Genomic DNA, 103,559 nt, shown 5'->3' with positions numbered 1-103,559 from the left:
CAAAACGAAGTGTCCCCGTTTGGGTTTATCACATTGTAAAGCGTCTTAGTCTGTCCAAATACAGCTACAGATAAAAAATGAATTATGATGGTTAGTAGGGTCTTCATAAAATTACCGCCAACGATCAGGGCTTGCCGTCAGGTGTGGGATTAGTATTCCGTCCGCCGACAACCGCTGCTGATTAAGTTGTTTTGTTGAAGTTAAGAATTGAAGTTCAAAGTAGCTTGTCCTGCCCGGACTGAAGTTGGGCTTTGCAAAACTGCCGATTGAACTTGCGTCCAGCCACACTTGCGGCAAACCCCATGTTGGCTGCTGTACAAACAAATTCCTCCTTGATTAAATTCCCAATGTCTAACTTCTTTTGATTAGTGTTGAATGAAGGTGTTTTACCTTCCAATGTTTATTTTGTTTCGCTAAAACTACTGTTTCCAGCCATAATACCGTTGTTTGTTTGCCGTCTTTGGTAATCGATGAATTTAGTCTGTATGTTACCCATGCGGTATTTTTATTTGTTTCGGTACTGATGAAATCGAAAGTATTACTGCGTTTAAAATCAGTTGCCGTATTCATGGTAATTGCTTTATTTATCAATGTGTCTATATTCCAAACCTGACCATATTCGTATAAAGTAATGTCGGCAGTGCAATGAGCTTTTAAGATTACCGAATCTCGATTTGATAAAGCTTCAAACATTTTTACAACTGCTTCTTGCACTTGCCGCTGGTCTTTTCCCAATAGTTGTTGTGCCTGCAAGAAAAATGAAACAGAAATTGCAAAAATTAGAAGAGTTATTTTTTTTAATGTCATTGATTTATTTCTTGATTGTGCCGAAATCTTGAAGTGTCCAAATGTATAGCAGCCAACGTTCGAGGCTTTGTGCAGTTGGGGAATTAACCAACTGTCGGCCCGGAACTGAAGCTAAATTTATAACTAAAAGCCGAAGTTTAGAACTACTGCCCAACAGAATTCCGTCCGCCGAATATAAAGCTGGGATATGCACTGCCGATGATTGCTGCAACGTCAAGCCCCAATTGCACAAAACCTGATGTTGTATGCCGTACTTTCGTCTACCTCTTTTGTAATGCCAGAAATAATTTGGTTCCAATTATTGTTTGCCAAAAGATAAATACTTCTCCAAACATTGTTATAACAGAACTTTCAATTTTAAAAAAATATTCAAATGGCGGCTTTTCGACTGTGGATGCGAAGAAGATTTGCAAAATTTCAGCTACGAAAAATGAAAGTCCTCCAAGAATAAAAAGTGTTGATTTTTTGTAGTCTATTGGGGTAACAAATTTGTTTGTCAAGTAGAAGGTTATTATAGCACCAGCACCACCAGATATAATACCTACTAATAATCCTAAATAAGAACATATCAAAGTCAGAAACCATAATGTCAAACAGGTCAAGTTCATTAGTAGGTAATAACTTATTAATCTGTCAAACCTAAAAGTTTTACTGGCTAACACAAACATAAAGACAGTTGAACTGGTAAATAATAAGCCAGGGAAAAAGAAGCCTCCTTTGTTTTGGAAAAGGTAAAGTAAATATGTCGAAGCAAAACCTGATACTAAACAAAGTCCAACAGCAATAAAAGTCTTTAAATAATAATTTTTGTCTTGCCGCAACTTGTTAGTTTTTGAGAATGAATTTTGTGTCCACCCGTATGGCATACAACGGCCAGGCATTACCGAAGGTTTGGAATTAGGATTCCGTCAGCCCCGGAACAAAAGCCGATTGAAAATATTTTGTTGAAGATAACAACTGCTGCCGATTGTTGCTGTGTCTGCCCGAACTGAAGATGAATAGCGCACAACTGCTCATTGCTATTCCGTCCGCCAAACTTTTGGTAATGCCAATGTTGGCTGCCGTTTTTTCGTCAAATTATTGTTGGTTCACCAAAAATTAATTTTGTCAACTTGTCTTTTAATGAAAGTTTGTATCCATCTGGCAATAAGTTTTCAAAGCCTAATGACTTAAATGTTACAACTCTAACTTTCCAATTTTTGTCATAAAGTTGTTGTCGCAATTTGTCAATTATTGAACTTTTATTTCTTATTGAATTATTGTCTAAATAATTAGGAAGTGTCCAAATTGAAGCAAGTTTAACATCTAAATTTTCGGAGTCAAGTTCTTTGTAAAGCCTGTCAACAATTTTTTGTACAAATGGTCTACAGTCATTTTCTATGTAAGCAAATTCTTGTAAATAATTTAGAATGTCATTGGGCTTATATGATTGTTTTGCTGTTTCCAATATGTCGTCTAATAATTCAACGTAAAACTGCCCCCAATTTTCTGTATCCATAGAAAGAGCTTCTGAAACAATAGGCAACGGAGTTAACTGGTTGTCAAATTTGACTTGATTGATTTCGCTTTTAAATTTCTGTTGATTTGAATTTGCGTATTTTAATATATCAATTAAGACTTTCTTTTTTTCGTCTTCGTCAACATCCCAAAAGCTGTCTATTTGTACTTTGAACTTAGTTACAAAATCATTCATACTATTCTTGTTGTTTGAATGGTGTAGGGTGTCTATTAAAATGGCGGCCAACTCGTATATTTATGAAATTAGATGATAAAAGTAATTGATTATAAGAAACCTATATTCTGCATCGAAATTTACGGAATTTGCTGTGAATTTATACCAATGGAATTATTTTCTGAAAAACATTTACTTCCCATACCCAAGAAAGTGAAGGGTTCGACGTTTGGTTGGTATGTAAACAGAAAATGGGTAAGCTACAACCAACTGCGAGATTCGATTAATGCTTATTCAAAACAAACTAAAGCTTCCTGAATAATCACAGCATTTCATGCCCCTGCGAAACATACTCAAACCCCGCATTCAGCAATGCCATATATAATTCATTCAGGTCAACGTCAGCGCCAGTGTGAACTTCCAGTAAACGTTTGATTTCGCGGGTAGTAAACTGATCGTCGCTCTCAGCGATTGTCTTAACGGGAGTGTATTTAGAAAGGAAATTTCCAAGTGCAGGCTGCCACATAAAAAAGAGGTTGAGGCGCCTACAACGTTTTTTGCGTTGAACCCCGAACCCCAAAGAGCCGGAATTACCTCAACCCCATCCGGTCATGACCAGACAAGGTTAAGCATTGTAGAACTCTAATGATAAGTAGGCACTGCAAATATAGCAGATGCCACGCAATCAGAAAGTACAAGAGTGCGACGCAACAGCAGCTTCATTGAAATACAAAAGCCTGCTACCAAAATTATATTACTCCATGCCCTTCACCAGACAGTAATTCAAATGCACTTACATAATGCCCTGCCGGTTATGCATATCCACCGGTGCTTGTAAAATCATACTCCACCAGGTGATAAATAAAGAGGTTAATATTCATCTGCTGGCCGGTTAGTTTAAATGTTTCGAAGACATGCTCCGAGTACAGTGAGCCATCTTTGTTAACGGTCTGTTTGCAGCGGAAAGCGAAATTCTTAAGTGTTACCGGAATCACTCCTGCAGGATCCGCAAAGGCCTGCACATAAGCGTAAGCGGTGGTGGCATTGCTGTAGGTGTTGGTGTTTTCCTCCCACTCGTAGGTTAGCTCCTGATCGACAGCAATTGTTACCATTCCCAGCTTTAAATATACGCTGATTGATGGCCGCTGCAGTGAGGTAAAGTTTAACCGCTGCATGACCGCTTGGATCATGACGACATCATCTTGCACGGGCTTTTCAATGATGCTCACGAAGATGTACGGCACACTGTTTACTGTGATGATATCATCCCATTTGTATTCGAGGTATTCTTTTAGCGGCAGGTAAAAGATCTGCTCCACTGCATTCTCATTCCCGCTGATGAGGTCGCACCATCTCTGCCACCAGTAAGGTATGATACCCTTGTCGGTTCCATTGTATTCATGGTGCAGGACATTGCTCCAGGCAAGTGCTGCAGCGCCGGTGGCCGGTGGTATGGCTGACGAGCTGGCCAGCGGATATTGCTTAGGGCCTGCGGTATAGTCTGCTTTGATCTCATCAACAAGTCCATGGTACAGCAGTGTGCGGATGCCGAACTTCTCATACTTACTTTGCTCACAGTAAGGAAAGAAACCAAAGTAATCTGTACCGGATGCAGTGCTGTATTGTGTGCGGTAATAAGGCAATGTCGTGACCTTTGTTTCAAAGACATTGTTTGCATCATCGGGGCTTTCATCATAGATGTCGTCTGCAAAGACAGTCCAGACGCGCTGTTGGCCCTGCTGCTGTCTGCTGCAGCTTCTCTCCTAACCCGAGTTGTTTATCCGGGAGATTGACCGGCCCGTACCAGCTGGTGTTTGGCTTCAGCGTTGGCTCGGTAAACAGGAACTGCGATTGCGGATCCACCTCCGGCCACACATCCACATTTTCTATTGCGGTAAACCACAGCCTGCAAAAGCCTGGATAGAAATGTTTGGATGCGCTGAGATTGAAAATGCCCCGGTAACCTGTTTGCTGCATGATGCAAAAGTGAGTGACACAAACAAGGGGAGAAAGGACAGTTGAGTTCGTTGAAAAAGTCTAATTAAATGTAAAGGACAGGTTTGTACAGTTTATGGTAAAGATTATATCGGTTTCTGAAAAAACGACTTAAAATATTAACCAGCGTTTTTAAAATATCTGAATTTTTATTATATTGATACATAACCAGATCGCCGATTATTTAACCCCCGAAACAATCAGCCATGAAAGTTTGTTTTAAAAAAGAATGGTCGCTACTGGCCATTAAATTGTGTATTGTGGTTGCACTTGCAATAGCAGGCATTCTTTTGTTATTACGCTTTGCAGACTACTTTGTTTATGGAACATTTGGGTTGTAACTTTTGTATGATCTCTTTTCTTTTTCGATATTCCTTCTGCTTAAGGGCATCATAAGTAATGTCCTCCTCTATCTCTATCGAATGCATGTTGCAAAATATTTCAAGCGCATCTTTAATCTGCCCACCCTGCTGCATATGTAGCATACAAAAACGCGTTAGGTCTTCTTCAAACCTTTCTTCAAAATGTTTATTCAGGTAAATGATATTGCATTTGGGAATCTGCGTTTTAAACTTGTATTGATACAGCCAGTGCCGTGGCAATTGAACGGACATGAAAGTGTTGAAGCTGTCAAACTTCTGATGGGTCATGGTCTCTGCCTGGAAGTACATGCGGGTGGTGGAATAACCGAGCAGGGAAGTACCAAAGTAATTTTTTGTAGAAAAGACAATGGGACTTCCATACAGGGATTGCAAATATTTTGACAAATAGGGTTTGGTCGGGATAGTAATGCCGAAGTGACTTTTCAAAGGATGGAGATTTGAACAAATATAGAGGCAGGGCTTATTTAAAATAACATGTCTTAAATCTTTAAAGCGATTTTCATTTTACACCTTAAAAAGGAATAAATAAAAAAGCCCCGCTATTGCGGGGCTAAATCTTTTTTGCAGAGTTTTACTGAATCCTTGTGAATGTAAGAAAATCACTTCCTGTCCCATCATTTTCGATGTCAGTCAGCACAATTTTCCTTTGCGTGATGCGGTCTACGTCCCAGCCGCCCCTGATTTCTCTTACAGCATTCGGAGCACTGGAATCAAAATCTATTTCCATTTCTCCGTCACTTTCAATTTCCCAGGTACCAACATAATTTTGTGTTCCCTGCCTGGCTGTTAATGTCCCATTGCTTTCGAAGATGAAAACATATGCTGAAAGTGTGTTTGTTTTCCTGACGCCGTCGTCAACGAATTTTGTCACAGAATAATTACCAGGAGCCGGCTGCGTCAATGCTAAAGCGGCATCGTCATCAGATGATGCACTAACACTTTGAGGAGGAGCAACTGAATCAGATTTGGTACAGGACGGTGCAAGCATGAGCATGGCCATGCAAATCGGTAGGATAGCGAGTCGTTTCATTTTGGATAAGTTTGTAAATGAATAGTTTATGGGCGTAATATCAGCCAAAAAAACCATACCTATGTCTTTTGGCCGCTGAAACAATTAAATATTCTGTTGAACGAGGATTTCAAGTGCAACAATACCACCAAGCCGGTAAAATGCCTCGGCATACAGTGCCGTAGCCGTTAGTAAACGCGGATAGGTGCCAGGGACTTCTTCAAGTGTAACATTCAACTCCTGTGCCTGTTCATTCAATTTCGCCAGATCAAGATTATCCGGGATTTCAAAACTTATGTTCAACATATAAAATTTTAATTAATCTTCTTACTCCAGTAAAGGCGAAATTATTTGCGCATGCAATGTATTACAAATTTTTTGCCGTGTTAAAACATTATAGACGCTGTATGTATCGACAGGATACTGCATGAGCAAATGGTATAACGCTATACCATGTCCGTCGCTGAAATTAAAAATAAAAGTATTGGAAGAAGATAGCAGTTTCTTTTTAAAAGCGACCCTCACATCGATAATAAGTGACAACAACACTTTTTGATTGCACCATTCAGCCGACCATGTGGGTGCATCCCTCACCTTCATTTTATAGATCATGAGTATGGGCCCGAAAAACTTTTCATCGGCGAGGCGGGCTTCATCCCTGGATAGTTTTAGTTTCATCATATGCTACAGGTGTTGATGAAGTTTCATGCTCAGACTTTTAACCAATCAGGTACCGGGTAATCTTCGAGCAAAGGCTGTAACTGAGATAACCGGTTCTCCAGTATGACGCCGGCACTGTATTTCACCAGGTACCGATCAGGATCGTTCTTTGGCTTGGTATTGTCATACAAACTCAACATAGAACCAAAGCCCGTGCTTATTGATAAAGAACCGCAGTAGAGACCACAACATCTTTCCTGCGTCGGTATATCCCAACTGATCACCACGGTACGTAAACGTGTGTTTCTCCCGCCTGACCTTTGAACTCCACCGGACGAAAATATCAAACCGGCATCGCTCCTTCTCTTCCTGCACCGGTGTGTTTTGCATCGTTGTATACATAGCGCTCAATACCTGGCCTATGCCACTGGCTTTATTTGATGCAGCCGCTGTTGGCCGGGCATGTTTCTTTCTTTCATCTTATGCACATTTTGATTCCTGCATGCGCCTTATGCACATGTGAAAAAAACGATTTTTTTGCTGCCTGGACTTGTACAGGTTTGTACACTTTGTACAGGCTTGTACAGGGAGTACAGTGTTATACAGGGTGTACAAGCTCTGGTAAGAGATTAACCGGTTACAGTATATAACATTTTTTTCAAAGAGGGCTTTTTCAACTCATGCTGCCTTTGTTTTTAAAAATTTTTCGGCCAGTATGTCGATGCGGTCGCACATAAACTAGACGGTATGTTTTTGCTGTTTAAGCCGCCGCGTATGAAAGATGTTGTCATCCTTGTATGCCCGCTTCTCTCCTTCTATCACCCGCATATAAAACGAAATGAGGCTCTTGCTTTCTAGCTGTACGGCATAAAGGATCAGCGCTGTCGGAACATTTTAATTTCCAACATGCCACTATCTGATATAGTTGCCCCCTGGTTCAATATGTCTGTTACCTGTTCTCTGTTTCTAATAAATTTGTTTCGGACAAACAATGTGTTTTTAGTTGTATAGAACAGCGCAGTGCGCTTCCATTTATTTTTTATTAAACACCACCGTAAGCATGATCAGGATGACGATGCAGATTGCCACGATGTATGCACCGGTGCCAAAATAATAGCTGTTAAAAAACAGGTTGGCTATTACAATACTGAATATCAGCAGGGCCATGAATGTACGCAGAAAAGCTTTCAGGATCTTCATGCGTTACGATTTAATCATGTATTCAAAAATGTCCAGGCAATGGCTGACATATGAGATGATGTAATCCCTTCCGGTGATGAACCATATCAGTACCTATGCCACTAAAGTCATGACAAAGAGTGAGGCTGCAAACACCATCAGTGCAACCGCAAAAAGTCTTCTAAGCATATAAAGTAGTTTAGTTAATTGAGATAGATGTTGAAGTCACCAAGTGACTATAACAGCCTGCATAGCTCATACCTGCAGTAACAAGTAAGCCACTCATATTTTAATACAACAAGTCTATTCATCTCATGAGTTATTAGGAGCAAACATATTCATGTACCTGATCACGCGTTCGAACTCTGCAAACATGGTATCGAAATCATCTTTCTCATGTTTCAATCTTGAGCCCATTTTAAACGTGCCATATCAATGACGCTGCGAGCAGTTTGGAAGGGTTATTTGAAGACCTGTACAAGGCGATACCTTTTTCAATTCTCAAAATAATTTCCTCCGGCGAAAAGGCCGCTGCAGCCATACTTATTTAGCATTAACAGCTGCGTCTAACATACTGTAATGATTTAATGAATGAATTGAGTTTCCCTGAATGAAACTTCCTGTGTGATCGCAATTCCGCTGCCAATATACACCCGTAGCATATGCTCAACCGTTAGAAGAATGTAACATTGCAGTATCCGCACTCCATCAGCTGTCATGAAAAATAAGCCCGGCATTTCTTCCAGCAGCTCGTACATCTTAGAGTGTCCTTCGGATCGTCCAAAAAATCTTTCGCCCCGTATAAGTTTATCTCTGTGTGATGCAAGCCGCGACATAGCAAAAGATTATTGATCAAATCCAATTGAAATGTGTTTGCGCAATCAAAGATTATATTCTTTGCCAAACAGTTTGCTTATTGCTTCCTGTATAGGTCTCGAAAAATGTGGTGAAACATAACTTTGGTATAGGTAAATCAACTGTCATCCAATACATAAATCGAAAGAAGGAACCAAGAGCAAATTTTATTCAAAAGTTTTATGAACAGTTTGACGAAGAGTTGAAAAAAGTAGCAATAGTAGATACTTCCGTAACAAATTATAGAACGGCCCCTCCAATCACATTAGATAAAATATCTTCTGTCATTTTAAGGACTTACGCATTGCAACAAGTAGGTTTATCGGTTTTAGCGGAACTATTAGCGGAGAAGACTGGAGCTTCAGTCACTGCGACGCAATCGGAGCTTTTAAAGGCGGTAGAGGCAGAAGAGGTAAAAATGAGGGAAGCATTGAGAGAACTGCAGTAGATTTTTTTTTCTTTGCTCTACGTTTTTTGGTCATCCGGGTATGGTTTTGTGGTTTTAGTGAATGGTCGAAATGTAAAAGACTGATTCAATATAAAAAATGTGAAAAATCACACTCGCCCCCGTGAAAAATCACAGCGCGGTTTATTATAAAATTTCCTACTATTGATCTCCCATTATCAACTGTTATCGAAGGAGTTATATAAAAATTCCTTAATAAATCTTTGTCTTTTTACTAAACTAAACTCTGCTATGAAGTCCGCGCATTCAAAATTTGAAATTGTGATTCCGCATTCAGACTTCCCTCCCAATTGGACTGACCCTGTTCTGGAGACGGTAAAAATTTTGCCTATCAAACTTCGCAACGTTCACATCAACGGTGAAAAAATTGATTTTAATGATCCGGAAAGTGATTTAAAATTTTATCTGCTCCCAAACCGAAATGGCGAGTGGCCTGAGAATGAGATACATGTTCGTGTAATTGTCCGTACTGATAAGATAAGTGTCTAACACTTGGTGCCACATTAATTGCTTAAAAAACTGGGAAAGGATAATGGAAAAAGCTAAAAACGTAGAGACGCTTTTTAAGTTTTTCACGTATTTACTATTAAGTCCGAAGACTACTTTTCGAAAGGTAGAAATGTTGGAAGCATTAGCAAATTTGCAAAACCCTGAAGCTGGATTAGGGGAGTCATTTATAGAAAACTTAATCACTATTGGCTTGTTAAAGAGGATAGAGCGTATCGACTATGCACTTTCTGATGATGGTTATCAATTGTGGGTGGAAATCAATCAGGATATAAAAACAAGTAAGGAAATGAGTGCAAAAAAAAGCGCTTGGATTCAGGACGTAATGACAATTATTGAAAGCTAAAAACTTCTTATGATATCTATCTACGATTATATACTATATGAGGGCGTGACTTATTTCAGTCTCAGTGATGAAGTGGCAATGAATAAGATTACTACTATGGCAAAAAAATTATCTCCGTTGGCGAGTGAAATCTTGAGATATCGTGATGGTGCTGTTGTCATAAAGTCAGATGATACGATTAGAGTAACTGGTTTTAGGGATCAAGACTTTCGAATACGATTGTGTGAATTTCTAGGCGTACCAACCGAATGATTCAAAACATTTCGAGCCATTAATTTTTTTTTAGTTTCCTTTGCGGCCGCTCAGGGTCTTTGAACTTATGATATCGCAACGGAACTTCGGGTTAACAAAACAGGTTAACAAGCTGTGTTGCGAGAACGAAAATTGCAGATAGAGGCTTAAAAATTATGTTGTAAATCAATCAATTAGAATTATTGATAACATGGGGTGGGTTCCCTTCCCTCGCAACTTAAAAGCCTCTGATGAGGCTTTTTTCTTTTTAATAATTTTGAGCCAGGCTGCATGGCAGAGATTGAGCTTCCGTTGCGTCGCACTCTTGTACCGCATCACATTATGAAGCACTTCCGGTTATACCGGCTCAGCTCGGCAGGCAGGCAATATCAGGCGCTCAATGAATCTTTGAAAAGGCAGCAAAACACATCTTATACAACCGCATTAGTACACAAAAAATTGAAAGCAGGATTTGTAAACATATTCGGCAAACCAAACGCAGGCAAGAGCACCTTGCTCAATGCGCTGTTGGGCGAAAAGCTGGCTATCATCTCACCCAAAGTACAAACAACAAGGCACCGTATCAAAGGCTTTCTTACAGAACCTGGCAAATACCAGCTGATATTTTCTGATACACCCGGCATCATACAACCAAAATATAAGCTGCAGGAAAGAATGATGCAATCTGTAAAAAGCGCATTGGAAGATGCTGATGTGGCATTGCTTATGGCGGATGTGGCCGATAACAGGGAAGAGAACAATAACCTGTTTGCCTCCTTAAACCTCAAAGTGCCGTGCATTGTTGTACTGAATAAAATTGATAAACTGGGCGATAAGCGCATCAACGATGCAGCAATCTTTTACAAAAGCCAGCCTTATTGCAAAAAACTGGTGCAAATATCTGCGCTGCAGAAAGCCCATATCGATGAACTGATCAATGCCATACTGGAATATTTGCCGGAAGGGGAACCTTTTTACCCGGAAGATGATATGACAGACCTGCCCACTAAATTTTTTGTGGGTGAAATGGTCAGGGAAAAAATTTTTGAATTGTTTGGTGATGAGATCCCCTACCATACGGCGGTAATGGTAAATGAGTTCAAAGAAAAAGATACACTGGTAAAAATACAGGCAGATATAATTGTACAACGGGAAAGCCAAAAGGGCATTCTGCTTGGCGAAGGTGGAAAAATGATCAAACAACTGGGAACACTTGCCCGGCAGGACATAGAAAAGTTCCTGCAACAGAAAGTATTTTTGCAGCTCTTTATTAAAGTAAGGCCCAAGTGGAGAGACAATGAGCTGCATTTGAAAGAATATGGTTATTAACATGTACACCTGTTGGTGAAAGATGACGGTATGCTGCACACATCCCGCATCAATCATACAGCGGTGGCATTAAAGCATTACATTATGAGTTTTACAGTAGCAATAGTAGGCAGACCAAATGTTGGCAAGAGCACATTGTTCAACCGTTTACTGGAACAACGCAAGGCCATTGTTGATGATATCAGTGGCGTAACCCGCGATCGCCAGTATGGTGTTGCCGAGTGGAACGGTAAAACTTTCAATGTTATAGATACCGGTGGTTTTGTACCACAGAGTGAAGACATATTTGAAACAGAAATCCGCAAACAGGTACGCATAGCTATTGATGAAGCCGATTGCCTTATATTCATGACAGATGCGGCCATTGGCATTACAGACCTTGACGATAGTATGGCAGATGTTTTACGCCGCTCTTCCAAACCCGTACTCCTTACCGTAAACAAAGTAGATAATAATGAACGCCTGCTTTCAGGCTCTGAATTTTACAGCCTTGGGTTTGAACATGTATTTTTCGTAAGCAGTATGAGTGGCAGCGGAACGGGCGAACTGCTCGATGCTGTTACTGCACTTATTACAACAGATGAATCTGAAGAAACCGAGCGCCAGGGCGAGCTGCCAAAAATTGCCATCATAGGACAGCCAAATGTTGGTAAATCTTCCCTGCTCAACGCATTGATAGGCCAGGAACGTACCATTGTAAGCGATATTGCAGGTACCACAAGAGATACCATTCACACCCACTACAATCTCTTTAATAAAGAATTTATTTTAATTGACACGGCAGGCATACGCAAAAAAAACAAAGAGAAAGATGACCTCGAGTTCTATTCTGTAATACGCGCTATACGTGCCATGGACGAAGCAGACATTTGCCTGCTGATGCTGGACGCAGCAAAAGGAATAACTGCGCAGGACGTTAATATTTTCTCTCTTGCAGCAAGAAAAGGCAAAGGCCTTGTTGTGCTGGTAAACAAGTGGGACCTCCTGGAAAAATCTACCAATACCGCCAGGGATTATGAGAAACAACTCAAAGAAAAAATTGCACCGTTTACTGATGTACCGGTAATATTTATTTCTGCAAAAGAAAAGACCCGCATTTTCAAAGTAATAGAGGTTGCACTGGAAGTATTTGAAAACAAAACCCGCAAAATACCTACCAGCAAACTGAACGATGTTATGCTGAAAGCAATAGAAGCATACCACGCGCCTGTTGTACGCGGACATGCCGTAAAAATTAAATTTGTAACACAACTACCCACCGTAGTTCCCTCTTTCGCATTCTTTGCCAACTTCCCCGATGATATAAAAATGCCTTACAAAAATTATCTCGAAAACCAGTTACGCCAAAACTTTAAGCTTAGCGGCGTGCCTGTAAGAATATTTTTCAGGAAGAAATAATTGTTGGTACCAGGCGTCAGTAATGCTATTAAGCATCGTTGCGTCGCACTCTTGTACTGCAAACCATTATGCAACTGTTCCGGGTGTAACGCCGTAACAATTGTGCAGCCATGGTGTGGCACTATTTTGGAAACCATAATGTAAATAACAACTTATGGCAAACACAAATAACAGCAACAACACGGCTGACCTGCAAGACAGCGAAAGAGACCAGGAATTACTTCAACCTGAAGAAACAACCATGGATCTTCCGGAAGTAAAAGATATACCGGGCCAGGAAAATATTAAAGTGCCCAAAATGCGTGAAATGATGGATACTACCGCATCATCAGCAGATGAAGAGGGCGAAGGCATTTTGGATGATGAGGAAGATTTGGAAGATGGAGACCTTGATGAAGAAACAGATGAAGATTTTGATGAAGATGCAGATGTAACTGATGAAGAAAAAGATCTGTTAACGAGAAGCAACGAAAGCATGGCAGGCGAAGAAGATGAGGCAGTAAGAAATGCAATGGTAGATGATACTGATGATGACGGCGAAAAACTGAATGAAGAAGTGGATGTTTCAGGCAGCGATCTTGATGTGCCCGGTGCAGAACTGGATGATGAAGATGAAGAGATTGGCGAAGAGGATGAGGAAAATAATTCTTACAGCAGGGGACAATAATTCCTGTTGTTGCAGATAGAAAAGTCGTCACGTTTGCCCGTGGCGACTTTTTTATTTGGCGCCCTTAAACAAAGCATTTTGCCTTGTGCTGTTAGCAGGCGGAGGTTATGCAGTTTCGTTGTTGCCATATAAACAGGCGTACAAGAGTGCGACGCAACCATGCTACATTGAAGTATAAAAGCCCGGCTCATACAAACAAAAAAGCGGCTTATAAAAGCCGCTGTTATAATATTTACTGCAACTGCTAATACACAGCCTGCAGGTTAATATCGAAGATAAGTATGGAGTTGGCAGGTATACTTCCTACAGCGCTGCCGCCATACCCGAGCGATGGTGGTATGTAAAGCGTAATGGAGCCGCCGGCGGCTATCAGCGGTATACCTTCCTGCCAGCCGGGAATTAAACCGGAAAGGTAGAACCCTGCACTGGTGCTGCTGTCGAACACCGTTCCGTTTGTAAGCTTACCTGTATAGCCAACCTGCACAGCATTGCAGATGGTAGGCTTATTACCCGAGCCGGCATTTTGAATAACGTAGAAAAAACCCCTTGGGTCTTCTGTAGCAGTAATATTATTCGTGTCGAGGTATTGGCGCAAAGCTTCTACTTCTGATGCAGGTGCTGTGGTGTTTACGGTACCACAATCCTGCGTTTCTTTTTTACAGGACAAACCGATGATCGCTAACGCAAGAAAAGCAAGAAATAGTTGTTTCATAATTTGAATTGAACGCGCAAAAGTATAGGAATATGAAAAACAAATAAGGAAAAATTATTGCATACCATGCAGGCGTTCAGGCACGGGAGATTAGCAAAAAAATAGACCCATCCAGGAATAGACGGGTCTTAACCAATTCTTGAAAACTTGTAAATACCGGATCATTGCCCATGATCAAGTCTACAGGTGCAAAGTAACTACGCAAATCAGCCCCCTGAAATAGTAGCATGTCGTTTCTTATGTAATGAATGAATTACTGTGTATGTAGTAGTATTATGACAACTTTTACAAACTACTGTTAGCTTAAAGATTGATTTTAAAAATAAAAGACATTTATACACTTATTTCTGCAGAAATGATAAAATATCCTTGAAAGAATGCAGAAAATCAGGCGGGGTCCACATCAATAATAATGTCTACGCTCCTGTAACGTTTATTCGTATGTATAATGATCACCTGTTGGTGCAACTGCATTTTACAATTGCTGATCGTGGCGGCATCTTTCGGTAATTTGAGTAATATATCCTGCAGGTACTGGTTCCTCACCCGGTTTACAACGGGCTCTGCCGGGCCTGATATATTGCTTTTGAATGCCTGCAGCCCCTGCACCATAAGATTGGCTGCTTCTTCGGCTATATGCTTTTCTTTATGCCTGAAAGTAATGTGTATCAACCTTGAAAACGGCGGATAGAAAAAATGCCTGCGGTTGGTAATTTCATACTCGTACAACAACCGGTAATTGTGCTGTTGTACAAACTGCAATACGGGATGAAGCACATTGGTGACCTGTATAAGCACTTTGCCTTTGTCGTCTTTTCTGCCGGCGCGGCCGCTTACCTGCTCCATCAACTGGAAAGCACGCTCATTTACCCTGAAATCGGTAAAGTTGAGCAATGCATCTGCATCGAGAATACCTACCAGGTTTACATGCTCAAAATCTAATCCTTTTACCACCATTTGTGTACCCACAAGTATGTCTACGCGCTGTTGTTCAAAAAGTTTTATCAGGCTGTCGTGATCATGCTTTCCTTTTACGCTGTCATAATCCATCCGGGCTACCCTTGCACCGGGGAAATCTTCCATTATTACCTCTTCTACTTTTTCTGTGCCGAAGTTTTTTTGCATAAAACTATGGCTACCGCAAGCAGCACAGGTGTTTATTACCGGGTACACGGTACCACAATAGTGACAGGCTAGTTTATTCTTTGCTTTGTGGTAGGTGAGCGTAACATCGCAATGTTGACATTGAGGTATCCAGCCGCACACACTGCAGATCATATAAGGCGTGTAACCGCGGCGGTTTTGAAAAATAATCACCTGCTTTTTTTGCTGTAAAGAAGCCTCGATGGCTGTTTTCATTTGTGGGGAAAACATTTGCTTCTGTTTGTCTTTTGCAGGTACCTGCTTTAAATCTACCACTTCAATACCGGGCATCTTTCCTTCACCAAATCTTTCATTGAGTTCAACCAAACTATACTTGCCTGCAAGCGCATTGTGGTATGTTTCTATAGCAGGCGTTGCGCTGCCCAGTAAAACCCTGGCTTGATGAAGCGAGGCATAATAAATGGCCGTATCTCTTGCATGGTAGCGTGGCGCAGGGTCATGTTGTTTGTAAGAGCTGTCATGCTCTTCGTCCACAATTATAAGGCCCAGTTCTTTAAAAGGCAACAGCAGGGCAGACCTGGCGCCAAGCACCGCTTTTATCTCACCGCTTTTTATCTTGTTCCATATTTCAACACGCTCATTTGGATTAAACTTGGAATGGTAGATTGCAATATTGCCACCAAAGTGCTTTTGCAATCGCCGGATGATTTGTGCTGTAAGTGCTATCTCCGGCAGCATATACAAAGCCTGGCGGCCACGTGCAATCGTTTCTGCAATCAGCTTGATGTAAAGCTGCGTTTTGCCACTTGCAGTTACACCATGCAGCAGGCAAACCTGCTTTTCTGCAAATGATTGTTGTACTTTTTCAAGCGCCGCTTCCTGTGCGGCAGATAAAGTAAAATCAAGCGACATATTTTTTGGCAATACCGGCAGGCGGCTGGTATCTCTCTTTTCTGCAACCAGTATTTTTTTGTCTATCAGTCCTTTGAGCTGTGCTGTACTGGCATTGGCTTTTTTGAGCAACGCAGGTTGTGTAACTTCTCCTTCTGCTTTTATAATGTGCAGGTAGGCAAGCATCAGTTCAAGCTGCTTTGGGGCTTTGGTCCATTCGTTGAGCAGCCGGGCCAGTAAATCCTCGTTGTGGTAAACAGGATTGAGTACTATATAGGTTTCTGTTTTGGGTTTGTATTTTTCTTTCAGCTCTTCCCATACATAGCAAACACGCTTTTCAATCAGTTTCTTAATTACAGGATAAACATGCGTTACATCCAGTATTTGCTGCACCTCGCTCAGCCGCAGTTCTTTTTTCAGTTCCAATGCTTCTGCTACAAGGTATTCCTCATCATTCAAGTTGCTGAAATCAAGTCCATATTCTTCATTCCATATAAGTATGCTTTCGCTCGAAAGTTTAAGGTTTGCAGGCACAGCAGCATTCATTACTTCGCCTTCGCTGCACATATAATAACCGGCTATCCATTGCCATAATGCCAGTTGCCCGCCATACACAACAGGATCTGCATCCAGCACATTCATAATTTCCCTGGGCTCAAAGGCCGCAGGCTTATTGGTGTGCAGGGTTTTGATAATACCTGCATATTTCTTATTCTTCAGTTGCACTTCTACCCTTGATCCTTCCTGTACCGATTGTTGAAAATGTGCAGGAATACGCCATGTATAGTTCTGCGGCAATGCCAGCGGTATAATTACTTCAGCAAAGAGTGCAGCAGTGTTGTCCGCATCTGAAAACAATGATGTATTTGATTGAGATGACTGCATGTTGTAGCGCGAATATACCAAACGTGGTGGTGATATTCAGCGTGCCATTGGTGCACAAAGAGCGGAACCCCTGAAGCGTGCGACGCAACAGGCGATGCCATGAAATACAAAAGCCCGGCTCATAACCTGTATTTAATCAACAGCCTTTTGCAATGTGGGAACATTATAATTCCTGTAGCGCCTGAGCCCTGCTTCCATTTTTTGGTGAACGAGTTGTTTTAATGCAGGCATTTCTTTGATGGTATAACCCTGTACCGGTATTTCATCCATGTACACCGCTGCACACCTGCCGGGCGTTAACTCAAAAAAACCACGCCAGTGCATACGGTCTAAGGTATCAATAAAAAGTACAGGTTTGATGGGTGTTTGTGTTTCGATGGCTATGCGAAAAGCACCATCGTAAAAGTCTTTCAGCGGTGCACTGGTCTCATTAAATGTGCCTTCCGGGAAGATAAAAATCGATATGCCGTGCTTCAGGGCTGCTTTGAGCGCCCTTACACTTTTGGCGCGCTTCTCAGGGCTGCTTCTGTCTACCACAATAGCTGCGGCCCGGTATATCCAGCCGAATACAGGATAGTTGACCATTTCATATTTTCCAAGTACCCTTATGGGCTGGTGCAGACTGCGTACGAGTGCAGGAATATCCATATACGAGCAATGGTTGGCCACAAATATGTATTGCTTTTTTCTGTCGTGCGGCACCTCGTACGTTTCTTTATGCCGTATAAAAATCAGCCCGTACCAAAGCCTTGCCCAAAGATTGCACAGGCGATAGACAAAGTTGCCACCTGCTACGCCAAAAAAAGAAGCAATGAGCACAAATGGCAATACCAAAAACATAATGATAACAAACCACAGCAATGCGTAAACGCAGTAAACGTATTGAAACAACCTTTTCAGAAAAGTAAGTTTAGTTGAACCGAAGATAAGGAGAGTTGACCGTTATAATTTTTTTGTACCCATCAGCAGTATTTCATAGCATCGCCTGTTGCGTCGCACTCTTGTACGGTATAACTGTATGCAACAGTTCCGCGCTCATCAGCGTTGTTTTAATCGGCTTGCGGCAGGTACAACACGCTGTTAATTTTTTTCTTCCGTATTGTTCGCAGCATAAGCTATTGCCACCTGCAGGTCTTCTTTTGTATCTGCTTTGTCATAGTTCCAGCCTGCTGTATTTTCCAGGTTGCGCATCTGCTCGCTTGTTTGCCTGCTGCCATCGTGGCTCCAGCCCGGCGGACCAAAAACATAATTCCATTTATCTCTAAAACTGATGTCTTTACGCCTGATATCTTTCCACAGTTGCTGCCACTCATGAAACACAATGGTTACAGCATTGGGGTTTTCCAGGTTTTTGGTTAACCCGTACTTTATGGGCTGGTATTCATTGTCGGGTAGTTCAGCCTGGAAGGTGCCAAACATTTTGTCCCAGATAATAAGAAACATACCCATGTTTTTATCGAGGTATTTGGGATTGGATGCGTGATGTACCCTGTGATGAGAAGGTGTTACAAAAATATACTCCAGCCAGCCCATTTTTTTAATGAGTTCGGTATGTACAAATATGCCCCATATCTGTGTTGCAGAATACACAAAAGCAATGTCCAAGGGTTTAAACCCACACAAGGCCAGTGGTATAAAATAAATAAACCGGTACAAAGGCTGAAAAACGGAAGAACGAAAACCAACTGTAAAGTTTATTTTTTGAGAACTATGGTGTGTAACATGCGTAGCCCAAAAAAAGCGCACTTCATGATCGAACCGGTGCAGCCAGTAATAAATAAAATCTTCTGCAATAACCAGCCATACCCAATAAGCAACCGGCGCATGCCATGCAACATTGGAATAATGATAAAACCATACCCAAACCGCCATGGTAACCACCCGGAAAAGCAGGTCTATACCACCGTTGAGCAACATGAGGTAAATATTGGTAAACGTATCCCTGATTGTGTAAGCCTTTTTATGCTGCAGGTGGGTTAACAGAATTTCAAGCCCTATAATAAAAAGATATAAGGGGGTAGAAATAAGAATCAGCCATTGCTCTCTTATACTTTCCATGCTGTTGAAGGATAAAACATACGGCGTGGTTTAACCGGAATGTCTCATTTTTGTTGATACAAAGGAAATATAAATCCTGAAGAGGTAAATTTAAAACTTGCTGAAAGTATGAAGGACGACATTTTACATAACTGGCAAAAAAAATCCACCGAACACCAGAAACAGTACAAACAATTCTTAAACCGGGCAGACAAAAACAAAGTGCTTAAACAACTGCCGGCCCTTCATGAAGCCGCATTTGAAAAAATCAATTGCCTGGATTGTGCTGCCTGCTGCAAAAATTACTCACCACGTTTTAAAACACCGGATATCAAGCGCATCAGTAAACACCTGAAAATGCGGGAAAGCGAATTTATAGAAACGTATTTGCGTATTGACGAAGATGGTGATTATGTGCTGCAGGTAAAGCCATGCCCCTTTTTGGGTGCCGGTAATCTTTGCAGCATTTATGAAGTACGGCCATCAGATTGTGAGCGCTTTCCGTACACTGATGAGGATGTTATTCTTAAAAGACAACAGCTTACCCTCAAAAATGCTACTTTCTGCCCTATTGTGTATTATGTGCTTGAAAAATTAAGCTCCTGACAGGCGTGATCAATATTCCATTTTTCGAAGACTTGGCGCTTTTACCCAGGTAATGATAACTACCAGCAAGGTCATACACCCACCAAAAACCACCGAAGGCACGTTGCCAAGCAAACGGGCCATTACACCGCTTTCGAACTGGCCCAGCTCGTTACTCGAATTAATAAACATGCTGTTTACACTCATTACACGGCCCCGCATATGGTCGGGTGTTTTCAACTGCATTATGGTACCACGTATTACCACACTTACACCATCCAGCATACCACTTACCATAAGCACAAAAAACGACAACCAGAAAAATTCAGACAACCCGAAAATGATGATACAAGTGCCAAAACCGGCTACGGCAAACAACAACTTTTTACCATGTTGTTTTGCTATGGGTGAAATAGTAAGAATGATCACAATACAAATAGAGCCAATATCGCTGGCTGCATTTAACCAGCCAAAACCTATTGCATCTACATGCAGTATATCTCTTGCAAACACAGGCACCATGGCTACGGCACCGCCAAACAATACCGCAAAAAGATCCAGCGAGATGGCACCAAGCAGTTCCTTTGTTTTAAAAACAAATCTCAGTCCTTCCTTTACACTCTCCCATGTACGTTTCTCACCTTGCTCGTGGAGTGGCGGTTTGGGTTTTAGCTGCAGCATTACAAAAAAAGCAATGAGAATAAGCACACATATTACACTTAATGTACCTGTAATGCCAATGTGGGCAATTAATAACCCACCCATTGCATGGCCAACAACCGACGCGGTAAGCCACACACCCTGGTTCCATGTTATGGCATTCTGCAAAATTTCTTTTGGTACAATATGCGCTACCAGTACATTAAATACCGGCCCGGTGAAAGCTCTTGTAACACCTGTAAAAAAAATTACCGTGTAAACGCCAATTGCAATCCAATGATTACTCAATCGTTCTGCTGCAAAGCTGGTTGATAAAAGCAGCAAAACGCCTGCACATAATGCATACAGCAGCACGCCCCGCAAAATCATAAACCGCTTTTCGTTTTTATCAATTACATGCCCGGCATACAATGCAAGTGATACAGCCGGGATAACCTCGGATAAGCCAACAAGACCTATTGCCAGCGGATCGTTGGTAAGATTGTAAATCCACCAGCCCACAAGTGTACCCATCATTCGTAAACCCATTATAAATACCATGCGGCCAATCATAAGGCTCCTGTATTCTGGTATTCTTACTGCTGCAAGTGGTGAATTTTGCTGTTGCCGATTTGCCATGAATAAAAATAAGGAAGAGGTTTGTCCTTATTTTGCAAAGATGCAATGCAGTAATTAATATGCAATCATATTTCTGAAGTGATTATCGAAGTAATATGTATGTGCATTGACCGGTAGCACAGGATGCATGTTGAAAATAATTGTGGGGAATGTACCCGCAGGCTGAAGCTGCCATAAGCTATACAGGTGAAAGGATTGCGACGCAAGGGACGATGCCATAATTTGCTGATGCCGGTATCCATCACTGTAATAAATACAAAAATATTACGGCAATGTAAAGTAATGCTGGCCACCTTCCAGGTCAGTTTCAAGCGCGTCTAAAACCACCTGCAGGTGTTTCTCATTATCGAGAAAATCGGCATTGGAAGCATCAATAAAAATCGTTGTAATATTATGTTGTTTTATATAGCTGGTGTACGTTTCCTGTATGCTGAAAAGGTATTCATCGGGAATATTTTGTTCATACACACGGTTGCGTTTCCTGATGTTTTTTTGCAGCTTTTGCACCGGCGCATGCAGGTAAATTACCACATCGGGAAATACGATCTGCTGGTGCATAATCTCAAACAACTTCTGGTACAGGCGAAATTCTTCTTCGGGCAAATTTACTTTTGCAAAAAGCAGGCACTTTGTAAACAGGTAATCCGATACCGTTACAGACTGGAACATATCTTTTGTACGCAGCATGTCTTTCAACTGCTTAAAACGTTCGGCCATAAAAAACAATTCCAGCGGAAACGCGTACTGTTGCGGGTTTTCATAAAATTTCGGCAGAAAAGGATTGTCATCAAACTCTTCAAGCACCAGCCGTGCATTTAGTTTTTTTGACAACAGGTGTGCAAGCGTGGTTTTACCCGCGCCAATGTTGCCTTCTATTGTTATGAAGTGATATTTCATTTAGGAGATGTATTTTGTACCCGGCTGCATTACTACTATCCGGCTTCTGTTGCGTCGCACTCTTGTACTGTTGTTCCTCTATTCAGCACTGTTCCATCATGCGCTACTTGTACTGACAGCCTTCAAAATTAAGTGGCTAAATGAATGCTATTGTTCAATTTTATACACATTCAATTCATCCTTACATGCTTCCAGTAACTGCACAATTGTTTTATGGAAAACCGGGTGCACATATTGTGGTGCGATCTCTGCAAGGGGCATTAAAACAAAACGTCTTTCCTGCATGCGTGGGTGTGGAATAATGAGCGTTGCGGTTTCCATTATGGCAGTATTGTAGAAAAGCATGTCAATATCAATGATGCGTGGCCCCATCTTCACTGTTCTGGTTCTGCCCATTTTGTATTCTATACGCAATAGAATTTCCATTAAATTTGGTGCGGTTAGGTCCGTTTCAAGCAGTATAGCCTGGTTGTAGAAATCCGGCTGATCCTGCAAGCCCCATGCTGCCGTTTCGTACAAGCACGATTTTTGAACTATTGTACCGCAATATTGTTGAATGTACGCACTGGCCATTGCAAGGTTTCCGGCACGGTCGCCTAAATTGCCGCCTGTCAGCAGGTATGCTTTATTCATATATTCAAATCCTTAGTAGGGTTCAAATATCTTTAATTTTGACATGCACAAAAGAGAACTATGAAGAGTTTCCTCAAAACATTCTTTGCTTCATTCCTTGCCCTTATTATTTTCAGTGTTCTTGCATTGGTTATTGGCATATGGATATTAAGTGCGGTTGTACAACCCGATAAACCCGCAATTGGCCAGAAAGCCGTACTGGTTCTGGACCTGAATAAAATTTACAATGAACAGGAGAAAGAAAATCCCATAGCATCTATCACCGGCGATGAATCTGGAAACAGTCCCGGTTTGTATGATGTGGTGCGTCTTCTGCATTATGCAAAACAAGACAGCACAGTGAAAGGCCTGTATATAAAAGCGGGCAGCAACATGAATGGCTTCGGCGCCAGCGAGGAATTACGCAATGCTGTTCTTGATTTTAAACAAAGCAGGAAGTTTGTGATTGCATACGGCGAAACGATAGATCAGAAATCATATTACGTTTCAACGGCGGCCAACAAGATCTATTGTCACCCACAGGGTGGTATTGACTGGGACGGTTTTTCCGTTACATATCTTTTTATGAAAGGCCTGCTTGACAAACTAGGGATAGAGCCGCAGGTATTCTATGCAGGAAAATACAAAAGTGCCACAGAGCCTTTCAGGTTTACCAAAATGTCTGAGCCCAGCCGTTTACAAACTACAGATATGCTGAATGATCTCTACAGCATATTGCTTAAAACTACGGCAGCAGCCAGGAACATCGATACGGCAACACTGCATTCACTGTCTGTAAACGGTGTTATCCGCAGTGCAAACGATGCTTTGAATAATAAACTTGTGGATGGACTTAAATATGACGACGAAGTAAAAGATGAGATCATCAACCTGTTAAAACTGAAAAATACAGATAAAATCAATTTTACTGAACTGAATGAATATGGTGCAGCCGTGCCTTATAAAAAATCGGGTAATGGCGATAAAATTGCGCTCATCTATGCCAACGGGGATATCGTGGGTGGCAAGGGTGATGATGAGCAGATTGGCAGCGACAAATTTGTTGAATTGATCAGGAAAGCCCGGTTAGATAATGATGTGCAGGCAATCGTTTTTCGTGTAAATTCTCCCGGCGGCAGTTCCCTGGCAAGTGATGCCATCTGGCGTGAAATAACGCTGGCTAAAAAAGCAAAACCGGTAGTGGTAAGTATGGGTGATTACGCAGCATCCGGCGGCTATTATATTAGTTGTAACGCAGACTCTGTTTTTGCAAATGCCGGTACCATTACCGGTTCAATCGGTGTATTTAGCCTGCTGCCTAATATGCAAAAGCTTTTCAATGAAAAACTGGGGCTTACTTTCGATGGCGTTAAAACAGGGCCTTATGCAGATATGGGTAGTGTAAACCGGCCGCTGACTGAAACAGAAAAAAGGTTCCTGCAGGCCTCTGTTGACTCTATTTATTACACCTTCAAATCCCGTGTGGCTGAAGGCAGAAAGACAAATATTGACTATGTAGATAGTATTGCACAAGGGCACGTTTACACCGGCGAACGAGCCATTATGCTTAAGCTTGTTGACAGAACGGGCACGCTGCAGGATGCAGTTGAATGCGCAGCAAGAATGGCGGGTACAAAAAATTATTGGTTGAAAGAATACCCGGAAAAGAAAACATTCTGGCAGGAGATAACAAATGCCGACAACTTTGTAGAAAGCAATTCTGAAAAAGCCATTGTAAAAAAAATAGGCGCAGAGCAATACCAGATGCTGCAACGGGTAAAAAATGTGAAAGAACTAATGCAGGCACCGCAGGCAAGATTACCTTTTGATATGAACATTTATTAAACCTTAAATAAACGTTCATCGAAGCGAAAGCTGTTGCTGGCTTTTATTTTTACCATGTAGTATTGTGCGTGGGCAGGGTTCAGTAAGTAGTTATGTTCCTTATCTACCACTGCAGAAGGGCATTGAATAACAAGCGGTGCATTTGACCGTATAATTTCAGACCCCATCCATTGAGTGTATTCAAAATCATTCCACCAGTTTTTCTTAAGCCTTGCTTTATTCACTTCGTGAAAACCTGTTTCAGGCAGTTCAATCTCCATTAATTGTATTACCTGCAGTTGCTCCAATGTGCTGGCGTTTACCAATACCTCGAGCAGCGCAAGTGAAATGCTTGCACTGGTATATACAAGTGCAGTACCTGGCAGGTTCCATCTTCCACCAACAAGTTTTGCACCCGTGCCTGAAATATCATCTGCATATTTAGGATGTGAGAACCTGTAAACTATCATGAATAAACACCGTATTGAATTCTTCTTAGCTGATCGATTAAATCCTGTATGCCCTGTGCTGAATACAAAGATTCGAAAGTCAATGTATGGCCAAGCACTTTTTTCTCTTTACGCAACCAGCTATACAAAGCTGTAGCATCGGTAAAGGTTTCCAAACCCAGTTCTATCAGTTGCTCCATCTGCAGAATGCGGTCCACATAAATTCCTTCAAAACTGCTGTTGTCTTTAGCATAGCGTTGTAATGTTCTTTCTGAAAGATGCAAAATACCGGCCCAATCCTTTTGCGTAAAAGGCACAAGTGCCGCAATTTTTTCAAATTTACGATAGGGAAAATCGGCTACTTCCGGCAATCTCTTCACAGTTCTGTAATGCAGGGCACCATCCCCTGCACCTGAGTGTGGTACCTGCTGGTCTGCATATTTTTTTTGTTTTGCCATATCCGTCATTTGTCGTACAAATATACGTCATTTGTCTATATATCCCGAATGCTTATAGTTATTTTTTTGAACCCTAATACATTATAAAATAGCTTTGCGCCACAACAGCGCAATATATGGAGGGTAAGTACAGCCAGGTAAAAGCAATGCTTTCAATTACTAAAGCCAGTCTCAGAGCCACTTTTCGCAGTCCTTCTTCAGTTATCTTTAGCGTAGGTTTTCCGCTTATCTTCATACTGGTTTTTGGTTTTATTGGCGAGGGCGGAGGTTTTTCTGTGAATGTTGCACTCGATAAAACCAGCGATACTTCTAACCCGGTGTACCACGCTATCAGCAATATCCAAGCCATCAACTTCAAAGACAAACCAGATAGCCTGATAAAAGAAGACCTGGAAAAAGGCAATCTTACCGCGCTTATAAAGATCGAGAAAAACAATGGCAATCCCGCATACCTCGTAAAGCTAACGACTTCCGAAGCCGTAAAAACGCAGGATCTTAATATACTCCAGTCTATACTCAATGCCGTTATCGGTAACATAAATGAGCAGGTTTATCCAAATGCAGCAAGCATTGCAAAAGTTGAGAAAGATGTTCAGAAAATACCCGGCAGGGTATACCGGCAAATCGATTTTATACTACCCGGCCAGCTTGGCTTTTCTTTACTGAGTGCAGGTGTGTTTGGAGTTGCCTTTTTATTCTTCAATCTTCGCCAGCAACTGGTGCTTAAACGCTTTTTTGCAACTCCCATCACCAGGACTTATATCGTCCTGGGTGAGGCCATCAGCCGCGTACTTTTCCAGATGATTGCATCAGTTGTTATTGTAAGTATTGGCGTACTGGCGTTTGATTTTACACTCGTGCATGGCGTTATTACATTTTTACAATTGATGCTGCTTTCTTTACTGGGCCTTATCGTTTTCATGGGTTATGGATTTATTGTAAGCAACGTGGCAAAAAATGAAAGCACCATACCGCCATTTGCCAACCTTTTTACCTTTCCGCAATTTCTATTATCAGGCACATTTTTCCCGATAGAAGTTTTTCCAAAATGGTTACAGTTTTTCTGCAACCTTTTACCCTTAACACATTTTAATAATGCCATGCGCGAAATTTCTTTCGAAGGCGCCGGCATATTAGATGTGTGGCAGGATGTAGGTATATTATTAATTTGGGGCGTTATCCTCTACGCCATCGCCATAAAAGTATTTAAGTGGGAATAATGTTGGGCCAGGCTGCAGCACATGCATGATGCTTCGTTGCGTCGCACTCTTGTACTATTGCAGCGTTATTCAGCAAACGCGAAGATGAAAGCATCAGTCTTGTAATTAACCTATATTTTAAAAGACAGACAAAAGTTTACAAACAATATGCGCATTTTAAAACTAGTATTGGCAAGCTTCTTTATTCTTTTTGCTATTGTTACCGCAATCGGGTTATTATTTCCTTCCAAAGTTGTTGTATCACGGGCTATCAACATCAGCACTAATTACGATACTGCTTACAAATACCTGGACGATGCCAAATACTGGAAACTTTGGATGGACGGCGCAGATACAGCAAGCATTGCGTTTCTTTCTGCAAAAACAGCAGGGCCCGGTACTGCTATAAAAATCGGCAGCGGTGGCGAAGTAAGTTTTACGCGAAGTACCGCAAACAGTATTTACACAGAATGGAAAAGTGGCGGTGGAAATATTCAAAAAAGTATTTTCACATTACTAAAAGATACAGCCAACAGCATTACCACCGTACAATGGTCTTTTGAGCAACAGTTAAACTGGTATCCGTGGGAGCGGTTCGGTTCTATGGCCAATGATAAGATCCTGGGGCCGGTAATGGAGCAGAGCCTTGGCAAACTGAAGTTTGTTCTGGAAAAAAAATAATCAGCCGATAAATTTTTTCGCGGTTTCCATATCTATTTTCTTATCCCATTTTGCTACCACAATAGTGGCTACTGCATTGCCAATAAAGTTGGTAATGGCTCTTGCTTCGCTCATAAAGCGGTCTATCCCGAATATAATGGCTACAGAGGCAGCAGGAATATGTTCTACTATTGGCAGCGTTGCTGCAAGGGTAATAAAACCAGCACCGGTTACACCTGCAGCACCTTTTGATGTAAGCAGCAGCACGAGCAATAAATAGACCTGCTGGCCAAAGTTTAATGGCATATCTACAGCCTGGGTTATAAAAATGGCTGCCATTGTAAGATAGATACATGTACCGTCCAGGTTAAAAGAATAACCTGTAGGCACAACCAAACCAACAACAGATTCTTTGCAACCAAGCTTTTTTAATTTTTGAATTAAGCCCGGTAATCCACTTTCAGAAGACGACGTTCCCAGTACAATCCACAACTCCTCTCCTATAAACCTGATCAGCCGTACAATGCTGAAACCATAAAATTTTAATATGCCGCCGAGTACCAGAAAAATGAAGATAATACAGGTAGCGTAAAAGCACGCCATCAGTTTACCGAGAGATAGCAGTGAATCCCACCCAAATTTGCCTATTGTAAATGCCATAGCGCCCAGTGCGCCAACAGGCGCAAGCTTCATAATGATACGCATAACAGCAAACAATCCTTCTGTTAAACTATGTATGCCACGCAGCAGCGGCGCAGCTTTTCCACCAATCTTCGCCAATCCTGTTCCAAACAGCACTGCGAAAAATAAAACCTGTAAAATATTGCCTTCGGCAAATGCACCGAGGATATTTTCGGGAATGATGTGCAATATAAAGCTCATAAAACCACCAGACGCTTCGCCCTCCTTCACATAACCCTGTACGCCGCTGGCATCTAAGCTGGCGGGGTCTACAGCCATACCATCTCCCGGGTTTACCAGGTTTACAATTACCAGCCCCAGTATAAGTGCTATGGTAGTAAGAATTTCAAAATATATAAGCGCCCGTACACCAATCCTGCCGGCAGTGTTCATATCTTCCATTCCGGCAATACCTGTTACAATCGTACAGAAAATGATGGGTACGATCATCATTTTGATAAGCCTGATAAAAATATCGCTGAGGGGTTTTAAAGCAACGGCAAATTCCGGCACCCATACACCTAATAATATACCAATGAATATTGCTATAATTACCTGTGCATAAAGGCTCTTTAATACTTTCATCGGCTAACGTTTTACAGAGTATTAAAAGTAGGCATTGCTTCAAATAATACTGCGGGCGGGTAGATGTTTTATTTCGCACATAGTGGCAGTAATTTTTTACAAAAGCAGGCTTCCAGATCTTCTATTTTGCTGGCCGGCCCGGCGCTGTTGCTTCCTGCAGTGCAGTACAGGAGTGCGACGCAACAGGCGATGCCATAAAATACCGCTGCCGGGTACACAAAAAAATCCCGTTCAAAAAATGAACGGGATTTATAAAAGAGATTTTCAGTTGCCTTGGATTATTGAGCAGAACTTTCGTTTCTCTGCTCATACCTTCTGCCACCTGATGCCCCGCCGCCATAAGGACGTCTGGCACGTTGTGCCTTTCTGTGCTCTTCTGTACGACGTTTTACGCTTGCTTCATGCTCTTCGTGCCACTTTTGAAACTTAACCATTGCGGTAGCTTCATCAAACAAACCAAGCTTTACGCCACGCAGCAGGTGTTTAAGGTACAATACGCCTTTAAACGAAAGAATGCGTCTTACGGTATCAGTTGGCTGTGCACCTTTGTGCAGCCACTCAAGGGCTTTCTGCCTGTCGAGCTGAATTGTTGCTGGTACTGTAAGTGGGTTGTAAGTTCCGATTTTCTGGATAAATTTTCCATCACGGGGTGCACGGGCATCGGCTACTACAATAAAATAGAAAGGCCTCTTTTTACTTCCGTGTCTCTGAAGTCTGATTTTAACTGCCATTTTAAATAGAAATTTACAGGCTTAAATAATTAGGTTAACGCCCTGAATAAATATTCAGGACTGCGAAAATAAGATGTATCGCTAAAATACCAAATTTTATTGCCGTACAGACTATATTATTTTTTTGAACCCGGCTGTAGCAGTGATGGCATCGCCTGTTGCGTCGCACTCTTGTACTGTTGGAACAACTATTGAACTTCAGCGTTTAACGGCTTAACAACCTTGAGTTTCATCAGCAGCAGGATAATCGGGTAACAAAGGTCAAACTCCCCTTTTCCGGCTGCAAAATTTATTCGCGAAGGAAATTTATGGTGATTATTGTGGTAACCTTCACCCATCATAAGTACATCGAGTTTGAAGAGGTTTTTGGAAGTATTGTCTGTTTCAAAATTAACATGGCCGTATTTGTGAGCAAACCAGTTGATGATTACCCCATGTAACGGCCCCATTACTGCATGCACAGGAATAAGTAAAAACCACCAGTAAGACGGAGCAAATGCTATGTAAATGCAAACGTATATGCCAATCCAGAGCAATCGTGACAAGGAACTGTTGGCCCATTTATCAAACCAGTTCCAGGAAGGTACATTCTTAGTAAATTTTTCTTCCATAGGGTAAGTACCATCCATGATCGATGTGTATACCTTTTTTGTTCGCCACATCATGGTAAAAAAGTTACTGTCATATGCGGGTGAATGTGGGTCAAGTTCGGTATCTGTATAAGCATGATGTATCCTGTGCATGATCCCGTACACTTTCGGGCTTAAATAAGAGGAACCCTGCGTAACGTAAGTAACAAGGAAAAATACACGTTCCCATGTTTTACTCATGGTAAAAGCTTTGTGTGCCGCATACCTGTGTAGAAAAAACGTTTGGGAAAATAATGACAAATACCAATGTAAAATGAAAAACGCAATAATAAAATACATACTAATGTTTTACACATCCGGAAGATGCTGTTCAAATAGACCTTGCTGTGGCCATATTTTTAAAATCCTTAACCATTTAAGAAGGGTGGCGAAGATACGGTCAGGCACTTAATATACCTGATAAAGAGTGTTATAAAATTACTAAGCAATGATGGTTGCTTAAAACACGGTTTTTCTTTTTCCGCTCTCAAAATCTTTGAAGATAAATGCACCCAGCCTGTCGAGGCTTGCAAAGAAAGCCTTACCATTGTTCGTTTCTGTGAATTCATTTACAAAACGCTGCAGGTAAGGGTCACTGGCTATCATGAATGTAGTAATGGGAATCTTTAGCTTTTTGCACTGTGCGGCAAGATTTAAACAACGGTTCGTTATTTTTCTATCAAGGCCGAAACTGTTTTTGTAATACCGGCCTCCGATTTTTAAGCAGGTAGGTTTACCATCGGTAATCATAAATATCTGCTTATTGGGATTTCTTCGTTTACGCAGTATATCCATTGCCAGCTCGAGCCCGGCCACTGTATTCGTATGGTACGGCCCTACCTGTAAATAAGGAAGATCTTTTATTTCCACCGGCCATGCGTCATTACCAAAAACAACGATGTCCAAAGTGTCTTTCGGATATTTTGTTGTGATCAGTTCACTTAGTGCCATCGCTACTTTTTTGGCCGGGGTAATCCTGTCTTCTCCATATAAAATCATGGAGTGAGATATGTCAATCATTAAAACAGTTGAGGTCTGCGCTTTGAAATCTGTTTCCCGTATCTGCAGGTCATCTTCCTGCATATTGAAATTTTCCACGCCATGATTGATCTGCGCATTGCGAATACTTTCTGTAAAATTAATCTGCTCAAGCATATCGCCAAACTGGAATGGCCTGTGATCAGGACTTATCTCGTCTCCAAGACCCGGCTTTTTTGTAGAATGGTCTCCCTGCCTGCTTTTTTTAAGTTTGCCAAAGATTTCTTCCAGGCTGCGTTTGCGTATGCTCTGTTCACTTTTGCCGGTTATAACAATCTGGCCTTTTTCATTATCATCTTTTATATATCCTTCTTTTTTAAGGTCGTCGATAAAGTCGCCCATACCATATTCATCATCTGTAAGCTGGTATTTTTTATCCAGTTCATTCATCCATTGCAAAGCTTCGCTAACATCTCCATTTGCATAAGTAAGAAGTTGCATAAACAAATCAAGCATTTGCTCAAATTTTGTTTTACCGTTTGCATTGGGATCAAATTTTATAAAGCGGTGTCCTAACATACATGTAAACTACTTAAAAAAAGAAAAAGGTGATTTACTAAAGCCGCAAAACATTGCTGATGCGGTTGTTAAATTATTCAAATGCCTGTGAAATAAGTATTTCAGCAGTTATAACACTGGTGATGTTTTTATGTTTATGAAACAGGCGCACAAACTTCAGTGACGGAGTTTTTTTTCTAAAAAATCAAATTGCCAACAAGTGTTGAAAAGAAGCTGAAAATTTTCTTTTCAAAATTTTGCAGTATAAAGTTTTCACTTACCTTTGCCATCCCGAAAAACGGGGCAGTTCTTTGATGCATGATAAACCATTCAAAATCAGAATGCTTTATAACATGCAATTTTCTACAACTTGCCACTTTAGCTCAGCTGGTAGAGCAACTGATTTGTAATCAGTAGGTCGTTGGTTCGATTCCGACAAGTGGCTCTTGACAAGAGAAAAGAAAAAAGTAAAAGAACAGAAAATCATTGTTTTCAGTTTATAGTTTTACTTTCCACTTTTATCTTAACGGGCAGGTTCCAGAGCGGCCAAATGGGGCGGACTGTAAATCCGCTGTCTTTCGACTTCAGTGGTTCGAATCCACTCCTGCCCACCATACAATTTTACAACTCCCGCCGGGAATATAAAATTGCACCTTTGCTCTTTGATGGAGATTTGCACTGCTACCGGCTACACACCGGTGCAAGCTCAAATCGTCAAATTATTAGCGGGAGTAGCTCATTTGGTAGAGCGATAGCCTTCCAAGCTATAGGTGGCGAGTTCGAGCCTCGTCTCCCGCTCTTTTTAGTTTGGGGTTTAGTTGTTACTGTTTTGGTTGCTGAAACTGAAATCTGCAAACTAACATCTCGAAACTGAGAATGCCGTTGTAGCTCAGTGGTAGAGCACTTCCTTGGTAAGGAAGAGGTCGTGAGTTCAATTCTCATCAACGGCTCTTCTGACCACCTTACCTGGAAAACGTTTCGTGTGTATTGCAGAAAGCCGGTAAAACGGAACGCTGCAGACGCCATAAAAAGGGAACGTACAAGTGAGTGACACAACAGGCGATGCCACGAAGTGCTGCTGCCGGGATAATAAAAAGAAACTATGGTCAATGGACAAGGTCTGTTGACATGGAATTATAAACACACAATTAAAAACGATAAAGATGTCTAAAGAGACCTTTAAAAGGGAGAAACCCCACGTAAACGTTGGTACCATTGGCCACGTTGACCATGGTAAAACAACTTTGACCGCAGCTATAACCGATATTCTTTCCAAGAAAGGTTTGGCTCAGGCTAAAAAATATGATGAGATTGACGGTGCTCCTGAGGAAAAAGAGCGTGGTATCACAATTAATACAGCGCACGTTGAGTACCAGACTGCCAGCCGTCACTATGCACACGTTGACTGTCCGGGTCACGCTGACTACGTTAAAAACATGATTACAGGTGCTGCCCAGATGGATGGTGCTATTCTTGTAGTTGCTGCTACAGATGGTCCTATGCCTCAAACACGTGAGCACATCCTGCTTGCACGCCAGGTAGGTGTACCTCGCCTGGTAGTATTTATGAATAAAGTTGACCTGGTTGACGATCCTGAATTGTTGGACCTGGTTGAAATGGAAATTCGTGAACTGTTGACTGAAAAAGGTTTCGACGGTGACAATACGCCAATTATACAGGGTTCTGCTACAGGTGCTTTGGCTGGTGATCCAAAATGGGTTGCTAAAGTTGAAGAACTGATGGATGCTGTTGACAGCTATATTCCGTTGCCTCCGCGCCCGGTTGATTTACCATTCCTGATGTCTGTTGAAGACGTATTCTCTATTACTGGTCGTGGTACTGTTGCTACCGGTCGTATTGAGCGTGGTATTGTAAAAGTTGGTGAGTCTGTAGAAATCGTTGGTTTGATGGATGCGCCACTTACTTCTACCGTAACAGGTGTTGAAATGTTCAAAAAATTATTGGATGAAGGCCAGGCAGGTGATAACGCAGGTTTATTGCTTCGCGGTATTGAGAAAAAAGATATCCGTCGTGGTATGGTTATCTGTAAGCCTAAATCTATTACTCCGCACACTGAATTCAAATGCGAAGTATACGTACTGAGCAAAGAAGAAGGCGGACGTCATACACCATTCTTCAACAAATATCGTCCTCAGTTCTATTTCCGTACAACGGATGTAACTGGTGAAGTTGTATTACCTGAAGGAACTGAAATGGTAATGCCAGGTGATAACATCAGCCTTACTGTAAAACTTATCCAGCCAATTGCGATGGATAAAGGTCTGAAATTTGCTATCCGTGAGGGTGGTAGAACAGTAGGTGCAGGCCAGGTTACTGAAATAATCAAATAAGCTTAAGCTTCGGCTTTTAGCTTTTAGCAAATGATTTTATCTTTGCAAAACATACTCTAAAAGCTGTTTCGGACTACCGGAATAGCTTTTAGCTTTCTACGGGCATAGTTCAATGGTAGAATAGCGGTCTCCAAAACCGTTGATCTGGGTTCGAATCCTAGTGCCCGTGCTGAGAAATTTGAAAATGTAGTACATAGAACGGTTTTACCCGCTTTTAAAATTTTCATTTTCAAACAATCAAATTCTCAAATTCTCAAATCGTTTGGATGAACAAAGTATCGAACTACATCAAAGAAAGTTACCATGAATTAATGGATAAGGTGACCTGGCCTACAGCCACTCAATTGCAGCAATCCACTGCAATTGTACTCGTTGCCACCATATTAATCATGCTTATGGTATCTTTAATGGACTTTGCAAGCAGCGAAGTACTGAAACTGATCTATTCACTTTTTAAGTAAGCAACCATGACAGATACACAGGACGTACAGCAGGATGTGCAGCAGGCGGAAACCAAATGGTATGTGTTGCGTGTGGTAAGCGGTAAAGAAAGGAAAGTAAAAGAATATCTTGATAAAGACATAGCCCGCAGTGGCTGGACAGAAATCATCAAACAGGTATTTCTTCCAATGGAAAAAGTTTACAAAGTGCAGAACGGAAAAAAAGTGATGCGCGAAAAAAACTATTTCCCGGGTTACGTAATGCTCGAAGTGGCAGATGGAAAACTTACAGATGACATTATTCACCACATCAGTAATATTTCCAACATTATGCACTTTCTTACAGACGGGAAAGGCTCAAAAGGAAATATTATATCGCTCCGCAAGTCTGAAGTAAATAAGATGCTTGGTAAGGTTGATGAGATGAATGACCAGGGTGTAACACTCAGTGAACCATTTATAGTAGGTGAAACCATTAAAATTATTGAAGGACCATTCAACGATTTCAACGGTGTTATCGAAGAAGTGAATGATGAAAAGAAAAAACTGAAGGTAACGGTAAAAATATTTGGCCGTTCTACCCCGGTTGAACTAAACTACATACAGGTAGAAAAAATATCATAATCACGTACAGTAAAATATTGCAGGCCCGCTACATGGCGGGCTTTTTTTATGCTGTGCCCGGCTGTATTGCTACTATTTGGCTGTGGTTGCGTCGCACTCTTGTACTTCATCCTGCATTTCAGCAAGTGCCGCCCCACTCCTTTTTATGCCTTACATCCATTAAATTACCAAAGATCATTATTCTTTTTTGCTTGTTTAAACAGGAACACTATTTTTGCTGCCCATTGGGGAATTAGCTCAGTTGGCTAGAGCGCTTGCATGGCATGCAAGAGGCCACCGGTTCGAATCCGGTATTCTCCACTCCTCTCTTTCTATTAATATCTGTCTATTGTTATTTCATCTGGCTTTTTGCCCTTGTAAACCAACTTCTCCATGATAGCACTTCCCACTGTGTAAATCAACAATTCAAAATAGCCTGATATAGCTATTGAAAACCGTGCATTACAAGCCTAATTTTATACTCAGACAGGATCAGGCATTTAATCAGAATGCATACCTTTCGTATTGCAATGGATAAGCCAATTAAGATAGCCATTTTTGATGATCATAAACATCGCCGGGATGCTCTAAAGCTGATGATCAGTCTGAGAAAGGATATGCAATGTGTAGGCGACTACGAGAACTGTAACAATCTCGTATACGACCTGCGCGGCAATATTCCGGATGTGGTACTTATGGATATTAATATGCCCGGTATCGATGGCATTGAAGGTGTAAAACTGCTGTCTAAATATTTCCCGGACACTTTCATCATTATGCAAACAGTGTTTGAGGAAGATGATAAAATTTTTAATGCGTTGCTCGCTGGTGCTCATGGCTATATTTTAAAAAATGCACCCAACGATAAAATGATTGAAGGTATTCTTGAAGTAGTGAATGGTGGTGCACCCATGACACCATCTATTGCACGCCGTGTGCTTGGGCATTTCAATAAAAAATCTGACAAAGCCAATAAAGAACTCTTCAATCTTTCCAATCGCGAAATGGATATACTGAATTTGCTGGTAAAAGGTTACAGCCATAAAATGATTGCAGCAGAACTCTTTATTGCAGTAAATACGGTAAATAACCATATAAAGAACATCTATCAAAAGCTACATGTACACAGTGTTTCGGAAGCTGTGGCAACCGCCATTCAAAAAAATATCGTTTAAAAAAATAGCCATAATTAGCTATTGTACAAAGCATTACTGATAGGGAAATTTGCAGCGAGATTAATAAAACAGGTAGCTAACCTGTGGCACCATTTGCTGGTTCGAAACTCTTCTTAAATAATTTACCGGCCGGGTTTAAGAGGGGATATTTAAAACTAAACATACTTCATTCATTATAACGCGCTTCAGCCATTGTAGCAATACATAACTGGTATACGCCCCTTTAACTACAAAAAATAAATCGTTTCCTGCACTGCATAAAAGTGGTGTGGCTGTTTATTGAGTATTACAAAAAAAATAAAAACATGACTAGACTTTATTTAAAGAAAACCCCGGCTTTTCTTCTTGCCTGCCTGCTGCTAATGGCAGCATCGTGCTCAACCATTGCAAAGTTTGATCAATACTCGTATGCACAGGCCACATCGCTAAAAGTAGATGCTATGAATGTAATGAGCAGTGCCACAGACAGCTTTAAACTTCATACAACAGAAGTAACCCAGCTCCGAACCAATCTTAGTAAGATTTATGAGTATGAAAAAAACAAACCAAAAAATATCGTTACCACAAAAATGTGGAGCGTATTGATAGACTCCACCGGCGGCTCCCTTGGCGGTTTTCTTACAAGATGGCAGAAAAAAAATACACTGGATACTGCTTTCATTAACCAGTCTAAGATTCTCATAGGCGAATCCTTCGATCAGATATCTGCCCTGGAAAGCGGGAAAATAAAAGGCGCGAACTAATTTTTACCACACATTTTTCACTTTGTAAATAGTATAACATGAGTGTAATCAATATAGATCAGTTGATCCAGGCCCTGGAAAGCGGTGTTGACACACTGGCTAAAACAACCCTGCAGGATTATGTATCACAGGCAAAAGCTGATGGAGAAAATGCCATCGGCAGTTTAAAATCTAATCTCCAGCAATGGACTCTGGAACTCGAAAGCGGGGCTTTAAAAGCTGATGATATAGCATTCCTTTTAAAAGAAGAAGCCGCATTAGATGAGATGACTGCACTAAAGCAGGCCGGTCTTGCAGAAATCAGGATCGATCAGTTTAAAACCAACCTGATTACCATGATCACCAACACCATCTTTAGTTTCATTAAAGTGTAATACAACTCAATCAAACATGGTGCATCATGCCGGCCCTACTGTCTACCATTGCCTCTACAGTTCCCATGCCTGTGCTGTGTGTACTGTTTATCATTGCCTGCGTATTACTATCCCAGGCGGCATTATCGTTGTTCCAGAAAGTTTTTACCAGCAACAATGCCGGGCTAAATAACGAAGCAGCAGGAATTGTTTTCGGTGGTATAAGCCTAATCTACTCGCTGGTATTGGCTTTCGTAATTGTAGCAGTATGGGACGATTACCGGGAGCTTGAAAAAACAATAGAAGGCGAAACAGATAAACTAACCGGTATTCTCCAGCATACAGAAGTTCTGTCAGACAGTATAAAAATAAGTGTACAGGAAAATGTTTACGGTTATTGCAGCGAAGTAATCAACAACGAATGGGAAACAAGTACAGACAATACTGCAATAGAACAGCCAAACACCCTGCGGGTGCTGCGAAGCCAGCTGCTCACCATCGATGCGCATGACAGATCTGAAAGCAACATACTCAACGTTATCGATAACGAGCTTGATGCATTGGACGATCTTCGCCGCAACCGCCTTTACCACAGCCACTCAGAAGTGCCGGATATGGTATGGTTTATCTTAAATGCAGGTTCCGCAATGATGGTTATTTTCTTCTTTTTCTTTAATGTACCATCCCCGAAAATGAAGAGAATATACCTGTCTTTCCTGGTAAGCTTTATTGCCATGTGCATGTTCCTTGTATACACTTTAGATCATCCGTTCAGCTATAAACAAGGCATCACAAACGATCTCTATAAAGATGTACAAAACCAGTTAAAAGACAACGGGTACATAGAATAGCAGTATGCTATGTATTGATAAGAAAGAAGATTTGGAGCCCGGCTGTTGTAACATAGCTCACCGTTCCTTGCGTCGCACTCTTCAACTGCAGCAATACTATGAAGCAAATGCGAAGATTGAAGCGTAGAAATTATTGTTACACAGCAACGCGTGCTGCCACGCAAAGAAATACTTGTTTTATACACTCTCCTGCATCATCATTACAGGCTTAATATTATCAATCATGCACCACTAAAAATTATACAATGAAACGCATTCTCTGTTTATCGCCCTTTTTTCTGTGTTTTATACTGGCTGGCTGCAATACTCAAACAGATTATGATGTAAAATCTGTCATTGCATCAATAACCATATCAGTTATTACCATACTTTTTTTTGTACTCGCAGCTTATAGCAACATACTGCGCGATGAGATCACCAACCAGGACGAGTTCCAGGCAAATGCCAAAATGTTACAAAAGAAAAGCAAATGGAAATTGACCAATTCCAATGCACCATTTAACCTTACCAAAGTACAATTTGGTATATGGACGGTGATCATCTCTTCTGTATACATTTATCTTTCATTGTTTAAAGGAGACTGTGCAGACACAGATATAAACAAAACAGCACTTGTGCTAATGGGCATTTTTGCCGGTACAGCAGTTGCGGGTACACTGATAGATAAAAAGGACATCAGCGATAACAGGCCGCGGCACCAGAACCGACCTTCACAAGGTTTTTTTATAGACATACTTTCTGATGCCAACGGCATCAGCCTGCACCGGTTTCAGAATTTTACATGGACGATTATTGCAGTAATAGTTTACCTGTACAAAGTAACACTGATTAAATCTGGTTGCGATCTGCCTGAACTAAGTGATACTTTGCTGGCTTTAACAGGTATAAGCAGTGCTACTTACCTGGTAATGAAAACACAGGAAAACCAGCCACCTGCCCCAGACGCAACTACATCTGCTGCTGAGCCGCTGCAAAGTGGTATTTCAAATGTTGCTCAAAGCACTATACCAACTACTACGGCCTCATGATGGCAGAAAAGAAAACAACAAAATAACACCAAATTCAACACAGCCTACAGCTTAAACAGATCGCTGCAGTTGCCATAAAAACGGGACGCACAAGTGAGTGACACAACAGGCGATGCCATGAAAATGCTAAGCTGGTTACAGAAAAAATATAACATCTTTTCTTAAAAGTGAAGGCTGCTCTACACAACAGCGGGTGCATTATTATCCCGATGCAAGCACACCTGTAAGTTTTATTTGTATAAGATATCTCAGTATCTCTTTATTGCTGCATTATCGTTTGTTTATACCGGAAGAACACAACCATCTGTAAAACAGACAATTAGATATTTTCGTATTAAACAAAAGCCATTGTATAGACTATTTAATAATCAGCATGTAACACTTTATTTTTTTTATTCATCTTATCCACATGCCTTTATAATTTAATTAGGCTGTTGGCGCTGAAGTCATTTTATTCGTGGTTGTATACACCACAAATGATCTGGCCCCTTCGCTACCTCTCATTATTTTTTATGCTTATGCAAACAGGCGTGTTTGCACAAAACAGCAATTTACTCAGGTTTAAATCGCTTACCATAAACGACGGGCTTTCGCAGGGTTTTGTTAATTCCATTACACAGGATGCATCGGGTATTATGTGGTTTACCACGGCTGATGGTTTGAATAAATATGATGGCTATAATTTTTATGTTTATCACCATGACATTTATGATTCGACATCAATAGGCAGTGATGATCTTACTTTCGTTTACGAAGATGGGCAAAGAAGACTTTGGATAGGATCGCGCAATAATGGCTTAGACTTTTTTGACCGGGAATACAATAAATTCTATCACATTGTGCACAGGAATTCAAAAGGGTTGATATCGGACAAGATATTATCGGTATGCAGTGATAAAAGCGGAGCCCTCCTGATAAATACGGACAGGGGAATAGACCGCATGCAGATAATACCCAAAAACCGCAATAAAAAGAAAACAACTAATTTTTTTGAAAACTATGAATTGAGATTTACGCACCTGAAATATGGAAACAATAATGCCGGGCTTACAGGCAAAGCGGTACTCGGTAATGTGTTTACCGATAGCAGGGGACATACTTATGTTGCAGATACTTCTACTCTTTATGAATTGGTTTTTCAGCCAGACAACACATACACGCTGCACAAAAAATATTCGTACCAGCTTAAAGATAAAAATTACGTTCCGGGTATAGCGGAAGATACATCGAGCTACAGTCTTTTTATTAATGGTGCAGACATTACCAGGTTTCCTGGTTACGATTTTAACCTGCCGCATAAAATGTTTTCTAATAAAGACCAGGTGGCACGGCATGCATGGGTTATTGGCAACAACCAGATGATATGGTCTACAGACAGCGGTTCATTATACAGAATACACATACCTACCAATGAAATATCTCTCAATATACCTGCCGACTCTGCACAAAATTTTGCACTTAAGGCCCCGTTAACGATTTACTCAGACAGGCAAAATATTTTGTGGATAGGAACAGCCGGCCACGGTATTTTTAAATACGATCCTGAAACAGAACGCTTTCACCATGTTTTAGCTAACACGATACATTACCATATACTCGAAACGAAAAATGGAGAACTGATAACCAGGAATTTTGATAAGATCACGCTGGCCAACAATGAATTTCGCCAGAAGAAAGACCCGGTAATGCAGGCTTTAAAAGAAAAATTCGCAAACAGTTTCATTGTTCAATATGCTGTAGATACAAGTGGTAATTTATGGATACCCGAACATCATAAGCTTTACTACTATAACCTGGCCACCAATAAACAACAGACACACGAGCTGCTGTTTGATGAGGCACCCAGTGACATTTATACCATATACGCAGACAAAAGGAATACTTTATGGATGGGTTATAAAAAGTACTTCGTTCGTTTTGACCCTTCTTTAAACACCTTCACAAAATTCAACTACCCGTTTAAAGCGCCGGATTTTGAAACGGATTTTTTACAGACGATTTATGAAGACGGAAATACATTGTGGCTGGGCTCAATACATGGCTTGTTTAGCTTTGATCTGCTTACACAAAAAATGAAAGACGCTTATTACGCCCGGCCGGGAGATTCTGCTTCTTTAAGCAGTAATTTTATTTACAGCTTATGCAATGATATTAAGCAACCTAAACGATACCTGTGGGTTGGCACCAAAGGTGGCGGCCTTAACAGGCTAGACAAATACACCGGCAAATTTGTGCGTTATTCCAGGAAGGATGGGCTTGCCGATAATGTTATTTATGGCATACTGCCCGGAGACGATGGAAATGTCTGGCTAAGTACAAACCAGGGGCTTTCTGCATTTAATCCACGTACAAAGGTTTTTAGAAATTATGATGTAAATGATGGATTACAAAGTAATGAATTCAACCGCTATGCTTTTTGTAAAACGTCTGCGGGTTTGCTTGTTTTTGGTGGCATGAATGGTATAAATTATTTCGATCCAAAACAGATAAATACATTGAATTCGGCAGAAGTTGTTTTTACCGATCTGCGTTTGTTCAATAAATCAGTTAAACTAACAGACGAAGACTGCCCTATTAATAAAAGCATTAATTATGCTGACGAAATAAGGCTCAAATACAAACAGAATGTTGTGGCCATTCAGTTTGCAGCCGTAGATTACCGCAGGCAGGGAAATATCCTGTACCGCTACAAAATGGAGGGTTTTGACGAAGACTGGATCTTTTCAGGTACTGCACATGAAGCCACTTACACAAACCTGGACCCCGGCGAATACAGGTTTATTGTACAGGCAAGTTATGAAAGTGACAACTGGGGCAACAGGCAAACATCAATTGCTGTAATTGTCCTGGAGCCATGGTACCATACCTGGTGGTTTTACCTGCTTACCATTATAGCAATAGCCTGCATTTTATATGGTTTATATCGATTTAGACTGGCCCAGTTTGCAATGCTTGAAAAATTAAGAAACCGTATTGCCATGGATTTGCACGATGAAGTGGGTTCATCTATCAGTACGATTGCTATATACTCCAAAATCATGCAGGACCAGATTAGAAGCGTTGATTTCGATAATGAACCACTGGTTAATAAGATCAAAGATTTTGCAGAAGAGATCATGGAATCTATGAACGATATCGTCTGGAGCATCAATACCAAAAATGACGCATTTGAAAGAATTGGAAGCCGCATACGCATACATGCCTCTCAATTGCTGGAACCAAAAGGTTATACGCTACATTTTGAATTTAGCGAGGCGCTCAACCGCATTAAAATTGGCATGGAAAAAAGACGTGAGTTCTACCTCATCTATAAAGAAGTACTAAACAACATAGCCAAATATGCAGATGGCCGGCATGTTTGGATCAGCCTCAACATCGTAAATAATTTTATTCAGCTTACAATTAAAGATGACGGAAAAGGTTTTGATATAACGAAAGCCCCGGGCACCGGCAACGGCCTTACAAATATGCAAAACCGCGCAGCAATGCTCAAAGGCAAACTCTCCATTAATACGCAAACAGGTAAAGGAACAGCAGTCGTGCTAAGTTTTAATGCCAGCTAAAAATGGCCTGAAATGGCCATTGTGCAAACTATTGTGCATAATTAGATTTGCAATTGCATAGAAATCTTGACCGCTAACCGAAACGGGCTGCAAGGCTTTGCGGTGTACCATTTTACAAGCCTTGAAAGAATTGTAATACGGATCAGCAAAAGATTACCGGCATATAAACCAACTATAATTGATAAACAGAATTTCGCGGCTTTAAACAAGTGGACGATTACATGAACATTTGCTGCAATGCAATGAACAGCGTAAACACATACCCGGGTATGCAGTGATGCTGTGTACGGTTTCAGTAATAAAATATCATACCTCGCAGATATAGAAGTAAGCAAGCAACATTTTTGAAGCAGAGATACCAATCCAGTAAGTTAAAACATCTGCGGAACAGAGACACTACCCTTTTAATGATACTGCGGCCAGCGGCTTTGTATTGTGTGTAACCACACCATACAAATCGTATCGTTGACCGTATACCACAACGCTTTGGCATTAATGCAGTGGTAGTAATGATGTATTGCCACATACCAATGGACGATAATTTTTATTGACAAATTTTTTTCACAAAAAAACCAAAACAATGAACTACATCACTTCCTCTGCAACCAACGTAAAAGAAACCATACGAAGTTTCTTCAGCATCAACAGGTCACTGGCGGGCAGTATTGCCAAATGGGTATCCTCCGCAACAGTTAATACCATGCTGTTGCAGGATCATTTCTCCCAACAGCAGAAGACTGTTGAAAATAACAGTCAATCAGTATCGAAATAGCAATACGTAAGCGTTATTTCACATTCAATTTTATAACGCGGCAATGTATTTACTAAAAAACTTTAATACACTGTTGCTTCAATTAAACAAACTTCAAAACTAAAAATCATGAGTATCAATCAATCAAATCTTTCATCATCAAAATATGGTTACGATATCGTTGTAGCAACAACGCAGGATTCTATAAATGCTACAATGAAGCAATATTATAGTGATATTAATGGTTCTAAATCTACACACCCGTTACCTGTTATTACAAAATATTATGGCATAAACGCTTCCAACGCTTTTTACGAAATGACAGAAGCTGAGGTGTTGGCGTCTTCGTCCGGAACAGATCCTTTTTCAGTAGCAACCTATAATATCTCAGGCACAGGCTCTGTGCCAACAGATGTAAACAATTTCGCAAAATCTCCTTTTGCCTATGGTTTCAAAGCACAAATCGGTATACCGGCAGGTTTATTACCTGCACCGGATATTGTAACATTAAACCCAGGTCTTCAATCTGTGACTTATAATATTTATTGCGCTACATTCCAGGTTGTGCAAACTAATTTTGGCAGACTCGGCAACTATTTAGGCATTACTAATGAGTCTCAGCCAGCTTCTGACCCATGGATGTTTACTTCTTCTATTCCGCTAAAGACAATTACAGATGAAACAAACTTGCCGCCGTCTGTGATGGCATACACGAAAACACTAAATGGTGCTTTTAGTGTGCAACAGTTATTGCTGGATCTTGATAACGCAGTTCCTCTTACAATACCAACCATATCCGGTATTGAACCCACAGACCCTGTATACATCGCATTACAAACCGAATTTATTGGTTTATATCTCGCCAGTTTAAAAGCATATCAACAACCGGTATTAAACTATGCCGTTACCGTACCCGACCTGGCTCCTTCTACTTTCAATATTAAAAAGCTTGACATGTATGCTGATGGCGCGGTTGATAGTACTGGTACACTTATTCCAAACCCTACCACAGACCAGCAAAGCTTATGCACACTAAATTATTTGTGCAGCACCAATGCATCAGCTTCCATTATTGGTAACCAGTTTAACTGGAACTGGTTTGATGATTATACACAATTAAGCAACTACCATGGTGTTGTAGCAGTGAACAAGTCTCTGCTGGTTAATTATTACAAAGACATATTAACACCGCTTATTTCAAAAAATTGTTACTCATCAAGTGTTACATGCAGTTTAACCGGCTCTTTATATTCTTCCGGATTAGCAGGTAACCAGGCTCCAACAGTCACCCTGAATGATACAGGAAGTACCGTTCTTACATTTAGTTATAATTCGTCCGCTGCAGATTCTGCCGGCGCGAATGGAGATATCGCACAAATGGCACAAAATGCAAGTATGAATGCTACGGTCGAATTTTCTAATAATCAGATTATCATAACCCAACACCTGATAATTTATGTAAGCATCAGTTATATGGGTAGTAACCCTGCATCCGGAAATATCATTGACAAAACAATTACAGACACCTACACACTTACAGTAGATGACCATGGCAAAATGCTAATGACATTATCCAGCAATACAACAGATGCATCAAAAGGGCCTTCAGACCCGGGATGGGAAAATCTGAATGTTGCAGCTTCAATTCTTAATCAGATTCAAAACGGCGTAAGCCAAATGGTATCAACAAGTTTAACAGATATCTCCATTACAAATCTGCAAACATATGTTTTCCCGGGAGGTAATAGTTTCTCCTTTAAAGATGTAACGTTTTCAGACAACCAGGATCTGATTTCCCGCATTACATATCTCGAACTAACCTGATAATCAAATAAGAATTATTTGATCGCAGGCATTGTCTTTAGTTGCACTGAATGCTTAATCTGTTATTGTTTCAGCGGCAGCATTAACTGGCGTGAAAACTGAATTTAATTATTGCACCAAATGTAGTTTTTCATGGCATCGCCTGTTGCCACGCTCGGTTCACGGTTCCTCTTTTATGGCTTCTCCGGCGATCAGTTTCCTGGAATCCTTATCATTAATACCATTATATCATTTTACGTTATCACCGTTTTGAATAACATTTCATAAAGGTGATAACGTTACAACTATTAGTTATGAAAATTGTAAACTCCACAGAATTAATGAAGAATCAGAAGCATGCTGTAATCATGGCTCCTGATAAGCAGTTTGAGGTACTGCAAACACAACAAGGTAATTCGCTTTTCTTCTCTATTGGTACCGACAACATATTCTATTGCACCAGAGAAATACCTGCTGATACACATGGCTGGTCTAGATTCGATTTCAGCTCTGCGCTCTCTGCTAACTTCAGTAATGCCACCATCGTTGCCAAAACTTTCGATGTTGCTCAAAATGTTGCTACAGGGCTTATTGATATTGCTCTTGTGGTAACCGTTAATGGTAATGATAGCCTCTTTGTTTCCCTTGGCAATACCAATACGGATGCCGCATGGGCTGCAGATACCATTAAATGGACTGCCATGCCTTTTGATGATACTGCCAGAACCTATAAAACTTTGGCTATTGCCGATGTCTTTCTTGCAGAAGCAGGTGCCGGTGAATACATTATTGCAGATATTCTTGAAGACCCATCGAGCCCTATCAAAAGTATTTATCGTTACTACATTGACCCTTCTAAAAAAAATACCGGACATTTCTGGAACGAGCATGATGTTGCCGCAGATTTTGAAGCCGGTACCATTACCAGTTGTGTGGGTCGTAAATCGGGCCAGGGCGTTGATGGTGTCTACACACTAGGCACCATACTTAACCTGCCACAACTGATCTATACACCCGTATTCAATGCCTACTCACCCAGAACAGCAGCACCTACCACCAACTTTACTATTCCGGCTACCACTACCGCAATGGCTGTCTCTGTAAGACAATCGCCCTATACAGATCTCTTTGTAGCAGCAGGCGGAGCTTTGTACTATCTCTCTTACGATCAACAAACAGGTACAACCGGTGCGACACCTACACCTACACTCATCTATTCCAATGCCATATTGCAGGGCGTTCAAAAACTGCATGTAAATAATTCCGCCACCCAAACACTCGTATGGGGCCTAAACGAACAGGGCCAGATATTTTATCTTTCCTGTACACCGGGTTCTGAAGCTACAACCACAGCATGGAGTTACCCTGTTGCCATTCTTACAGGTGTGGAAGGCATTGCTACTTACATAAACGGGGTACAAAACAGCGTGATCGTCTTTGCTCATATGCAGGATGATACACTTATACAGCTTACACAGGATGCCCATACAAAGCAATGGACAACACGTAACATCCTGCTGCCTTCTGCCGATGTTAATGATTATGTAGAGAACTATACATTTACAACGCACATCCGTTTAACTGACGATAACAACATACCATTATACAATGAGCCTGTTACTATCTCTTCAACAGCAGGATGCAGCGTGTATATAAACAATGCATATCATGTGCTGTACCCCAATACACCTTTACAGATCAGTTGCGATGAAACAGGTACCATAAATGTTCAGCAGAGAACAGATAGCCTCAGCGGGATATTTTTTAAAGTAACAGATGGTACCACAACAGCGGTTATAAACCCCATGACCAACGTGCTGGCCAAACTGACACCTGTAAAAACGGGAACTGACCTCAATGTTAATGTACAGGATGAAAAAGGCAACAGTACACCTTTGGTGAGCACTACCTATGCAGACCAGCAGGATGCAATAGCACAATACATCTCGCAATTTGTGGCACAGCAATCCAGCCTGCCTGCAGATGGCACGCTTAAACCCACTGCTGCTACAAGTGCCACGGCCGCTGCTGCTGTACCCATTACCAAAAGAACACCTAAAAAAATAGTAGGCCTGCATACAGTAAAAGGCAAACTGGTATATTATGATAACATTGCACACGCCCAGCAATTGGGAGTGCTGCTTCATAAGCCTGCAGCAACCGGTGCAGGCGCCACAGCACTTGGTGCAGTAGCTGCAAATGACCCTATTGAACTATGGGCCGCCGATGCATGGAACTGGCTGAAAAACCTCGTTGACCAGGTGGTAACCATGGAACTGCAGATCTTTGATGAGATAACGCACTTCTTCGTTACACTCGGTAACGAGATCTATCACTTTGCCATCAGGCTGATCAATGATATTGTGGAAGGTGTAAAATTTGTAATCGGTAAAATCAAAGTATTCTTTGATGACCTGGTGAAATGGCTGGGCATGATCTTTAATTGGAACAATTATGTAAGAACACATAAAGTAATTCGGTCGATGTTTATTAATTATTCTAATAACACCATCGCCAATATACTTAACACCAAAAATTCGCTTAACCAGGCCGCTAATGAACTGATGGCTGAAATTGATCAATGGGCTGGCATAATTGATGGATATACATTTCCTACCGATAGCGGAACAAGCACTTCTGCTTCCAATACTACCGATGCCGGACAAAACACCCCGCAATCAAACTGGGGACATCAGCAATCTAAAAATAATGCACCAAATGCAAACTGGAACGGGCCTGTGTCTGTAATTGGTGATTTGCTCACAGATTTTTTCAACATGATTAGTACGGAGGCAAACATAATCAGCGGAGCAATTTTACAGATACAGGATATTATTAATCAGGGCACCACATTATCTGCAGGAGATCTTGTAAAAAAAATCATTGCCATCATAGCTGATGTGGTCATAGCTTCTGCAACCAATGTTGCAGATACTTTGCTGGAAGTCGCTGCACAACTAATCGGAGATATTGTAAATGAAATATTACTTGCGCCACTGAATATTCCGGTAATATCTCCACTATACAAATTGTTTGCAGATGAAGAACTGAGTATCCTGGATCTTGTTTGCCTGGTAGTAGCTATCCCGCTTAACATCATTTACGAAACTGCCTTTGGTTCCATACCATTCCCGGATAATCCTCAAACAGATGCGTTAATCAATGCAACAAGCCTTAAAGCTTTTGGAGATGCAATGATTGCAATGACTCCATCACCCACAGCATTAGGCGCTACCCCGGTTTGGAGTGATGATACGAACAATTTTGCGATGAAAATCGCCAATATTCTGGCATTTGCCGGTTCCGTACTCGTTACCATCTTTGGAGCATTGAAACTGGTCTTTACAGAAGGCTTTGCCGGGCAACTTGTAGCAGTGGTTTATGCAATATGCTATATACCATACGTAGCGCCTGATATTGTAGGGGTAATACAAAATTTTTACGATCCGCAGGCAAACTGGTACAACATTATGAACTTTGCTATAGCTGCTGTAATGGTTGTAAAAAACTTTGTCGATATTAAAATCGTACAATCTTCTACACCAGCCGCTCTTACTGCCGTAAAAGCCACTGCTGTACCAAGAATTACCACTACTTCAACAACTCCGAAAATAGTAGCACTGGGAATGGATAACACAGTTGGTGGTGGCAATCCAATTCCTACCGATATTCCTGATACTGATCCGGCTGTAGAGCCAGAGGCTCCTCCTCCGCCAAAAGAAGCTGGCTGGAAGACACCATTTGAAAATGGAGTTACATGGGAAGACGCTTCTCCGCTTATAGAATCTGTTTTAAACGCAGTTTGGGAAGTACCGGTATATTATTCTTATGCAGGTGCTACTACGGATACAAGGAATCAGAAAGCAAATAACGTTGTAACGTTAGTCGGAAACACAATGTTTAACTTTGGAGGCGCCATTACATTTTTTGCTGCTTTTGGCTCACCTACTGTAAAAGCGGTGACTATTGTAAGCCAGATTGCTTGCAACGCAGTTTATGCTGGTTGTTCGTTAGAACTTGCTATCATGCCGCCTAAATAGTTTTAGCGGCAGCATTTACCGGCGTAAAAGCTGAGTTTGATTATTGTATCAACTGTGGTATTTCATGGCATCGCCTGTTGTGTCACTCACTTCAAGTGAAGGAAATTAATTGAACAAACGCGAAGACTGATGCAGTATTTGTTTGTATACACATAAGCAGACAATAAACGCATTGCTGCATATTGAACCAAAAGTACAAGAGTGCGACGCAACAGGCGACGCCATATATTACAAATGATGGGCTCATAAAAATTCTCTGTTTATAAACATTTGTCATCATCATTCTTTCATTTACAGCCATTATACAGTTGCTGAAAAGCAAGCTGAAAATAGCCTGTTTACGCCATTGCCAATCACTGGCAGCGAAGATAGCTTTGTACAAAGCCAGATACTACTATGGACCCAAAAGATTTTGTAACAACCTACCTGCCATATGCTAAAGAAACGGAACAAAAAACCGGCATTTCAGCCATTGCTATACTGGCGCAAGCTGCCGTTGAAAGCGGCTGGGGCACTGCAGCACCGGGCAATATGTTCTTTGGGGTAAAAGTGGCGCCGGGTGCAACACCTGCCAATGAGCAACTGCTAACTACCACCGAATACAGCCGGAGGGCAGACCTCAAATTTCCCGTGGTATTGAGTGTAACGCCTGTTGTAATGAACGGCGTGAAGATGTTTAAATACAAAGTGAAAGATTATTTCAGAAAATATGCAACGCCTGAAGAAAGCTTTACAGACCACGCATCTTTCTTTCTAAATAACTCGCGGTATGCCGGGGCACTGGCCGTAAAGCAAGACCCTGTCGCTTTTATTAATGCCATTGCAAAAGCCGGTTACGCCACAGATCCCAATTATGCCACCACGTTAGACAGCGTTGTAAAAATGATTGAGGCACACATACCGGTCAACAATACAACCACGCAGGCAACACCGCCCGCTGCCGGCAATACTGTATAACAGGCCTGGCACAGGTGTATATTTTCCTTAACTTTCATTAGCCAAAACGATTGTATATGAACTACACATCTTCTAATGAAAGCAATGAATTCATTCAGCAATGGATTGCTGAAAAGCTTGATGCAGAAGCGATCAAACAAAAACTGACTGTGCAGGGCTTTAGCGAAGAAGACATTGTATCACACATCAGGCTTTTCAGGAAAGCAGTATATGAAAAGAAACAATCCAGGGGTTTTATTATTTTAGGAACCGGTGCTTTTCTCGGGTTTATAAGCTGTGTGCTAACACTCACCAACCCTATACCCGATCTTTATAACTGGATACTTTACGGCCTTACATCTGTTGCCCTTTCACTGATCATGTGGGGGCTTATTCTTATACTTGAATAGTTTTGTAACAACTGCTGGTCAAAGGCGCTCTTTAAACATGGGCGGCCTGCGCAATTTAGTGGCCTGCTCATACACATAAGCCGTTGTAAGCACCTGCCCTTCTTTAAATGCACCGCTGAAAAAAGAAATACCCACCGGTAAACCATGTATAAAGCCCATCGGTACCGTAATGTGTGGAAAGCCTGCAATAGCGGCAGGTGTGGAAAAGAAAAAGCCCGTATCATAGTCTCCGTTTACAAGATCTATCATGCATGGCGGACCACTGGTTACACCGCAAAATACATCCAGCTTTTGTTCACGCATCAGTTCATTAATGATTTTCCTGGACGATAACGTTTTAGCGAGTGCCTTTTTGTAACCGCTGCTTTCAAGATCTTCTTTTTCGTCGGCTTTACGCAACAGCTCCTGTCGAAAGAACGGCATGGCCAGGTGTTCATGTTCGCGGTTATATTCGATTACTTCCTTTAATGATCTTACCCTTGCCGCTGACTGTTGCAGGTAGTTGTTTACACCATGTTTAAACTCATACAGCAACACATCAAGCTCTGCATTACTGGCTTCAGCTATGGTCTTTAAAACATCCAGTTCCACAATTTCTGCACCCAGGCTTTTGAGTATGTCAACAGACTGCCTGAACACATTCACCACGTACACATTGCCCTCGTAGTGTGCTTTCTCTACACCTATTTTTACACCATCAAGTCTTTGCCCATCTAAAAACTGGGTATAATCGGTAACCGTTTTCGCAGCATCGTTGAGCGTGGCACTATCACCGGCATCCTGCCCTGCCAGCACACCCAATACAATTGCGGCATCTCTTACCGTGCGGCACATAGGGCCGGCTGTATCCTGCGTGTGCGATATGGGTATAATGCCACTCCTGCTGCACAGGCCCACGGTGGGTTTTATACCAACAATACCGCTTGCTGAAGCCGGGCTTACAATAGAGCCATTTGTTTCTGTACCAATAGCAAAAACACACAGGTTGGCAGCTACCGCCGCACCTGCCCCCGAACTGGAGCCGGACGGATTCCTGTCGAGTATATACGGGTTTTTTGTTTGCCCGCCCCTGCTGCTCCACCCGCTTACCGACATGGTAGACCTGAAATTGGCCCACTCGCTCAGGTTTGTCTTTCCCAGTATCACGGCGCCTGCATCGCGCAACCGCTTTACGATAAATGCATCTTGCTTTGCAATATTCCCTTCCATGACCAAAGCACCGGCAGTGGTCATCATTTTATCTGCGGTATCAATATTGTCTTTGATTAAAACAGGAATGCCATGCAAAGGACCTCTAACCTTACCGGCTTTACGTTCTGCATCCATAGCCGCGGCAATGGCAAGAGCATCGGGGTTCACTTCAATAATGGCATTGATCGCCGGCCCTTTTCTGTCAATGGCCTCAATGCGTTGCAGGTAAAGCTGTGTAATAGCCACGGCAGAAAGTTTACCGCGCTGCATTTGTTCCTGTATTTCGTCAATGGTTATCTCGTTTAATACAAAATCGTCTGTTATGCCAGTTACAGCGGCGCCGGCTTTTTTACTTGCCGAAATAGAAGGAACAGGTAAAGCTGCAACCGTTAAACCTAAAAGGGAACCATGACGAAGAAAGTTTCTTCGTTTCATGACCGGTGTTTTTGATCGTGCACCAAAATTAATAGCTGGCCGTTGGTTTTTCTAACTATTTTTTTTGGGAGCAGGCTGCAGTACATTGCTCAACACCTGTTGTGTCACTCACTTCTACTGCAGGAACAGTGCTGATCAACGCGAAGACCGGCGCGATACCTTAAGCGTTAGAGGCACTGTGGCATTGTAACGGTTGTATGTTTATGACCGGCATTAGCCGTTTCAATATCCCGTAAAAATCGTATTTAAAAAAGAGCTATTGGTACATTGGCAACAGTACTGCCTGTAAACAATGTTTGGCAAAAGCAGGTAAAACACAAACTGCTCACCCTGGCTGTGAAACGTATCTACCAGTTGGCAACCAAAAAACGAAGCAACGCCGCTCCCATTACCTGCATATAACCCGCGGCGGGTAGCATGAAACAGATCGCTGCTGCTGCCATGCAAACGGAACGCTGAAGTGAGTGACACAACAGGCGATGCCCAAAGAACCAACTGCCGGTACCATCATAAAAAATGTACATCACCCATACGTAGTGTGTTTGAGATAAGCACCAACGCTAGTACCATTAACTGCTGTTATAGTTATTAGAAAATCTGCTATCTGTATCATAAAAAGACAGCGATTCTTCATTTGCAGCATTTCATGTTCCGGTAATCATTAATCATGCTTCGGGAATTTACAACCTGTTAATGAACAGCAAACTTTCAATTTAGCGTGTCATGAACTTGTTCATGCGCCTTTGAACAAAGGCATAAACAGTCAACACCCATTTCAGGTACGGTTATTAAACATGCTATACCACTGCTTCAGAAAAAAACAAACAGCTATACCAATTAATAACAGTACAACCAAACATTAATCTTTATGAAAAAATTTGTCTTGCTCTTTTTGATTGCCATGCTAACCACGGTGATGGCAAGGTCGCAGGTTCGTAATGTAACCGGAAAAATTACAGACCAGTCTAACAGTCCTGTTGCGGGTGCAACCATTACTGTAAAAGGCACCCAAACTGCTACGGCAGCCAATGCTGACGGCACTTTCAGCATACGCGCTAAAACAGGCGATGTACTGGTAATAACGGCTGTAAACTTTGAACCGGCAGAAGTAAACGTTACAGAACAGGCACCGGTAAACGTTGTACTAAACAGGGTTGCTAATGAACTGACCAATGTGGTTGTAACCACTGCATTGGGTATTCAGCGGCAGGCAAAAGACCTGGGTTATTCTTCTACCACCATTACCAATAAAACCCTTACACAGGGTAAGTCTGTAAATATTGAACAGGCACTGAATGGTAAAGTATCTGGTTTAAATATATCAACGGTAAACAGTGGCGTATTTGAAAATGCGAAGATCAATATTCGTGGTATACGATCATTAACCGGTAATAACCAGCCAATGCTGGTAGTAGACGGAGCGCCAACACCACTTGGCTATTTATCTTCTATTCCGCCGGATGATGTACAAAGCCTGACTGTACTTAAAAGTGCTGCATCTGCTGCCATCTATGGCCCCGACGCAGTAAACGGGGTTATTGTCATTACAACAAAGAAAGGCGGTAAAGTGCCAACCGTTACACTCACATCTACTTTACAGGCCACCAAAGTTTCTTTCTTTCCCAAAATACAGAAAGAGTTTGGCGCAGGTGCAGGTGAAGTACTGGACCCTTATGGCAACTATGGTTATGTACCATATGAAAACCAGCAATACGGCCCACGTTTCGATGGCAGCATGCAGCCTGTAGGCAGACCGCTGGAAGATGGTTCTGTACAAATGTTGCCTTACACCAATGAGCGTTATAAAGACAAAATAAAATTCTGGAACTCTGGTCTTACCTGGCAGAATTCTGCAACGATAGCAGGGGAAGATTTTTATGTAAGCCTGGAAGATGCCAAGATTAAAGGTTTGATACCTGATGACAGAAACAGGCGTACCAGTTTCCGTTTCAATGGCGGCAAAAAATATGGTAAGTTCTCAGTAAACTATGGCATAAATTACATTTTGCAGAATTACGATGTGGTAAATGAAGCCGGTTTGCAAACATCGATACCAACAGCTTACAATGGTGGCCTCTTCTTCCTGGTAATGCAGGTAGCCAGCAACGTACCACTGCTTGACTACAAAGACTGGCAGAATGGAAAATATTCGACCTATTCCAATTACTACAACGATTTTGCGGTTAGTCCTTACTGGTTTGTAGGCAACATCAGAACTAAGGGCCGCAGTGATAACCTGATCGGTAATTTAGATGTAAACTACCAGCTATTCCCATGGCTGAGAGCAACAGGCAGGTTGAGCACCAATCTTTCTTTTGCCAACTTTAAGAACACGAATGCGCCGATCGTCGTATCAGAATTTGCGCATGCTACAAGAAGCCCCACAAACTTCTCTAACCAGCCGGGTGCAGTGTTTGAAGATGAAAGCTACACCTCCAGGATTAACCTTGATTACTTCCTGAGTGGTGAGCGTGATATAGCAAAAGATTTTAGTGTAAAGTACATCGCAGGTGGTATGCTAAGGCAGAACCGCTCAAAAGATGTGGCCATTGGTGGTAACAATCTTGTGGTACCGGCATTGTACAACGTGGCCGTGCGCAGTGGCGATGCTTTTATTCCAACATTTGGCGGCAACACAGCCAACCTGCCGATTTATGGCAATACTGCACTGGGCTCTACACTGGGCAGCTTTAATTATGATATCCTTTCCAGGCTGATATCTGCGTATGCAAGCGTAGGCTTTAGCTTCAAAGGCTGGGCAAACGTAGAGTTCACCGGCAGAAATGACTGGGACAGCAGGCTGAGCAAAGCCAACAGGTCGTTCTTCTACCCCGCTGCCAATGCCTCGTTGGTATTGTCGGATGCCATACCGGCTATTAAGAACAGCAATGTTATTTCTTACCTGAAATTAAGAGGTGCCATTTCCAAATCAGGAAATGTAAACCTGAACCCGTATGCGCTGGCCGGCACCTATTCACAGCCGATCAACTTCCCTTATGGCGGTACGGCAGGTTTTAGCGCAGATGGCACCTACCCTGACCAAAGTATAAAACCCGAATTTGTAAATACAAAAGAAGTAGGTATAGAAGTGGGCTTCATGAAAAACAGGATCAACATTGAAGCAACATACTTTAACCAGAATAACACCAACCAGATACTTTTTGTATCACAGTCCAGCACTACCGGTTACGCATTTGGTTTAGCCAATGCCGCAGACTTTAAAAATTACGGTGTTGAAATGGACCTCGGTCTAAGCCCTTTGATCAACGTAGGCAAAGGCCGTATAGACTTTAAGATCAATGCAACGTATAACGACAATAAGGTAACCAGAACCCTTGGCAATACCAATGTTATTGTTGGCGGCTCGAGCAACTTTATACAGAATTCTACCAGCTCGCCTACCGCCAATAACATTGCAGTAGTTGGTATGCCTGCATTTGCCTTCCAGCTTACAGACTATGCAAGAGACCCTGCAACAGGTAAAGTGATTGTTGACCCCGTAACAGGTTTACCATCGCAGGCGGGTTCGCAGGTGATAAAAGGCAGATCTATTCCTTTATGGGTGATAGGTGCCACACCTTCTTACTCCGTAGGTAATTTTTCATTCAGCATGACATGGGATTATAAAGGCGGTCATAATTTCTATTCAGGTCTGGGTACCGATATGGATTTTGCAGGCATTTCTGCAAGAAGTGCTGCATATGGCCGCGAACGTTTTGTATTTCCCAACTCTGTATACTGGGATGGCAGCAAATACGTAGACAATAAAACCATACAGGTGCAGGATGGCAACTATGGTTTCTGGTCATCCGGCAATGCCAACACAGCTATTGCAACCAACTACTTTGCAAGTGCGGCAAGCATACGCTTACGTGAGGTGAATATCTCTTATACATTACCGGCAAAATGGCTGGGTGGTACAAAGTTCATTAAGAAAGCAACGGTGGCTGCTGTAGGCAAGAATTTGTTCCTCTTTGTACCAAAGTCTAACCAATGGGGCGATCCTGAGTTTAACTACTCTACACTTGGCAATACGTTTGGGCTTGCAAGTTCATTCCAGTCGCCTGCTTCAAGATTGTTTGGCGGTTCGGTACTGGTGCAGTTCTAAGAAGGGTGTAAAGTGGAGGGTGAAAGGTCTAAGGTGAAGCACACGACTGAAACACTGACTGTGATTAGTGCTGCATAATGAACAGAACGTACAAGTGAGTGACACAACAAAAGCTCAATAGCAGCAATACTGCTTAGTACAAAAAGATAACACGACAATATGATTTAACACGGTATAACAACCGGTATAAACGCAAAAAATTTAGCGATGAAAAAAATACAAATAAGATTCTTGTTTACCGCGCTTGTCTTTAGTGCCATGTTTGCTGCGTGCAACAAAGACTACCTGGATGTAAACAAAGATCCCAACAGGCCCACAGACGAAAACATAACGCCTGAACTGTTGTTTACGCAGGCCGCTACTGCTGCGGGTTTCAGAACAATAGGTACTGTTGTGGGCGGCGAAGGTGCAAAGACAGACTTACAGTTTGCACAAAACTGGGTTGGCTACATGGGCGGCACCGGAGATTTTGCCGTAGAGCAAATTGAAACCACCTACAACATAGATTTTGCTTTTGGTGATGTGCCATGGCAGCGCGATTATGGTGTGCTGTTTGACCTCTACCTGACCAAAACAAAAGCACTGGCCAACGATAACAAAGTACTGGCAGGTGCCGCCATGATCATCTCTGCAAAAATGTTCCAGGAACTGGCAGACACTTATGGTGATATACCATACTCGCAGGCGTTCCAGACAGAAACATACAAAAGGCCGGCATACGATAAAGCAGAGGACATCTACGTATCGTTACAGGCAAGTCTTGATTCTGCCATCAGTTACATGCAGGAAACTGCGCCTGCTTCTTTTGCAACAGTTGATGTGGTTAACCATGGCGACCAGGATATGTGGATTAAATTTGCCAATACGCTGAAGCTGCGTATGCTGATAAGGCAATCTGAAGTGCCGGGTTTTACACCAACCGCAGAGATTGCTAAAATAGAAGCGAATGGCGGCGTTATAGGTGCCGGTGAAAGTATATCTGTAAACCCGGGTTTTAACAATGCACAGGCAAAGCAATCTCCGTTCTATGGCAACTATGGCTTTACACCAACCGGTAACAAAGCTGCAGGTGGCTATGCTCCAAATAACTATATACTAAGCCTGCTGCTGAATTATAACGACCCGCGTACAGACAGGTTCTTTACTACAGCAGGTGGTTTCTTTGTAGGCAGCGATTATGGACTGGTAACCGGTAACCCCACCCAGTCGCAGGCATCGTATTTCGGGCCGGGTGTTGCGCGCAGTGCAGACCAGGACCAATGGCTGATACCATCTTTTGAAGGGATGTTCTTTGAAGCGGAAGCAATTGCCAGGGGCTGGATGGCCGGTGATGCAAGAGCTGCTTACGAAGCAGCCGTTACAGAATCATTTGTATGGCTGGGTGTAGAAGATGCAGCCAATGAGGCCGCCTTGTACATGACGGACAATGAAATTGCAACCTGGGACAATGCCGGCGCTACTGTTGCAGAACAGGCAGATTTTATTGCCTTGCAGAAATACATTGCACTTACCACCATTGACCCGCGGGAAGCGTGGGCCGACGAAAGAAGACTGCACTTTTTGCCCGATGGCTTTATCTCCAATAACCCCGGCAGAATCGGCAACAGCCTGCCGTTGCGTTTGCTCTACCCGCAAAGCGAGTATACCACAAACAACGAGAATGTTTCTGCAGTGGGTGATATAGACCAATTCACGACCAAAATTTTCTGGCAACCATAATATTTATGCTAAAAGCAAACGAATATGAAACTATTTAAAATAAAATCTGCAGCACTGGCGCTTGCAACAATTGTAATAGGCTTTACAAGTTGCCTGAAAGATAAAGATTATGAAGACGGCATTATACAATCAGTAACGCCTGGCGACAATACACCTTCCATAGTTGAAATAAAACTAACGGCAGGCGATGTGAGCAACTTCCTGATTGCTTCGTTTGACAACTCAGATAATGATACTGTTGTTTCGCTGGTACCGGTTAACCTGGCCACAAAAGATCCTGCACCGCAGGACCTGCATGTAACAGTTGTTGCAGACCAAAGCCTGGTTGATGCCTACAACGATGCCAATGGCACCGGGTATGCAGACCCCTCTGCATTTATTACAATTGAAGATGGTGGCGTTGTTACCATTCCAAAAGGTTCCAATACTGCTTTTGTAAAAGTAAAATTCAAACCGTCTGCCTTCCTGGGAACCACGTGGGCTGCGGGTTTCAGGATTACCGGCATACAGGAGAGCGGTTTTGATGTAAGCGGAAATCTTAGCACCGGCATAGTGGCTATCGTTATTAAAAATGCATACGAAGGAAACTATACCACCACAGGATTTCTGTACCACCCAAGCTCACCAAGAGGCATTGCAGACAATAAATATATTTCTACTGTTGACGCCAATACTGTTGCCGTTGATCTTGGAGATCTTGGCGGCTCCGGCTACCAGGCATGGGTCTATGTTGATCCCGTTACATACAAGCTTACCATTACCGCAGCACCCGGTGCAGCAGGCGCGCCTTACACGCAATTCGATGCAGGCTTACCATCTTCCAATCCCGGTTATACACCACAATGGAGCGGCTCTGCACAATGCAACAACACCTACGATCCGGCTGCCAAAACATTTTATGTACGCTACGGGTACATGGGCTCTACCGGCTGGCGCGTAACAGAAGAAATACTGGAAATGCAATAAGGCACTTTCGCCTGCAACATAAAAACCACTTCGTAAAACAAGTGGTTTTTTTATTTGGTACCAGGCTACAGTACATGCATCGGGCAACTGTTGCGTCGCACTCTTGTACTGTATATCGCTATGCAGCATCTGGCCCGGTCTTGTTCTGCATCCTTCAACAGGTTTATTCATTATCTTGTTGCCCACATTACCCATCATTTATGAAACCAGCTATCTGTCTCTTTGTGTTTATTACTGCATTCATTGCCTGTCAACAGCCTGTAAAAGAAACGGCCGCAACAACTTTACCACTGCAGGGTACATGGAAACTTGTAACCGGCATACTCATAGAAAAGGGAGACTCCGCCGTTACAGACTATACAACCGGTAAATCCTTTATTAAAGTACTCAACCAATCACACTTTGCATTTGTTGGCCACGATCTTGGCAGAGGCAAAGACAGCACGGCATTTTATACATCCGGTGCAGGAACCTACAATCTGCAGGACAGTAATTATACAGAACACCTTGAGTTTTGTAACGACAGGGGCTGGGAAGGCAACGACTTTCATTTTACCATTACCATACACAACGATACGTTGGTACAACAAGGCATTGAGAAAATTGACAGCCTGGGCATTGATCGTATCAATATTGAGAAGTATGTGAGAGTGAAGCAGGGATGAAGGTGTAAGGGTTAAGGTGTAAGGCTTAGGGTGTAAGGCTTAAAGTGGTGCGGTTGCTGGCGGCATACGAAAAGGAAATAAAAGCCGGGGCATTTTTATCGTACATACTACGTAACATCGTGTATATAATATCTTCCATCAGCAACCTTATTGCACAACTACTGCCACTTACTTTGCTTTGTAATGCAAAACAATTTCAACAAAAGCTTTGACACCTGTTTCCAAACCTGCTTCATCAATAAAGAAATCCGCTGTGTGGTGTGCTGGCACTTTTGTAAGATCGCTTCCTTTGGGTGAACCGCCTATGAAGAAGAAAAATGCCGGGGCTTTCTCACCAAAATAAGAAAAGTCTTCAGAGCCTGTTATCCAGTTGATCACTTTTACATTGTCTTTGCCTGCTGCTGCCTGTAATGCAGGTACCGTGCGCTCTGTAAGCGCAGAGTCGTTAAAAGTTACCAGCGTCTTCTCATCAAAAGTTACCGTGGCTGTTGCGCCGGATGATGAAGCAATAGCTTCCGCTGTTTGCTTTATCCTTTTTTGTACATCCTTACGCGTAGCTGCATCCAGTGTGCGTATGGTACCATTAAACATCGCATCTTCAGGAATAATATTGGGCCTGTTACCACTGTTGATACTACCAACTGAAATAACTACCGGCGCTTTGGCAATGTTCTCCTGCCTGCTCACAATGGTTTGTAAACCCTGTATAATCTGTGTTGAGGCAACAATCGGGTCTACGCCCAGCCAGGGCTGCGAACCATGGCTGCCCTTGCCTTTCACTTTTACCGTAAACCAGTCTGATGATGCCATTAATGCCCCGGGTTTGTAACCGATGGTGCCGGCTTCGAGAAAAGTCATAATATGTAACCCAAATACAGCTTCTACCTTAGGGTTGTCCATGGCGCCTTCTTTTACCATGAATGGCGCACCGGCTTCTTCGCCCTGCGGGGCGCCTTCTTCTGCGGGCTGAAAAAGAAATACAACCGTACCCGCAATATCTTTTTTCATGTTGCTCAGCACGGTGGCCGCACCAAGCAACATAGCCATGTGGGCATCGTGACCGCAGGCATGCATAACGCCAACGGTTTGACTACTGAATGTATCTTTCACCACAGACTTAAACGGCAGGTCATTTCTTTCTGTAACCGGCAGCCCGTCCATATCTGCACGAAGTGCGATAACCGGGCCTGGTTTGCCACCCTTTAAAATGCCAACAACACCGGTTTTTGCAACCGGGTACTTTACTTCAAGCCCCAATGATTGCAGGTATTGAACGATAATAGCAGCAGTTTTAAATTCGCGGTTAGACAGCTCGGGTTGCCGGTGAAAATTTCTGCGCCATTCTATTACTTTTGGCATTACTGCATTTATACGCTCCGCAGGTATGGCCTGTTTTATTTGTGCCATCGCCATGCAGGGCACCATTATAAAAAGTAGTGTTATATACTTCATTGTATAAATATAAATGTAAAATCTTCGCCCCGCCTTTCATTCTATAAATGCCTTATTACACGGCAGGGGTTGCCTGCGGCCACCACATTTGCGGGAACATCCTTTACTACCACACTACCCGCTCCTATTGTTGTATTGGCACCAATTGATACGCCGGGGCAAACAATAGAGCCACCACCAATCCACACATTATCGCCGATGGTTATGGGGAAAGCGTACTCCGGGCCTTTGATTCTTTCTGCTGCCAATACCGGGTGTGTGGCGGCATACAACTGCACATTCGGCCCAAGGAACACATTGTTGCCAATCTTTATGGTATTGCAATCAAGAAACACACAATTGAAGTTTGCAAAAAAGTTTTCGCCTATCTCTATATGGCAACCATAATCTACAAAAACAGGTGTTTGTATGTCTATATTATTACCTGTTTTGCCAAACAGTGCCTGTACAAGCGGTGTGCGTTCTTCACGGTTATAACCTGTAGCGTTGTACAACTGCATCCATTCACGTGCTTTTATACGCAGGTTCATAAGTACTTCATCAGCGGCATCGTATAAATCGCCTGCCAGCATCTTCTGGTATTCTGTTTTTGTTGTCATTGTCCGATTATATTTTTATGGGCGCTAAAAAATAATGCACTGGTTGTTACCGGTACGTGGCTGCCGCCATATGCAACAGCAAGTTTTTCTTCAGCTATTGCAATGATCTTTTCCGGTGATGACGGATCGAGCCTTACAAGCTCTCCAAACATAGGTGTTCCTGTTACAAAACCTCTGGCGATTGTTGAAGCCGCTACGTTTTCAACCGTGATCTCCACCACTTCATGGGTAATGTTTGCAAAACCTGCACCCGACAATAGCCTGATGATTGAAGCCGCATTGTTCATGCCGTGAGGGGTTTCAAAAAAATGTGGCGCATCAGCACCGAAGTAACCGGTTATTGCATCGTTCACCAGCTTTGTGGCAGGATTGTCTGCCATACTATTCCAGGTATTAAAAATAAAACTGCCATCGGGTGAGAGTACACGATAAATTTCCCTGCATGCAGCAGGCTGATCTGCAAAGAACATAATACCAAACTGGCATACGACCAGCTCAAAGCTGTTATCAGCAAATGGAAGCTGGTGTGCATCTGCGGTTTGCAAACGTACATTTCTGCTGTTGAGGAGTTTTAGTTTTGCCTGTTGCAGCATGCTGTCGCTGTAATCAGTTGCAACAATACCGGCGCTGTTTGCAAAATGGTTTGATAACCGCGTGGTAAGTATACCGGTGCCGCAGGCAAGCTCGAGTATTGAACTTACAGCGTTTAACGGCAATTTATTGACGAGTGCTGCAGCATGTGGTGCAAACAAAAATGGGCCCAGCAGCGCATCATAGTTGAACGGTATATTGCCCGTAAATAAATTGGTGTGCTCTTTCAAAGTATTTTGCATTTAGGTAAAACAGAACGGCAAGCTCCATAAAGATATACCGTACAAGTGAGTGACACAACAGGCGATGCCACCTGTACAAATGCCCGTTACCTATAAAACTGCATAGCATTACTAACGAGCGCATTAGATATGTGGCGTATTAATATAATTTTTATCTTACGTACACAATGTTATCTATGGCTGCACCAGGCATGCTCCGCTTCAGCGTTATTAAAAGCACTATTGCATTATGCAGTGTGTTGTTGTTTACCCTGTTTTTTACCACTGCTGTGTATGCCCAGAGCAGCGATTCAACTGCGGTAAAAAAAGATACTGCGCACCAAAGTTTTGTGGACCTCGTAACAAGCATGAGCAGGGATGAAGCGATAAAAAGTGCAGCGAAGTTTGATGAAGATAAAATTACGGCCAGGCAACAGGAACTGCTTGATGGCATTATACATACCACGCATGCTGCGAAAGAATATTTAAAAACCGGTCTTGATACAGCAGGCCTGGAAGAACAGATGAAAGCCATTGAAAAATGGCACAGCGTAGTGGGCGACGGTATTTTTGTAAACAAAGGCACGATACAAACATACCGCAACCTGGAAACCTCGGGTAAGATACTGCGTGAACTGCTAAACAGGACAACAACAAAGAAAAATGCCCTTGATCTTTACGCCAAAACATTGTTTAAGTACAAGTACACAATAGACTCGCTAAACAGCGACAGCCTGTTGTATATTTTCCCTTCTGACTCTGCAGAGCTGGTAAAATACCTGAAAAAATTTCTACCAATAGCCAAGGCGCTTCAACCGGCAGACAGTGCCTTTAATAAAGCACTTGAAAATGTTGGGGTGCTGCAAACACATGTAAATACGCTTGTAAACAAACTGAATGCAGATATAGAGCTGCTCGAAGGCTATAGCAGGAAGATCTCTGACGAAATTTTTGGCCGCGAGTTTGCGGATCTTAACGGCCCGATTGCATTTTCAAGGCCTTTTGGAGAGATCCTGCATTTTTCTGAAACAAAAGGTTCGCTTGCATTATTTTTTTATATACGCAACAACATTGGCAAACTGATACTCGTGGTGCTGCTGATCATTGCCGCAACATTCTTTTACAAAAACCTGCGCAACCAGCTTCAGCTACAGGGCTCGCTAAAACCGGATTTTGCGGGGCACCTTGTTTTAAAATATCCTGCTTTATCGGCCATTATGCTGGTGCTGAATATTTTCCAGTTTATTTTTCCTGATCCGCCGTTTATATTCAACGCAATTTTCTGGATAACGTCTTCGGTTTGCCTTACCATTATATTCCGTGGTTTTATTACAAAGTACTGGATGAATATCTGGCTCACCTTCCTGGTACTCTTCTTCCTGGCATGTTTAGATAACCTGGTATTGCAGGCATCGAGAACCGAGCGTTGGATAATGTTTGGCCTGTCTTTGAGCGGTGTAATCTTTGGACTGGTAGTGCTAATACGTGGCCACCGCAATGAATTAAGGGAAAAATGGATATTGTATTTTATTGCGTGTGTTGTACTGCTTGAGTTTGCATCGCTGATGATGAATTTCTCGGGCCGCTACAACTTTTCTAAAACGCTGCTCACCAGTGGCTACCTCAATGTCATTATCGGTATACTTTTCCTGTGGACCGTGAGGCTGCTCAATGAAGTCCTGGCAGTAGCCTCCGGTGTTTATAAAAAACCAGATAAGAAACTTTTTTACATAAACTTTGAGAAAGTAGGCGGCAGAATACCGCCGCTGTTTTACGTATTGCTTGTTATTGGCTGGATTATTTTGTTTGGCAGAAGCTTCTATTCATTCAGGAAATTAAGCGAACCACTTGGCAATTTCCTGCTGGCAGAACGTACGATTGGCGAATATACCTTCTCGCTCAAAAGCCTGCTGATCTTTATAAGTGTACTGGTTTTTTCGGCATTTGTATCGAGGGTGGTTTCGTTCTTTGCATCAGATAGTCATGAACCTTCTGTAAGCAGCACCGGTAAAAAGAAAGTAGGGCTGGGCAGTTGGTTGTTGCTCATACGCATTACCATTGTTAGCATGGGCGTGTATATTGCTTTTGCAGCAGCGGGCATACCCATGGACAAGCTGGCCATTATTGTGGGTGCACTTGGCGTAGGTGTGGGTTTTGGCCTGCAGACCATTGTAAACAACCTGGTAAGCGGGCTTATACTGGCGTTTGAAAAACCTGTAAATGTAGGAGACCTGGTAGAAATAAGCGGCCAGATGGGTGTTATGAAATCGATGGGCTTCAGGAGCAGTGTAATATCAAGAAGCGAAGGTGCGGATGTGATCATTCCCAATGGCGATCTGCTGAATGCACACCTTGTAAACTGGACGATCAGCGGCGGCAGGAAACGGGTTGATATTACTGTGGGCGTAGCGTACCACACAAATCTTGAAAAAGCAATGTCGCTGCTAAAAGACATTCTCCAAAATGAAGAAAGAATCATGCATTACCCACCGCCTTCGGTGCATGTAAAAGATTTCAACAGCAGTTCCATTGATCTGCAGTTATCGTTCTGGGTGCAGCACCTGGCAGAATGGGTTGCCATCAAAAGCAAGGTTATAGAAGCTGTTACCGCGGCCTTTGCTGAAAATGGCATAGAAATACCCTACAACAAACAGGAAATTTATATCAGGAAAGACGACAATGCCGAAAATGAACATACAGATCAAAATACACCTTCATAAAAACACCGTTATGTACAAACCTTTACTTACATTATTGGTAGCAGCAAGCTTATTTGCCGGTTGCTCCGGCAACACTGCCAAAGACAATACCGGCGATTCTGCCGCAACCACCGCACCTGTTGATACCGCTTCTCCCGCTACACAGGCAGAAGATCCTGACCCTTCAGATTCTATTGCCGCAACAGCCTATGGCATCAATACATATGGAAAAGCAACCGAGCAACTGGTGCGTGCAAGACTCCTGGAAAAGTTTAAAGACGACCTGGCCAAAGACCTCGTAGATTCTTTCAGCAGGCGCTTTATTTTCTTTCAATACGATTTAAACAACGACAACAAAAAAGAAATTTTTGTGGGGCTGACCGGCCCTTATTTCTGCGGTTCAGGCGGGTGCAGCATCGAATTGCTGAATGCAGATGGCACCGTCATCAACAGTTTCACCGTTACAGATTACCCCGTTATTGTGGCAGGCACCGCTACCAATGGCTGGCAGGATCTTATACTCGAAAGCAATGGCAAATACCACCTCATAAAGTTCAATGGAAAAAGTTACCCTGCTAATCCATCTGTTGCGCCGGTAATGAAGGAAATACCCGGAGATGGGTTGCCCCGCTTACTCAATTATATGAACGAACCCTATGCATGGTTCAGGTTCTGATGTATGTGGAGCCCGGCACCTGTTTACCATGGCATCGTCCCTTGCGTCGCACACTTGTACTATAGCATTCTATGGCGGCAACCCCGGTGCGGTCTTCGTGTATAAATAAAATCTTATATACCTGCCGGTTTTTTTAAGACTTTTTGTGCAGCACCTGTATGCACGGTTAGCTTTTAAAACATAAATCTTTTATATTTGAATTATAGCCAAAACACCTCTTCAACTGCTGATACAAAATTTATAAATATGAAACACCTTGTTGCACTCGTACTGCCCTTCCTGTTTACATTACATGTAATTGCCCAGGAAAAAAATGACGTTGTTTTAAAAGTTAATGGAGATGAACTAACCGGTAAAGTAACTGAGATTGGTGACAGTGAAATAAAATTCGTCTACAAAGGTGAAACATTGGTCTATGCTATAAAAAAATCTGATATTATCAAGATCACCTATGCCAGCGGCAGGATTGAATTCTTCAATAAACCGTCCCTTCCTTCCGAAGCAAAAGAAGACAAACCAAAGCCGGGCAGCGCTATTTCAAATGATGCAGACAGGCGCAATAAAATAGCTATTTTACCATTCACTTTTATTACAGACAAGCAGGGCGCCGGAGAAGATATGGGCTACCAGGCACAGAATGAATGTTATACCTTTCTCAGCAAACATTCAGGTGAACTTACGGTAATAGACCCACGCACTACCAATGCACTGCTTATAAAAGCCGGTGCCACAGCAGATAAAATAAGAGGCTTCACCATGGATGAACTTTGCGCCATCATCGGTGTAGAATACATTATAGATGCTACAGTAACCATGGATAAAACTTCGCAGACATCGTCGCAGTCCGGCAGCATAAAAGGCAAAGAAGAATACAACAGCAAAGACAATAAAAATGAAGTAAAGGCCAGCACCAATTCTTATTCCACCAGTGCTCAGAATTACCAGACCAAGATAACCATGAATGTGTTCACCGATAAAAATACAAACATCTTCAGCCAGGAACGCCAGTCTTTCTGGAACACCACTGATGCTTACGTAAACTCGTTACAGTTCCTGCTGAAGAAGACACCTCTTTACCGCAAGTAATTACGATCAATACCCCCTATTTCATAAATGCCAGGCCTTGTGCCGGGCATTTTTTTTGAGTATGCGCTAATCAGTTTATAGTACGCATGCCCGTGGTGTATAAGGCTCCCCGCATTTGAAACAGATGTGAATGTTAACACATTCAATGCAGGCTACTCAAACCTGATTTTACCACCCAGCAAACCTCCCAGGCCTACCCTTACTGCCACCTGGCCTTTATTGCCATTGAGGTAAGAACCCACCACATCCACACGAAACAGTTTGAGTATATTTTCAAGCCCGGCAAACACTTCTACGTAATTATTATTGTTGTTTACGTAAAACGCATTACTGCCTGCCACCAGGTTCCAGTTAAGCCGTTTGAAGAAAGGAATTTTATTGGTGAGCAAACCATTAAAATGATGCTCTATGTGTGCCGTTGAATAAAAAGAAGCCGTCGTACTGTTGGCATAATACGGTGCCACCTGGAAGCTGTTTAAATACTGGCTTGCCAGCACAATCTGGTTACCATTAAAATGCCGGTAATCCTGTATAAAAACACGCCGGTCATTTAGAAAACCACCTACGTCAAACCGGTAACTCAACTGCCCGAGCAGCTTTAGGTTCATCTGGTCTGTAATGGTAAAATTCCATTTATCAAAATCAACATCACTGCCTAAAATATTGCTGATGCCTTTCTGGTATGTAAGTGTAAACGTGGGATATTTTGAACCAAGTGGTACACGGTAATCAGGGAACTGCGCAAACTTTTGCCCGGGCTGGTATTCAAACGACGCTTCTGCAATGGCTGCCTGGTGCCTTACAAACTGACCCGTTATTTTTTCGAAAGGATAATTGGGCGTAAACTTTTGCGTGCTGTATTTAATAATCGAAAAATCTGTGGTGTTATCCAGCGGCAGCCTGTCTTCGTACAAGAGGTTAAATTTATACTTCAGGCCAGACTGCGTGCCGCCACTGTATGTAAAAGACCCAAAATAATTTTCATATACCTTCATGTAGTTGCGGTTGAAGAATAGTGTTGTTACACTATTGAACAACGGTGTTATCGGCTCATCTTTATTAAACTGGCTTACCCGTTTTCCGCCACTGATGGAAAAGTTGCTTAGTTTGAAAGAAGCATCTTCGTCTGCGGTGTTCTTTGTATCCCACCAAAAGGAACGCCTGTTATAGCGAATGGTTCCCCATGCATTCAGGTGGCCGTTACTAAAACCGTAGCGAACATGCGGTGTAAAACTGAGTTCGCGTTTTATACCCGGGTATGCCCTGCTAAAAGTAGCACTGCTGTTCAACACCAGGCCCTCTGCCGTATTGTATTGCGTTTGCCGCAACAGGCCATTCCATTGCAGTGTATGCCAGCGTTTGGGGTCGTAGTTGCTGCGTGTAAAACCATTCCACAATACATTCGTAACGCTGATCTTTCCCTGCATGCGCCGCATAGAATCGCGGTAGTTCTTTGTAAACGCAGAATCGCGCTGGTAGCGAAACATACTGTCCTTTACTTTGTAGTCCACCACTTCTTCGGGCTCTAATGGCACGGGTCTTACAGAATCCCAGTACGTAACCGGTTTTTTATTTACACCCGTGTCAAACCTTACCACTATGTTGTTGAAATATTTCTTTTTAAACGCTGGTGTTACATTGTAGTTATTAAAAACATTTAAAAAATTACCCACTGCGTTTACACCAAACTGGTTGAATGTAAAATACATTACCTGGTCTTTGGTACGCCATATTTTCGGCGCCACTTCGTATTGTATTTGTTTGATCTTAACGGTGTCGAGCAATTCAAGCTGAGATTCTTTGGTCAGCAAAAGATCCAGGCTGTAAATGCGCCAGTCGCCCTCTGTTATTTCTATCGTCCCGGAAAACAATGGTTCATATTTCCTGCGCGGCATAACTTCTATGCGGTTGATCTCTTTGCCATCTTCAAAAAAGGAACCCACGAAATGATAGCGGTAAAAACTCAACGCATTCTCTGCAATGGGCGACACATAACCACGTGGCGCCACCTGCCCGCCCATCATTACCACGTTGTTTTCATAAAAGTCTATAAAGGTGGGAAAGTTGAAACCATAACCATTGGTACCACTTTGCCTGCCAGATACTACTTCCAGCTTTACTTTATCGGGTTTCTTAAATGCAATCCTGGTAATCGATTCAGACAAAAAGATCATGCCTCTGCCGTTAGAATCCACACCCATTTGTTTCCATGTGGCACTGTCAATTTTCTGGCCCAGCACTTTGCGCGGTAATGATCTTGTTTTAAGCAGCGTCTTGATATAAGCCTCGCAGGTAAACGAATCCAGCGCCGTGCGGTATTCTTCTCTTTTCTTAATGGCATTGCGTATAATGGCATAAGCCGGGTCTTCGGCACCCGATTTTACCACTACTTCATTCAGTTTTAACTGCTGTGGAAGCAATGTAAAATCAAGCTTCAGGCCGGCAGTTTCAACCGTTATTTTTTTCTCCTGTTTTGCATAACCCACATACTGCACAATCAACGTGTAGTTACCCGCCGCAAGATCCAGCGAATAATGGCCTTCCTGGTTAGACGTAGTGCCACGGCCATTTTCTTTTACCAAGATAGATGCGAAAGCCAGCGGAAGATTTTTTTCATCGTAAACGGTACCGCTTACTTTGCCGGCAAAAGAATGTGTATTAAAACAAACGAGTAGTAAAAGCAATAAAGTTTTGTGCATATAACAGGTGCTGAAACGAAAATATTGATTACAGTTTACTCATGCACATTCCGGCTACGTTAAGATTTAGCTATAATTTTCATGGGCCCGGCAGCCGGTAGCTGTGGCATCGTCCCTTGCGTCGCACACCTGTACTGTATCTCTGTATGCAGCACCTATAACCTTACCCGCGCAACACGTTACCTGCCAGCCCACAGTACAACTTGTACAATTCAAAAAACGCAATAACCCCGATGCTGTACATTTGTTGCATGCACGGGCAGGAATATCTTAACTACAACGGGAAAATCTTTAGGGCAGATAAACTGCTCATCTCACCCAACAACCGCTCATTCAGGTATGGTGATGGTTTTTTCGAAACCATGAAAATGGTAAATGGCAAAATAGCATTGGCAGATTACCACTTTGAAAGAATGTTCCGTTCGCTTGAAATACTGCTCTTTGAGAAACCCGCCACATTTACCAAAGATGCGCTTGAACAGGCCATCACATCACTTGCGCAGAAAAACGGCCACAGCAGGCTGGCGCGTGTTCGTTTAATGATCTTTCGCGGGGATGGTGGCCTGCACGATGCGGTTAGTAATACACCTGAATATCTTATACAGACATGGCCGCTGAACCCTGCCATTAAAGACCTTAATGAGAATGGGCTGGTAACCGGCATATTTACCAGGGCAGGAAAAGCCTGTGATGACTACAGCCCTATAAAAAGCAATAACTACCTGCCTTATGTTATGGCTGCACTGTGGGCAAAAGCGGCGCGCCTGAATGATGCGATACTGCTGAACAGCCACGGCCGCATTGCTGATGCTACAATTGCAAATGTGTTTATTATTAAAGATGGTATTGTAAAAACACCTGCGCTGGCAGAAGGTTGCGTAGAAGGTGTGATGCGCCGGCATTTACTGCAATGCCTGCGGGCAGAAAACATACCGGTGGAAGAAACCATGATTACCACAGATGACCTGCTACAGGCCGGCGAAATGTTTCTTACCAACAGTGTGTATGGTTTGAAATGGGTGAAGCAGTGCAATGATAGCAATTATGTAAAAAAAATGTCTGCACTCTTTCACAGGAAGTATATCTTGAACGCCGGCTGAGCAATGCTGCATAATGAACCAACCGTACAAGTGAGTGACACAACAGGCGGTGATAGCAGCAATGCAGCTTAGTACAAAACCTTATTTAACAATCCTGTTTTTTACTGCATACATTACAAGACCGGCGGTATTTTTTACACCGATCTTCTCCAATAATTTGGTACGTATACCTTCTACCGTGCGCGGACTTAGAAAAATCTGTGCACCAATTTCATTGGCTGTTTTTTCTTCGCAGATGAGTTTGAGCACTTCAATTTCGCGGCTCGTCAGGTCAATGTCTTTGTTGAATACCGGTTTGAGAAAATTTTTGTGCAGCACCTTTCGCAACAAAGCTTTGTTTACAAAATCGTTGAAGTAATAACCATTTTCGCATGCGGTAATGATGGCCGTTTTAATTTCTTCCGGCTCTGCATTCTTTAGCAGGTAGCCGTTTGCGCCGGTCTCCATCAGGTGAATAACATATTTTTCATCATCCATCATGGTAATGATAATGATCCTGACGTCGATATTCCTTTTGCGTAATTCGATGGTTGTTTCAATACCATCCATCTCAGGCATTTTAAGATCGAGCAACACCACATCTGGCTTTGCCCTGGCAATGTTGGCAAGCAGGTCTTTGCCATTTTCTGCCTCGAGTACCAGCTTTAGTGCAGGCATATCTTCCAGCGCGCTGATGACACCGCGGCGAAAAATTTTGTGGTCATCAGCAATGGCATACCGTATATGTTTTTGCATATGTGTGGGTTTATGCGGAAAAAGGAATTTTTACTGTGATGGTGTTGGTTAAGTTATCGTTTTTTTGGTACAATACATCACCTTTCAGTATATTAAGCCGGTTCTGCATATTCTTCAGACCCAAACCCTGTGAATGATATAACTTTTCTTCGTACTCCTGCTGGCCAAGTCCATTGCCGTTGTATTTAAAATGCACTTCCAGCGCATCTGTTTGCTGTACCACCGAATAATAGATGTATGTGGCCCCGGAGTGTTTGATCACATTATTGGTAACCTCCTGCACGATACGAAAAACAGCCAGTTCCTTATCTGCAGGCATGCGGCTGATAGCGTCTTCCACGGTGAGCGTTGCAGTAAAAACAGGTGGCTGGTTGATCTTATTACAGAAATGCTGGATGGTGCTTTCGAGACCAAAATCTGCAATAAGCATGGGCTGCAGGTTTGAAGAAATATTGCGTACTGTTTTAATGCTTTCATCCAACAGGTCTTTAGACTGGTTGAGGAGTTTTATTTTGCTGTCGCTGTTTAAATGCTCGGGCTGCACCTGGCTCAGGTAAAGTTTTACGGTAGACAGCAGGGCACCTACTTCATCGTGTAATTCTGCTGAAATACGTTTGCGTTCGGCTTCTTCTGATTCTATAGCGGCAACCGTAAGTTTCTTTTGCTGCGCCTCGTTTACTTCTTTCAGCTGCAACTGGTATTGTATTACTTTTCGCTGGTGGATAAGCACAAAGAAAACGATCGTGAGCAATAAGGCTATCATGACGATTGTACCATAGATTATAAGAGAGACAATATTTATTTGTTCCTCGTGCATAGAATAGCTTTTGCAAACAAAATATTGGTTAAGAGAATAAGCAAATCCGCTACGATCCAGATAGATTCTGCAAAGCTCCAAAGCATATCAGATGTTGTTTTATTACCCTCTTTCACCATGTATTCTGCCTGCAGGCAAAGATCTCTGTAATTTGTAAATAAGAAAAAGTTACCACCACAGTAAATAAATATGCCGGTAATAATCCAGAACGATGGTTCCTGGTAAATAAAATAATCTTTCGGCTGTATGATCTGCATACAATAATAATAAATACAATAAGAGATCAGCAACAATGCACTAAGCGAGGAAGTGCGGCTGTCATAATACTTTAAGCCCCCTGAAACAGTTGAATTATAAACGGCAAAAAAAAGTACTGCAATCATAATAAGATAACTTGTGTACCATATCCGTTTATTGCTTATAAATTGGTTAATGAGCAATGCAAAACAGCAAAAAGTAAACACAGTAATTGCTACATATACAAGGATATTGTCTTTTGCAAAGCCCTTATAAAAATTAGCAAAACCGGCCAGCAGCATGTAAACAAAAAAATAAACCAGCAGGACAGTTACCCACCTGCCCCGCGGTTTTATGACCATGCATGTGGCCAAAGGAATTACAGGGGATAATGTTTCAATGAAAGGGAATAAGATGTGCATAGTACAGATTGTCAGGGTTTTTTCATAAGTATAGATACTGCTGCTCTCAGGAATTAAGCGCATTCCTCGTGTTTGGCGGTGGAGGATGAGGGCCGGAAGCATAAACTGTTTCTATGTTATCAGACTGTTTACCGCCGTTTATAGCATAGGCATAAAAAAGGATATCTTCAGTGGCAATGTTCGCGTTATCGGCAGAATCGCTCTCCCCGGCACCGAATAAGGCACTTTTTTCGAATTGCTCATCTTTGTTCAGGTCCCTGAACTTTGTGGGCACTAAAATTAATTGATGCGCTGTTTTTTTATCCGGCCCATAGCCTTCTCCAATGTAGATGTGGATGCCTTTCACTTCAGGCACAACCAGAAATTTTTCCAGCACATTCAATGGAATGAAAAAAGCCTGGGATTCGACAGTTTTTCGGGACGCACGGTAAGCTTTCGTAAGCTGAACGGCCTCCTTTAGCGTGATTTTTTTTAAATCTAAATTTTCCATGACGAATGTTTTTGATGAGTAATGTTCACACTAAAAGTACAAACTATCAATATACTTTTTTGCAATATGTAATGACAGATCAACTTTTAAGCTTCCAGTCATTTTCCCGGAAACACCGTACTGTATTGAGTTACAGCCGGTATAGCTCCTGCAATTTTCAGTACTTACCTGTACTATTTTACGCATTAGTACTACAATTACTCCTGTTTCACGTACGTATTTTTACGCTTGTTGTTAAAGCAAATCTGTTGTACGTGCTGCCAGTGTAATTGATCACCCATCAACCTTTTCGCACAATCTTTGTTTAAGCAAAACAAAAGACGGCAGATGGCAACAGTAAACATAATGTGGTTCAGGCGGGATTTGCGTTTAGACGATAATGCAGCACTCTATCATGCACTAAAAAGCAAACACCCGGTGGTACCGGTTTTTATATTTGACACAAATATTCTTGATGAGCTGGAAGACAAAAAAGACAGGCGGCTGGCATTTATCAGGCTGGCGCTGGAGGAGATGCAGCAAACACTGGAAAAACACCACAGCAGCCTTGAAGTATTCTATGATACACCTTTAAATGCATATAAAGCGCTTACAAAAAAATATACCATCGAAACCGTGTACGCCAATGAAGATTACGAACAGTATGCACTTGACCGTGATGCAGCCATTATAGACCTGCTGCAGCAGCACAATGCTTCCCTTAAACTATACAAAGACCAGGTTATACTTGCACGCGAAGAAGTGCTGAAAGATGATGGCAAACCTTACACTGTTTTTACGCCATACAGCCGCCGCTGGAAAGCTACGCTCACAGATTTTCACCTGCAAAGCTACCCGACAGAAAAGTACTTCGGTAATTTTCATAAAAGCAAACCGCACAGGATACCTTCGCTGGAAAGCATGGGCTTTGAACAAACAGATGACCAGTTTCCGCCGGCAAATGTGCGTACAACCATTATAGAGCAATACCATAAAACAAGAGATTTTCCGGGAATACCCGGCACCAGCCGCATGGGTGTGCACCTTCGTTTTGGAACCATCAGCATTCGCAAACTTGCCACAAAGGCCAAAGCGTTAAATGAAACATACCTCAATGAACTCATCTGGCGGGATTTTTATCAAATGATTCTCTGGCACTTTCCGCATGTGCGTAAAGAAAAAGCCTTCAGACCGGAATACGATAATATTAAGTGGAGCTACGACGAAAAGCTTTTTAAAGCCTGGTGCGATGGGCAAACCGGTTACCCCATTGTAGATGCAGGCATGCGTGAGCTTAACGCTACCGGATTTATGCACAACCGCGTACGGATGATCACTGCTTCATTCCTGAGCAAACATTTGCTCATAGACTGGCGGTTGGGCGAAGCTTACTTTGCTAAAAAGCTGCTCGATTTTGATTATGCAGCCAACAATGGCGGCTGGCAATGGGCAGCAGGCTGCGGCTGCGATGCAGCACCTTATTTCCGTGTATTTAACCCTACACTGCAAACACAGAAGTTCGATAAGGATCTGAAGTATATACGCAAATGGGTGCCTGAGTTTGAAAGCTTTGAATACGTAAAACCCATTGTTGAGCATGATGCCGCAAGGAAACGCGCTATTGAAGTGTATAGCAAGGCGGTGCGCAAAAGCTAGTGCTATAAAATATTTACCCGGCAATCGTTTTCATGGCATCGCCTGTTGTGTCACTCACTTGTGCGTTCCGTTTGTTATGGCGACTGAAGCGATCTTTTTCAACAGGGCTGCTTTTTTTCTACGGTATAATTGTTTAACTACACAGGTAAGGCTTATTGCGCCGGTGGTTGCCGCGCAAAGAACAGGAAGTACAAGAGTGCGACGCAACGAAGATCAATCGAAGTGGTGCTGCCGGGCTCAAAAAAATAAACGATTAGTATTGCATAAGCATTTCGTTAAGTGTATGTATAACTTGTTGTTCTCTCTCGGCATATGAACCACTAACAACTTTACAAAGAATTTTTCTCTTGTCCAGTTGCGCAGTAAAAATCTCCATCATTATATTACGCCTATCACCAAAGTCTCTTATATAGTCTGCAATCCACGGCACATCAATATTCATAAGAAAGTAAATATCATATGGCGTTTGTAATTCAATATTTAAAAGTTCAGCCGGCACTTCTCCAAGATAATGTTGAGAATAGATTTGTGTAGTAATAACATCGGTGTCACAAAACAAGAACTTATTTGCAGTCAATAATTTTGTTTGATAATCTTGAAACTGCTTCGTGGCAATCTTTATAATATCGGTTTTGGTAAATTCATTTGAAGTTAGCATTGCTCTCGCCGCTTCGGAAACCCATTGCGTGTTAAAGATTGCTGACATACGGCTTGCCATATACGTTTTACCGGTACTCTCCGGCCCAAAAAAACAGATCTTCTTTACAAAGTATGGTCGAACAATATCCGGGATAAAATTCCAGTAAGTAAAGGGCTTTGTTCTTATGAGTGTTGCCGAAACAGGCACCAAGGCTCTTGTAACATCAAATGGAATATGCGTGGCAGCCAAGCTTTCAGCAAAGGGTTCTCCGTAGGATTCTGAACTAAATACATAAGATATAGGTGGATAAACTTGCTGGATACGTTTGGCCCATAACTTTGTGCGCTCATACAACGGCAGGTTTTCATTGTCGAAATCGTCCTTTATGAGGTAACATTTTATGAAAAGGTTTGATGAGAAAATGTGCTGCAACCAGCTAAAGCGTAGCTGTGGATTGATTGCATCGTAATGTGTATAGCTCATGGACACGATCAATTCATCGCACCTTTCCGCAGCATAGTTGATCAATGCGATATGACCATGATGTAAAGGCATGAATTTTCCTATAACAAGTCCTCTTTTCATACCGGTTTTGAAGCGTAGCTTTTATACTCTTTTGCCCAGTGCATTAAACCATAGGCAGCGATGATCGTGAAGATGAGGTATTCGAGGCTGTAAAATTTTACGCCTTTGATGTAATATAAAAATGTGGCCACTATGTCTACGATGATCCAGATGATCCAGGATTCGATCTTTTTTTCGATCATGTAAAATGTGGTGAGCACGCTCATTACAGTTATAAATGAATCTATGTAAGGAAAAGCACTGGGCTGCGCAAACACAGCGGGAAACCAGTGGTGCAGGTTACTGGCAAACTGCCCCAGTAAATATGTTCCAAGTGTAGCAATGATTACTGCAAGTACCAGTTGCTTACGGCTCATATAACTTACTTTCAACTGCTGCTTTTTATCTGCTTCTGCAGGTTTGGGGTTGGCCCATCTCCACCAGCCAATAATGTTGGTAACAAAGAAAAAGCATTGCAAAAACATGTCGGGGTATAACTGCACCTGGTAATATAAAATGCCTGCAAGTATCACATTAACGATGCCCACGGGCCAGCTTAGTAAATGCGCTTTTGCGGAAAGCCATACTGCGATCAGCCCAAAAAGTACACCGGTAAATTCTATATAGCTCATGGAATAACCCAAAAGGTTGAAGAACTCGGTATTGACATCAAAAAAATTATGCACGCAGTTTTAATTTAAGATGCGATAAAAATATTGTCTTTGGCAATACTGGTATTGTTGATCTTTTCGAATACTTCAATAAAAGCTGCTACCGCTTTTTTGCCAGCAGCACCAAGATCGACAGAATAATTGTTTACATAAAGATCTATATGCTGCCGCATAACACTTTCACTCATTTCCTGCGAATGCATGCTTACATACTCCGCCAGTTGCTCATGATGATTGGCATACGCATGTTCAACACTTTGCTTTATCAGCTTATCGGCTTGTTGTATAAGAGCTACAGGCAGGTTCCTGCGCGCCACAATGCCACCCAGTGGTATTGGCGCATGGGTTTGTGTTTCCCAGTATTCGCCAAGGTCGGCCACTTTGTGCAAACCCTTCAGGTGATACGTAAAACGGTTTTCATGAATGATCACACCTGCATCAACACTTCCACTTAAAACTGCATTTTCTATTTCATGAAATACTTTGAACACTTTATTTTTTACCTGCGGGTATGCCAGTGAAAAAAGCATGTGCGCTGTAGTATTCAAACCAGGAATGGCCACAGTACTTTCATTGTTGATAACTGTTGATGCATCTTTGGTGATAAGCAATGGCCCCACTCCTTTTCCCAATGCACCACCGCTGTTTAAAACAATATATTCTTTCAACACCAGTGGTAACACACCATAGCTGATCTTTGAAAGATGAAGCCTGCCTTGCTTTGCCCATTCATTGAGCGTTTGTACATCTTCCAGCACCATATCAAAGACAAGCCCCCCGGTATCAATCTTATTGTTTACGAGTGCATCGAAAATGAAGGTGTCATTTGGGCATGGAGAAAAACCAAGTGTAAGTTTCATAACAATGTGAATAGCTGCAAAATTAACCGGCAGAACATTTAAAACACGTTAACCCATTTCATATAGTTTGTGAATATATTCCATCACGCTGTTGTTGAGGTTGGTGATAGCTGTGCCGATGGCCCATTTTGTCTTGTCGCGCTCACCAATGTAATTGCTTACAGCACGCATTTGCAAAAAAGGGATGTTCATTTCCCTGCATACATAATGCAATGCTGCGCCTTCCATGCTTTCCAGTACAGGATTGTATTTTTTAGCGAGTAACTGTATGCGTTGTGCACTGGTTGAAACCTCGTTTACTGTAATGGCCGTTACTTCCTGCAGTTGCAACAGGTTATATTTTTCGAGGTGGTGATTGGGTAACCGTTTTTTCTCAAACGGCGGGTAGCCCGGCTTCTCCAGTTTAAGATCAAAAATATCTTTCCATTTACCTTCTTCTTCCACGCCGGTATTACCCAGTATCTCCTCTTTTACTGCCAGCACGGCCCCCAAAGGCACAGCATGATCAAAACAACCTGCAATACCCACCTGCACAATAAGATCGGGTTTATCCTCGTACACAAGTCTTGCTAAAGCCACTGCATTGGCAAGCATACCCACGCCACCCTGGTGAAATACAACCTTCATGCGTTTACTTTCAGAGGTGTACAACGCATCTATCTTAAGAAAAGAAGGCATCCATTCTTCAATTGTGGCTGCTGTAATGTAGATGCGCATGGAATGGTAATTTGTATCCCGCAAAAATGGTGGAAAATGTTTACAGAACAGGGCTTGCGGGCAACTTTCTTTGTAGTGCCTGACACAGCCTGGTCATTAACTTGCAGAAACGAATAAAATGTTTCCTGCGCAGCAAAAAAACAGATAGCTTTCCGCACTAAAGTAAAGCTGCATATGAAACCTTTGATAGTGTTATGCTTCCTCGTTGTTTTGATCAATACCAATGCCCAGACTTACCAGTTGTTGTCTCCTGACAATACCATCAAAACCATTATTCACACCGCACCACAATTAAGTTGGGAGTTGTTGGTTGATAACAGGCCAATACTGTCGCCTTCCCTGATAAACCTGGATTTTGCCAATACACCTGCAACAACATTTGCAGTAAAGCGCACACAAACACGAACTGTTCATGAAACCATAGTGGCGCAGGTGCCGGTAAGCAGAAAAAATATTCCCGACCACTACAATGAACTTACCATCACATTCAAAAACAATATAGCAGTTATTTTCAGGGCCTATAATGATGGTGTGGCATATCGTTTGGCAACCACGTTCAAAGATTCCGTTACAGTAATTAATGAAACAGCGCAGTTCAACTTTGGCAGTAGCGCTGTTGCCTATGCACCATTGGTAGTAAAACGCCCCGGGCAGGATGTGTACCATACCAGCTTTGAAGAATTGTATGCACACAAACCTGTTGACAGTTTTACCAATGCGCAGTATATGTTTACCCCTGTACTTGCAGAGGCAAACAACATCAAAGTTGCCATTACAGAATCTGATCTTGATGATTATCCCGGCATGTTTCTACAGGGCACCGGTACAAACAGTTTCAGTGCGACTTTTGCACCATACCCGCTTGAAGAAAAAGTAGCAGAAGGAGATTACCCGCAAAAGATTGTTACAAAAAGAGCCGGTTACATTGCCCGTACAAACGGTACACGCCACTTTCCGTGGCGTGCATTACTGGTTGCAAAGAAAGACAAGGAATTACCGGCCAACGACCTGGTGTACAGGCTCGCTGAGCCTTCTGTTGTGCGTGATGCATCATGGATACACCCGGGCAAATGCACCGATGAATGGATCATTGATGTAAACCTCTTTAATGTACCTTTTGAATCCGGCATAAACACAGCAAGCTATAAATACTATATCGACTTCGCGAAGCAATTCGGCTTTGACCGTATTATGATGGATGCCGGCTGGAGCAATACCAAAGACCTTTTCAGTATCAATCCAAACATTAATATGGATACCATTGCCGCCTATGCAAGATCAAAAGGTATTAAACTGAGTATGTGGACGCTGGCTATGACCCTCGACCGACAACTGGACAGCGCCCTGAAACAGTTTCAAAGATGGGGTGTGGATTTTATTATGACAGACTTTATTGACCGGGATGACCAGCCCGCTGTTAACTTTCATAAACGTATAGCACAGGCCTGTGCTGATGCAAAGATCATGATCATGTTCCACGGCACTTACCCGCCAAAAGGTATCAACCGCACTTATCCCAACTGCATTACCAAAGAAGCAATACTGGGCAGTGAGTACAATGCTTGGAGCGATAAACCTTCGGCCACACACAACCTTACTATTCCTTTTACGCGTATGCTTGCCGGCCCGCTGGATTATGAGCCCGGCTTACTCGACAATGCCACACCGCAGCAGTTTCGCCCGATATGGGGTAAAGTAATGAGCCAGACCACACGCTGCCAGCAGCTCGCCATGTTTGTCGTGTACGATAATCCATTGCAGATATTCAGTGGTAATCCATCGCAGGGTCTAACTGAGCCCGCCTTTATGCAGCTACTCGGCAGCCTACCCACCACCTGGGATACTACAGTTATAGCTGATGCTGCTATTGCGAAATATATAGTGACTGCCCGCCGCCATGGCAACAATTGGTTTATTGCGGGCATGACAGACAGCACCGCCAGAGATCTGCAACTTGATCTATCTTTTCTTGAGGCAGGCAAATACAACGCAACCATTTGCAAAGACGGCATTAATGCACACCGCAATGCAATGGATTATGTGATTGAAGAAACAACATTGGTCGCTAATGATGCATTGCAAATACATCTTGCACCCGGTGGAGGGTTTCTGGTGCGATTGAGGAAAGAATAATGATGTAACCAGCAGTATTTTTTTATGGCATCGGCTGTTGCGTCGCACTCTTGTGCATCATAATATAAATTTTCTAAAAAAATTGCTTAAAAATTTAAGAATAATTAATATTTTAGTTTAGTGTTTAACCCAATTCCTTTGTATAATCCTCTATTTGTCAGCATAGTTCCTCCTTCTTGTTTATGAGTTTTGTTGTTAATGCACTTATGGTGAAAAAGGTTACTTCATCAATGAAGTTGTCTTTTTCAGATTTAAAAAGGTGTTTAAAAACGTCTCTTTTCATCTATGTGCAATTAAGTGTCGATTAATAAAGTTTTCAAAGTCAAATTATTTTATTTAACTCAAATTAAATTTATGAAAAAGGTATTTTTTATTGGACTCTCTATTTTCTTTAAACAAGCCATTTATAGCCAAGACGTAAGGATATACCATGGCGAAAAATCTGAATCCGTTTTTTTAAAACAAAATGAGAAATTAGAAGATGTCAGCAAAGAACCAGTCAAAATAATTAGAAATGTAGACGGAATTGTTTCAATAAGTATACTAAACCCGAATCCTTTTTTTTACAACTATGAAATTAAGACAGAAGACGTAGATATTGTAGATGATTATTCAGATCAATTTTCAGAGTTAGTAAAATTAATAACTTCTATGCCAGAAATTTCTGACCATTTTAAAGGTGCGCGGATTGCTCCTACAACATTTAATCAATATAAAACATCTTTAGAAACATTACATGGCGAAATAAAGACTGCTAAACTGGCAATTCAAAAATCTGATCAGCCTGAATCTGTGAAAGAAGCTTTTGACAGGTCAATCAATAATGATGGACGAGGATTTAGAGCTGCAATTGAAACAATACAAAAAATTTCCTTAGACAAAGGTCATTTCAATAGTCAAACATTAGAGAAAGATTTAAATGACATGCTTGAAACTGCCATTAAAGATGGGAGTTTTAATACCGATTTAAATTTAGGAGCTGTTGGCTCTAATCCAACATTAGAAGGATTATTCAAAGAAGCCTTTCAACACTTAAACAATAATTTAGCATCATTAGTTAAGCAAATAATTGATGTAACAAAACGTGACAGGATAATAAGATTTCAGGTACCTGTCAAAGAAAACAAAAAAACAACGGTAAAATTAATAATAACAAAAGTCAATGATAAAGACAATATTGACAGAGAATTATTAAATGAAGAAGTCGCTGTAATTCTGCCTCTGTATGTAAGAAAAAGGTTTGAGATAGTTCCTATAGTAAACCTTATATTCCAAAACAATCGGCAAAAATTTTCCGTAGAAAATAATCTTGTAAAAAGTGCACCTGATAATGATGCTATTTTTAATATTGGTGCAATGGCTTTAATGAATTTTGCTTCTTTTGGTGAACTTAAGGAATATGGTGTTGGTTTTGGAATAGGATATTCATTGCAACCTGAAGGTAATGCCAGTAGCTTTTTTGCAATTCCATCTTTATCGTATAAAAGTATAATTAGAGTAGGTTTCGGATTTGGATATAATTTAGCTCCGGTAGGATTAAAAAATGGAGCATACGTAGGTGAGCCTCTTCCAACTAATATAACTAATATAGAAGATGTTATTGATTATAAAAGAAAACCCGCAGCAGTTTTTACAATTGCAATTTCTGGCTTAAAACTTTAAACTACTCATAATAAAATTATATCAATGAAATTAAAAATTGAATATTTCACGTTTGCAATCTTATTATATGGTTGCACATCTACACCCAAAGAGGAAGCTTTATCAAAAGTGAATGATTATAATGAAGCATTAGAACAAATTGTTCAAGATTCCATGGCAAGAATAGATACAGTTTCAATTAACGAAGAATTTAACAAGATTGAAATGCCATCTATTTTAGAACAAACGATGACAGAAATTTCTGATGAAATTAGTTTTAAAAAGTTATTAAGAACAGAAAGAAACTTACTTAATAAGTGGGAGCCAATCAAAGGATACCAAAGCTATTTTGGAATAAAACCCGATACACTTTTAGGATTATTAAGAAGATGCGGAACTCTTGACAGAGCGCCATCTGATGCAGAGCGATTACCAAGTGCAGGAAATGCTAGGACTGTTTCTTTAGATTATTACAGAGTAGAGGTACCTGTGGCTTTTCATATTATAGCAAATAGAAAAGGAATTGGTCTTCAGGGAAATATGTTGGTCAGAATTAATGATCAAATTAAAGCAATGAACATGGTTTATAGTAAATTCAATATTACGTTTAAATTAAATTCGATTGATACAACAACTAATGATGTTTGGTTTAATAACGCTAGCGTAAATGGTAATCTGCAAGCCTTAGTGGAAATGACAAAAGCATTAAGTAATAATCCTACCAATATTATGAACGTTTATACTCTGTCATTAAAGAATCTTGGTGAGGCAACTTTTCCATGGGATGTTAGTAAAGGAACGCCAATGGATTATGTTCTCATCAATTACAATACTTTATCCGGCGGACCCGAAACTTTTTTTAATGGGATGTATAACGAGGGTAAAACACTAATTCATGAAGTAGGTCATTTTTTAGGTTTATTGCATACTTTTGAAGGCGGAAATCCAAATATAGCATGCGATTCTGATTTAAATAATGGATGCAACACAGGCGATCAAGTGGATGATACTCCTCCGCAAAAAATATGTTATTTTTACGGATGCAACGTTAATGAAAATTCTTGTCCAGCCCCAGGAAATGATCCAGTTAAAAATTTTATGGGCTATAATCCTGACGCATGTATGAGTGAATTGACTTCTGGGCAAGGTGATCGGTTAAAACAAGGCATTATAAAATTTCGATACTACTTGATAATAAATCCTGCATGAAAATAAACTTCTTACTTTTTTTTTATTTCATAAATTGTACCGTCTCACAATCAAGTCAAACTACTAATGGATTAAAAGTGTATTCCGTCGGAGAGATTAGGTTAGTCGATAAGGACAATAATACGTATGCAATTTATTCAAAAGATAATAAAACCTATATCCCTGTAAATTTGGATACAAATTTTATGAAGAATAAGTTGAAAGTAATTTTTGAAGGAACTATTGATACAAGTAAATTGAAAAATGTTAGATTAGCTGGACTACCAATTTGGATAGACAAAATAAAAGCACAATAATTATCTTATTTCTTTCCTCCCCCCCAGTTGGTCTAAGTATATCTAAAATAAAAATCAAAGCTAGCGCAAGACTGAGGCGTGGCTTTGGTGTAAGCGTCTTGTGCATGATAACTAAACCAGGCTTAAGACGGCAAATATTCTAAGCGAATAATTATATTGCAGTGCATAACTCTAAATCATGAAATATATTTCTCTGCTGTTTCTTTGTTTAGTCTCCTCTTTATTAAAAGCACAAGACACAAGTTACAAACATTAAAAGCTGATTTATGCAATTGTTATGAAAAAAACAAAGTCAAAAAACCTCCTACACTAAATAAACCTTTACAGGGCTGTCTAGATAAGGCTTTTGAAAACAGTGCCCAGGTGATAGCTAATAAAGCAGTTTTAAAATATGGCAAAGAAGCTGAAGCAAAATTTGAGCATTTTACTATAGATATTTTCAGTGAAACAATGGTTGATTTGGTAACTAGCTGCGACAGATACTATACATATATGGATTCATCGAGATTCTATGTTATTAGCAAGGATAAAGACAGTTTGCGAAAAATGATACAATACAGAACTTATAAAATGGATAGGAGTTTGAGTGCGAATTTTTATTACTACCAAGCAGAAGTATATTTTGAACTTGGTGATTACACTCATGCATTTAAAGACATTGACAGTTCATTAATAACGAATCCGGATGATTATAAGGCAACAGAATTGAAAGGCGAAATAATGGAACTTCAGCATAATTACAACGAAGCATTACAATTATATGAAAAGGCCTATAGAATTGAGCACTCAGCGTACATGAAATTTCTCAAAGAATATCCAGATGAGTATGGCGATGACGAAGAATTGTTTTTACTGGTAGAAATAGCAGTATTAAAGAGAAAAATGAAAGAAGGAAAATAGAGTGTTTTCCGTCTCTGCAAAGTCTCCTGCAAGGACTCTGCGGTATTCTTAGCAATACAGTTAAATCAATATCTTTCTTTCGCCGCAACGTCTCCATTATAGCCTTTCGTGTTTAGCTATGGGACGTTGCGTAGTTGGAAAAAAATCATTTAAAAATCTACATTTGTATTGTAAAAGAAATCTATGAACTAACGGCAACTCATTTAAATTCTCATGAACTCAGATGTATTAGTAGGCTTCCCCCCTGTTGGTCTAAGTATGTCAAATAAAAAATCAAAGCTAGCGCAAGAATGAGGCGTGGCTTTGTGCGTAAGCATCTTGTGCGGGTTTACTAAACAAGGTTTAAGATGCAAAAACAAACTAAATCTATGCCCCAAAATGGTCCAAGTATGCAATCCTGTTTCACTGGCGCAAGTATGCAGTTTAGCTTTTACAGCGCAACCTACTTGCGCCAAAGCAGTAATTTATAACCACGGCACTAGTACGCCTACATAGTTATTTCGCCCTCCATATTTGCTACAGTGGCTGAAGGAAAGTAACAATAGCGAAAACTTTACATGCGCTTTACTAAAAGTGCTTGGCATTAAGCATCGCAAGAAGCCCGTAATATCTAAACAAGACCGAACACTTGCCGCATAAACAACAGAACGTACAAGTGAGTGACACAACGAAAGCTTCATAGTAGCATTGCAGTTGGTTACATTTAAAAAAGCAGTCAAATTTTTGGCAGTTAATAGCGCGAAATTATCTTTGTGTAAGTAACAACAAACCCTTAAAAATGTGGAGTAGCAATAATTGTGTGCGATATGAAAAAGTCATCTTCCTGCTATTTTTATATTTAGCCCTTTCATTTTTTACAACTGCAACTTTTGCACAGGCAGCATCCTCAAGTGCAGATAATGGTTTGTCGGCCGAGCTCATGGAAGGACATAATGAAAAAGGCTTTATCCAAAACAACGGACAAGTAAGTGATTTGCATGGTAAAAAAGCAGAAAATGTATTCTTTGCTTTTTATGCCAGGAACGACGTTCGTGTTTATGTTACCAACAAGGGTTTAAGCTATGTGTACAGGAAAGTAATAGACCGGAAATTACCGGCAAGGCATTCAAACAATACAGTTAAGCCGGGAGAAAAGAGCGACAGCAGCAAGATCATTCATTTTGCGCTTGAGCGTATTGATGTAAACCTTGTTGGTGCAACAATTGATTCTGCAAACACAGAAGTAGTTTATGCTACCAATAAAACGGTGTTCAACTATTTTAGTAGTAATGCTGCTGTAGCCAACCAGCAATTGATCAAGAAGATCACATTTAAAAATATTTATAAGGGTATAGATTGGGTATTGTACATAAACGGCGATACGTTACAAAAGGTGAAGTACGATTTTGTAGTTCACAAGAATGCCGATGCTGGGGCTATTAAAATCCGCTACTCATCTAATGCTACGGTTAAAATGAGTGAGACCGGCAGCCTCAATATCAGCAGTAAGTTTGGCTATATTGAAGAGGGTAAACCTTTGATTACTTCGGAAAACCATTTACTTCAAAATGCTGCAGTAGCGTATAAACTACAACGCAATACAATAACCTTTGATCTTGATAACCGCTTGAATAAAGGAGGTTTTACCATTGATCCGGATCTTGTGTGGGGAAGCTTTATAAGAACGGAAGCAGTGTTTGACGGGATCACTTCCGGCATTACTGTAGCAACAGATGTAGAGACGGATAATTGGGGGAATATTTTTGTATCGTTGGTCTGTGCCGGTAATATGCAGTTTCCAACAACTAACCCCGGTAACGGGGCGTATTATTCAGATCTCTTCGACAGCGAATTGGGAGGTAACCTTTACCTGAAATTTGATGCGGCTAAAAAATTAGTATGGGCCACTTATTTTGCAGTAGGCGAATGCTACCCTGAAATTGCCGTAAACAGCAAAGGTGCACTGATCGTTGCTGCGGCCGGCGACGATAAACTTACTATACCTTATAAAAATAACGGTGGCTTTTTTGACAGCGCTATTATTTCTGCCAATTTTCTTGCCCGCTTTAGCAATGACGGCGCACTCGAATGGTGCACCAACTTTGCAAGTACTTCAATCATTTTTTCAGATGTTGAAACAGATAGTAAAGACAATATTTATTTTACCGGGTATATAGATCAGGTACCCTTTTTACCCAAGAAAGATCCGGGCAACAATGCATACTTTAACACACTGGCAGGGCAAAATTTTATTTCCAGGTTTGACGATAATTGCAACCTGATTTGGTCAACACTATTAACTGGCGGAGAAGAATGCAGACTTGCAACTGATAAATATGACAACATTTATGTGCTGACACAAAGGGCATCTGAAGGCTATACTTTAAAAGATGCTGGTGGATTTTTTAGCCCGGCAGACGGGGTACCTGCAGGCATTATGAAATTTAACAGTTTAAGCCAGTTATTGTGGGGTACCTATTTACCAGGCTTTGCAGAAGATGTTGCCGCAGATTTATCCGGGAATATATTTGTAGTAGGTAGCCCTTACGGATTTACTCATCCCTATGTTGATCCGGGGAATGGTGCATACATGGAACCAAATCAGAATGTAAATGCTAACGGAGGATTTATTATGCGATTTGATGAGCATACAAATCTTACATGGTCCACAACTTATTTCAATCAAAAAAGTTCCAGGTTTACATACGTTCTGTTCGAAAAATACAGGAATCTGGTTCACGTATATGGATATTTGTCTGGTGTACCAAACGGGCCATTTCCTACAAAAAATGATGCGTGTAATGGCAGCTATTATGTTGAGGCTGAGATTTTAAATCAAAACTTTGCGCCTTTATTTCTCACGTTTACAAACAGTGGTCAAAATCTTTATACTTCATTAGGTGATTTTACCAATAAAGTTACAGATAGTCATGCCGAATGCGCAGTTGATAACAAAGGCAACCTTTTTTATACTTTCGGAAACATTGAGCAAACACCTGTTTATACAAATGACGTTACGCTAAAAGATCCCGGCAACGGCGCATTCTTCCAGGGAGGTGTTTTTGATGCTTATTCCTATAGTACCTACATCATGCAACTGAAGCCTTCTTCACTCAATGCAGATACTGCTTATACGCTGCCGAAAAATTGTAACTGTGATGGCACACTCAGTGTAATACCATATTGTGGTAGTGGCAACTATACATACCAGTGGAGCCGTGGAGATATAACACCTGTTATAACCAACGTTTGCCCGGGATCATATAGCGTGAAACTTACTGATTTAAATTCTTATAGCGACACAACTATTCAATTCAATATCCCAAACCCCCAGGGCAGTGTAAATAGTGCCGGCATAGCTGTAGGCGTAGAACATTGCGAAAAAAAGGATGGCACTATTGAAGTCAGTAATGTGATAGGCGGCTCGGCACCTTACTCATATTCGATAAACACGCAAGCTTTTTCCACCTTATCAACATTTACAGGTCTTGAAGCGGGTGAGTATATATTAAAAGTAAAAGATAATGATGGTTGTATCTTTATTGACACTGTGGTTGTAAGTGCGAAAGAAGGTCCTTCTGTTATATCTGCTACAAGTACTACTGTATCCTGCAATGGTGTAAATGGTGCATTAAGAATTGACAGTATCACAGGCGGTACGCAACCATTTGTTTATGCATTAAACAGCGCACCTTTTACAACGACACCTTCTTTTAACAAGCTTACTCCCGGCACTTATGCATTAAGGGTTAAAGACAGTGCTAAATGTAGCTTTATAGATTCTTTCATAGTAGTGCAGGCTACACCGCCAACCAATTATCAACTGAATGTAACCGGCGCACATTGCGATAAACAGGACGGAAGCATTTTTGTAACTGCTGTCGAAGGCGGCACTGCCCCATTCTCATACTCGCTGGACAGTATTCATTTCTATAATGACAGCCGTTTTACAAACCTGGCAAGCGGAGCTCAAAGCATTATTATCAAAGACAGCAATGATTGTGTTATAACCGGAACTTTCAAGATAAACAATATACCCGGGCCTCAGAAAATATTCTTTACACAAACAAATGCAATTTGCGGAGCTGAAACAGGTTATGTAATTATTGATTCTGTACAACAAGGTACAGCACCATTTCAATATGCAGGTAATGAGGGTGTTTTTAACAACAGTACCCTCGTTAATAATCTCGCTCCTGGTAAAGTGTTGATACAGGTAAAAGATGCATTTAACTGCATACTTACAGACTCACTTATTATTTCTAAAACGGACTCGCTAAGAGTTAGCATTAACCCGGCAGATACAACCGTGTGCTACAATGAAAAAATTATTTTCAATGCAACTATTCTAAGCACCAACGAGCAGGTACTGTTTTACTGGAACAATGTACAAACTCCTTCCACGTCTGATATATCAAACTTTACCGGCAATACTGTTATAAACCTGAGAGCTATAGACAAAGATGGCTGCACAGTAAATACAAATACAAGTGTTACAGTTAAATATTGCGATAGTTCTTTGGCGAAGTGTGTTATTTTCCCAAACGCTTTCTCTCCCAATGGCGATGGTAAAAATGATTATTTTGGTCCGCGTTACGCAGGATGTAATATCAAAAATTACAGGCTAATTATTTACGATCGCTGGGGGAGCTTACTCTTTCAGGCAAATGATATAACGAAAAAATGGGATGGTACAAGGAACAGTATTACACAACAACCAGGTGCTTATGTTTACTACTGCGAATGGGTGGACGAACTCGAGGTAAAACGAACATACAAAGGGACCGCGATACTGGTAAGATGATACTTTTTTCTATACCTCAAACTCCCATACCGTTCTGTATGTGCCATGTTGCTCAACATAAGATAAAAAGGAGTTGTAAAAAGCATCTCCACCTATCGTTGCACTATCGCCGATTACATATAGTTTTTCCTTTGCCCTCGTTATGGCAACATTCATTCGCCGGTAGTCTTTTAAAAAACCAATAGCACCATCATCGTTACTGCGCACGAGCGACAGTATTATGATCTCCTTCTCCTGCCCCTGGAAGCTATCTATAGTACTGATGCGCATTGCGGCGGGCAGCAGCTCTTTTGCCAGCGCCACCTGCCCTGCATACGGAGATATCAGTACGGTATTATGCACAGCCAGGTTTTCTGTGTCAATTAATTTCAATACTACCTGTAGCTCACCTTCATTCTGCAGGCTTACGCCATCAGTACCACTGGTCTCGTTAAAGCCTGAACCCGCTGTATCAATGAAATAAATATGCTCTGCAATATTGTCCAGGTGTGGTGCTGTTAACAACAAACCATTGTAAAAATAATTACCTGAAAAACCGGCAATTGCCTGCCGCATGCGGTATTGCGTATTGAGCAGGTAAACATTGGCTGTTGCGCCAATCGCAGCCTCCAGTATTGATTTGTTTAAACCAAGCTGCGCAGCCTCATCACTTAAAACGGTAGGGGGCAACTGCAGGTGATCGCCGGCAAGTACGTACTTTTCTGCCAGCGGAAATATGCACCACGCCAAAGGCTCAATACATTGCCCCGCTTCATCTATCAGCAGCGTGCTGAATTTCAGGTGCCCGATCTTTGCATCATACAAACCAACCGGTGTGCCAAGAACAACAGAAGCTTCAGCATACAATTTTTGTTCGTTATAGGCCTGTAGCTGCTTTATTTCTGTACGAATATTTTTCACTTCTTTAAACGACAAATTGCGCTGCTCCCTTTCTGCCTTACCAAAGCTGCGCTTGTATTTAAGTGCCATTTTTCTAAACTCTTCTGCACGTATCTTCAGCTGCTTTATTTCGTTCTTCTGTTTGCTGTTATTCAGTCTTCCTTCCGGTGTATGCGCAAATATTTGCTCATCCACTTTACTAGTGTTCCCTACCCGTAAAATAGGCAAGCCCTGCTGTATAAGAACCTTCGCAATATTATCAACAGCCGTATTACTCGGCGCCGCCACCAATACTTTCTCACCGGCTCTTACCATTTGGTAGATTGCTTCTGCCAGTGTAGTTGTTTTACCGGTGCCGGGTGGGCCATGTACAATCAACAGGCCTTCGTTCTGCATCATTGCCGCAACAGCCTGTTGCTGACTTTCATTAAGCTGATCATTCCTGAATAGCACATTTTCAGTTGTAACGCTTACGTGTTGCTGCTCAAAGACGCATTCACTGTGTATGCCCTCAAACAAACTAAAAAGACGTTTATTGTTTTCCAGGTCATTCAGCACAGTCTTCATAATGCCTGTGGTACGCTGATCGGGAGACAACTTAATACCTGCACCATTGTCCTCTATCCAGTCAGGAAAGTCTGGCGCAAACAGCCTGAATTCACCGGTTTTACCATCAAGGTTTAACAACACACCTTTTACCGGCTCCTCTCCCTGCATAAAACATTCTATGGCCGCACCATCTTTAAAGAGGTTTGTCTCTGTGGGGTAATTTAGCCGGAAAGATATTTCAGGATAATCTGCATAGCCAAAGCTTTTGCGGGTTACGGTAATGGGGTGCAAGGCCAAACCCGCTGCCTTCAACGCTTTCAGCGTATGTTGCTGATCCAGGCTGTACTGCTTTACCTGTTCCTCCTCTTCCAGTGCTATACATTGCAATAAACGTTTGATGTAAGGATGTGTAGCCGCCATGGCGCGAAAATACATGCTATTTACTTGCACGATAAAAACATTCTGTGGTACCTGGCTATGAGTAATTTTTTTATGTTACCGGCAGTAGTTTTCCATGGCATCGCCTGTTGTGTCACTCACTTGTGCGTTCTCTTTTTATGGCGGCTGTTCGCAACTGTCTAAACCCGCTACAGATTCACCATCTTACCGAAAAAGATTTTAATATGCATTGCCTTGCATAATAGCTGACTTTTATACCACACACGCGGGTTTATACTGATCGCTAAAGCTGCGCAGCGCTTCAAAAGTATAAGTGAGTGACACAACGAAAGCTTCATAGCAGCACACTGTCTGCTTCCATATATTTATTGGTTGATAACAACCTGTTTTCTTTATAATCATCACACGTACTTGTACCGGCGCACGTACAATTACCCGAAATAAAACTTGCGTAGTTACGCTCTTGCATCTGCTTTGCAGCATGTATACTTTTATGTAACCGCGGTCCGCACACAATACCAAAAAAAGTGCCCGCTGCATTAAAAGGAGTAAACCGAAAATCCTGTAAAGAGTAGGTACCAACATTAAAATAAAAAACAATGCTTGAAAAATTTTTGCAGTATCAGCCTGCCCACATGCTAGCAGGAGGCTGGGGCGTTGTACTGGGCGAAGACGGCCGGTATCATATCGTTTACATTCCATTGTGGGATCCTGTAAGGTTTAATGCTATTGGCCGCGGCATTTTTGCCTCGTATGTAATAAGGCAACACCTGTATGCCATAAACAATGCTGAAGCACGCGATATACTTACAAAGTCTTTGAAAGCATACAGCGCCGAAGTAGGAAGTGGTTTTGAAAAAGCCATGTTTGATGATGGTGATGATGGCTGGTGCGGTACACCTTATCCGCGGCACCTGCCCGGTGGTGTTGTACTCGGTGGCGGAGACCCTGCTGACCCGCCTGTGTACAGGGAGTTACTTGGTGAAAAAATTACAGCGCAACTGGAAGCGAAAGCAGGCATTTCGATGCTTGGCCGTTTGCTCGATGACAAACAAATTCTTACAGCCGCTGAAATGATCTGAAGAAAAGCTGCGCACGTAGTTGCGCAGCTTTTCTATGTTATAAACAATACATTCCGTAACTACACGGCATTATATAAGTACTTATACGCTTGTATGAGCGTTGCCGGTCTTGTATCTTGTTTTAAATGTTCCTCATTTACTAAAACAACCGCTATGAAAAAACTTACCCTGCTTATCTCATTCGCCTTACTGGCATGCGTATCCTGTACCGACAATACTGCTGCATTACAGGAAAAGATAACAACACTCGAAAAGCAAAATGCTGCCCAAAAACAACAAATAGCAACATTGGCTGTAACAGGTTATGTTATGGCGCAGAACCTTAACCACTTTGACCACAGTGGCCTCTGGAATTTTTTTGATGCACCCGAATTCTGGGAAAAAACTTACGATGTTGATCCTTCGGCTCAATGCTACAGCAAATGCGCAAACTTTTACAGCATAGCCAATTCGGCCTGCCAGAAAATAACAGACTCTGTCAAACGAATGGCCTGTGTGCAGGAAGCATACAACAACCTTATAGCCTGCACCGGTGCCTGCAGGTAGCAATATTGTACTGCGTCATTGTAAACAATACAGGCAGCCTTTGTGGCTGCCTGCCGCGTATGGCATATTGTATTAGTAACTCACCCTGCAAACCTGTAATTGGGTAGCAGAAGAACAAGCTGCATACATGTAATTATTTTAAATTTATACCATGCAACCGCAATTCGCCATACTACTAGTCCTGCTGTTGTCAATACTGCTTTTGCTGGTTTATTTATTCATCATCAAACCTTTTTTTATGTCGCACGCTCTTAACCGCTACCATTTCAAAGTAGAATGGGGTGGCAGAAGTTTTGGATTTACGGAAGTATCTGGTCTTGATATAGAAGTCGAGGCTGTCAATTACAGGAATGGATCAAGCCCGGAAGATCATGTGAAAAAAATACCCGGCCTGCGTAAGTATGCAAACGTTACGCTTAAGCGTGGTATCACAAAAGGTGACAATGATTTTTTCTCGTGGATCAACACCAAAAGAATGGGTGACATTGAGCGGAGGGATGTTGTGATCTATCTGCTGGATGAAGACCACAACCCTGTAGTGGTATGGCGGCTTAGCAATGCTTTCCCTATACATTACTATGGGCCTGTATTAGCGGCTGCAGACAGCGATATTGCCATAGAAGCACTGGTGCTTACGCACGAAGGGATGACAATAGAGCATACCTGATTGATCGGGTATGCCTGTTGCTATACACACCTGTTTTGCTTGGACAACAGGAAGATGGAAACAAACACCAGGCCCGTTCCTGATCGCTGAAGCTGCATAATGATATGAACGCACAAGTGAGTGACACAACAAAAGCATCATAGCAATACAAATGCCGGCACAAAAAAACAGCCGGCATTACTACCGGCTGTCATACCATATCATTGCACCACTAAGCAAGTGTACGAACCGATGGTTCTCTTTCAAAAAAGCGTGTGGACGCTGCTTTCACAAATTGCCTGCTGATCTCCTTTATACCTTCATCTTCCACTACGTTTGCTTTATCCAGCAAAGGTTTGGCGTCGCTGTTGTAACCGATAGCTTTCAGGTGACCGAAAGCATCCATTACCCATTGTATGGCAGCGGCCTCTTTTAGCATTTTCGTGGCAGCATCTGCAGATAAGATAACGGCCACTGCATCAAAAATCTGTGACGGACTGCCCATTAACTGGCCATCTGCTTTTACTTTGGTGTTGTCTGAAAGCATTACCCCGCCTACTTTTGGCGCAACCAGCTTACTGGTGCCACCGGCTTTTTCTATCTCTTCCTGTAGCTTACCAATCATATCAGCATCGCTTCCATCTGCTATTAAGATACCCACGCACCTGCCTTTTAGCGTAGCTTTCATATTTTGCTGTATGGATAATGCAGGAGAAGCATCGAAATCCTGTACCGGCGCTGCTGAAGGAGATTTGGCCGGCAGTTCAACACCAAGGCCATCTGCCACACGTGCAGCAAGATCTTCAGATACATTGCGCAGGTTGGCAATTACACGCAACTGCACATGCTCAAGTACCACTTTTGATAACTCAAACACCAGTGCTGAAGCTATGTGCGCCTGCTCATTCTCTGTCTGCGACCGGAAGAATAACCTTGCCTGGCTATAATGGTCTGCAAACGACTCTGGGCGTATCCTCAGTCTATCTCCCTGCTCTTCCATTTCGGGCCTTCCTTTGAAACTGGTAAAGCCTGTTACAGGACATTCTCTTGGCCCGCTTTCTTCACCGGCCATATCGAGACTATTGGGTTCATAATTTGCGCGGCCTTTGAATACATTTGTCTGCATCATCCCATCCCGTTGCATATTCATGTATGGGCACTTAGGCGCATTGATTGGCAACTGGTGAAAGTTTGCTGTACCCAATCTTGATTTTTGGGTGTCAAGATAACTGAACAACCTGCCCTGCAATAACGGATCGTTTGTAAAATCGATACCGGGTACAATGTTGGCGGGGCAATAGGCAACCTGCTCTGTCTCTGCGAAGAAATTATCAGGGTTGCGATCGAGCACCATGCGCCCTACAATCTTTACAGGTATTACTTCTTCCGGTATCAGCTTGGTAGAATCCAGCACATCGTATGGCAGCGCATCTGCTGTTTGCTGATCAAACAATTGCATGCCGAGTTCCCATTCAGGGTAATCGCCCATTTCAATTGATTCAAACAGATCGCGGCGGTGGTAATCATTATCTGCGGCCTGCAGTTTCAGTGCTTCATCCCACACCGTAGATTGTAAACCGAGCCTGGGCTTCCAGTGAAATTTTACAAAAGTAGATTTACCATTTTCGTTTACCAGCCTGAAAGTGTGTATACCAAAACCTTCTATGGTTCTTAACGATCGTGGAATGGTACGGTCACTCATTGCCCACATGATCATATGTGTAGACTCGGGCATGAGTGAAATAAAATCCCAGAAAGTATCGTGCGCACTTGCAGCCTGTGGATAGCCTTTGTCTGCCTCCATTTTTACTGCATGAATCAGGTCTGGAAATTTAATGGCATCCTGTATAAAGAACACCGGAATATTGTTGCCCACCAGGTCCCAGTTACCTTCTTTTGTGTAAAATTTTACCGCAAAGCCGCGCACATCTCTTGGTGTATCCACAGATCCTGCCCCACCTGCAACGGTAGAAAACCTGGTAAATACAGGAATTTTTTCGCCTGCACGCTGAAAAAGATCTGCCTTTGTGATGTCAGATAATGATTCATATAGTTCAAAATATCCATGTGCTGCCGAACCTCTTGCATGTACAATTCTTTCGGGTATGCGTTCATGGTCGAAATGAAATATCTTTTCACGCAGCATAAAGTCTTCCAGCAATACAGGACCGCGTTGCCCGGCTTTCAGGCTGTTCTGGTTATCGGAAACATGAATACCCTGGTTGGTCGTTAATACCGGGTGTTGTTCATCCGTGGTTTGGTGTGTTTCTCCACCAGGTGTTTTGTTGTTAGCCTTTTTCATGATGACTGAGATTTTTTGAAATGATGATTTTGTAATAGTGCTGTTGGCAGATGTTCCGTTTTACACAGCTTTATGTGTTGTAGTGGTAAAGCTGCACCTTGTTCCATCAAACTTTGTTCCACGTTATAGTGTAGAGCAATATGAACCCGGCAGCAGGAATGCTGTTATGCTTCCGTTGCGTCGCACTCTTGTACTGTATATCAATATTCAGCAGTGCCGGGTGTAACTTCACCATGGTATCAGCCTGCAGGCTTTCTGTAACAACAAAAAATAAACCCATTATTATGTTTATTACGCCTGCTTGCATAGGTTTGTGTATATGAAAATATTTTCTTTCGTTTTTGTTTTTATCCTGCTTACTGTTACATCAAACGCAGGTATTGCAGATACTGTAATGGCACACAGCAATGCAATGCATAAAGACATCCGGTGCGTGGTTATAACACCTGCAGCGTATGATGGTAAAAAAGATTTTCCCGTGGTTTACCTGCTGCATGGTTATAGCGGCAACCAACGCGACTGGATAACAAAAGTACCTGCGATAAAACAATATGCCGATGAGGACAGCCTGATCATTGTGTGCCCTGATGGCAACTTTAATTCCTGGTATTTTGATGCACCAATGGATTCTGCTGTACGATATGAAACTTTTATAAGCAAAGAACTGGTGACTTTTATTGATGGCCGTTACAAAACAATAAAGGATAAAAAGGCACGCGGTATCACCGGCCTTAGTATGGGCGGGCATGGCGCATTGTACCTTGCTTTTAAACACCAGGATGTATTTGGTGTAGCCGGCAGTATGAGTGGTGGTGTTGATATTAGACCATACCCGCTCAACTGGGATATGGCAAAACTGCTGGGCTCTTATAAAGAACATGCTGGAAACTGGGAGGATAATACAGTTATAAACCTTGTGCATTTACTCACACCCAATACAACAGCCATTATTTTTGATTGCGGTACAGACGATTTCTTTTACAAAGTAAACCTTGCCCTGCATGAGAAACTTTTGTATGCGGGCATACCGCACGACTTTATTGTGCGCCCCGGCGGTCATACATGGGAATACTGGGCCAACGCAGTGCCGTACCAGTTGTTGTACATGAAAAGCTATTTTGCCAAACAGCCTGAGTGAAAGAGCACAGCGCAACCTGCCAGGGCAGGCTATGCTTTATTGCCTGCAGCCGAAAAAGGAACGCTGTAGTTGCCATAAAAAGGGGACGCACAAGTGAGTGACACAACAGGCGATGCCATGCAACACTATTGCTGATGAAAAAAACTTTATTGTATTTGCCATACTGCGGCTTCGTACGGTTGTAACGTTCTGCCCTTGCTGGCAGTTGCATAATTTGATATAAGGCATTTAGCTTTGGAAAGATCGACGCCGGAGATAAACGCTGCCTTTTTACTGCTGAAATTTAGCAGTACTAATAGTTTGCGGCCATCCTGCTCACGGGTGTAGGCATATACATGCGGGTTGGTTTTATCGAGTAACGTGTATTTACCATACACCAATGTTTTATCAGACTTTCTCAGCCGAACCATCTTTCTGAAATAATTCAAAACAGAATTCGGGTCTTTTTCTTCAGCAGCAGCATTGATGGTTTTATAGTTTTTATTTACTTCCAGCCACGGCATGCCGGTAGTAAACCCTGCATGTAAGGAATCATTCCATTGAAACGGCGTACGCCCGTTGTCTCTGCTGCTAAAATGCATTTCTTTTAGAAATTTTCCGATATCTCCGTTTGCATTGGTAAGATGGTGGTATTCATTAAGCACCTGCATATCTTTATACTGGCCGATAGATGTAAAGTAAGGGTTGGTCATACCAAGTTCATCGCCATAATAATAGTAAGGCGTGCCACGCATGCTTAGCACAAATGTTGCAAGCATCATAGAAGCCTTGTCTCTGTAAGCGGGATCATCTGTCGCAAAACGACTCACCATTCTTGCCTGGTCGTGGTTGGCAAGAAAGATGGACAACCAGCCGTTTTCAGCAAATGCACTATCCCATTTACTGAATACTTCTTTAAAATGCAATAAGCTGTAGCCACCTGATTTTGCAATATCCACACCTTCGAAAGCATAAGCCATATTCAATTCCTTCCGGTTTGCGTCTACAAGGTTGTGTGCATCTTCAAATGAATTGCCGGCACCTTCGGCCACGCTCATCAGCGGGTATTTGCTGAACACCGCCTCATTCATTTCTTTCAGGTAATCATGCAGGCCCGGCCCCATTGCATAATACTTTGACAATTCTTTTTCGTAGCCTTGCGGGAAAGGCGGAAACGTGGTGTCTTTTGCCGCAAACTGGAAAGCGTCCAGCCGAAAACCATCAATACCTTTATCTGCCCAAAACCTCATAATGTCAAATACCTCTGTCCGCAATGCCGGGTTTTCCCAATTCAGGTCTGGTTGTTTGCGGCTAAAGTAGTGCAGGTAATATGCATTGGAAAGTGAATCGTATTTCCATGCATCGTGGTTAACATCAAAAATGCTATAGCGGTAAGGCGGTGTACCTCTCTCTGCATTCCACCAATGATAATAATTACGATATGGATTGTTACGGCTGCTGCGGCTTTGCTGAAACCAGTAATGTTCATCACTGCTGTGGTTCAGCACCATATCCATTACCAGCTTTAAACCACGTTCGTGCATGCCTTTGAGCAGCGCATCAAAATCAGCCATCGTACCAAACTCTTTCATGATACTGCGGTAGTCGCTTACATCATAACCATTGTCATCGTTTGGCGATTGGTATATTGGATTGAGCCAGATAACATCTACGCCGAGGCTTTTGATATAATCAAGTTTAGAAATGAGCCCTTTCAGATCTCCTATCCCATCTCCATCACTGTCTTTAAAACTGCGCGGATATACCTGGTAAACGATCGCTTCTTTCCACCATGCTGGTTTGTTTCCATCCTGGGAAAAGGCAGTTGAATAGCACAGGGAAAAGATCAGCAGGCAACGAAGAAAGAATGACCTCATACAGCAGTATTTTATAGTACCGAATATAAACAAAACCGTCCTTCAAAAGTGTTGCACCGCAAATATGGGCTGTGTAAAATAAATGTTGTAATACTGGTATGAAAGCTGTTGCTGCTGTGTTTCTGCCTGCACAACAGTTAACTAATTTAAGTATGCCAGTTGAACATACTCCACGTAAATACCCAATAAAATATGCCACAGCATATAGTGACCTAACCTTGTAAACAAGGATGCCATAAAACCAGCTCTCCTGTAAAAAACCGCCTGCATAAAATTCATAGCAAAGCCTGTAACAAACGCATATACAAGTACCCACACTGCACCATCAGACAGTTGCTCCAAAGGTTCCCGCAATGCGGTTAATACAGCGAGCAACCAAAAAAGAATATTCCATGTTTTTGCAGATGCCTTTGCTTTTTTTGCTATGCATAATACCAGTGTAAGCGGGATGAGCCGGTAAAAAATCTCCACTTCAAAGGCGCCTGAAACATACAGGCCAACAGAGTAGGGAAAAGGTTGTAAAAAAGGGGGCATGCTCTCATAAGGTTGCGGATGTAATATGACGACAAAAACAATTACATCCATAATGGCAAACAACAAACCTGTGAGCAGTGGCAGCAGAATTCTTTTTTTGTTTGAGATGCCCGGCTGCCACCAATCTGGCAGGCCGGCAGGTTGCTGTAATAAGGCAAACGGCAAGCCTGCTAACAACAGTGCCCAGGCAGCCCAATCCCATACGCGGATGTTCGTTTTTTGCTGCGCAAGCTGCTGACCCGCTACAACCGTTATTGCCGCCACCAGCAGCAGGCAGGCATATGTAATGAGGGTATTCTTTTTCATCTGTAATTATCTGTTCGGCAAAATAAAACGAGCAGCAGCGTATAACCACCCCGTTTACGAACAAATGTATTTTTTTTTGCATGAATTGTATATGATCGCTGCAGTTGCTGCATGCACCGGCGTACAAGTGAGTGACACAACGAAGCTGATAGCAGTTCCAATGCCGGTAACAAAAATATTTCACTCCTCACCTTTACAACTGATCTTCCAAAAAAGACAATTTATACACATACCTCTTTCTGCATTGTAAGTGCGCCGGCATCTTTGCAGCGTAAAATATAAATATGAAAACACACATTACTACAAAACGCGTTAACGGAAAAATACTGGTGCGTACCAGCTTGTTATTACTGGTAACAGTAACGGTTAGTTACAGCCTGCTTTCGTTTACTACAAAGACAATAAAAGATGAATTCTTAAACATCATCGGCATTACAAGAACTGAAGCGAATGAACGTATAGCCGGCAGTATGATAGGTGGCTACCTGAACACTTATGGTGTAAACAAAATAAAAAATCTTGCCGCAGCAGACAGGGTTGTTGTTGCAAAAGACCTGCTTGCCTACACGAAAAACTATGTAACATCAGAAGACTTTAGAAAACATTACGCACAGTTAAAACAGGAGAACAAACCGCAGTTTAACGGTGCGCCGGAAACACCGGAAAAATACAGAGCCAAAATAATTGCGCAGGCCAAAGAAGCGGTAAAACAGGCTGAAGATATTATTGCCAAAGCCACACCTGAAAACAAGGCTTTGTTTCAGCCTGCACTGGACGCGGCTAAGCAAAACCTGAAAGAAATGGAGGACCCCGCAAACGAGTTTCTAAAAATGTATGCCGATAATTATGAAAGCCTTTCCAAAATGTATATAGAAGACAGCGTTGGCCGGATAAAAACATGGCATGAAGAATATCCTGACAATCCAAAAAGTTTTATTAAAACAAGGCTGGAAGAGTTTATGGCGGCAACCGATCATGTAGATTTTGCGGCACAGCTAAAAGAAGAACATGGAAAGAAATATTTTGTAAACCCCGCATATGAAAGCAAAGACAGTCATTGGAAGATGGCTTACCGTGCAGGCAAAGAAGTGGTAGAAGCATCCAGGAGTTTTGTAAAACAATGGTTGTCTGAAATGAATTAACTCAAATTAAATCATTGATTTTTTTGATAACTTTTAAACATCTGTGCAGATTATAAAATTTTGCACAGATGTTTTTTATTTTATTAATTAAGTTTACTTACATTCATACCTGCTAAGTTTTTATAAAAAGCAACGATTAAAATGAGTCATATGGTACAGTGCTGTTTATAATAACTCTATAGATTTGACTTTCACCGCAAGGGTTCAACAATATTAAACTAGGTGTTTTTCATAGGTTAGCAACGGCCAGTTCTTTCCAGGACAGGCCTTTTTTATTTTAGTAAGCCATACAACGGCAGTGCAGGCAACGCAACATACATTTACTGCATTTAAGGCAGCGAGCATATGTACACTGTTGCCGATTGCAAAACATAAAAAAAGATGGCGCCGCTACAGAATACCCTTATTTTGCAGTGTAAATAATATCTTTTGATAAACCAGGGTGCTACCGCCCGGTAGAAACATTATGAAAAAAAGAATTCATGTAATTGAAGATGATAATGTGATGCTGCTTGTGCTTGAGTCGCTGCTGATAAAAAATAACTACGAAGTAATCAAAGACTTTAACGGTAAAAATATACTGGTAGATAAAAAGCCTTACCCTGATTTATACATCATCGATATAAACCTGATAGGAAAAGATGGCTGCGAATTTTGTTCACTTATAAAAGAAGAAAACAGCAACATACCGGTCATACTTATCTCAGCCAACAGCAAGTTGCAGCAAAAAGCAAAAGATTGCAGTGCAGATATGTTTATTACAAAACCTTTTGATCCCCCAGCTTTACTCACGGCAATCAGCGAATGCCTGGCCGGGTAGTAATGCTGAAAAACATGTTGGATACCGGCAGTAGTATTTCATGGCATCTTCGTTGCGTCGCAATCCTTTCATCTTTCTGTTAATAATGAAGCTAAAACCATAAGCCCTGCGTTGCAGGGCTTATGGTTTATATTACTCCACAAAAATTTTTGTTGTATAACCGGCTGCGTGGTTCAATACACGCAGCACATAAGCACCACTGCTCAGCGTAGCCGGCAGATTAAGTGTTTGAGACACTGAGCCGCCAATATGCTCTATTACGCGCTGGTATACTTTCTCGCCATTGGTACTGTACATAACTGCCTCATATCTTCCGGCAGGTAAATTATTCAGTGTAACAACCATTGTTTTATTTTTTACCGGGTTTGGTGTTACGCTTACAGAGACTTTGCCATTATCCACGCTCACCACTACAATAATCGTTGTAGCCGTTCTTCCGTCTTTATCAAAGGTTTTTATACGGTAGTAGTTTTTGCCGCTCACAGGGTTCATGTCATCAAAAGAATAATCATTCCGCGGGTTGTTGTTGTTGTACGCTTTTACTGAACCGATGGTAGTAAACGTTGCAGCGTTTACAGATTTTTCTATTTCATAATGGTCAACGCCCGTTTCATTCAGGGCGGTCCAGTCTACCCTTATCTTATCTCCTGCCTGTGAAGCTTTCAGGTTGATGACAGTTACAGGCAGAATGATTGCATCAGGATTTACAACCGAGAACCGGTTGAACTGTTCAACACCGTTGGTAAGGCTGTTGCTTATGCCAATAGTATACTGGCCATAGATTTCCGTGTTGTTGGCATTACCCGTAAAGTCTGTGATGTCAGCAAGATCAGACAAATTTAAAAAGTTGCCATTGCCAACGCTATAGTCTTTCTGTACAAGTGCCGGTTTTGCGTATACAAACCCTGCCTCCACTTCGTTTTCACCGGCGCCCCAGTTGATCCAGTTGCGTTTTGTAAAAAATAAACGCATGGTAGCCTTGCCGGTAGCACCACTGCTTTTTACATACCAGATGCGGTTTACACGCCATGAACCCGCTCCGCCATATGTATAACCAATATCACCATAGTTTACGACCACCGTATAATCATGTGGCGTACCAGATTGGTTATTGATCATCATCCTGTTTGGAGAAGGTGTGGTAATAGCTGTGCCTGCAGTAAGGTAACTTGCACCCACAGGGAAGTAGGTATCGGTATTTGCTATGTTTTTTATCCTGAATCCTTTTGCTCCGCTGAATGCACTGGTAGCGCCGGCTACGTTTAGTGGCACACCAGCAAGATCACAGGTAGCAATAAAGCTGTTTGTATAGTTTGTAGCGTTGGCCGTGTAAGTAGCTTCAGGTGTGGCCAGTACACCGCCGCTGTTGCTCCATGTAATCAGGTTATTATTGGTTACAAAAATGCCCGATGCAAGATTGAGATCATGCGCAACTTCAAGATCATGCGCATTGCCCATTACAACCCTGTTTAACAAACCGGCCTGTATACTTACATCGTATGCAGGACTATAATTTAGCGTTCCTACTGTTGGGAATGCCGGGTATATCTGCACACCTGTATTGGGCGTCTTGAAAATGTAGTTTGCGCCGCTGTTGTATGTCCTTGCTCCTGAAACGACTACATGCGCGTCAATACCCCCTGCAAGATTCACCATTAATCCACCGCGCATGCTCATGTCGAAAGTAATATTACCAGCTGAAGCAGTGGCGTTATTGTTGATGGTAACGCTGTTTGGTACCAGGGGATCTATAAAGATGATATAGCTATTTGCCGGGATGCCTGCACCTGAAACCTGCATTCCTATTTCAAGGCTGCCGGTAAATACAAGGTTGGTAAGGTAGTTCGAACCGGCGGTAGTAGTGCCCTTTGGCGTTTTGCTGTTTAACCCGTTCAATACAAAAGTACCTGTACCGCCAACTGTTCTGCTGTTATAATCAAGCCAACCGCCCACGCTTGCCGTTCCCGCCAGGCTTACATTGGCACTTAGCTGTACACCTTGCGCAGAGTAGTTGTTAAATACAATATTTCTTGGCGCGCCGGTTGCAGGTAATTCTTTCGCGGAAGTAACCTGCTGTACGTTTCCACCGTAGTTAAGTG

88 protein-coding genes and 6 tRNA genes (1 of these 94 cut by a window edge) are annotated in these 103,559 nt (G+C 41.9%); 51 read left to right on the top strand and 43 right to left on the bottom strand.

Annotated elements, in window-relative coordinates; genetic code table 11:
• Positions 1-351: 351 nt before the first annotated feature.
• The 12 genes from I5907_RS12050 to I5907_RS11995 all read right to left on the bottom strand — a co-directional run bounded on the left by I5907_RS12050 (position 352) and on the right by I5907_RS11995 (position 7,726).
• The gene (locus I5907_RS12050; protein WP_196990955.1) at positions 352-807 is read right to left on the bottom strand and encodes a nuclear transport factor 2 family protein; all 456 of its coding nucleotides are present in this window, start codon (positions 805-807) and stop codon (positions 352-354) included.
• Between the two features lie 260 nt (positions 808-1,067).
• Complete coding sequence (locus I5907_RS12045) at positions 1,068-1,628, bottom strand: hypothetical protein (RefSeq protein ID WP_196990954.1); 561 nt, start codon at positions 1,626-1,628, stop codon at positions 1,068-1,070.
• A gap of 251 nt (positions 1,629-1,879) precedes the next feature.
• A complete protein-coding gene (locus I5907_RS12040) occupies positions 1,880-2,500 on the bottom strand; it encodes a hypothetical protein (RefSeq protein WP_196990953.1) in 621 nt (206 codons plus the stop codon).
• Between the two features lie 301 nt (positions 2,501-2,801).
• Complete coding sequence (locus tag I5907_RS12035; protein WP_196990952.1) at positions 2,802-3,005, bottom strand: hypothetical protein; 204 nt, start codon at positions 3,003-3,005, stop codon at positions 2,802-2,804.
• Positions 3,006-3,291: 286 nt separating this feature from the next.
• Positions 3,292-4,122 (bottom strand): hypothetical protein, encoded by an 831-nt coding sequence (locus I5907_RS12030; protein ID WP_196990951.1) that lies wholly within the window; start codon positions 4,120-4,122, stop codon positions 3,292-3,294.
• A gap of 49 nt (positions 4,123-4,171) precedes the next feature.
• The gene (locus I5907_RS12025; protein ID WP_196990950.1) at positions 4,172-4,456 is read right to left on the bottom strand and encodes a hypothetical protein; all 285 of its coding nucleotides are present in this window, start codon (positions 4,454-4,456) and stop codon (positions 4,172-4,174) included.
• Positions 4,457-4,770: 314 nt separating this feature from the next.
• The gene (locus tag I5907_RS12020) at positions 4,771-5,283 is read right to left on the bottom strand and encodes a hypothetical protein (RefSeq protein ID WP_196990949.1); all 513 of its coding nucleotides are present in this window, start codon (positions 5,281-5,283) and stop codon (positions 4,771-4,773) included.
• A 145-nt stretch (positions 5,284-5,428) separates the two neighbouring features.
• Positions 5,429-5,887, bottom strand: a complete 459-nt coding sequence (locus I5907_RS12015; protein WP_196990948.1) for a hypothetical protein — start codon at positions 5,885-5,887, stop codon at positions 5,429-5,431.
• An 84-nt stretch (positions 5,888-5,971) separates the two neighbouring features.
• A complete protein-coding gene (locus I5907_RS12010; protein ID WP_196990947.1) occupies positions 5,972-6,172 on the bottom strand; it encodes a hypothetical protein in 201 nt (66 codons plus the stop codon).
• A 21-nt stretch (positions 6,173-6,193) separates the two neighbouring features.
• Positions 6,194-6,547 (bottom strand): hypothetical protein, encoded by a 354-nt coding sequence (locus I5907_RS12005; protein WP_196990946.1) that lies wholly within the window; start codon positions 6,545-6,547, stop codon positions 6,194-6,196.
• Between the two features lie 29 nt (positions 6,548-6,576).
• Complete coding sequence (locus tag I5907_RS12000; protein ID WP_196990945.1) at positions 6,577-6,726, bottom strand: hypothetical protein; 150 nt, start codon at positions 6,724-6,726, stop codon at positions 6,577-6,579.
• A gap of 832 nt (positions 6,727-7,558) precedes the next feature.
• Entirely contained in the window at positions 7,559-7,726 is a 168-nt protein-coding gene (locus I5907_RS11995) for a hypothetical protein (RefSeq protein WP_196990944.1), read from the bottom strand.
• Positions 7,727-8,648: 922 nt separating this feature from the next.
• On the opposite strand from I5907_RS11995, the gene I5907_RS11990 reads away from it, so the two are divergent.
• The 6 genes from I5907_RS11990 to I5907_RS11965 all read left to right on the top strand — a co-directional run bounded on the left by I5907_RS11990 (position 8,649) and on the right by I5907_RS11965 (position 13,504).
• Positions 8,649-9,008, top strand: a complete 360-nt coding sequence (locus I5907_RS11990) for a hypothetical protein (RefSeq protein WP_196990943.1) — start codon at positions 8,649-8,651, stop codon at positions 9,006-9,008.
• Between the two features lie 249 nt (positions 9,009-9,257).
• Positions 9,258-9,515 carry a hypothetical protein gene (locus I5907_RS11985; RefSeq protein ID WP_196990942.1) on the top strand — a complete coding sequence of 86 codons (258 nt, stop codon included), beginning with the start codon at positions 9,258-9,260 and terminating at the stop codon, positions 9,513-9,515.
• 43 nt (positions 9,516-9,558) lie between these two features.
• On the top strand, positions 9,559-9,879 hold the full coding sequence (locus I5907_RS11980) for a hypothetical protein (RefSeq protein WP_196990941.1): 321 nt from the start codon (positions 9,559-9,561) through the stop codon (positions 9,877-9,879).
• 690 nt (positions 9,880-10,569) lie between these two features.
• Positions 10,570-11,439 (top strand): GTPase Era, encoded by an 870-nt coding sequence (gene era / locus I5907_RS11975; RefSeq protein ID WP_196990940.1) that lies wholly within the window; start codon positions 10,570-10,572, stop codon positions 11,437-11,439.
• A gap of 30 nt (positions 11,440-11,469) precedes the next feature.
• Positions 11,470-12,837, top strand: a complete 1,368-nt coding sequence (der, locus tag I5907_RS11970) for a ribosome biogenesis GTPase Der (RefSeq protein ID WP_283016271.1) — start codon at positions 11,470-11,472, stop codon at positions 12,835-12,837.
• Between the two features lie 154 nt (positions 12,838-12,991).
• Positions 12,992-13,504 (top strand): hypothetical protein, encoded by a 513-nt coding sequence (locus I5907_RS11965; protein WP_196990939.1) that lies wholly within the window; start codon positions 12,992-12,994, stop codon positions 13,502-13,504.
• A gap of 244 nt (positions 13,505-13,748) precedes the next feature.
• Here the strand turns inward: I5907_RS11965 and I5907_RS11960 are convergent, their stop codons facing one another.
• The 4 genes from I5907_RS11960 to I5907_RS11945 form a co-directional block, all read right to left on the bottom strand.
• Positions 13,749-14,216, bottom strand: a complete 468-nt coding sequence (locus tag I5907_RS11960) for an FKBP-type peptidyl-prolyl cis-trans isomerase (RefSeq protein WP_196990938.1) — start codon at positions 14,214-14,216, stop codon at positions 13,749-13,751.
• A 387-nt stretch (positions 14,217-14,603) separates the two neighbouring features.
• Positions 14,604-17,096, bottom strand: coding sequence for a replication restart helicase PriA (gene priA, locus I5907_RS11955; protein WP_196990937.1), 2,493 nt, complete (start codon positions 17,094-17,096; stop codon positions 14,604-14,606).
• A gap of 132 nt (positions 17,097-17,228) precedes the next feature.
• Positions 17,229-17,936, bottom strand: coding sequence for a lysophospholipid acyltransferase family protein (locus I5907_RS11950; protein ID WP_196990936.1), 708 nt, complete (start codon positions 17,934-17,936; stop codon positions 17,229-17,231).
• Between the two features lie 240 nt (positions 17,937-18,176).
• The gene (locus I5907_RS11945; RefSeq protein WP_196990935.1) at positions 18,177-19,154 is read right to left on the bottom strand and encodes a sterol desaturase family protein; all 978 of its coding nucleotides are present in this window, start codon (positions 19,152-19,154) and stop codon (positions 18,177-18,179) included.
• Between the two features lie 108 nt (positions 19,155-19,262).
• Here I5907_RS11945 and I5907_RS11940 point away from each other — a divergent pair, with 108 nt between their 5' ends.
• Positions 19,263-19,739: a YkgJ family cysteine cluster protein gene (locus I5907_RS11940; RefSeq protein ID WP_196990934.1), complete on the top strand. Its 477-nt coding sequence runs from the start codon at positions 19,263-19,265 to the stop codon at positions 19,737-19,739.
• Between the two features lie 9 nt (positions 19,740-19,748).
• Here I5907_RS11940 and I5907_RS11935 read toward each other — a convergent pair whose 3' ends face one another.
• From I5907_RS11935 to folK, 3 genes are all read right to left on the bottom strand, one after another.
• Positions 19,749-20,996 carry an MFS transporter gene (locus I5907_RS11935; protein ID WP_196990933.1) on the bottom strand — a complete coding sequence of 416 codons (1,248 nt, stop codon included), beginning with the start codon at positions 20,994-20,996 and terminating at the stop codon, positions 19,749-19,751.
• Positions 20,997-21,260: 264 nt separating this feature from the next.
• Positions 21,261-21,893, bottom strand: a complete 633-nt coding sequence (locus I5907_RS11930) for a deoxynucleoside kinase (protein WP_196990932.1) — start codon at positions 21,891-21,893, stop codon at positions 21,261-21,263.
• Between the two features lie 147 nt (positions 21,894-22,040).
• The gene (gene folK, locus I5907_RS11925) at positions 22,041-22,526 is read right to left on the bottom strand and encodes a 2-amino-4-hydroxy-6-hydroxymethyldihydropteridine diphosphokinase (RefSeq protein WP_196990931.1); all 486 of its coding nucleotides are present in this window, start codon (positions 22,524-22,526) and stop codon (positions 22,041-22,043) included.
• Positions 22,527-22,586: 60 nt separating this feature from the next.
• Between folK and sppA the strand changes: the two genes are divergently transcribed.
• Positions 22,587-24,350, top strand: coding sequence for a signal peptide peptidase SppA (sppA, locus tag I5907_RS11920; RefSeq protein ID WP_196990930.1), 1,764 nt, complete (start codon positions 22,587-22,589; stop codon positions 24,348-24,350).
• Here sppA and I5907_RS11915 read toward each other — a convergent pair.
• Together I5907_RS11915 and parS are read right to left on the bottom strand one after the other, a co-directional pair.
• Positions 24,347-24,799 carry an RES family NAD+ phosphorylase gene (locus tag I5907_RS11915; RefSeq protein ID WP_196990929.1) on the bottom strand — a complete coding sequence of 151 codons (453 nt, stop codon included), beginning with the start codon at positions 24,797-24,799 and terminating at the stop codon, positions 24,347-24,349. The genes sppA and I5907_RS11915 overlap by 4 nt on opposite strands.
• Positions 24,796-25,236: a type II RES/Xre toxin-antitoxin system antitoxin gene (gene parS, locus I5907_RS11910; protein WP_196990928.1), complete on the bottom strand. Its 441-nt coding sequence runs from the start codon at positions 25,234-25,236 to the stop codon at positions 24,796-24,798. Before parS ends, I5907_RS11915 begins: the two co-directional genes overlap by 4 nt.
• A 116-nt stretch (positions 25,237-25,352) precedes the next feature.
• Between parS and I5907_RS11905 the strand changes: the two genes are divergently transcribed.
• Both I5907_RS11905 and I5907_RS11900 read left to right on the top strand, forming a co-directional pair.
• A complete protein-coding gene (locus tag I5907_RS11905; RefSeq protein WP_196990927.1) occupies positions 25,353-26,456 on the top strand; it encodes an ABC transporter permease in 1,104 nt (367 codons plus the stop codon).
• Positions 26,457-26,603: 147 nt separating this feature from the next.
• Complete coding sequence (locus I5907_RS11900) at positions 26,604-27,116, top strand: SRPBCC family protein (RefSeq protein ID WP_196990926.1); 513 nt, start codon at positions 26,604-26,606, stop codon at positions 27,114-27,116.
• Here the strand turns inward: I5907_RS11900 and dctA are convergent, their stop codons facing one another.
• From dctA to I5907_RS11880, 4 genes are all read right to left on the bottom strand, one after another.
• Positions 27,117-28,361: a C4-dicarboxylate transporter DctA gene (gene dctA, locus I5907_RS11895; RefSeq protein WP_196990925.1), complete on the bottom strand. Its 1,245-nt coding sequence runs from the start codon at positions 28,359-28,361 to the stop codon at positions 27,117-27,119. It lies immediately after the preceding gene.
• A gap of 278 nt (positions 28,362-28,639) precedes the next feature.
• Positions 28,640-29,092, bottom strand: a complete 453-nt coding sequence (gene rpsP, locus I5907_RS21780; RefSeq protein WP_196990924.1) for a 30S ribosomal protein S16 — start codon at positions 29,090-29,092, stop codon at positions 28,640-28,642.
• A 188-nt stretch (positions 29,093-29,280) separates the two neighbouring features.
• Entirely contained in the window at positions 29,281-30,021 is a 741-nt protein-coding gene (locus I5907_RS11885; protein ID WP_196990923.1) for an acyl-CoA desaturase, read from the bottom strand.
• Positions 30,022-30,180: 159 nt separating this feature from the next.
• Positions 30,181-31,278, bottom strand: a complete 1,098-nt coding sequence (locus I5907_RS11880; RefSeq protein ID WP_196990922.1) for a vWA domain-containing protein — start codon at positions 31,276-31,278, stop codon at positions 30,181-30,183.
• 351 nt (positions 31,279-31,629) lie between these two features.
• Between I5907_RS11880 and I5907_RS11875 the strand changes: the two genes are divergently transcribed.
• The 20 genes from I5907_RS11875 to I5907_RS11780 all read left to right on the top strand — a co-directional run bounded on the left by I5907_RS11875 (position 31,630) and on the right by I5907_RS11780 (position 50,304).
• Positions 31,630-31,702: transfer RNA gene (locus I5907_RS11875), tRNA-Thr, on the top strand.
• 83 nt (positions 31,703-31,785) lie between these two features.
• Positions 31,786-31,871: transfer RNA gene (locus I5907_RS11870), tRNA-Tyr, on the top strand.
• 111 nt (positions 31,872-31,982) lie between these two features.
• Positions 31,983-32,055: transfer RNA gene (locus I5907_RS11865), tRNA-Gly, on the top strand.
• Between the two features lie 80 nt (positions 32,056-32,135).
• Positions 32,136-32,207, top strand: a tRNA-Thr gene (locus I5907_RS11860).
• A gap of 213 nt (positions 32,208-32,420) precedes the next feature.
• Positions 32,421-33,608, top strand: a complete 1,188-nt coding sequence (gene tuf / locus I5907_RS11855; protein WP_196990921.1) for an elongation factor Tu — start codon at positions 32,421-32,423, stop codon at positions 33,606-33,608.
• 98 nt (positions 33,609-33,706) lie between these two features.
• Positions 33,707-33,777, top strand: a tRNA-Trp gene (locus tag I5907_RS11850).
• A 97-nt stretch (positions 33,778-33,874) separates the two neighbouring features.
• Positions 33,875-34,069, top strand: a complete 195-nt coding sequence (gene secE, locus I5907_RS11845; protein WP_196990920.1) for a preprotein translocase subunit SecE — start codon at positions 33,875-33,877, stop codon at positions 34,067-34,069.
• 6 nt (positions 34,070-34,075) lie between these two features.
• A complete protein-coding gene (gene nusG, locus I5907_RS11840; RefSeq protein WP_196990919.1) occupies positions 34,076-34,672 on the top strand; it encodes a transcription termination/antitermination protein NusG in 597 nt (198 codons plus the stop codon).
• Between the two features lie 226 nt (positions 34,673-34,898).
• Positions 34,899-34,972: transfer RNA gene (locus I5907_RS11835), tRNA-Ala, on the top strand.
• Between the two features lie 209 nt (positions 34,973-35,181).
• A complete protein-coding gene (locus tag I5907_RS11830; RefSeq protein WP_196990918.1) occupies positions 35,182-35,826 on the top strand; it encodes a response regulator in 645 nt (214 codons plus the stop codon).
• A gap of 305 nt (positions 35,827-36,131) precedes the next feature.
• Positions 36,132-36,569 carry a hypothetical protein gene (locus I5907_RS11825; RefSeq protein WP_196990917.1) on the top strand — a complete coding sequence of 146 codons (438 nt, stop codon included), beginning with the start codon at positions 36,132-36,134 and terminating at the stop codon, positions 36,567-36,569.
• A 38-nt stretch (positions 36,570-36,607) separates the two neighbouring features.
• Complete coding sequence (locus I5907_RS11820; RefSeq protein WP_196990916.1) at positions 36,608-36,943, top strand: hypothetical protein; 336 nt, start codon at positions 36,608-36,610, stop codon at positions 36,941-36,943.
• Positions 36,944-36,969: 26 nt separating this feature from the next.
• The gene (locus I5907_RS11815) at positions 36,970-37,773 is read left to right on the top strand and encodes a bestrophin-like domain (RefSeq protein ID WP_196990915.1); all 804 of its coding nucleotides are present in this window, start codon (positions 36,970-36,972) and stop codon (positions 37,771-37,773) included.
• A 245-nt stretch (positions 37,774-38,018) separates the two neighbouring features.
• On the top strand, positions 38,019-38,801 hold the full coding sequence (locus I5907_RS11810; protein WP_196990914.1) for a hypothetical protein: 783 nt from the start codon (positions 38,019-38,021) through the stop codon (positions 38,799-38,801).
• A gap of 476 nt (positions 38,802-39,277) precedes the next feature.
• Complete coding sequence (locus tag I5907_RS11805; RefSeq protein WP_196990913.1) at positions 39,278-42,364, top strand: ligand-binding sensor domain-containing protein; 3,087 nt, start codon at positions 39,278-39,280, stop codon at positions 42,362-42,364.
• A gap of 580 nt (positions 42,365-42,944) precedes the next feature.
• Positions 42,945-43,136 carry a hypothetical protein gene (locus tag I5907_RS11800; RefSeq protein WP_196990912.1) on the top strand — a complete coding sequence of 64 codons (192 nt, stop codon included), beginning with the start codon at positions 42,945-42,947 and terminating at the stop codon, positions 43,134-43,136.
• Between the two features lie 108 nt (positions 43,137-43,244).
• On the top strand, positions 43,245-44,939 hold the full coding sequence (locus I5907_RS11795) for a hypothetical protein (RefSeq protein ID WP_196990911.1): 1,695 nt from the start codon (positions 43,245-43,247) through the stop codon (positions 44,937-44,939).
• A 293-nt stretch (positions 44,940-45,232) separates the two neighbouring features.
• Positions 45,233-48,958, top strand: coding sequence for a hypothetical protein (locus I5907_RS11790; protein ID WP_196990910.1), 3,726 nt, complete (start codon positions 45,233-45,235; stop codon positions 48,956-48,958).
• 396 nt (positions 48,959-49,354) lie between these two features.
• Positions 49,355-49,915, top strand: coding sequence for a glycoside hydrolase family 73 protein (locus tag I5907_RS11785; protein WP_196990909.1), 561 nt, complete (start codon positions 49,355-49,357; stop codon positions 49,913-49,915).
• Positions 49,916-49,971: 56 nt separating this feature from the next.
• Complete coding sequence (locus I5907_RS11780) at positions 49,972-50,304, top strand: hypothetical protein (protein WP_196990908.1); 333 nt, start codon at positions 49,972-49,974, stop codon at positions 50,302-50,304.
• An 18-nt stretch (positions 50,305-50,322) separates the two neighbouring features.
• Here I5907_RS11780 and I5907_RS11775 read toward each other — a convergent pair whose 3' ends face one another.
• Positions 50,323-51,930, bottom strand: a complete 1,608-nt coding sequence (locus I5907_RS11775) for an amidase (protein ID WP_196990907.1) — start codon at positions 51,928-51,930, stop codon at positions 50,323-50,325.
• 868 nt (positions 51,931-52,798) lie between these two features.
• On the opposite strand from I5907_RS11775, the gene I5907_RS11770 reads away from it, so the two are divergent.
• The 4 genes from I5907_RS11770 (at position 52,799) to I5907_RS11755 (ending at position 59,388) form a co-directional block, all read left to right on the top strand.
• Entirely contained in the window at positions 52,799-56,038 is a 3,240-nt protein-coding gene (locus I5907_RS11770) for a SusC/RagA family TonB-linked outer membrane protein (RefSeq protein ID WP_196990906.1), read from the top strand.
• Between the two features lie 207 nt (positions 56,039-56,245).
• Positions 56,246-57,757, top strand: coding sequence for a SusD/RagB family nutrient-binding outer membrane lipoprotein (locus tag I5907_RS11765; RefSeq protein ID WP_196990905.1), 1,512 nt, complete (start codon positions 56,246-56,248; stop codon positions 57,755-57,757).
• Positions 57,758-57,781: 24 nt separating this feature from the next.
• Positions 57,782-58,723 carry a BT_3987 domain-containing protein gene (locus I5907_RS11760; RefSeq protein WP_196990904.1) on the top strand — a complete coding sequence of 314 codons (942 nt, stop codon included), beginning with the start codon at positions 57,782-57,784 and terminating at the stop codon, positions 58,721-58,723.
• A gap of 200 nt (positions 58,724-58,923) precedes the next feature.
• Positions 58,924-59,388: a lipocalin-like domain-containing protein gene (locus I5907_RS11755; protein WP_196990903.1), complete on the top strand. Its 465-nt coding sequence runs from the start codon at positions 58,924-58,926 to the stop codon at positions 59,386-59,388.
• A gap of 168 nt (positions 59,389-59,556) precedes the next feature.
• Here I5907_RS11755 and I5907_RS11750 read toward each other — a convergent pair whose 3' ends face one another.
• The 3 genes from I5907_RS11750 to I5907_RS11740 are packed head-to-tail and all read right to left on the bottom strand — an operon-like array spanning position 59,557 to position 62,260.
• A complete protein-coding gene (locus I5907_RS11750; RefSeq protein ID WP_196990902.1) occupies positions 59,557-60,840 on the bottom strand; it encodes an amidohydrolase in 1,284 nt (427 codons plus the stop codon).
• 41 nt (positions 60,841-60,881) lie between these two features.
• Positions 60,882-61,439 carry a sugar O-acetyltransferase gene (locus I5907_RS11745; RefSeq protein WP_196990901.1) on the bottom strand — a complete coding sequence of 186 codons (558 nt, stop codon included), beginning with the start codon at positions 61,437-61,439 and terminating at the stop codon, positions 60,882-60,884.
• A complete protein-coding gene (locus tag I5907_RS11740; protein WP_196990900.1) occupies positions 61,436-62,260 on the bottom strand; it encodes a class I SAM-dependent methyltransferase in 825 nt (274 codons plus the stop codon). The genes I5907_RS11745 and I5907_RS11740 overlap by 4 nt, the downstream gene beginning before the upstream one ends.
• A 188-nt stretch (positions 62,261-62,448) precedes the next feature.
• Here I5907_RS11740 and I5907_RS11735 point away from each other — a divergent pair, with 188 nt between their 5' ends.
• The 3 genes from I5907_RS11735 to I5907_RS11725 all read left to right on the top strand — a co-directional run bounded on the left by I5907_RS11735 (position 62,449) and on the right by I5907_RS11725 (position 66,712).
• On the top strand, positions 62,449-64,971 hold the full coding sequence (locus I5907_RS11735; protein ID WP_196990899.1) for a mechanosensitive ion channel family protein: 2,523 nt from the start codon (positions 62,449-62,451) through the stop codon (positions 64,969-64,971).
• Between the two features lie 10 nt (positions 64,972-64,981).
• Positions 64,982-65,626, top strand: a complete 645-nt coding sequence (locus I5907_RS11730) for a hypothetical protein (protein ID WP_196990898.1) — start codon at positions 64,982-64,984, stop codon at positions 65,624-65,626.
• A gap of 246 nt (positions 65,627-65,872) precedes the next feature.
• Complete coding sequence (locus tag I5907_RS11725; protein WP_196990897.1) at positions 65,873-66,712, top strand: hypothetical protein; 840 nt, start codon at positions 65,873-65,875, stop codon at positions 66,710-66,712.
• A 152-nt stretch (positions 66,713-66,864) separates the two neighbouring features.
• Here the strand turns inward: I5907_RS11725 and I5907_RS11720 are convergent, their stop codons facing one another.
• Positions 66,865-69,411: a DUF5686 and carboxypeptidase regulatory-like domain-containing protein gene (locus I5907_RS11720; RefSeq protein ID WP_196990896.1), complete on the bottom strand. Its 2,547-nt coding sequence runs from the start codon at positions 69,409-69,411 to the stop codon at positions 66,865-66,867.
• Positions 69,412-69,662: 251 nt separating this feature from the next.
• Here I5907_RS11720 and I5907_RS11715 point away from each other — a divergent pair, with 251 nt between their 5' ends.
• Positions 69,663-70,511: an aminotransferase class IV gene (locus tag I5907_RS11715; protein WP_196990895.1), complete on the top strand. Its 849-nt coding sequence runs from the start codon at positions 69,663-69,665 to the stop codon at positions 70,509-70,511.
• An 81-nt stretch (positions 70,512-70,592) separates the two neighbouring features.
• Here I5907_RS11715 and I5907_RS11710 read toward each other — a convergent pair whose 3' ends face one another.
• The 4 genes from I5907_RS11710 to I5907_RS11695 form a co-directional block, all read right to left on the bottom strand.
• Positions 70,593-71,246, bottom strand: coding sequence for a response regulator transcription factor (locus tag I5907_RS11710; protein WP_196990894.1), 654 nt, complete (start codon positions 71,244-71,246; stop codon positions 70,593-70,595).
• A 10-nt stretch (positions 71,247-71,256) separates the two neighbouring features.
• A complete protein-coding gene (locus tag I5907_RS11705) occupies positions 71,257-72,063 on the bottom strand; it encodes a sensor histidine kinase (protein ID WP_196990893.1) in 807 nt (268 codons plus the stop codon).
• The gene (locus I5907_RS11700) at positions 72,045-72,446 is read right to left on the bottom strand and encodes a hypothetical protein (RefSeq protein ID WP_196990892.1); all 402 of its coding nucleotides are present in this window, start codon (positions 72,444-72,446) and stop codon (positions 72,045-72,047) included. Before I5907_RS11700 ends, I5907_RS11705 begins: the two co-directional genes overlap by 19 nt.
• Before the next feature lie 322 nt (positions 72,447-72,768).
• Positions 72,769-73,212 carry a hypothetical protein gene (locus I5907_RS11695; RefSeq protein ID WP_196990891.1) on the bottom strand — a complete coding sequence of 148 codons (444 nt, stop codon included), beginning with the start codon at positions 73,210-73,212 and terminating at the stop codon, positions 72,769-72,771.
• A 327-nt stretch (positions 73,213-73,539) separates the two neighbouring features.
• Here I5907_RS11695 and I5907_RS11690 point away from each other — a divergent pair, with 327 nt between their 5' ends.
• Entirely contained in the window at positions 73,540-74,847 is a 1,308-nt protein-coding gene (locus tag I5907_RS11690) for a cryptochrome/photolyase family protein (protein ID WP_196990890.1), read from the top strand.
• A 253-nt stretch (positions 74,848-75,100) separates the two neighbouring features.
• Here I5907_RS11690 and I5907_RS11685 read toward each other — a convergent pair whose 3' ends face one another.
• Genes I5907_RS11685 through mqnB form a run of 4 tightly spaced genes read right to left on the bottom strand, consistent with a single transcriptional unit; the run spans position 75,101 to position 78,299 of the window.
• Positions 75,101-76,072, bottom strand: a complete 972-nt coding sequence (locus I5907_RS11685) for an AAA family ATPase (RefSeq protein ID WP_196990889.1) — start codon at positions 76,070-76,072, stop codon at positions 75,101-75,103.
• On the bottom strand, positions 76,069-76,737 hold the full coding sequence (pnuC, locus tag I5907_RS11680; RefSeq protein WP_346266780.1) for a nicotinamide riboside transporter PnuC: 669 nt from the start codon (positions 76,735-76,737) through the stop codon (positions 76,069-76,071). Before pnuC ends, I5907_RS11685 begins: the two co-directional genes overlap by 4 nt.
• A gap of 11 nt (positions 76,738-76,748) precedes the next feature.
• Entirely contained in the window at positions 76,749-77,582 is an 834-nt protein-coding gene (locus I5907_RS11675) for a 1,4-dihydroxy-6-naphtoate synthase (RefSeq protein ID WP_196990888.1), read from the bottom strand.
• Between the two features lie 48 nt (positions 77,583-77,630).
• Entirely contained in the window at positions 77,631-78,299 is a 669-nt protein-coding gene (gene mqnB / locus I5907_RS11670) for a futalosine hydrolase (RefSeq protein ID WP_196990887.1), read from the bottom strand.
• Positions 78,300-78,473: 174 nt separating this feature from the next.
• On the opposite strand from mqnB, the gene I5907_RS11665 reads away from it, so the two are divergent.
• The 6 genes from I5907_RS11665 (at position 78,474) to I5907_RS11640 (ending at position 89,261) form a co-directional block, all read left to right on the top strand.
• Positions 78,474-80,432 (top strand): glycoside hydrolase family 97 protein, encoded by a 1,959-nt coding sequence (locus I5907_RS11665; RefSeq protein WP_196990886.1) that lies wholly within the window; start codon positions 78,474-78,476, stop codon positions 80,430-80,432.
• Positions 80,433-80,786: 354 nt separating this feature from the next.
• Positions 80,787-82,094, top strand: coding sequence for a hypothetical protein (locus tag I5907_RS11660; RefSeq protein ID WP_196990885.1), 1,308 nt, complete (start codon positions 80,787-80,789; stop codon positions 82,092-82,094).
• A 24-nt stretch (positions 82,095-82,118) separates the two neighbouring features.
• The gene (locus I5907_RS11655) at positions 82,119-83,282 is read left to right on the top strand and encodes a zinc metalloprotease (protein ID WP_196990884.1); all 1,164 of its coding nucleotides are present in this window, start codon (positions 82,119-82,121) and stop codon (positions 83,280-83,282) included.
• Positions 83,279-83,578, top strand: coding sequence for a hypothetical protein (locus I5907_RS11650; RefSeq protein WP_196990883.1), 300 nt, complete (start codon positions 83,279-83,281; stop codon positions 83,576-83,578). The genes I5907_RS11655 and I5907_RS11650 overlap by 4 nt, the downstream gene beginning before the upstream one ends.
• 204 nt (positions 83,579-83,782) lie before the next feature.
• Positions 83,783-84,478 (top strand): tetratricopeptide repeat protein, encoded by a 696-nt coding sequence (locus I5907_RS11645; protein WP_196990882.1) that lies wholly within the window; start codon positions 83,783-83,785, stop codon positions 84,476-84,478.
• A 778-nt stretch (positions 84,479-85,256) separates the two neighbouring features.
• Positions 85,257-89,261, top strand: coding sequence for a T9SS type B sorting domain-containing protein (locus I5907_RS11640; protein WP_196990881.1), 4,005 nt, complete (start codon positions 85,257-85,259; stop codon positions 89,259-89,261).
• A 9-nt stretch (positions 89,262-89,270) separates the two neighbouring features.
• Here the strand turns inward: I5907_RS11640 and I5907_RS11635 are convergent, their stop codons facing one another.
• The gene (locus tag I5907_RS11635; protein ID WP_196990880.1) at positions 89,271-91,109 is read right to left on the bottom strand and encodes an AAA domain-containing protein; all 1,839 of its coding nucleotides are present in this window, start codon (positions 91,107-91,109) and stop codon (positions 89,271-89,273) included.
• Positions 91,110-91,687: 578 nt separating this feature from the next.
• Here I5907_RS11635 and I5907_RS11630 point away from each other — a divergent pair.
• From I5907_RS11630 to I5907_RS11620, 3 genes are all read left to right on the top strand, one after another.
• Positions 91,688-92,170, top strand: a complete 483-nt coding sequence (locus tag I5907_RS11630; RefSeq protein WP_196990879.1) for a hypothetical protein — start codon at positions 91,688-91,690, stop codon at positions 92,168-92,170.
• 153 nt (positions 92,171-92,323) lie between these two features.
• Positions 92,324-92,716 (top strand): hypothetical protein, encoded by a 393-nt coding sequence (locus tag I5907_RS11625; protein WP_196990878.1) that lies wholly within the window; start codon positions 92,324-92,326, stop codon positions 92,714-92,716.
• 238 nt (positions 92,717-92,954) lie between these two features.
• The gene (locus I5907_RS11620) at positions 92,955-93,383 is read left to right on the top strand and encodes a phage tail protein (RefSeq protein ID WP_196990877.1); all 429 of its coding nucleotides are present in this window, start codon (positions 92,955-92,957) and stop codon (positions 93,381-93,383) included.
• A 211-nt stretch (positions 93,384-93,594) separates the two neighbouring features.
• On the opposite strand, the gene I5907_RS11615 is transcribed toward I5907_RS11620, so the two are convergent.
• Positions 93,595-95,664: a catalase gene (locus I5907_RS11615; RefSeq protein WP_196990876.1), complete on the bottom strand. Its 2,070-nt coding sequence runs from the start codon at positions 95,662-95,664 to the stop codon at positions 93,595-93,597.
• A 319-nt stretch (positions 95,665-95,983) separates the two neighbouring features.
• Between I5907_RS11615 and I5907_RS11610 the strand changes: the two genes are divergently transcribed.
• On the top strand, positions 95,984-96,802 hold the full coding sequence (locus tag I5907_RS11610; RefSeq protein WP_196990875.1) for an alpha/beta hydrolase: 819 nt from the start codon (positions 95,984-95,986) through the stop codon (positions 96,800-96,802).
• 146 nt (positions 96,803-96,948) lie between these two features.
• On the opposite strand, the gene I5907_RS11605 is transcribed toward I5907_RS11610, so the two are convergent.
• Positions 96,949-98,658: a glycoside hydrolase family 13 protein gene (locus I5907_RS11605; protein WP_196990874.1), complete on the bottom strand. Its 1,710-nt coding sequence runs from the start codon at positions 98,656-98,658 to the stop codon at positions 96,949-96,951.
• A gap of 141 nt (positions 98,659-98,799) precedes the next feature.
• Positions 98,800-99,498: a hypothetical protein gene (locus I5907_RS11600; protein ID WP_196990873.1), complete on the bottom strand. Its 699-nt coding sequence runs from the start codon at positions 99,496-99,498 to the stop codon at positions 98,800-98,802.
• Between the two features lie 284 nt (positions 99,499-99,782).
• Here I5907_RS11600 and I5907_RS11595 point away from each other — a divergent pair, with 284 nt between their 5' ends.
• On the top strand, positions 99,783-100,640 hold the full coding sequence (locus I5907_RS11595; protein ID WP_196990872.1) for a hypothetical protein: 858 nt from the start codon (positions 99,783-99,785) through the stop codon (positions 100,638-100,640).
• Positions 100,641-101,106: 466 nt separating this feature from the next.
• A complete protein-coding gene (locus I5907_RS11590) occupies positions 101,107-101,460 on the top strand; it encodes a response regulator transcription factor (RefSeq protein WP_196990871.1) in 354 nt (117 codons plus the stop codon).
• Positions 101,461-101,592: 132 nt separating this feature from the next.
• Here I5907_RS11590 and I5907_RS11585 read toward each other — a convergent pair whose 3' ends face one another.
• On the bottom strand, positions 101,593-103,559 hold the 3' end of the coding sequence (locus I5907_RS11585; protein ID WP_196990870.1) for an autotransporter-associated beta strand repeat-containing protein. 5,173 nt of this gene lie beyond the right edge of the window; 1,967 of the gene's 7,140 nt are visible here — the last part of the coding sequence; its start codon lies off the right edge, out of view; its stop codon occupies positions 101,593-101,595.

Origin of the sequence: Panacibacter microcysteis (assembly GCF_015831355.1) — a bacterium.
Classification (GTDB): domain Bacteria; phylum Bacteroidota; class Bacteroidia; order Chitinophagales; family Chitinophagaceae; genus Panacibacter; species Panacibacter microcysteis.
The sequence above is the reverse complement of the archived record's forward strand: the minus strand, read 5'-3'. Positions and strand labels throughout refer to the sequence as shown.

Coding starts and splice junctions, on each gene's coding strand:
- I5907_RS12050 (WP_196990955.1), bottom strand. CDS start 807: ATGACATTAAAAAAAATAACTCTTCTAATTTTTGCAATTTCTGTTTCA.
- I5907_RS12040 (WP_196990953.1), bottom strand. CDS start 2,500: ATGAATGATTTTGTAACTAAGTTCAAAGTACAAATAGACAGCTTTTGG.
- I5907_RS12035 (WP_196990952.1), bottom strand. CDS start 3,005: ATGTGGCAGCCTGCACTTGGAAATTTCCTTTCTAAATACACTCCCGTT.
- I5907_RS12025 (WP_196990950.1), bottom strand. CDS start 4,456: ATGCAGCAAACAGGTTACCGGGGCATTTTCAATCTCAGCGCATCCAAA.
- I5907_RS12015 (WP_196990948.1), bottom strand. CDS start 5,887: ATGAAACGACTCGCTATCCTACCGATTTGCATGGCCATGCTCATGCTT.
- I5907_RS12010 (WP_196990947.1), bottom strand. CDS start 6,172: ATGTTGAACATAAGTTTTGAAATCCCGGATAATCTTGATCTGGCGAAA.
- I5907_RS12005 (WP_196990946.1), bottom strand. CDS start 6,547: ATGATGAAACTAAAACTATCCAGGGATGAAGCCCGCCTCGCCGATGAA.
- I5907_RS12000 (WP_196990945.1), bottom strand. CDS start 6,726: ATGTTGAGTTTGTATGACAATACCAAGCCAAAGAACGATCCTGATCGG.
- I5907_RS11995 (WP_196990944.1), bottom strand. CDS start 7,726: ATGAAGATCCTGAAAGCTTTTCTGCGTACATTCATGGCCCTGCTGATA.
- I5907_RS11985 (WP_196990942.1), top strand. CDS start 9,258: ATGAAGTCCGCGCATTCAAAATTTGAAATTGTGATTCCGCATTCAGAC.
- I5907_RS11980 (WP_196990941.1), top strand. CDS start 9,559: ATGGAAAAAGCTAAAAACGTAGAGACGCTTTTTAAGTTTTTCACGTAT.
- der (WP_283016271.1), top strand. CDS start 11,470: ATGCTGCACACATCCCGCATCAATCATACAGCGGTGGCATTAAAGCAT.
- I5907_RS11965 (WP_196990939.1), top strand. CDS start 12,992: ATGGCAAACACAAATAACAGCAACAACACGGCTGACCTGCAAGACAGC.
- I5907_RS11960 (WP_196990938.1), bottom strand. CDS start 14,216: ATGAAACAACTATTTCTTGCTTTTCTTGCGTTAGCGATCATCGGTTTG.
- priA (WP_196990937.1), bottom strand. CDS start 17,096: ATGCAGTCATCTCAATCAAATACATCATTGTTTTCAGATGCGGACAAC.
- I5907_RS11950 (WP_196990936.1), bottom strand. CDS start 17,936: ATGTTTTTGGTATTGCCATTTGTGCTCATTGCTTCTTTTTTTGGCGTA.
- I5907_RS11945 (WP_196990935.1), bottom strand. CDS start 19,154: ATGGAAAGTATAAGAGAGCAATGGCTGATTCTTATTTCTACCCCCTTA.
- I5907_RS11940 (WP_196990934.1), top strand. CDS start 19,263: ATGAAGGACGACATTTTACATAACTGGCAAAAAAAATCCACCGAACAC.
- I5907_RS11935 (WP_196990933.1), bottom strand. CDS start 20,996: ATGGCAAATCGGCAACAGCAAAATTCACCACTTGCAGCAGTAAGAATA.
- I5907_RS11930 (WP_196990932.1), bottom strand. CDS start 21,893: ATGAAATATCACTTCATAACAATAGAAGGCAACATTGGCGCGGGTAAA.
- folK (WP_196990931.1), bottom strand. CDS start 22,526: ATGAATAAAGCATACCTGCTGACAGGCGGCAATTTAGGCGACCGTGCC.
- sppA (WP_196990930.1), top strand. CDS start 22,587: ATGAAGAGTTTCCTCAAAACATTCTTTGCTTCATTCCTTGCCCTTATT.
- I5907_RS11915 (WP_196990929.1), bottom strand. CDS start 24,799: ATGATAGTTTACAGGTTCTCACATCCTAAATATGCAGATGATATTTCA.
- parS (WP_196990928.1), bottom strand. CDS start 25,236: ATGGCAAAACAAAAAAAATATGCAGACCAGCAGGTACCACACTCAGGT.
- I5907_RS11905 (WP_196990927.1), top strand. CDS start 25,353: ATGGAGGGTAAGTACAGCCAGGTAAAAGCAATGCTTTCAATTACTAAA.
- I5907_RS11900 (WP_196990926.1), top strand. CDS start 26,604: ATGCGCATTTTAAAACTAGTATTGGCAAGCTTCTTTATTCTTTTTGCT.
- dctA (WP_196990925.1), bottom strand. CDS start 28,361: ATGAAAGTATTAAAGAGCCTTTATGCACAGGTAATTATAGCAATATTC.
- rpsP (WP_196990924.1), bottom strand. CDS start 29,092: ATGGCAGTTAAAATCAGACTTCAGAGACACGGAAGTAAAAAGAGGCCT.
- I5907_RS11885 (WP_196990923.1), bottom strand. CDS start 30,021: ATGTATTTTATTATTGCGTTTTTCATTTTACATTGGTATTTGTCATTA.
- I5907_RS11880 (WP_196990922.1), bottom strand. CDS start 31,278: ATGTTAGGACACCGCTTTATAAAATTTGATCCCAATGCAAACGGTAAA.
- tuf (WP_196990921.1), top strand. CDS start 32,421: ATGTCTAAAGAGACCTTTAAAAGGGAGAAACCCCACGTAAACGTTGGT.
- secE (WP_196990920.1), top strand. CDS start 33,875: ATGAACAAAGTATCGAACTACATCAAAGAAAGTTACCATGAATTAATG.
- nusG (WP_196990919.1), top strand. CDS start 34,076: ATGACAGATACACAGGACGTACAGCAGGATGTGCAGCAGGCGGAAACC.
- I5907_RS11830 (WP_196990918.1), top strand. CDS start 35,182: ATGGATAAGCCAATTAAGATAGCCATTTTTGATGATCATAAACATCGC.
- I5907_RS11825 (WP_196990917.1), top strand. CDS start 36,132: ATGACTAGACTTTATTTAAAGAAAACCCCGGCTTTTCTTCTTGCCTGC.
- I5907_RS11820 (WP_196990916.1), top strand. CDS start 36,608: ATGAGTGTAATCAATATAGATCAGTTGATCCAGGCCCTGGAAAGCGGT.
- I5907_RS11815 (WP_196990915.1), top strand. CDS start 36,970: ATGCCGGCCCTACTGTCTACCATTGCCTCTACAGTTCCCATGCCTGTG.
- I5907_RS11810 (WP_196990914.1), top strand. CDS start 38,019: ATGAAACGCATTCTCTGTTTATCGCCCTTTTTTCTGTGTTTTATACTG.
- I5907_RS11805 (WP_196990913.1), top strand. CDS start 39,278: ATGATCTGGCCCCTTCGCTACCTCTCATTATTTTTTATGCTTATGCAA.
- I5907_RS11800 (WP_196990912.1), top strand. CDS start 42,945: ATGAACTACATCACTTCCTCTGCAACCAACGTAAAAGAAACCATACGA.
- I5907_RS11795 (WP_196990911.1), top strand. CDS start 43,245: ATGAGTATCAATCAATCAAATCTTTCATCATCAAAATATGGTTACGAT.
- I5907_RS11790 (WP_196990910.1), top strand. CDS start 45,233: ATGAAAATTGTAAACTCCACAGAATTAATGAAGAATCAGAAGCATGCT.
- I5907_RS11785 (WP_196990909.1), top strand. CDS start 49,355: ATGGACCCAAAAGATTTTGTAACAACCTACCTGCCATATGCTAAAGAA.
- I5907_RS11780 (WP_196990908.1), top strand. CDS start 49,972: ATGAACTACACATCTTCTAATGAAAGCAATGAATTCATTCAGCAATGG.
- I5907_RS11775 (WP_196990907.1), bottom strand. CDS start 51,930: ATGAAACGAAGAAACTTTCTTCGTCATGGTTCCCTTTTAGGTTTAACG.
- I5907_RS11770 (WP_196990906.1), top strand. CDS start 52,799: ATGAAAAAATTTGTCTTGCTCTTTTTGATTGCCATGCTAACCACGGTG.
- I5907_RS11765 (WP_196990905.1), top strand. CDS start 56,246: ATGAAAAAAATACAAATAAGATTCTTGTTTACCGCGCTTGTCTTTAGT.
- I5907_RS11760 (WP_196990904.1), top strand. CDS start 57,782: ATGAAACTATTTAAAATAAAATCTGCAGCACTGGCGCTTGCAACAATT.
- I5907_RS11755 (WP_196990903.1), top strand. CDS start 58,924: ATGAAACCAGCTATCTGTCTCTTTGTGTTTATTACTGCATTCATTGCC.
- I5907_RS11750 (WP_196990902.1), bottom strand. CDS start 60,840: ATGAAGTATATAACACTACTTTTTATAATGGTGCCCTGCATGGCGATG.
- I5907_RS11745 (WP_196990901.1), bottom strand. CDS start 61,439: ATGACAACAAAAACAGAATACCAGAAGATGCTGGCAGGCGATTTATAC.
- I5907_RS11735 (WP_196990899.1), top strand. CDS start 62,449: ATGGCTGCACCAGGCATGCTCCGCTTCAGCGTTATTAAAAGCACTATT.
- I5907_RS11730 (WP_196990898.1), top strand. CDS start 64,982: ATGTACAAACCTTTACTTACATTATTGGTAGCAGCAAGCTTATTTGCC.
- I5907_RS11725 (WP_196990897.1), top strand. CDS start 65,873: ATGAAACACCTTGTTGCACTCGTACTGCCCTTCCTGTTTACATTACAT.
- I5907_RS11720 (WP_196990896.1), bottom strand. CDS start 69,411: ATGCACAAAACTTTATTGCTTTTACTACTCGTTTGTTTTAATACACAT.
- I5907_RS11715 (WP_196990895.1), top strand. CDS start 69,663: ATGCACGGGCAGGAATATCTTAACTACAACGGGAAAATCTTTAGGGCA.
- I5907_RS11710 (WP_196990894.1), bottom strand. CDS start 71,246: ATGCAAAAACATATACGGTATGCCATTGCTGATGACCACAAAATTTTT.
- I5907_RS11705 (WP_196990893.1), bottom strand. CDS start 72,063: ATGCACGAGGAACAAATAAATATTGTCTCTCTTATAATCTATGGTACA.
- I5907_RS11700 (WP_196990892.1), bottom strand. CDS start 72,446: ATGATTGCAGTACTTTTTTTTGCCGTTTATAATTCAACTGTTTCAGGG.
- I5907_RS11695 (WP_196990891.1), bottom strand. CDS start 73,212: ATGGAAAATTTAGATTTAAAAAAAATCACGCTAAAGGAGGCCGTTCAG.
- I5907_RS11690 (WP_196990890.1), top strand. CDS start 73,540: ATGGCAACAGTAAACATAATGTGGTTCAGGCGGGATTTGCGTTTAGAC.
- I5907_RS11685 (WP_196990889.1), bottom strand. CDS start 76,072: ATGAAAAGAGGACTTGTTATAGGAAAATTCATGCCTTTACATCATGGT.
- I5907_RS11675 (WP_196990888.1), bottom strand. CDS start 77,582: ATGAAACTTACACTTGGTTTTTCTCCATGCCCAAATGACACCTTCATT.
- mqnB (WP_196990887.1), bottom strand. CDS start 78,299: ATGCGCATCTACATTACAGCAGCCACAATTGAAGAATGGATGCCTTCT.
- I5907_RS11665 (WP_196990886.1), top strand. CDS start 78,474: ATGAAACCTTTGATAGTGTTATGCTTCCTCGTTGTTTTGATCAATACC.
- I5907_RS11660 (WP_196990885.1), top strand. CDS start 80,787: ATGAAAAAGGTATTTTTTATTGGACTCTCTATTTTCTTTAAACAAGCC.
- I5907_RS11655 (WP_196990884.1), top strand. CDS start 82,119: ATGAAATTAAAAATTGAATATTTCACGTTTGCAATCTTATTATATGGT.
- I5907_RS11650 (WP_196990883.1), top strand. CDS start 83,279: ATGAAAATAAACTTCTTACTTTTTTTTTATTTCATAAATTGTACCGTC.
- I5907_RS11640 (WP_196990881.1), top strand. CDS start 85,257: ATGTGGAGTAGCAATAATTGTGTGCGATATGAAAAAGTCATCTTCCTG.
- I5907_RS11635 (WP_196990880.1), bottom strand. CDS start 91,109: ATGGCGGCTACACATCCTTACATCAAACGTTTATTGCAATGTATAGCA.
- I5907_RS11630 (WP_196990879.1), top strand. CDS start 91,688: ATGCTTGAAAAATTTTTGCAGTATCAGCCTGCCCACATGCTAGCAGGA.
- I5907_RS11625 (WP_196990878.1), top strand. CDS start 92,324: ATGAAAAAACTTACCCTGCTTATCTCATTCGCCTTACTGGCATGCGTA.
- I5907_RS11620 (WP_196990877.1), top strand. CDS start 92,955: ATGTCGCACGCTCTTAACCGCTACCATTTCAAAGTAGAATGGGGTGGC.
- I5907_RS11615 (WP_196990876.1), bottom strand. CDS start 95,664: ATGAAAAAGGCTAACAACAAAACACCTGGTGGAGAAACACACCAAACC.
- I5907_RS11610 (WP_196990875.1), top strand. CDS start 95,984: ATGAAAATATTTTCTTTCGTTTTTGTTTTTATCCTGCTTACTGTTACA.
- I5907_RS11605 (WP_196990874.1), bottom strand. CDS start 98,658: ATGAGGTCATTCTTTCTTCGTTGCCTGCTGATCTTTTCCCTGTGCTAT.
- I5907_RS11600 (WP_196990873.1), bottom strand. CDS start 99,498: ATGAAAAAGAATACCCTCATTACATATGCCTGCCTGCTGCTGGTGGCG.
- I5907_RS11595 (WP_196990872.1), top strand. CDS start 99,783: ATGAAAACACACATTACTACAAAACGCGTTAACGGAAAAATACTGGTG.
- I5907_RS11590 (WP_196990871.1), top strand. CDS start 101,107: ATGAAAAAAAGAATTCATGTAATTGAAGATGATAATGTGATGCTGCTT.